Origin of the sequence: Enterococcus sp. DIV1421a (assembly GCF_051711025.1) — a bacterium.
GTDB lineage: Bacteria > Bacillota > Bacilli > Lactobacillales > Enterococcaceae > Enterococcus_B > Enterococcus_B hirae.
The window spans coordinates 402,672-518,014 of sequence record NZ_JBIOLU010000001.1 but is presented as its reverse complement, the minus strand read 5'-3'; the positions used below and the strand labels follow the sequence as shown (position 1 = coordinate 518,014).

Annotated in this window: 127 protein-coding genes, 2 tRNA genes, 2 pseudogenes and 1 other annotated feature (1 of these 132 only partly in view); of the genes and pseudogenes, 26 read left to right on the top strand and 105 right to left on the bottom strand. The window is 35.6% G+C overall.

Going from position 1 to position 115,343, the window contains the following annotated elements; all coding sequences use genetic code 11:
* Nucleotides 1-576: 576 nt before the first annotated feature.
* On the bottom strand, nt 577-2,202 hold the full coding sequence (groL, locus tag IGK21_RS02485) for a chaperonin GroEL (protein ID WP_010720044.1): 1,626 nt from the start codon (nt 2,200-2,202) through the stop codon (nt 577-579).
* Nucleotides 2,203-2,241: 39 nt separating this feature from the next.
* Complete coding sequence (groES, locus tag IGK21_RS02480) at nt 2,242-2,526, bottom strand: co-chaperone GroES (protein ID WP_010738436.1); 285 nt, start codon at nt 2,524-2,526, stop codon at nt 2,242-2,244.
* Between the two features lie 238 nt (nt 2,527-2,764).
* Here groES and IGK21_RS02475 point away from each other — a divergent pair, with 238 nt between their 5' ends.
* Entirely contained in the window at nt 2,765-3,436 is a 672-nt protein-coding gene (locus IGK21_RS02475) for a CPBP family intramembrane glutamic endopeptidase (RefSeq protein ID WP_094940163.1), read from the top strand.
* A gap of 924 nt (nt 3,437-4,360) precedes the next feature.
* Nucleotides 4,361-4,969, top strand: a complete 609-nt coding sequence (gene bacL2 / locus IGK21_RS02470) for a BacL2 family protein (protein WP_034699527.1) — start codon at nt 4,361-4,363, stop codon at nt 4,967-4,969.
* 508 nt (nt 4,970-5,477) lie between these two features.
* Here bacL2 and IGK21_RS02465 read toward each other — a convergent pair.
* The 9 genes from IGK21_RS02465 to IGK21_RS02425 form a co-directional block, all read right to left on the bottom strand.
* Nucleotides 5,478-5,957, bottom strand: coding sequence for a hypothetical protein (locus IGK21_RS02465; protein ID WP_438718863.1), 480 nt, complete (start codon nt 5,955-5,957; stop codon nt 5,478-5,480).
* Between the two features lie 241 nt (nt 5,958-6,198).
* Nucleotides 6,199-7,008 (bottom strand): MBL fold metallo-hydrolase, encoded by an 810-nt coding sequence (locus IGK21_RS02460; RefSeq protein WP_010720049.1) that lies wholly within the window; start codon nt 7,006-7,008, stop codon nt 6,199-6,201.
* Nucleotides 7,009-7,058: 50 nt separating this feature from the next.
* Nucleotides 7,059-7,931, bottom strand: a complete 873-nt coding sequence (locus IGK21_RS02455; protein WP_034699525.1) for a two-component system regulatory protein YycI — start codon at nt 7,929-7,931, stop codon at nt 7,059-7,061.
* Complete coding sequence (locus IGK21_RS02450) at nt 7,932-9,245, bottom strand: YycH family regulatory protein (RefSeq protein ID WP_010720051.1); 1,314 nt, start codon at nt 9,243-9,245, stop codon at nt 7,932-7,934.
* Nucleotides 9,242-11,077: a cell wall metabolism sensor histidine kinase WalK gene (gene walK, locus IGK21_RS02445; protein ID WP_010738440.1), complete on the bottom strand. Its 1,836-nt coding sequence runs from the start codon at nt 11,075-11,077 to the stop codon at nt 9,242-9,244. The genes IGK21_RS02450 and walK overlap by 4 nt, the downstream gene beginning before the upstream one ends.
* 3 nt (nt 11,078-11,080) lie before the next feature.
* Nucleotides 11,081-11,785 carry a response regulator YycF gene (yycF, locus tag IGK21_RS02440; RefSeq protein WP_010720053.1) on the bottom strand — a complete coding sequence of 235 codons (705 nt, stop codon included), beginning with the start codon at nt 11,783-11,785 and terminating at the stop codon, nt 11,081-11,083.
* Nucleotides 11,786-12,028: 243 nt separating this feature from the next.
* Complete coding sequence (locus IGK21_RS02435; protein ID WP_034699523.1) at nt 12,029-12,718, bottom strand: hypothetical protein; 690 nt, start codon at nt 12,716-12,718, stop codon at nt 12,029-12,031.
* Nucleotides 12,719-13,148: 430 nt separating this feature from the next.
* Complete coding sequence (locus tag IGK21_RS02430; protein WP_010738442.1) at nt 13,149-14,006, bottom strand: DegV family protein; 858 nt, start codon at nt 14,004-14,006, stop codon at nt 13,149-13,151.
* Complete coding sequence (locus IGK21_RS02425; RefSeq protein WP_010720056.1) at nt 13,996-14,562, bottom strand: DUF1836 domain-containing protein; 567 nt, start codon at nt 14,560-14,562, stop codon at nt 13,996-13,998. The genes IGK21_RS02430 and IGK21_RS02425 overlap by 11 nt, the downstream gene beginning before the upstream one ends.
* A gap of 314 nt (nt 14,563-14,876) precedes the next feature.
* Between IGK21_RS02425 and IGK21_RS02420 the strand changes: the two genes are divergently transcribed.
* The 3 genes from IGK21_RS02420 (at nt 14,877) to IGK21_RS02410 (ending at nt 17,160) form a co-directional block, all read left to right on the top strand.
* A complete protein-coding gene (locus tag IGK21_RS02420; protein WP_034699521.1) occupies nt 14,877-15,821 on the top strand; it encodes a tocopherol cyclase family protein in 945 nt (314 codons plus the stop codon).
* A 248-nt stretch (nt 15,822-16,069) separates the two neighbouring features.
* Nucleotides 16,070-16,142 (top strand) — tRNA-Lys (locus IGK21_RS02415).
* Between the two features lie 418 nt (nt 16,143-16,560).
* Nucleotides 16,561-17,160 carry an SOS response-associated peptidase gene (locus tag IGK21_RS02410; RefSeq protein WP_034699519.1) on the top strand — a complete coding sequence of 200 codons (600 nt, stop codon included), beginning with the start codon at nt 16,561-16,563 and terminating at the stop codon, nt 17,158-17,160.
* A gap of 268 nt (nt 17,161-17,428) precedes the next feature.
* Here the strand turns inward: IGK21_RS02410 and IGK21_RS02405 are convergent, their stop codons facing one another.
* The 6 genes from IGK21_RS02405 to IGK21_RS02380 all read right to left on the bottom strand — a co-directional run bounded on the left by IGK21_RS02405 (nt 17,429) and on the right by IGK21_RS02380 (nt 24,129).
* The gene (locus tag IGK21_RS02405; RefSeq protein ID WP_010720060.1) at nt 17,429-19,156 is read right to left on the bottom strand and encodes an ABC transporter permease/substrate binding protein; all 1,728 of its coding nucleotides are present in this window, start codon (nt 19,154-19,156) and stop codon (nt 17,429-17,431) included.
* Nucleotides 19,149-20,342: a quaternary amine ABC transporter ATP-binding protein gene (locus tag IGK21_RS02400; protein ID WP_010720061.1), complete on the bottom strand. Its 1,194-nt coding sequence runs from the start codon at nt 20,340-20,342 to the stop codon at nt 19,149-19,151. The genes IGK21_RS02405 and IGK21_RS02400 overlap by 8 nt, the downstream gene beginning before the upstream one ends.
* A 199-nt stretch (nt 20,343-20,541) precedes the next feature.
* The gene (locus tag IGK21_RS02395; protein ID WP_010720062.1) at nt 20,542-21,174 is read right to left on the bottom strand and encodes a GntR family transcriptional regulator; all 633 of its coding nucleotides are present in this window, start codon (nt 21,172-21,174) and stop codon (nt 20,542-20,544) included.
* 192 nt (nt 21,175-21,366) lie between these two features.
* Nucleotides 21,367-21,489 (bottom strand): hypothetical protein, encoded by a 123-nt coding sequence (locus tag IGK21_RS02390; protein WP_010720063.1) that lies wholly within the window; start codon nt 21,487-21,489, stop codon nt 21,367-21,369.
* On the bottom strand, nt 21,490-23,625 hold the full coding sequence (feoB, locus tag IGK21_RS02385; protein WP_034699518.1) for a ferrous iron transport protein B: 2,136 nt from the start codon (nt 23,623-23,625) through the stop codon (nt 21,490-21,492).
* A 3-nt stretch (nt 23,626-23,628) separates the two neighbouring features.
* On the bottom strand, nt 23,629-24,129 hold the full coding sequence (locus tag IGK21_RS02380; RefSeq protein ID WP_034699516.1) for a FeoA family protein: 501 nt from the start codon (nt 24,127-24,129) through the stop codon (nt 23,629-23,631).
* Between the two features lie 408 nt (nt 24,130-24,537).
* Here IGK21_RS02380 and nrdH point away from each other — a divergent pair, with 408 nt between their 5' ends.
* The 3 genes from nrdH to nrdF all read left to right on the top strand — a co-directional run bounded on the left by nrdH (nt 24,538) and on the right by nrdF (nt 28,091).
* Nucleotides 24,538-24,762, top strand: a complete 225-nt coding sequence (nrdH, locus tag IGK21_RS02375; protein WP_010738447.1) for a glutaredoxin-like protein NrdH — start codon at nt 24,538-24,540, stop codon at nt 24,760-24,762.
* Between the two features lie 146 nt (nt 24,763-24,908).
* On the top strand, nt 24,909-27,068 hold the full coding sequence (gene nrdE, locus IGK21_RS02370) for a class 1b ribonucleoside-diphosphate reductase subunit alpha (RefSeq protein WP_181914804.1): 2,160 nt from the start codon (nt 24,909-24,911) through the stop codon (nt 27,066-27,068).
* Between the two features lie 54 nt (nt 27,069-27,122).
* Nucleotides 27,123-28,091 carry a class 1b ribonucleoside-diphosphate reductase subunit beta gene (gene nrdF / locus IGK21_RS02365; protein ID WP_010720068.1) on the top strand — a complete coding sequence of 323 codons (969 nt, stop codon included), beginning with the start codon at nt 27,123-27,125 and terminating at the stop codon, nt 28,089-28,091.
* 95 nt (nt 28,092-28,186) lie between these two features.
* Here the strand turns inward: nrdF and IGK21_RS02360 are convergent, their stop codons facing one another.
* From IGK21_RS02360 to IGK21_RS02340, 5 genes are read right to left on the bottom strand one after another with little or no spacing between them, the layout of a single operon-like run.
* Complete coding sequence (locus IGK21_RS02360; RefSeq protein WP_010720069.1) at nt 28,187-28,891, bottom strand: SIS domain-containing protein; 705 nt, start codon at nt 28,889-28,891, stop codon at nt 28,187-28,189.
* A 44-nt stretch (nt 28,892-28,935) separates the two neighbouring features.
* Complete coding sequence (locus tag IGK21_RS02355) at nt 28,936-29,730, bottom strand: PTS system mannose/fructose/sorbose family transporter subunit IID (RefSeq protein WP_010720070.1); 795 nt, start codon at nt 29,728-29,730, stop codon at nt 28,936-28,938.
* Nucleotides 29,714-30,523, bottom strand: coding sequence for a PTS mannose/fructose/sorbose/N-acetylgalactosamine transporter subunit IIC (locus tag IGK21_RS02350; protein ID WP_010720071.1), 810 nt, complete (start codon nt 30,521-30,523; stop codon nt 29,714-29,716). The genes IGK21_RS02355 and IGK21_RS02350 overlap by 17 nt, the downstream gene beginning before the upstream one ends.
* Before the next feature lie 9 nt (nt 30,524-30,532).
* Complete coding sequence (locus IGK21_RS02345; RefSeq protein WP_034699513.1) at nt 30,533-31,492, bottom strand: PTS mannose/fructose/sorbose transporter subunit IIAB; 960 nt, start codon at nt 31,490-31,492, stop codon at nt 30,533-30,535.
* Nucleotides 31,489-32,805 carry an alpha-L-fucosidase gene (locus IGK21_RS02340; protein ID WP_034699511.1) on the bottom strand — a complete coding sequence of 439 codons (1,317 nt, stop codon included), beginning with the start codon at nt 32,803-32,805 and terminating at the stop codon, nt 31,489-31,491. The genes IGK21_RS02345 and IGK21_RS02340 overlap by 4 nt, the downstream gene beginning before the upstream one ends.
* Before the next feature lie 188 nt (nt 32,806-32,993).
* Here IGK21_RS02340 and IGK21_RS02335 point away from each other — a divergent pair, with 188 nt between their 5' ends.
* From IGK21_RS02335 to IGK21_RS02320, 4 genes are read left to right on the top strand one after another with little or no spacing between them, the layout of a single operon-like run.
* The gene (locus IGK21_RS02335; RefSeq protein WP_080704606.1) at nt 32,994-34,451 is read left to right on the top strand and encodes a rhamnulokinase; all 1,458 of its coding nucleotides are present in this window, start codon (nt 32,994-32,996) and stop codon (nt 34,449-34,451) included.
* Entirely contained in the window at nt 34,438-36,219 is a 1,782-nt protein-coding gene (locus IGK21_RS02330; protein WP_034699509.1) for an L-fucose isomerase, read from the top strand. Before IGK21_RS02335 ends, IGK21_RS02330 begins: the two co-directional genes overlap by 14 nt.
* Nucleotides 36,220-36,240: 21 nt before the next feature.
* Nucleotides 36,241-36,879, top strand: a complete 639-nt coding sequence (locus tag IGK21_RS02325) for an L-fuculose-phosphate aldolase (RefSeq protein ID WP_080704605.1) — start codon at nt 36,241-36,243, stop codon at nt 36,877-36,879.
* Between the two features lie 54 nt (nt 36,880-36,933).
* Nucleotides 36,934-37,692, top strand: a complete 759-nt coding sequence (locus tag IGK21_RS02320) for a DeoR/GlpR family DNA-binding transcription regulator (RefSeq protein ID WP_010720077.1) — start codon at nt 36,934-36,936, stop codon at nt 37,690-37,692.
* A gap of 196 nt (nt 37,693-37,888) precedes the next feature.
* On the opposite strand, the gene alsE is transcribed toward IGK21_RS02320, so the two are convergent.
* From alsE to IGK21_RS02270, 10 genes are all read right to left on the bottom strand, one after another.
* On the bottom strand, nt 37,889-38,605 hold the full coding sequence (alsE, locus tag IGK21_RS02315; protein WP_010720078.1) for a D-allulose 6-phosphate 3-epimerase: 717 nt from the start codon (nt 38,603-38,605) through the stop codon (nt 37,889-37,891).
* A 70-nt stretch (nt 38,606-38,675) separates the two neighbouring features.
* On the bottom strand, nt 38,676-39,773 hold the full coding sequence (locus IGK21_RS02310; RefSeq protein WP_010720079.1) for a PTS fructose transporter subunit IIC: 1,098 nt from the start codon (nt 39,771-39,773) through the stop codon (nt 38,676-38,678).
* Nucleotides 39,774-39,791: 18 nt separating this feature from the next.
* Nucleotides 39,792-40,115, bottom strand: coding sequence for a PTS fructose transporter subunit IIB (locus IGK21_RS02305; RefSeq protein WP_034699505.1), 324 nt, complete (start codon nt 40,113-40,115; stop codon nt 39,792-39,794).
* 21 nt (nt 40,116-40,136) lie between these two features.
* On the bottom strand, nt 40,137-40,589 hold the full coding sequence (locus tag IGK21_RS02300) for a PTS sugar transporter subunit IIA (RefSeq protein WP_010720081.1): 453 nt from the start codon (nt 40,587-40,589) through the stop codon (nt 40,137-40,139).
* Between the two features lie 19 nt (nt 40,590-40,608).
* Nucleotides 40,609-40,920 (bottom strand): PTS fructose transporter subunit IIB, encoded by a 312-nt coding sequence (locus tag IGK21_RS02295; RefSeq protein ID WP_010720082.1) that lies wholly within the window; start codon nt 40,918-40,920, stop codon nt 40,609-40,611.
* The gene (locus tag IGK21_RS02290; protein ID WP_034699503.1) at nt 40,917-41,357 is read right to left on the bottom strand and encodes a PTS sugar transporter subunit IIA; all 441 of its coding nucleotides are present in this window, start codon (nt 41,355-41,357) and stop codon (nt 40,917-40,919) included. Before IGK21_RS02290 ends, IGK21_RS02295 begins: the two co-directional genes overlap by 4 nt.
* Complete coding sequence (locus IGK21_RS02285; RefSeq protein ID WP_010720084.1) at nt 41,347-42,831, bottom strand: BglG family transcription antiterminator; 1,485 nt, start codon at nt 42,829-42,831, stop codon at nt 41,347-41,349. Before IGK21_RS02285 ends, IGK21_RS02290 begins: the two co-directional genes overlap by 11 nt.
* A 488-nt stretch (nt 42,832-43,319) precedes the next feature.
* Entirely contained in the window at nt 43,320-44,459 is a 1,140-nt protein-coding gene (locus IGK21_RS02280; RefSeq protein ID WP_034699501.1) for an AI-2E family transporter, read from the bottom strand.
* Nucleotides 44,460-44,778: 319 nt separating this feature from the next.
* Nucleotides 44,779-45,492, bottom strand: a complete 714-nt coding sequence (locus IGK21_RS02275) for an MgtC/SapB family protein (protein ID WP_010720086.1) — start codon at nt 45,490-45,492, stop codon at nt 44,779-44,781.
* 145 nt (nt 45,493-45,637) lie between these two features.
* Nucleotides 45,638-46,339 (bottom strand): glucosamine-6-phosphate deaminase, encoded by a 702-nt coding sequence (locus tag IGK21_RS02270; RefSeq protein ID WP_010720087.1) that lies wholly within the window; start codon nt 46,337-46,339, stop codon nt 45,638-45,640.
* A 429-nt stretch (nt 46,340-46,768) separates the two neighbouring features.
* Here IGK21_RS02270 and IGK21_RS02265 point away from each other — a divergent pair, with 429 nt between their 5' ends.
* The gene (locus IGK21_RS02265) at nt 46,769-48,298 is read left to right on the top strand and encodes an ABC-F family ATP-binding cassette domain-containing protein (RefSeq protein WP_181918534.1); all 1,530 of its coding nucleotides are present in this window, start codon (nt 46,769-46,771) and stop codon (nt 48,296-48,298) included.
* Between the two features lie 341 nt (nt 48,299-48,639).
* Here IGK21_RS02265 and IGK21_RS02260 read toward each other — a convergent pair whose 3' ends face one another.
* The 41 genes from IGK21_RS02260 to IGK21_RS02060 form a co-directional block, all read right to left on the bottom strand.
* Complete coding sequence (locus IGK21_RS02260) at nt 48,640-48,942, bottom strand: type II toxin-antitoxin system PemK/MazF family toxin (RefSeq protein ID WP_080704604.1); 303 nt, start codon at nt 48,940-48,942, stop codon at nt 48,640-48,642.
* A gap of 24 nt (nt 48,943-48,966) precedes the next feature.
* The gene (locus IGK21_RS02255) at nt 48,967-49,200 is read right to left on the bottom strand and encodes an AbrB/MazE/SpoVT family DNA-binding domain-containing protein (protein ID WP_010738460.1); all 234 of its coding nucleotides are present in this window, start codon (nt 49,198-49,200) and stop codon (nt 48,967-48,969) included.
* Nucleotides 49,201-49,602: 402 nt separating this feature from the next.
* Entirely contained in the window at nt 49,603-50,787 is a 1,185-nt protein-coding gene (locus tag IGK21_RS02250) for an MFS transporter (RefSeq protein WP_034699499.1), read from the bottom strand.
* A 176-nt stretch (nt 50,788-50,963) separates the two neighbouring features.
* A complete protein-coding gene (locus IGK21_RS02245; RefSeq protein ID WP_010720092.1) occupies nt 50,964-51,641 on the bottom strand; it encodes a TVP38/TMEM64 family protein in 678 nt (225 codons plus the stop codon).
* 391 nt (nt 51,642-52,032) lie between these two features.
* Nucleotides 52,033-52,407 carry a hypothetical protein gene (locus tag IGK21_RS02240; RefSeq protein ID WP_010720093.1) on the bottom strand — a complete coding sequence of 125 codons (375 nt, stop codon included), beginning with the start codon at nt 52,405-52,407 and terminating at the stop codon, nt 52,033-52,035.
* 13 nt (nt 52,408-52,420) lie between these two features.
* Nucleotides 52,421-53,149: a hypothetical protein gene (locus IGK21_RS02235; protein WP_051641769.1), complete on the bottom strand. Its 729-nt coding sequence runs from the start codon at nt 53,147-53,149 to the stop codon at nt 52,421-52,423.
* A 1,233-nt stretch (nt 53,150-54,382) separates the two neighbouring features.
* The gene (locus IGK21_RS02230; RefSeq protein WP_128448501.1) at nt 54,383-55,252 is read right to left on the bottom strand and encodes an Abi family protein; all 870 of its coding nucleotides are present in this window, start codon (nt 55,250-55,252) and stop codon (nt 54,383-54,385) included.
* A gap of 290 nt (nt 55,253-55,542) precedes the next feature.
* A complete protein-coding gene (locus IGK21_RS02225) occupies nt 55,543-55,740 on the bottom strand; it encodes a cold-shock protein (protein ID WP_010718754.1) in 198 nt (65 codons plus the stop codon).
* 272 nt (nt 55,741-56,012) lie between these two features.
* The gene (locus IGK21_RS02220; RefSeq protein ID WP_317751200.1) at nt 56,013-56,675 is read right to left on the bottom strand and encodes a hypothetical protein; all 663 of its coding nucleotides are present in this window, start codon (nt 56,673-56,675) and stop codon (nt 56,013-56,015) included.
* Nucleotides 56,665-56,982 (bottom strand): hypothetical protein, encoded by a 318-nt coding sequence (locus tag IGK21_RS02215; RefSeq protein ID WP_317751201.1) that lies wholly within the window; start codon nt 56,980-56,982, stop codon nt 56,665-56,667. Before IGK21_RS02215 ends, IGK21_RS02220 begins: the two co-directional genes overlap by 11 nt.
* The gene (locus IGK21_RS02210; RefSeq protein WP_317751202.1) at nt 56,966-58,030 is read right to left on the bottom strand and encodes a hypothetical protein; all 1,065 of its coding nucleotides are present in this window, start codon (nt 58,028-58,030) and stop codon (nt 56,966-56,968) included. Before IGK21_RS02210 ends, IGK21_RS02215 begins: the two co-directional genes overlap by 17 nt.
* A gap of 424 nt (nt 58,031-58,454) precedes the next feature.
* Nucleotides 58,455-58,652 carry a cold-shock protein gene (locus tag IGK21_RS02205; RefSeq protein WP_010718754.1) on the bottom strand — a complete coding sequence of 66 codons (198 nt, stop codon included), beginning with the start codon at nt 58,650-58,652 and terminating at the stop codon, nt 58,455-58,457.
* Between the two features lie 344 nt (nt 58,653-58,996).
* Nucleotides 58,997-59,146: a hypothetical protein gene (locus IGK21_RS02200; protein WP_205222260.1), complete on the bottom strand. Its 150-nt coding sequence runs from the start codon at nt 59,144-59,146 to the stop codon at nt 58,997-58,999.
* Between the two features lie 575 nt (nt 59,147-59,721).
* Entirely contained in the window at nt 59,722-59,985 is a 264-nt protein-coding gene (locus tag IGK21_RS02195; RefSeq protein WP_010737825.1) for a hypothetical protein, read from the bottom strand.
* A gap of 33 nt (nt 59,986-60,018) precedes the next feature.
* Nucleotides 60,019-60,092: transfer RNA gene (locus tag IGK21_RS02190), tRNA-Ile, on the bottom strand.
* A gap of 214 nt (nt 60,093-60,306) precedes the next feature.
* Nucleotides 60,307-61,287 carry an N-acetylmuramoyl-L-alanine amidase gene (locus IGK21_RS02185; protein ID WP_438718852.1) on the bottom strand — a complete coding sequence of 327 codons (981 nt, stop codon included), beginning with the start codon at nt 61,285-61,287 and terminating at the stop codon, nt 60,307-60,309.
* Complete coding sequence (locus IGK21_RS02180; RefSeq protein ID WP_010720097.1) at nt 61,271-61,558, bottom strand: phage holin family protein; 288 nt, start codon at nt 61,556-61,558, stop codon at nt 61,271-61,273. The genes IGK21_RS02185 and IGK21_RS02180 overlap by 17 nt, the downstream gene beginning before the upstream one ends.
* A gap of 41 nt (nt 61,559-61,599) precedes the next feature.
* Nucleotides 61,600-61,881 (bottom strand): hypothetical protein, encoded by a 282-nt coding sequence (locus IGK21_RS02175; protein WP_438718850.1) that lies wholly within the window; start codon nt 61,879-61,881, stop codon nt 61,600-61,602.
* A 17-nt stretch (nt 61,882-61,898) separates the two neighbouring features.
* Nucleotides 61,899-62,036, bottom strand: a complete 138-nt coding sequence (locus IGK21_RS02170; protein ID WP_010720098.1) for a CD1375 family protein — start codon at nt 62,034-62,036, stop codon at nt 61,899-61,901.
* Between the two features lie 31 nt (nt 62,037-62,067).
* Nucleotides 62,068-62,391 carry a hypothetical protein gene (locus IGK21_RS02165; protein WP_088764506.1) on the bottom strand — a complete coding sequence of 108 codons (324 nt, stop codon included), beginning with the start codon at nt 62,389-62,391 and terminating at the stop codon, nt 62,068-62,070.
* Between the two features lie 15 nt (nt 62,392-62,406).
* Nucleotides 62,407-64,515, bottom strand: a complete 2,109-nt coding sequence (locus IGK21_RS02160; RefSeq protein ID WP_080292491.1) for a BppU family phage baseplate upper protein — start codon at nt 64,513-64,515, stop codon at nt 62,407-62,409.
* Nucleotides 64,515-65,564, bottom strand: coding sequence for a hypothetical protein (locus IGK21_RS02155; RefSeq protein ID WP_010718748.1), 1,050 nt, complete (start codon nt 65,562-65,564; stop codon nt 64,515-64,517). Before IGK21_RS02155 ends, IGK21_RS02160 begins: the two co-directional genes overlap by 1 nt.
* Nucleotides 65,564-66,604: a phage tail protein gene (locus IGK21_RS02150; protein ID WP_010718747.1), complete on the bottom strand. Its 1,041-nt coding sequence runs from the start codon at nt 66,602-66,604 to the stop codon at nt 65,564-65,566. The genes IGK21_RS02155 and IGK21_RS02150 overlap by 1 nt, the downstream gene beginning before the upstream one ends.
* A gap of 8 nt (nt 66,605-66,612) precedes the next feature.
* A complete protein-coding gene (locus IGK21_RS02145) occupies nt 66,613-67,434 on the bottom strand; it encodes a phage tail domain-containing protein (protein ID WP_034867907.1) in 822 nt (273 codons plus the stop codon).
* Between the two features lie 3 nt (nt 67,435-67,437).
* Nucleotides 67,438-74,271 (bottom strand): phage tail tape measure protein, encoded by a 6,834-nt coding sequence (locus tag IGK21_RS02140; protein WP_438718847.1) that lies wholly within the window; start codon nt 74,269-74,271, stop codon nt 67,438-67,440.
* A 193-nt stretch (nt 74,272-74,464) separates the two neighbouring features.
* Nucleotides 74,465-74,785 carry a phage tail assembly chaperone G gene (gene gpG, locus IGK21_RS02135; RefSeq protein WP_010718743.1) on the bottom strand — a complete coding sequence of 107 codons (321 nt, stop codon included), beginning with the start codon at nt 74,783-74,785 and terminating at the stop codon, nt 74,465-74,467.
* Between the two features lie 247 nt (nt 74,786-75,032).
* Entirely contained in the window at nt 75,033-75,617 is a 585-nt protein-coding gene (locus tag IGK21_RS02130; RefSeq protein WP_034867903.1) for a major tail protein, read from the bottom strand.
* A 59-nt stretch (nt 75,618-75,676) separates the two neighbouring features.
* The gene (locus tag IGK21_RS02125) at nt 75,677-76,087 is read right to left on the bottom strand and encodes a hypothetical protein (protein ID WP_034867901.1); all 411 of its coding nucleotides are present in this window, start codon (nt 76,085-76,087) and stop codon (nt 75,677-75,679) included.
* Nucleotides 76,084-76,488: a hypothetical protein gene (locus IGK21_RS02120; RefSeq protein ID WP_034867899.1), complete on the bottom strand. Its 405-nt coding sequence runs from the start codon at nt 76,486-76,488 to the stop codon at nt 76,084-76,086. Before IGK21_RS02120 ends, IGK21_RS02125 begins: the two co-directional genes overlap by 4 nt.
* Nucleotides 76,481-76,807: a phage head-tail adapter protein gene (locus tag IGK21_RS02115; protein WP_371126304.1), complete on the bottom strand. Its 327-nt coding sequence runs from the start codon at nt 76,805-76,807 to the stop codon at nt 76,481-76,483. Before IGK21_RS02115 ends, IGK21_RS02120 begins: the two co-directional genes overlap by 8 nt.
* 10 nt (nt 76,808-76,817) lie before the next feature.
* Nucleotides 76,818-77,180, bottom strand: a complete 363-nt coding sequence (locus tag IGK21_RS02110; RefSeq protein WP_010738226.1) for a head-tail connector protein — start codon at nt 77,178-77,180, stop codon at nt 76,818-76,820.
* A gap of 46 nt (nt 77,181-77,226) precedes the next feature.
* Complete coding sequence (locus IGK21_RS02105; RefSeq protein ID WP_080292490.1) at nt 77,227-77,364, bottom strand: HeH/LEM domain-containing protein; 138 nt, start codon at nt 77,362-77,364, stop codon at nt 77,227-77,229.
* Between the two features lie 59 nt (nt 77,365-77,423).
* Nucleotides 77,424-78,563 carry a phage major capsid protein gene (locus IGK21_RS02100; RefSeq protein ID WP_034867897.1) on the bottom strand — a complete coding sequence of 380 codons (1,140 nt, stop codon included), beginning with the start codon at nt 78,561-78,563 and terminating at the stop codon, nt 77,424-77,426.
* A gap of 2 nt (nt 78,564-78,565) precedes the next feature.
* Nucleotides 78,566-79,291 (bottom strand): head maturation protease, ClpP-related, encoded by a 726-nt coding sequence (locus IGK21_RS02095; protein ID WP_034867895.1) that lies wholly within the window; start codon nt 79,289-79,291, stop codon nt 78,566-78,568.
* A gap of 34 nt (nt 79,292-79,325) precedes the next feature.
* Nucleotides 79,326-80,561 carry a phage portal protein gene (locus tag IGK21_RS02090; protein ID WP_088762923.1) on the bottom strand — a complete coding sequence of 412 codons (1,236 nt, stop codon included), beginning with the start codon at nt 80,559-80,561 and terminating at the stop codon, nt 79,326-79,328.
* Between the two features lie 3 nt (nt 80,562-80,564).
* Nucleotides 80,565-82,352: a terminase large subunit gene (locus IGK21_RS02085; protein ID WP_034867889.1), complete on the bottom strand. Its 1,788-nt coding sequence runs from the start codon at nt 82,350-82,352 to the stop codon at nt 80,565-80,567.
* On the bottom strand, nt 82,343-82,864 hold the full coding sequence (locus IGK21_RS02080) for a phage terminase small subunit P27 family (protein WP_010719498.1): 522 nt from the start codon (nt 82,862-82,864) through the stop codon (nt 82,343-82,345). The genes IGK21_RS02085 and IGK21_RS02080 overlap by 10 nt, the downstream gene beginning before the upstream one ends.
* A 328-nt stretch (nt 82,865-83,192) precedes the next feature.
* A complete protein-coding gene (locus IGK21_RS02075; RefSeq protein ID WP_014834202.1) occupies nt 83,193-83,507 on the bottom strand; it encodes an HNH endonuclease in 315 nt (104 codons plus the stop codon).
* A complete protein-coding gene (locus tag IGK21_RS02070; RefSeq protein WP_052096372.1) occupies nt 83,508-83,807 on the bottom strand; it encodes a hypothetical protein in 300 nt (99 codons plus the stop codon). It lies immediately after the preceding gene.
* A complete protein-coding gene (locus IGK21_RS02065) occupies nt 83,794-84,102 on the bottom strand; it encodes a hypothetical protein (protein WP_010718385.1) in 309 nt (102 codons plus the stop codon). The genes IGK21_RS02070 and IGK21_RS02065 overlap by 14 nt, the downstream gene beginning before the upstream one ends.
* A complete protein-coding gene (locus tag IGK21_RS02060; protein ID WP_010718386.1) occupies nt 84,099-84,326 on the bottom strand; it encodes a hypothetical protein in 228 nt (75 codons plus the stop codon). The genes IGK21_RS02065 and IGK21_RS02060 overlap by 4 nt, the downstream gene beginning before the upstream one ends.
* Nucleotides 84,327-84,433: 107 nt before the next feature.
* Here IGK21_RS02060 and IGK21_RS02055 point away from each other — a divergent pair, with 107 nt between their 5' ends.
* Nucleotides 84,434-84,736, top strand: a complete 303-nt coding sequence (locus IGK21_RS02055; protein WP_010737830.1) for a hypothetical protein — start codon at nt 84,434-84,436, stop codon at nt 84,734-84,736.
* A 206-nt stretch (nt 84,737-84,942) separates the two neighbouring features.
* Here the strand turns inward: IGK21_RS02055 and IGK21_RS02050 are convergent, their stop codons facing one another.
* The 5 genes from IGK21_RS02050 to IGK21_RS02030 all read right to left on the bottom strand — a co-directional run bounded on the left by IGK21_RS02050 (nt 84,943) and on the right by IGK21_RS02030 (nt 87,609).
* Nucleotides 84,943-85,020 carry a putative holin-like toxin gene (locus tag IGK21_RS02050; protein WP_223603558.1) on the bottom strand — a complete coding sequence of 26 codons (78 nt, stop codon included), beginning with the start codon at nt 85,018-85,020 and terminating at the stop codon, nt 84,943-84,945.
* A gap of 950 nt (nt 85,021-85,970) precedes the next feature.
* Nucleotides 85,971-86,384 carry an ArpU family phage packaging/lysis transcriptional regulator gene (locus IGK21_RS02045; RefSeq protein WP_034866428.1) on the bottom strand — a complete coding sequence of 138 codons (414 nt, stop codon included), beginning with the start codon at nt 86,382-86,384 and terminating at the stop codon, nt 85,971-85,973.
* Between the two features lie 274 nt (nt 86,385-86,658).
* Entirely contained in the window at nt 86,659-86,925 is a 267-nt protein-coding gene (locus IGK21_RS02040) for a hypothetical protein (RefSeq protein ID WP_010718391.1), read from the bottom strand.
* Entirely contained in the window at nt 86,922-87,059 is a 138-nt protein-coding gene (locus IGK21_RS02035) for a hypothetical protein (RefSeq protein ID WP_155237686.1), read from the bottom strand. The genes IGK21_RS02040 and IGK21_RS02035 overlap by 4 nt, the downstream gene beginning before the upstream one ends.
* A 355-nt stretch (nt 87,060-87,414) precedes the next feature.
* Nucleotides 87,415-87,609 (bottom strand): hypothetical protein, encoded by a 195-nt coding sequence (locus IGK21_RS02030; protein WP_240143997.1) that lies wholly within the window; start codon nt 87,607-87,609, stop codon nt 87,415-87,417.
* A 122-nt stretch (nt 87,610-87,731) separates the two neighbouring features.
* On the opposite strand from IGK21_RS02030, the gene IGK21_RS02025 reads away from it, so the two are divergent.
* Nucleotides 87,732-88,109 carry a hypothetical protein gene (locus IGK21_RS02025; protein WP_010718394.1) on the top strand — a complete coding sequence of 126 codons (378 nt, stop codon included), beginning with the start codon at nt 87,732-87,734 and terminating at the stop codon, nt 88,107-88,109.
* A 21-nt stretch (nt 88,110-88,130) separates the two neighbouring features.
* Here IGK21_RS02025 and IGK21_RS02020 read toward each other — a convergent pair whose 3' ends face one another.
* The 12 genes and pseudogenes from IGK21_RS02020 to IGK21_RS01965 all read right to left on the bottom strand — a co-directional run bounded on the left by IGK21_RS02020 (nt 88,131) and on the right by IGK21_RS01965 (nt 94,372).
* Nucleotides 88,131-88,592: a class I SAM-dependent methyltransferase gene (locus IGK21_RS02020; protein ID WP_002325355.1), complete on the bottom strand. Its 462-nt coding sequence runs from the start codon at nt 88,590-88,592 to the stop codon at nt 88,131-88,133.
* A complete protein-coding gene (locus tag IGK21_RS02015; RefSeq protein ID WP_376109981.1) occupies nt 88,593-88,919 on the bottom strand; it encodes a YopX family protein in 327 nt (108 codons plus the stop codon).
* A 71-nt stretch (nt 88,920-88,990) separates the two neighbouring features.
* Nucleotides 88,991-89,191: pseudogene (locus tag IGK21_RS02010) on the bottom strand (hypothetical protein); the annotation flags it as partial.
* Nucleotides 89,192-89,342: 151 nt separating this feature from the next.
* On the bottom strand, nt 89,343-89,702 hold the full coding sequence (locus tag IGK21_RS02005) for a DUF1064 domain-containing protein (RefSeq protein WP_034698477.1): 360 nt from the start codon (nt 89,700-89,702) through the stop codon (nt 89,343-89,345).
* Nucleotides 89,699-90,550, bottom strand: a complete 852-nt coding sequence (locus IGK21_RS02000) for an ATP-binding protein (protein ID WP_010719519.1) — start codon at nt 90,548-90,550, stop codon at nt 89,699-89,701. The genes IGK21_RS02005 and IGK21_RS02000 overlap by 4 nt, the downstream gene beginning before the upstream one ends.
* Nucleotides 90,551-90,564: 14 nt before the next feature.
* On the bottom strand, nt 90,565-91,383 hold the full coding sequence (locus tag IGK21_RS01995) for a Lin1244/Lin1753 domain-containing protein (protein WP_376109974.1): 819 nt from the start codon (nt 91,381-91,383) through the stop codon (nt 90,565-90,567).
* Nucleotides 91,384-91,422: 39 nt separating this feature from the next.
* A pseudogene (locus IGK21_RS01990) lies at nt 91,423-92,296 on the bottom strand (recombinase RecT).
* 1 nt (nt 92,297) lies between these two features.
* Nucleotides 92,298-93,245, bottom strand: coding sequence for a YqaJ viral recombinase family protein (locus IGK21_RS01985; protein ID WP_438718839.1), 948 nt, complete (start codon nt 93,243-93,245; stop codon nt 92,298-92,300).
* Between the two features lie 87 nt (nt 93,246-93,332).
* Nucleotides 93,333-93,485, bottom strand: a complete 153-nt coding sequence (locus IGK21_RS01980; protein WP_010719525.1) for a hypothetical protein — start codon at nt 93,483-93,485, stop codon at nt 93,333-93,335.
* A complete protein-coding gene (locus tag IGK21_RS01975) occupies nt 93,482-93,817 on the bottom strand; it encodes a hypothetical protein (RefSeq protein WP_010719526.1) in 336 nt (111 codons plus the stop codon). Before IGK21_RS01975 ends, IGK21_RS01980 begins: the two co-directional genes overlap by 4 nt.
* A complete protein-coding gene (locus IGK21_RS01970; RefSeq protein ID WP_181914790.1) occupies nt 93,801-94,133 on the bottom strand; it encodes a hypothetical protein in 333 nt (110 codons plus the stop codon). Before IGK21_RS01970 ends, IGK21_RS01975 begins: the two co-directional genes overlap by 17 nt.
* 47 nt (nt 94,134-94,180) lie before the next feature.
* On the bottom strand, nt 94,181-94,372 hold the full coding sequence (locus IGK21_RS01965) for a helix-turn-helix transcriptional regulator (protein WP_010738496.1): 192 nt from the start codon (nt 94,370-94,372) through the stop codon (nt 94,181-94,183).
* A gap of 103 nt (nt 94,373-94,475) precedes the next feature.
* Here IGK21_RS01965 and IGK21_RS01960 point away from each other — a divergent pair, with 103 nt between their 5' ends.
* Entirely contained in the window at nt 94,476-94,685 is a 210-nt protein-coding gene (locus IGK21_RS01960) for a helix-turn-helix domain-containing protein (RefSeq protein ID WP_179131833.1), read from the top strand.
* A gap of 123 nt (nt 94,686-94,808) precedes the next feature.
* Nucleotides 94,809-95,030, top strand: a complete 222-nt coding sequence (locus tag IGK21_RS01955) for a hypothetical protein (RefSeq protein ID WP_010738498.1) — start codon at nt 94,809-94,811, stop codon at nt 95,028-95,030.
* Nucleotides 95,031-95,247: 217 nt separating this feature from the next.
* Here IGK21_RS01955 and IGK21_RS01950 read toward each other — a convergent pair whose 3' ends face one another.
* From IGK21_RS01950 to IGK21_RS01935, 4 genes are all read right to left on the bottom strand, one after another.
* Nucleotides 95,248-95,397: a hypothetical protein gene (locus IGK21_RS01950; protein ID WP_179131840.1), complete on the bottom strand. Its 150-nt coding sequence runs from the start codon at nt 95,395-95,397 to the stop codon at nt 95,248-95,250.
* Nucleotides 95,394-95,582, bottom strand: a complete 189-nt coding sequence (locus IGK21_RS01945) for a hypothetical protein (protein ID WP_081186544.1) — start codon at nt 95,580-95,582, stop codon at nt 95,394-95,396. The genes IGK21_RS01950 and IGK21_RS01945 overlap by 4 nt, the downstream gene beginning before the upstream one ends.
* 146 nt (nt 95,583-95,728) lie before the next feature.
* Nucleotides 95,729-96,013, bottom strand: a complete 285-nt coding sequence (locus tag IGK21_RS01940) for a hypothetical protein (protein ID WP_010738250.1) — start codon at nt 96,011-96,013, stop codon at nt 95,729-95,731.
* 12 nt (nt 96,014-96,025) lie between these two features.
* Entirely contained in the window at nt 96,026-96,241 is a 216-nt protein-coding gene (locus IGK21_RS01935; protein WP_010719536.1) for a helix-turn-helix domain-containing protein, read from the bottom strand.
* Nucleotides 96,242-96,423: 182 nt separating this feature from the next.
* On the opposite strand from IGK21_RS01935, the gene IGK21_RS01930 reads away from it, so the two are divergent.
* The 3 genes from IGK21_RS01930 to IGK21_RS01920 all read left to right on the top strand — a co-directional run bounded on the left by IGK21_RS01930 (nt 96,424) and on the right by IGK21_RS01920 (nt 98,754).
* Nucleotides 96,424-97,173: a LexA family transcriptional regulator gene (locus IGK21_RS01930; RefSeq protein WP_128436377.1), complete on the top strand. Its 750-nt coding sequence runs from the start codon at nt 96,424-96,426 to the stop codon at nt 97,171-97,173.
* Nucleotides 97,174-97,281: 108 nt separating this feature from the next.
* On the top strand, nt 97,282-97,596 hold the full coding sequence (locus IGK21_RS01925) for a hypothetical protein (RefSeq protein ID WP_010751852.1): 315 nt from the start codon (nt 97,282-97,284) through the stop codon (nt 97,594-97,596).
* 12 nt (nt 97,597-97,608) lie between these two features.
* Nucleotides 97,609-98,754: a site-specific integrase gene (locus IGK21_RS01920; protein ID WP_081115306.1), complete on the top strand. Its 1,146-nt coding sequence runs from the start codon at nt 97,609-97,611 to the stop codon at nt 98,752-98,754.
* An 89-nt stretch (nt 98,755-98,843) separates the two neighbouring features.
* On the opposite strand, the gene rplL is transcribed toward IGK21_RS01920, so the two are convergent.
* From rplL to rplK, 4 genes are all read right to left on the bottom strand, one after another.
* Nucleotides 98,844-99,212 carry a 50S ribosomal protein L7/L12 gene (gene rplL / locus IGK21_RS01915; RefSeq protein ID WP_010720148.1) on the bottom strand — a complete coding sequence of 123 codons (369 nt, stop codon included), beginning with the start codon at nt 99,210-99,212 and terminating at the stop codon, nt 98,844-98,846.
* Between the two features lie 52 nt (nt 99,213-99,264).
* Nucleotides 99,265-99,768, bottom strand: a complete 504-nt coding sequence (gene rplJ / locus IGK21_RS01910) for a 50S ribosomal protein L10 (protein ID WP_010720149.1) — start codon at nt 99,766-99,768, stop codon at nt 99,265-99,267.
* A 178-nt stretch (nt 99,769-99,946) separates the two neighbouring features.
* Nucleotides 99,947-100,072 (bottom strand) — a sequence feature (ribosomal protein L10 leader region).
* A 79-nt stretch (nt 100,073-100,151) separates the two neighbouring features.
* Nucleotides 100,152-100,841, bottom strand: a complete 690-nt coding sequence (rplA, locus tag IGK21_RS01905; protein ID WP_010720150.1) for a 50S ribosomal protein L1 — start codon at nt 100,839-100,841, stop codon at nt 100,152-100,154.
* A 103-nt stretch (nt 100,842-100,944) separates the two neighbouring features.
* On the bottom strand, nt 100,945-101,367 hold the full coding sequence (gene rplK, locus IGK21_RS01900) for a 50S ribosomal protein L11 (protein WP_010720151.1): 423 nt from the start codon (nt 101,365-101,367) through the stop codon (nt 100,945-100,947).
* Nucleotides 101,368-101,906: 539 nt separating this feature from the next.
* Here rplK and sdaAB point away from each other — a divergent pair.
* The 4 genes from sdaAB (at nt 101,907) to IGK21_RS01880 (ending at nt 105,825) form a co-directional block, all read left to right on the top strand.
* Entirely contained in the window at nt 101,907-102,575 is a 669-nt protein-coding gene (gene sdaAB, locus IGK21_RS01895; RefSeq protein WP_010720152.1) for an L-serine ammonia-lyase, iron-sulfur-dependent subunit beta, read from the top strand.
* A gap of 13 nt (nt 102,576-102,588) precedes the next feature.
* On the top strand, nt 102,589-103,455 hold the full coding sequence (gene sdaAA, locus IGK21_RS01890) for an L-serine ammonia-lyase, iron-sulfur-dependent, subunit alpha (RefSeq protein ID WP_034699497.1): 867 nt from the start codon (nt 102,589-102,591) through the stop codon (nt 103,453-103,455).
* 324 nt (nt 103,456-103,779) lie between these two features.
* A complete protein-coding gene (locus tag IGK21_RS01885; protein WP_080704603.1) occupies nt 103,780-104,442 on the top strand; it encodes a hypothetical protein in 663 nt (220 codons plus the stop codon).
* 123 nt (nt 104,443-104,565) lie between these two features.
* The gene (locus tag IGK21_RS01880) at nt 104,566-105,825 is read left to right on the top strand and encodes an EndoU domain-containing protein (RefSeq protein WP_232622357.1); all 1,260 of its coding nucleotides are present in this window, start codon (nt 104,566-104,568) and stop codon (nt 105,823-105,825) included.
* Between the two features lie 19 nt (nt 105,826-105,844).
* On the opposite strand, the gene IGK21_RS01875 is transcribed toward IGK21_RS01880, so the two are convergent.
* From IGK21_RS01875 to rpmG, 5 genes are all read right to left on the bottom strand, one after another.
* Nucleotides 105,845-106,825 (bottom strand): hypothetical protein, encoded by a 981-nt coding sequence (locus IGK21_RS01875; RefSeq protein ID WP_034699494.1) that lies wholly within the window; start codon nt 106,823-106,825, stop codon nt 105,845-105,847.
* A gap of 419 nt (nt 106,826-107,244) precedes the next feature.
* Nucleotides 107,245-108,129: an alpha/beta fold hydrolase gene (locus tag IGK21_RS01870; RefSeq protein WP_034699492.1), complete on the bottom strand. Its 885-nt coding sequence runs from the start codon at nt 108,127-108,129 to the stop codon at nt 107,245-107,247.
* 243 nt (nt 108,130-108,372) lie between these two features.
* Nucleotides 108,373-108,918: a transcription termination/antitermination protein NusG gene (gene nusG, locus IGK21_RS01865; protein WP_010720157.1), complete on the bottom strand. Its 546-nt coding sequence runs from the start codon at nt 108,916-108,918 to the stop codon at nt 108,373-108,375.
* A 99-nt stretch (nt 108,919-109,017) separates the two neighbouring features.
* Nucleotides 109,018-109,188 carry a preprotein translocase subunit SecE gene (secE, locus tag IGK21_RS01860; protein ID WP_010720158.1) on the bottom strand — a complete coding sequence of 57 codons (171 nt, stop codon included), beginning with the start codon at nt 109,186-109,188 and terminating at the stop codon, nt 109,018-109,020.
* A gap of 18 nt (nt 109,189-109,206) precedes the next feature.
* Nucleotides 109,207-109,359 carry a 50S ribosomal protein L33 gene (rpmG, locus tag IGK21_RS01855; RefSeq protein WP_002294578.1) on the bottom strand — a complete coding sequence of 51 codons (153 nt, stop codon included), beginning with the start codon at nt 109,357-109,359 and terminating at the stop codon, nt 109,207-109,209.
* A 160-nt stretch (nt 109,360-109,519) separates the two neighbouring features.
* On the opposite strand from rpmG, the gene cbpA reads away from it, so the two are divergent.
* A complete protein-coding gene (cbpA, locus tag IGK21_RS01850) occupies nt 109,520-110,161 on the top strand; it encodes a cyclic di-AMP binding protein CbpA (RefSeq protein WP_010738510.1) in 642 nt (213 codons plus the stop codon).
* 210 nt (nt 110,162-110,371) lie between these two features.
* Here the strand turns inward: cbpA and IGK21_RS01845 are convergent, their stop codons facing one another.
* Complete coding sequence (locus IGK21_RS01845; protein WP_010738511.1) at nt 110,372-110,875, bottom strand: QueT transporter family protein; 504 nt, start codon at nt 110,873-110,875, stop codon at nt 110,372-110,374.
* A gap of 426 nt (nt 110,876-111,301) precedes the next feature.
* Here IGK21_RS01845 and IGK21_RS01840 point away from each other — a divergent pair, with 426 nt between their 5' ends.
* Complete coding sequence (locus IGK21_RS01840) at nt 111,302-112,279, top strand: diacylglycerol/lipid kinase family protein (protein ID WP_034699489.1); 978 nt, start codon at nt 111,302-111,304, stop codon at nt 112,277-112,279.
* A 584-nt stretch (nt 112,280-112,863) separates the two neighbouring features.
* On the opposite strand, the gene recD2 is transcribed toward IGK21_RS01840, so the two are convergent.
* Nucleotides 112,864-115,343, bottom strand: partial view of an SF1B family DNA helicase RecD2 gene (gene recD2 / locus IGK21_RS01835; protein WP_034699487.1) — the 3' portion only. Its footprint extends 136 nt past the window's final position; 2,480 of the gene's 2,616 nt are visible here — the last part of the coding sequence; the start codon falls outside the window, past its right edge — the gene reads right to left on this strand; its stop codon occupies nt 112,864-112,866.

Below are 115,343 nucleotides of genomic sequence, written 5' to 3'. Positions count from 1 at the left end.
TTGTCTTTGAATTTTTAAAAAGCAGAACTTTATTTTAATTATCTAGAAAAATAAGTTCAAGTACCTCATTCAAACTCTGCTACTATGCATTTAAAACAGTAACTGAGAGGAGTTTTTCAATTGTATAAAAAGACGAAAAAAGCAGGTATACTGAAAAGAATACAGAGACTAATAAAGTATAAAATAAAGACCATACTACAGCGCAGAAGATTATTAAAAATAATGAGAAGAAAACATCGAATAAACGAACGAATGTCTAACCTAGTAAACATTAACGAATACTGCCTAGTAGAGAAACCTATGCCATTAAAAAGTACAAAGGAAAATAATCACTCCTTGTTGTCTAAGAATGAAAATCTGAAAAATATGAAGAATATAAAGAAGAAAAAGAAAAAAAAAGACAAAAATAGTAGCATATCAAGATCCTCTAGCTTCACGTATATAGGTCGTTCTAGATCATAAGCAACTATCCGCATCGAATGATTGATTAACTAAATATCTCTTAATTTTTTGCCCTTTTACTTAAAACAAAAAAAGAAGAAAGAACCCTTTTATATCAGGGTTCTTTCTTAATTACTACATCATGCCGCCCATCATTGATGGATCCATTGCTGGCGCTGCTGGTGCTGCTGGTTCTGGTTTGTCAGCAACTACTGCTTCAGTTGTTAATAATAGAGCTGAAACAGATGCAGCATTTTGTAATGCTGAACGAGTAACTTTGGTTGGATCAACAATCCCTGCTTCAACCATATTTACCCATTCACCTGTTGCGGCATTGAAACCTGTTCCTAATTCAACATTTTTCAATTTATCAACGATGACTGAGCCTTCATATCCCGCATTTTCTGCGATTTGACGAATTGGTTCTTCTAAGGCACGAACAACGATTTTCACACCTGTTGCAACGTCTCCCTGAGCTTCAACTGCTGAAACTTTGCTGATGACATTCACTAATGCTGTACCACCACCAGAAACCATACCTTCTTCAACGGCAGCACGAGTTGCATTCAATGCATCTTCAATTCGTAATTTCAATTCTTTTAATTCTGTTTCAGTTGCTGCACCAACTTTGACCACTGCAACCCCACCAGCAAGTTTTGCTAAGCGTTCTTGTAATTTTTCACGGTCAAAATCTGATGTTGTTTCAGCAATTTGATTTTTGATCAATTGAACACGTGCTTCAATGGCTGTTTTATCGCCAGAGCCTTCAACGATTGTTGTGTTATCTTTGTCTACCACAACTTTTGAAGCATTTCCTAGGTTTTCGATTGTTGCATCCTTCAATTCTAATCCTAAGTCGTCCGTAATCACTGTTCCGCCTGTTAGGATAGCGATATCTTCAAGCATTGCTTTACGACGATCACCGAAACCAGGTGCTTTCACTGCAACAACGTTAAATGTCCCACGGATTTTGTTCAAGACTAATGTTGGTAAAGCTTCTCCATCCACATCGTCAGCGATGATCAATAGCGGACGAGATTGTTGTAAGATTTGTTCTAATAAAGGCAAGATGTCTTGGATATTAGAAATCTTCTTATCTGTGATCAAAATGTATGGATTTTCTAAAACAGCTTCCATTTTGTCATTGTCAGTCACCATGTATTGTGACAAGTAACCACGATCAAATTGCATACCTTCAACAACATCTAATTCGGTTTCGATTCCTTTTGATTCTTCAATAGTAATAACACCATCATTGCCGACTTTTTCCATTGCATCAGCAATCAAATGTCCCACTTTTTCTGAACCAGAAGAAACAGCTGCAACTTGAGCAATTGCTTCTTTAGAATCTACGACTGTTGAAATGTTGTGTAATTCTTCAACAGCTGCTTTGGTTGCCAATTCGATCCCACGACGAATACCTAAAGGATTTGCCCCAGCTGTTACGTTTTTTAATCCTTCACGAACAATTGCTTGGGTTAACACAGTAGCGGTTGTTGTTCCGTCACCTGCGATATCATTGGTTTTAGAAGCCACTTCAGAAACTAATTTTGCACCCATGTTTTCAAAGTGATCTTCCAATTCGATTTCTTTTGCAATCGTTACGCCATCATTAGTAATCAATGGTGAACCGTATGATTTTTCTAATACAACATTACGACCTTTTGGACCTAATGTTACTTTTACTGTATCAGCTAATTTATCAACTCCACGTAGCATTGCTGCGCGTGCATCTTCTGCAAATTTCAATTCTTTTGCCATGTCTATTCACCTCATCAAATTTTTTTCGTACTTTTTTATTTATTCAACGATCGCCATGATATCTTTTCCTGCAACGATCAAATATTCTTTTCCTTCAAATTTTACTTCTGTACCGGCATATTTTTCAAACATCACTTGGTCGCCCGCTTTTACAGCAGCAGGAACTTTTTCTCCGTTTTCCAATAAACGGCCTTCACCGACTGCAACAACTGTTCCTGTTTGTGGCTTTTCTTTAGCGGATGAAGCTAAAACAATTCCTCCAACAGTTGTTTCTTCTTCTTTTGCGACTTCGATAATGACGCGATCACCTAATGGTTTTAACACGATAAATCCCTCCGATAACTCTTTTTTTGGATTCGTTAGCACTCTTACACATCGAGTGCTAACCTACATTTTTAATAATACTCATACTTTGATTTTTTTGCAAGCTTTTTAAATGAAAGTACACTAATTTTATCCGTAACCGTTAGAAGTCCCTTAGCAATAGCCTCTAAATTGATCTATGTTATAATTAATTTCTATTCTTGCAGTCTACTTCTGCCTATCTTTAAGGAGGTATTTTATGTCATTAAAAAAATATAGTTTCGCTAGTATCTTTTGCTATGGACTCATTTTTCTTTCCCCATTGATCCTTTCATCTATCGGAATCGTCCATACTGTTACTGACGTGATTACAGCAACGACGATTGCCTATATCCTAGGAGCAATTGTTTTAGCTTTCTTTTATTTCAAGCAAAATGAACCACTACCACTAGAAGCAGCCATTCCTAGTGCTTCGACGCCAAAAATCATCTTATATGGGTTTGTTGGGATTTTCATTGCTTTGATCTTACAGGCGCTTGCAGTGACGTTGGAAACTCTTTTATTTGGTAACAGCGCTCCTTCTGAGAATACACAAAATATTATTCAAATGATTCTTGAAGCTCCAGCCTTTTTAATAGCTACCACAGTTGCTGGTCCAGTCATGGAAGAATTCGTCTTTCGCCGCAGCATCTTAGGTATCGTTGGCAAATATACAAACTTTTGGATCGGGGCAATCGTTAGTTCCTTATTGTTTGCTTTTGCCCATAATGATGGTCACTTACTGATCTACTTTTTCTTAGGTTTTTTCTTTAGTCTACAATACAAAGTAACAGGAAGAATCTGGACCTCGATGATCACACATGTAGGAATGAATACATTAGTGGTAGTTGTACAAATCGCCGTTCAAAAGGGCTGGATTGCTGCTTCATAAGCTACCAAATACCCCCTATCAAAAGACTCTTCTTATACCGTCCACTGACCAGCAACTCTTAGTCGCTGGTCTTTTTTTGCGTTCTTTCCGATCCTAGCTCATTCTCTTAACAAATTTTTCCTTCGTAGTCATGAAAAAGATCGATTTATTTAGAGCTATTCATTATGTTTTATCCGCTAGCTACTAACAGTTTCCATTTATCGTGACACTCGCCATTTCCTCTGTTAACCTTCTCAAAACACTTTGATGGCCTTCTCTAATAGCACACTTATTTTAAATATGACAGAAAATAGCAGTCATTGCCATTTGGATTATTTTCAGATCCTATTAAAATCATGTTCATCTAGATCTAACTATAAACATTTAATTAGATTGGTTCATGGAAAAATTTAACCACATCGTCTTATGGGCGCCCACAAGAGTTATCAACTTTGCACTAAACCAACTCGTTCCCCTTCTCTTCCAACTAAAGTGTCTTTGCTTTCGTTTTACAAAAATACGCAGTATGAGAGAAAAACAGCCTAACAAAAATGCGATTAAAAAACACTTTATTTATAAAAAGATAAATACAAAAGTGATTTTAAAACAATTAATATTGTTTTGTTTTTGTTATTAAATGAGGAACTTGCTAATTCATTACATACTTTAATTAATTTTATCAATCATTACTACTTACGAATGCACCATCTCTTAGAAAAATCATTTAAAAAAAGACATATCCTTTATATCAGACTGACTGCCGTCATTCACGATTTTATAAAGAATAAAACAAAAATAAAATTTTTTGTTAAAAAACCACTGTTTTTATTATATATCTATCAGACTATCATTTATTTAACTTTTACAAAAAAGTTATTTTATATGTCACAAAATAACATTTTTAGGAACGTATCTTTCAAAAAAATAAAGGTAGTGTGTTGCGAAATGAATATCTGGCAAATGATTGATGACTTATTGAAGAAATATTATCTGACGAATGATAAAGATATCTTAGATTTAATCATTTTAGATTTAGACCCCTATATAAAATCTTGTGCGCATCGTTTTGTATTTAAAGCACAATCTAACGGAGTATTTATTCCTTTTGAAGACTTCTACAGTAACCTTTGTTTAGCAATTTGGGAAGGCATTGAAGATTTCAAGAGTATCTCAGGCTCCACGTTTAAAAATGTTACGTTGCGAAGGATTTATATTGCTGAAAAGAAGACTTGGAAACAATATAAAAAATCCGGAAGTAAGGTCTTCAATAAAGATGGGATTACTTATGACGTGACAAGATGGGAAAACATCGAATCGCTACATCATTCTAAAAATTGCACAGTTAAAAGTGCAGAACGTTCGATCGAGGAAAAACTTCTAATAGAAAATTTTAAAAAACAGGACTTTTTTAGAGGTACCTTCATCGAACTGCTTTATCACGGTTATTCTTGTAAAGAAATTTGTCTCCTTTTAGGAATCAGTAAGACTTACGATGCAAAAACCAGAAAAAAATGTCAACGAATCAAAGAATCATTCTTGAAATATATTGCCTAATCACTATGTTTTTCTTTCCCTATTCATCTACTTTGAAAAATAGCAAAACATTTCAATGGTATGTCTATCGTCAATGTGGATCACATCTAATTATGTTTCCAACTTTGAGTAGTATCGTTATCCCGGATGGAGAGTACAAAAAGGTGAAACATTTGGAACGATTCAATAATTTTTCTAAAATAAACTTTTAGCTTGTTTCAACTTTTTGATTATGTAAAAGTAAGTGATACACCTATTAGGCGTAATAAAAATTTTCAATCTTTTCACTAATACAATAATAATGGGAAGCTAGTTTCACTTTGTATCTGTCTGTTTTGAGCAATGTCCCTCTTGCCTAGTCTTCTCTATTATATTTTTCATTTACGGTCTAACTATACTTGATCTTTGAATAGCTGTTTTAGCATTTGTCAAAAAATGCCGAAGGGACTGGGACAAAACTTGTCTCAATCTCCTTCGGCTAATTTTTTCGGAAAGGATCCTGTTAATCACAACTATTTTTCCTTATTTATTATTGACCATTCAGCACTTGTTTTAAACTAGTTTGGATCAACTGCGTATCTGCTGGATTGTCCAATTCCAATTGGCTAGCTTTGGCGTTTGCGGCAGCAGACGGTGTTTGAACAGATTGTTTCACCTTAGGATCTGTTAACGAGTTGATATATTCAGATTGTTCTTGCCACGCCTGCTTGATTAAACGATAGTATTCATCTGTTTTCTCGCTTTCATTAGCAATCGTTTCAGTAGTAGTTGAAGAATCCTTTATTTCTTGCACATTTGAATCCTCTGCAGGATTATTTCCCGTCGATTCTACATTACTAATAGGTTGATTCTCTTTTTCCTTGGTGGTACTATTTTGTGAATTTTCTGTAGAAGTCTTGGTGATCTGCGTGGAAGTCTGATCCGTGCTGGAAGAGGTACGATCAAATCCTGAGTTTGAACACCCCGCCAACAATAACAACCCTAAAATAATAAAATAACTATTTTTCATAAACACATCTCTATTAAACAAACATTTATATTTAATTAAATATAATAAAAAATCACTATCAATAACCAATGAACAATATATCTTATCTAAAATTTAAACTATTATAGCCTTATTGAAAGTACACCCCGTTGTTAATAAAACGTAACTGAATGAGACAAAAATCCTCTCTGCTTTAAATGAACAAAAAAAACACTCAAAACAAGTTGTTTGAGCGTTTTTGGGGTTATATAGTTGACTACGGCTAAATCGAAAATAACTCCGTTGCTTCTGAGGGATCGGTATCATAAATATCAAATTCATAACCGACACCTAGATCTTTTTCTTTTAGGACATTCTCCATCGTCAAGTGAGCTAGTTCTTTTAGATTGTTTTCTTTACTCAAGTGACCAAGGTAGATACGTTTGGTACGATCACCAATAACATCTGTCATGACTAAGGCGCCATCTTCATTGGATAAGTGCCCCCGATCACCTAAGATCCGTTGCTTTAAATTCCAAGGATAAGGGCCCATCCGCAACATCTCTAAATCATGGTTACTTTCCATCAAATAGCCATCTGCATTTTTGATGATTCCTCGCATATGATCACTGCAATAACCTGTATCAGTTAACATCACAAATGAACGGTTTTCTTTATGGAAACGATAAAATTGCGGAGCTGCAGCATCGTGAGAAACGCCAAAGCTTTCAATATCTAGATCCCCAAATGTTTGCACCTTCCCCATTTCAAACAAATGCTTTTGTTCAATAGGAACATTCCCAATTAATGGAGACATTGCTTCCCATGTTTTTTCATTGGCAAACACATCTAAATGATATTTCCTTGCAAGTACCCCTACTCCATGAATATGATCACGATGTTCGTGAGTGACTAAAATCCCGTCTAATTGGTCAGGTGTCCGATCAATTTGTGCCAACAAAGAAGTAATTTTTTTCCCGCTGAGACCAGCATCTACCAAGAGCCTTTTTTTATCACTTTCGATATAAAGTGAATTTCCAGAGCTTCCACTGGCTAGGATACTGATTTTAAAAGCTGGTTTTTCTTCAGCCATTTGACTACTTCCCTTCTTACTTTGTAAACTTTTTTCATTATACTACTTTTTTAATGATCTTCCACCTTTGGAATCGTATTATTTGTTACAATCGTATTACTAAATGCATTGACCGACTCTACTTGGGTCGATTTATCAGGCGTTTCTATCGCCACATACCAGACTGGAACATACACATTCTTTTCTCGCACTTTCAAAATACAAGAGTAAGCAAGCTGCCTCCAAAGGATTTTTGAACCTCGAGAAATCTTATTATTTACATACAATGTTTTGATTGCATCTTCTTCTGTGTGTAATTCTGTTTTTTCCCGTAATTGTTCAATATCGGATAAATGTGTCTGAGTGTACTTCGTGACCATGTAACTTTTATCTTGTTTATTCAGTGAAAACACAATTTTAGCTGTATCATCATAAAAAGGTAGGCCATCATATTTTTGACTTGCTTGTACTTCTGGCGTTGCGCTGTCTAGATCAGAAAAATTCTTCATATAAACATAATCGCTACCAAAGAGTACATTGTTTTTTTTGTTTAAAAAGCTATTCACTGAACTTCCCATTTTATCAGGATCAAAAATACTATTTTCTGATTCTGTCTCAGATAAAGTTTTTGTTAAGACATTGTCATTGAAAACAATCCCACTACTCAACAGTCCTTTTTTACTTGTCCCATGACGTTGACTATCCAGTTCCTTACTAAGGTCCGTTTCCTCCGCACTTAAATAATACCCTTGTCTACTTTCTGAAGAGATTTTACCAGTATAAGAAATGTCATCACTAGAAAGTCGTTGTTGAATGGATTCGGTTTGTCCTGATCGGATCACATTATTTTCTTGGCTGATCGTTTCTTGATAACTTCTAAATAAAAAAACATTTAACCCTAAAAAAGCAACGAAAAAAATCCATTCAATTTTTTTGAAATCCATTTAATTCGCCTCCGTTTCAGGTAATCGTCCAAGCAAATCATTGACAGCGTACCATTGACCTTGGTATTTTACATACCACTCAGGTAATAAATCGACGACTCGATTCGTTTCCTTGATATTTTGCCACGTGTAGCCAACAATCAACGACTCGATTTTTTCTTTGTCTGCCCCTTTATCCAAAAGACTCTGGATGACTTTTTCTGTTTGTGGCAATTCAACTTCTTCATCAGATGGAATCGGTACTTGGATCGTATTCAAGCTGGTTTGGATCTTCACTTGTGAATCTACTTGATCCGCTCCAATTTCAATCTCAACTTTCCCTTTACTGTCTGAACCAAATACAGGAAATCCTTCTACAAATATTCGATAATCGATCTGATTGTTCTCTCGATCAAAATAACGCATATTTCCTAATGAATTGCCTAATTTACTAATATATGGAAAACTTTGTGAGAAAATATTCGCTGTGACGTTGTCTTGTCCGATTTCTCCCCGAAAATCAACGATTTGTGTTTCTGAATGAATCCTCATCGTCTCATTTCCATCATAAAAAAGCAGTTCATTGCTCTCATTATTTGTTTTGACCTCATCTGGTTTTTGGAAAAAGGCATTTCTAAACAAAGTATATGGTTGTTGTGACAGGATATAACTATATTTTTTTAATTTGATTTTATCTTTCGTTTCATATTGTGTCTCAACAATCGAAGGCGTTTTTTCCATCTCTGTCCACGTACTATCGGTTGCCTTTAATTCTTTTTCCAACTCTTTCCAATCAACTGAAAGATTCGATTCGTAAATGGAATCCGTCTCAAAATCAAGGAATCGCACTTTGTTCTCATTTTTATCAAACTGGATACGCATAAAGTAAATAGAATCTGTCCGATTAGGAAGCGCTGAAAAATCCAAACTTAGATGAAAGGCTTCTTTATACTCACTAAGTAGCAGCGGCGCATTATAAGTAAGCTCAATGCCTTCTTGAATAGTTTTTAGCTTGTCAAATTTCTCTTTATCGCCATTGACGATTTCTGTTACTCTGCCAAATCGAGCGCCCTCGATGACTGTTTGGAGGCGAGAAACAAGATTTTCACTATTTGTTTCCTTTATTTGTCCTGAATGCAACCAAGTCACATGTAATGGAAGAAAAACTTCAGATGCTTTTCGGTAGTTTTGTGAATCGATCATCTGTGAATTGGATTCGTCAAAATTAACCGAGGTTTTACCTGCTGGACTTAGCCAAATGGCATATGAGAGGTAGATACTTAAAGCAATCATTAGGAGTAATCCTATTCGAATAACTTTTTCAGAAATTTTCATTCCCACCATTCCTCCTCATATGGTTCATATGGCAACGAGATATAGAAGGTTGATCCTTTTCCTTCTTTACTCTCTGCCCAGATTGCGCCACGGTGGGCTTTGACTACTTCTCTAGAGATAGCCAATCCTAACCCCGTTCCACCTTGGGCTCTCGCACGCGCTTTATCCACGCGGTAAAATCGTTCAAATACCCGATTCAAATCTTTTTTAGGAATCCCAAGTCCTTGGTCAGTAATACTTAAAATCACATTATTGTGTGTTTCCAACAAACGACATGTGATCATTCCACCGTCTGGAGAATATTTGATCGCATTATTCATAATATTATCAATCACTTGGATTACTTTATCGGTATCAATCTCTACCCAAAGATCTCTTTGGGTAAATTCCCGTTTAATCGTATAGTTCTTTTCTTGGTTACCCACCATCATATCAAAGCGGTCAAGAACAAAATTGACTAATTCATTAAAATTGACGTACTCTAACTGTAATTGTGTATTTCCTGTATCCATTCGCGAAAGATTCAACAGGTCATTGATCATGCGGATCATTCGATCTGTTTCATCTAACGTTACTTTTAGGAAATTAGGAGCAACTTCTTCATCTTTCCAAGCTCCCTCACTTAAAGCTTCAATATAACTACGCATACTTGTCAACGGTGTGCGAAGTTCATGAGACACGTTCGAGACAAATTCACGACGTTCTCTTTCTGTTTTTTCTTGTTCTGTTACATCATGCAATACGGCTACCAATCCACTAATAAAACCTGATTCTCTGCGGATCATGGAGAAATCTACTCGTAAAATCATTTGGTCGCTTTCCATTAATCCAGTTGAACGATCAAGTACCATTTCATTTGGGTCTTCTAGCAGTTTACGTAATGTATATTCTTCTTCAATATCTAACAAAGTCAAAATCGACTGACCGATTGCATCTTCATTTTTGACATCCAATAAAGAAACAGCCATATCGTTGATCGTAATGACTTTACCTCTTCGATCGGTCGCAATGACACCATCTGTCATATGTGACAGGACGCTATCTAACCGATTCCTTTCCGCTTCCATCGTGTCTTGAGCTTCTTCGATTCTTTCAGCCAGCTGGTTGAATGTATCCGCCAGTTGCCCTAATTCATCTTGTCCATGGACTTTAACTTTACGACTATAATCTCCCCGAGCAATCCTAATCGCTTGCTCTCGCATCTCGCCAATTGGCTGAGTGATCGACCGTGCGACTAAGACTGATACGACCATGGAGATCAGGGCTGCGATCAACGAAGCTGTGAAGAATATAATCGCAGTATTATTGATTTCAGAATATTTTTGCTCAATATTACTTTTGACGTAAAGAGCCCCGATAACGGCATCGCCGGTCGGGGACAGGATCGGTTGAATATTGATATTCACTCGCTTATCGTCACTATCTAATGCGACATACCTTTTTGTTGTGAAATCATTGATATCTACATAATCGTTTTTCTTACCGATTGAGCTTTGATCACTAACATCCGTTGTCCCACGTATAATCCCTTTTTCATCAATAACTCGAATCTCTAAAATGTCACTCGAGGCATTGTTTTCAATGAATCGTTTGATATTGGCATTGACTTCTTCAATGTCTGCGTTGTCTTTACGATTTAATTCGGGACTGATCGTGGTCGCTAAAGATTCAACTGTTTGATTCATATCTTTGATAAATGTATTGATTGTTGAACGCTCTAACCCTCGGATAAAGTAGGCACCAATAATCTCAATCGAAATCAGTAAGATCAAAATAAACGTGATCGCAATTTTGAAATTGACTGATCGAAAAAAGCGCACTTTTCCTTTCATCAATTACTCCTGTTCTTGGTTACGTAAATAGTAACCAACACCTCGCCGTGTCACTAAATAATTAGGATGACTTGGATTATCTTCAATTTTTTCGCGTAGACGTCTCACGGTTACATCTACAGTTCGCACATCACCAAAGTAATCATAGCCCCACACGGTTTGCAGCAAATGCTCTCGTGTCATCACTTGTCCGATGTGTTTTGCTAAGTAAAAAAGCAATTCAAATTCACGATGCGTTAGTTCAATTGTTTCGCCTCGTTTCGTTACCATATAAGCATCCGGATGAATCGTCAGGTCACCAATCACGAGTTCAGAAGGGGCAATTTCTTCTACTTCTTTGGTAGCAGTTGCGCCACGACGAAGATTGGCTTTCACTCGAGCCACTAGTTCACGATTAGAAAAAGGCTTCGTCACGTAATCATCAGCACCTAATTCCAGTCCTAATACCTTATCGATTTCAGAATCTTTTGCAGTCACCATAATGATCGGCATGTCGTAGGTTTTCCGTACTTCACGCGCGACTTCTAAGCCATCCATTTTTGGTAACATCAAATCTAGCAAGATCAAATCAGGTTCCACCTCAGTGACTTTTTCTAAGGCTTCTTCCCCGTCATATGCAGTATAAACATCATAGCCTTCCTTGGCTAAATTGAATTTGACGATATCCGAAATCGGCTTTTCGTCATCGACAACTAAAATCTTTTTCATTAAAGAGCCACCTCTTTTTTATTATTGTCATACTCTCCCATTATAACGTATTTTCCAAGATGTTTCATCTTTGTAAAAAAAGCCTTACAGAAAACATACACTTCTCACTTGAATCCTCATTTTGTTTATCCTTTATTTGTTTTTGGTGACAAAAAATAAACGAATCAAAAAATAGCATTTTTTTCGATTCGTTTTACTGATTGATAGGGCTATTTTATTTTTTATAGAAAACGACGGTATTCATCAGTTATCTACAACTTGTACCGCAATTAATTCTTTGACATCTTCAGGATTGCCAGTCGGGATCGAAACAATCGTTGCTTGATCAAGGATTTCTTGTTCCTGCTTTTTCACTGCTGCTTGATCTCTTGGATCACCTTGAAAATGACTCGGAACAGGATAACAAGTGATCGTACCGTTATGATTGCTTGAATAAACAACTAAACTTTGATAACCATATTCTCCTGAAAGAGTAACCGTTTCAGTTGGAAAAGTCAAACTCGTGCTATCATAAGGATTGACTGCTGCTCCAGCAGCTGAATGTGACACATGAAGTTTAAAATTCCCACTGGATAAATCGGTTTTGTAATGTGTACCCATAACTGCTAACCAGACACGGGCATATTCAATTTGGTCGTTTGTATAGCCACTTAGCGGATCAGGAGTGACCATTGTTTCGGTGGTGCTGCTGATTGTCGTTGATGCGCTCGTTGTTTCATTTTGCGTAGTATTCGTATTTTTCGCGACAGACTGGGAATTAGTCGTAGTAGATTGGGTTTGTGATGATGCTTGTTTGGCTGAACTTGAAGAGTTAGTCATTGTTTGAGTTTCACTGGATGAAGCAGCCTTTGATTCTTCTGCTTTATTTCCTTTTGTGCCACAACCAACAAGAAGAAAAGCTGAAATAACCATTACAAATCCTACTTTTTTCATTTATACCACCTCTTTTTATTAATAGTTCGTATTATAACATTTTACGCTGCCAAATACATCGCTACTTAAGCTATATAATATTTATCTTTTTTTGTTTAAGTTGTAAGATGTTGATTTTTATCTTTCCTATCACTCAGAGTCATTCTTAGCTAAACGATCAAAAAGAGACTAAGGCAAAACTTGCCTCAGTCTCTTCTAGTATCTAGAAAAACAAATAAACGGTGAAACCAACATCTTCGAAAAATAAGCCGAAATTAACCAAAAATTTGGGAAGTGCCAAGTAGATAACAATTAACAGCAAACACTAGTATTTATGTTTCGTTTCAATTTTCGAAAATCCCTTCTTATTTCTCGATGCTAAACACTTTTATTCCAACCTCTTCTTTGCTATTTTAAGCTGTTTGACTTTGTTGAATAGCTATTTTTCTGATTACTTTTCTAATACTTGAACCCCGACGCCTAACAAACCAGGACCTGTATGAACAACAAGTGCAGGGGATATTTGACCAAAATAGATTTGTTGCGCTTGTGGAAATTCTTCTTTCAATCTCGCCATCATCTCAGTTGCTTCTTCTTTGGCGTCTCCATGCGCAACGGCTAAGTTAAAGACTTTAGCTGTTCCAACTCGTTCTTTCACATAGGAAACAGTTCGATCTAGACTTTTTTTACGACCTCTTGCTTTGCCCACTGTATAGTAAATGCCTTCATCATTACAAGAAATGATTGGATTTAATTTTAAAGCCGTTCCTAATATAGAAGCAACTAACCCAATCCTTCCCCCTTTTTGTAAATATTCAAGGGTTGCCACGTTAAAGAATACTTTGGTCTGTTTGACTAATTCATTGAGTCTTTCAATCAATAATGACCATTCCATTCCTTCTTCTAACCATTTAGCTGCTTGAATTGCTGAAAAGCCTGCTCCGATCCCAATGTTCTTAGTATCTAGTACATACGCTTCCAATTCTTCTTGTTGTTGGGCAATCAACCGAACGATGTTATACGTACCACTTAATCCACTTGAGATTGTCACTGCTAAGATTTTTTCATAGCCGTCCTGTTTGATCTGTTCAAAAATTTTGGTAATTGTTTCGCCATCAGGTAAAGATGTTCCTGGAATCTCTTGAGGTAATCTTTGATAGATTTCCTCCGGAGTAATATCAACTTTATCAGTATATACTCGATCTTTATAAATAATCTTTAATGGAATCACATACATTTGATATTTTTCAATTAGCTCTTGTGGAACGTCTGTCCCAGAGTCTACTAAAATCGCCACTTTATTTTTCATTTTTTTTCTCCTCAATTAAATACTCAGTTTCTAGACTAATCGTTTTTTCTGCCAACAATTTCATCGCAAATGACAAGGTCGCCGATCGAACTGCGATATATTCTACGGGTATTTCTTGCTCCAATATCTGTGGATAGACTTCTCCTTGAGCCAATTGGCTAACCATTTTGATGGCTTTTTCTTGTTCGTGACAAAATAGATTGTAGGCTTCACGGATACCAACCGTTTTCCCTTGAAAGAGGATTCCTTCTTTAATTTCGGGAATTGTCAGGACTTGCTTCAATGATGTAATTGCAATTAAAAATGCAACATGCTCTTTGTTGTATCGTTTTTTGATGGGCGCTGGAACTAGCCCTAATTTCACATAATTATTTACCATTGAAGAGGTCAACAATGGATGTTTCTCACCTCGGATAACAGGAGAAAGATAGCGATCAACTAACGTTCTGACCTGATCCATATAAAGTTCTAAATCAGGAAGTTCATCCCACTGAGGTAAATGATAATTTTCCAGTTCTTTTCCCCATTCAATTAATTGTTGTCGCATTTTTTCCATTACTTGTTCTCCTTTGTTGTTTTTACAAACATCTTATTAGAGTTATTAAAAACATCCAATCTAGTTTTTTTAACTAGGTAATTCAATTATATTAAATTTCTCGAGAAAATAAAACAATTTTACTTGCGAATACCTAAAATAAAACAATCTTTCCCTCCTTAAACAGATACCTTGGTTCTTTGTTTGCTATTTTTTCTTACTTTTCTGATTCCTTAAGACCTACGGATAGTAACTGGCTTACTTCTAAGCTTATTTGAAACCTTCAGTCCATTCGGCATGGTACACTGAATAAGAGTGAATGGAGGGAAATAAAGATGATTCCAACAGATAAATTTTTTCAAGGAGAAAACAAAACCCACCCTTTTTTTGAAGGATGGTATTTTAAACATCAAATCGGAAATAACGTTTATGCTTTCATTCCTGGCTATTCGATTGCGGAAAACGGAGAAAAGTCTCCCTTTATACAAGTAATCAGTCATGAACATTCCGAGATTTTTTATTTTGATAGTGCGCAACTCTTTATCGAAAAAGAACATTTTTTCATAAAAATTGGTGAAAATATCTTTAGTGAAAAGGGTATTTCTCTTTCGTTAACCAATGACAATCTGTCGATTCATGGAACGATTGATTATGGCGATTTTACACCTATCCATCGGAGCTACTATGCCCCTAGTATCATGGGCCCTTTTTCTTATTTCGCTTTTATGGAATGTTACCATGGGATATTAAGCATGAAACATTCACTACAGGGAGAATTAGTCTGGAATGATCAACCCATTGATTTTGATCAGGGGATTGGTTATGTAGAAAAAGATTGGGGCTCTTCTTTTCCTGCAACTTATGTATGGGCCCAGTGTAATCAATTTGAGACGTCCGATGCACGTTTTTTCTTTTCTGCAGCAGAAATTCCATTTCTTGGTGGACGTTTTTTGGGAATCATCGCAGTGTTGCAGATCCAGAGCGAAGAATACCGCTTTGCTACTTACTACGGAGCTAAAATTTTATCAATCGTCCAAGAAAAAGACTATTTAGTTATCACGATCAAACAACAACAGCTTAAATTAACACTGGCAGTCCTACAAAAAGACGGACATCCATTAATGGCGCCTCACAAAGGATTGATGAATCGAGTGATTCGTGAAAAAGCCAGTACAGAAATCTATGTAACGTTACAAAAAAATAATGAAACGCTTTTGGAACAAAAAGGGATCGCAGCAGGATTTGAGGAAGTGGATCATTTGCATGGTTTTACCTACTAAAATAGGAGACCCGCCATTAAAAATGGCGGGAAGGAGTAAAAATGAAAAAGTGTTAGGGTTAGTTCTTTTGCAAGAACTTTTGTTGGTTGGTATGGTTATATCATACTGAGCATTTGTGAATAAACTATGAATGAATTTCTATAAAGACGTAAAGTTTTTTATGATTTTTTTTAAGCTAGTCTTGCATTTTAAAATCCACAGTGCTACTATTATTAAGTAATATTCAGTAAATATTTCATAAATTTATTGGGCCGTTAGCTCAGTTGGTAGAGCAGCTGACTCTTAATCAGCGGGTCGCGGGTTCGAGCCCCTCACGGCCCATTGGGTGCCAAACCCACGTCATCAGTACATTCTTGGCTACTTCGGTAGTTTCGAAAAGAGTGTACGTGATGACATTTTTTGTTTTTCGGATATATTCTTTTGATTGATCACTTAGTATTGTCCGGGGGAAAACTGCGAATGAATGAACTCCGCCAAACCTTCAATTAATTAAACCACATTGCTTCCTCTAACAGATCTCTTCATCGCAACCAAATGATAGCGTTTACTTTATTAACAAAGCATTTATCGTTACAATCTAATTAAAGTTTCAATGAAACAAAGTAAGTCTAGCCCTTTTGACGTATTACCAGAGAAATTCGTACACCTTGGGATCCTATTTAGTTGATGAGACAGCCTTTTGCCAACCATTAACTAACTATTGGATCGTTTTATCAACTAGTGATTGGAGGAAAAAATTATGTGTGGACGTTATTTTTTTGATTTAGCATCCGATGAACTGAAAAAGTATTATGAACAAGTAAAGCTACAGGCAGAAAGTCAGCAAATCCACATTGGAAAAAATGAAATTTTTCCATCGTACCATGTAGTAACATTAGGTCTTAATCAAGAATCCGCTGTTGTGCCAGGTATCACTCGTTGGGGCTTTACCGGTTTTAAAAAAGGACAGCTAATGATCAATGCTCGAGCAGAAACTGTGGAAGAAAAAAAGACATTCTCTCACCCTTTCAAAGAGACTCGTTGTGTTTTCCCAATGTCGGGTTTTTATGAATGGGATTCTGATAAACACAAAGTAATGTTCACTGACAGTCAAACGTCCGTCCTTTATGTCGGTGGTTTTTATCGAATCCATAAAAATGAAGCTGGATTTGAAACCGAATCAATCATTTTGACCACTCAACCAAGTCAATCAGTGCTTCCCGTTCATGATCGCATGCCCTTAATCCTAGCAAAAGAACAGATTAAAGACTGGCTTAATGATTTAGATTTTGCAAGGAGTCAACTGACAGCGAAGATGCCTGAGTTAAGTCGACGAAATGTAGACGAAAACCATATATAACCAAAAACAAACATGTACTGAAAAATACAATGAGCAAAATGCTTCTCAGATACTTCGGTTTGTTTTGAAGTGTTGAAGCATCATAACATTATTCAAATATTTACAAAAAATTGAACGAGCACCTCAATACTAGCTGTCTTGCACAAAAACTTCTAATATATTGGTACAAAAAATGAAACGTTCCAAAAATAGTAAAGACTATTTTCAGAACGCTTCATTATGATTTACTAGAGTTTGATCGAACTTTTCGTGATCAGTTACCTAAACATTATTCTTTCCAGCTATCGACTGTTTTTTGATTTTCTTTGATCCAGTCTTGCGCTGCTTGTTGTGGATCTTTTCCGTTATTGATTTCTAACATGACTTTTTCCATATCTTTTTCTGACCAGTGGAAATTATCTAAGACCTTATATGCTTCTGGTTGGTCTTCTTTTAATCCTTTGCGGACGATCGTATGGATTTCTTCAGCACTTCCCATAGCTTTTTTAGGATCTTCAAGATACTTCAAGTCATATTTAGCAAACATCCAATGTGGAGTCCAACCAGTAATAACGATTGGTTCTTTCTTTTTGATGGCTTGACCTAATGCCACTGTCATCGCACCTGAAGAAGAAGTTTCTACGGTCCAATCTTTTAAGTTGTCATATTGCTTGATTGTATTTTCAGCAGCATTGACGACTCCGGCACCAGGTTCAATACCGGTGATTTTCTTACCTGCTTGATTGGTTAATTCTTCAATCGAGTTGACATCCATATAGCTTGGAACAGCTAAGCCAACTTTAGCACCGGTTAAATTAGCACCTAGATCATTTATTTGGTCTTTGTACTGTGCATATTGAGAACCATGGGTTTTTGGTAACCAAGCAGCTACCATCCCATCTGATTCTCCTTTAGAAACAGATTCCCACATGATGGAATTATCTAATGGTGTGATCGACACATCATAGCCCATTCCTTTAAGTACTTCAGCAACTACATTCGTTGAAGCTACTTCAGTATCCCATTCTACATATGAAAGATTGATTTTTTTTGTTTCTTTGTTATTAGCTAAACTACCTAAGCCAATGGCACCTAAAATCACAACCACTACAGCTCCAATAATGATTCCTTGGCGTTTTTTACTTTTTTGTTTGTTCGCACCTGTCGCTTTTTTATTATTTGGTTGATTCAAATGTTGCGTAAAACGGTCAATGATGATCGCCAAGATAACTAAAGCTACCCCGTTAACAAATCCATTTCCGACTTGTGCACGTTGTAATGCTGACAAGACGCCACGACCTAATCCTGGCGCTCCAATCATTGAAGCAATCACGACCATTGAAAGTGACAACATGGTGGTTTGGTTGATCCCCGCCATGATCGTACTTTTAGCCAATGGTAATTCTAACTTGAACAGTTTTTGCCAACTGGTACTACCAAATGAATCAGATGCTTCCACCAATTCTTTTGGTACTTGGCGAATACCTAGATTTGTGAAACGAACAGTTGGTGGTAACGCAAAGATAACTGAGGCGAATACCCCTGGAACCATCCCGATCCCAAAGAATGCAACTGCTGGGATCAAGTAAACAAATCCTGGCATAGTTTGCATAAAGTCAAGGATCGGTTTGATGATACTTTGCGCTTTGCTGCTTTTTGCCATTAAGATTCCTAATGGTACACCAATAATGATGGAGATCATACTAGACAATAAGACAAGTGTCACAGTATTCATCAAATCAGACCATAACCCTTGATTGTAAATAAACCATAGACCGATCAACGTAAACAAGGTCAGTCCTGGACGTTTCTTAGAGATAAAGAATGCAACGACTGTTAATAAAAGGATGAACACTGGTGCTGGAATAACTAATAATAAATTAGTGATCCCAGACATCACTGCTTGCCCGATCGTTTGTAGAAAAGCAAATAATCCTGCAAACGTAGTCGTAAACCATTCTGTCAATTTTTCAACCCAATCTGCTACGGGTAATTGATAGTTTAATAAATTATTCATGTTCATTCACCTCACCTGATTCTGCTAATGCTTCAATCACACTTCCTCGAATGACAACCCCTTTAAGTTTACCGTTGTCAACGACTGCTAGTGGCGTAGGTGAATCATAAATAATATTGAAGATATCACTGACAATCATGTCTTTCCCAATGACAGTGACATTTTCATCTAAGAAATCAATCAACGGCCGTTTTTGGCGTCTGGCTTCTAGCGCTTGATCAGCTGTAATGATTCCTTTTAAGTTTCGTTTTCTATCGACTGCCATCAACATACTTACTTCTTCGTTGCGCATTCGAGTCAATGCCACATTCGGACCATCTGATTCAATATTGGTAGTCAATGCTGGAACCATGATATTTTGAGCTGTTAAGACTTTGGAGCGGTCCACTTCCTCCACAAATTCTCGAACATAATCGTTAGCAGGATTCGTTAAGATTTCTTCCCCTGTGCCGATTTGCATGATTTCACCATCTTTCATCAATGCAATACGGTCACCGATTCGCAACGCTTCGTTTAGATCATGGGTGATGAAAATGATCGTTTTTTGGACATTTGATTGTAATTCGAGTAGTTCATCCTGCATTTCACGGCGAATCAACGGATCAAGAGCAGAAAAAGCTTCATCCATCAATAAAATCTCTGGATCGTTGGCTAATGCTCGAGCTAGCCCCACACGTTGTTGCATCCCACCAGATAATTGATTTGGATATTGATCTTTAAATGAAAGCAAACTTGAGTTTTCAAGTGCTTGTTCTGCTTTTTGTTGGCGTTCTTCTTTCGGAACTCCTCGAACTTCTAAACCATATTCCGTATTTTCTAAGATCGTACGATGTGGAAATAACCCAAAGTTTTGGAAAACCATATTGATCTTGTGACGACGAACTTCACGAAGTTCTTCTTTACTCAATTTTGAGATGTCTTCTCCATCGATATAGATGTTTCCTGCTGTTGGTTCGATCAAACGATTCAATAATCGAATCAAGGTTGATTTCCCACTACCGGAAAGACCCATGATAACGAATATTTCGCCTTCTTGAACATCAAAGCTAGCATCGTACACACCGACCGTTGCGCCGGTTTTTTTCAATATATCTGTCTTCGGTTGATGATTCTTCATCATTTCTAAAGCTACTTGTGTCTTTTTACCAAATATTTTTGTTAAATTTTTTACTTCTACCTTTACCAAACAAATTTCTCCTTTTTTATGTTTATGTAAATTCATTTTACTTTCTGAAAAAAGTGACCACACTATACTAACATCGTGTAGTCACTTTGTCAAAAAGGAGACTTTTTTGTTTGCTTCCAAAATAAAAAAAACTTGAATAAAGCCCTAGCGGTTAGGCTTATTCAAGATTAAAATTTGATGATAAAAAATAATTAAAGGACTAGTTTTCTGGATAGAAGAAATTAGTCATTCTTTGTAAAGTAAATTCGTTTCCAATGAAATGTACAGTGTCACCCGCTGTGAATTTGGCATACGGTCCAGGTGAAACGAGCAACTCTTCTTTATGGGAAATCGCAATCACTGTCGCTCCTGTTGCTTGCCAAATATTCAACTCGCTGATGGAGCGGTCAAGATGGGTCGCTTCTTTCGTCAACGTTAATTCAAATGGCAATAAAGGATTCATCTTATGTATCCGTTTCGTTTGACTGACTAATTGATCTAATAATTGTGAAAAATGATCCAATTCTTCTTGTTGCTTTTCTACACTTGCCATAATTTCGGCTTTTGTTTCTTGGATCGATTGAACATCTTGGTATTGCAATAAAAAATCTTTGGCTTTCTCTTTTGAGGCAACGAATGCCCCACTGCCATGGCGAACCTCCATGATCCCTAGATCAACTAGCACATTGATTGCTTTTCTTGTAGTTTCAGGAGAAGCATTATATGTACTTGCTAAAGTGGATCTCGCATGGATCTTCTCCCCCACCTGATAACGGTTTTCCACGATTCGTTCAGCCAGATCAACTGCGATTTGTTGGTATCTTGGACGAACAATTTTTTTCTTTCCTGCCATTTATTCTCCTCTTCCTTCTCTTTTTCAGTTACATCTTACTATGGGAAATCAAAATAAGCAAAAAATCTTAAAAAGGTTTTAAGTCTGTTCCTTGGAGAAAAATCAAAAGAAACAGAATCAACCACTCAAAAAAACAACGAACGATGAACTGTTTTTCGATCATCACTCGTTGTTTTTATCATCTCACATCCGTTAGATTTTCTTTACTGGGCAAGCACTTTTACAGTCATCACACGTTTTTCCTGATTTGACACGTGAAAATACAATATAACCAGCACTGCCAAAGATCAATACACTTAATAAAAAAGTCGCCATTTAATTTCCACCTTCTAATGATAACGTCAAAATTTCTTGTTTCTTCTGCTGCTTTTTCAATAAAGCGTAACCTAATCCAATCAGAACCATACCTGCTAAATAAGTCGAAAATACGATAGAGCCGCCTTCTAATAAATGAGCGAACTGATAAATCATGAAGCTTACCAAGTAAGCAAACCCACATTGATAACCAACTGCGATCAGTGTCCATTTCCTTGAATTCATTTCACGATGGATCGCACCGATTGCTGCAAAACAGGGAGCACAAAGCAGATTGAAGGACAATAAGGAATAAGCAGCCGCGGAAGTATACGTAACTTGTAATGCTTGCCAAATCTCTCGACCATTTTCCGCTACTTCTTTGTGCCCAAACAAAATACCAAAAGTCCCAATGACATTTTCTTTGGCCACTAATCCAGTGATCGTAGCTACTGTTCCTTGCCAATTCCCCCATCCTAGTGGTTGGAAAAGAGGAGCCACAATCCGTCCAACACTTGCTAGAATACTTTGATCTTCCGTAACAGGTTGACCAAAAAAGTTATACGAAGAAGTAAACCAAATCAAAATACTTGAAACAAAGATGATCGTTCCTGCTTTTTTGACGAATGATTTACTGCGGTCATAGGTTTGGCGTAAAATCGTTGTTCCTTGTGGAAAATGATACGCTGGTAGTTCCATAATAAATGGTGCGGTATCGCCAGCAAATAACTTCGTCTTCTTCAACATGATCCCTGATAAAACGATGGAAGACATACCTAGAAAATAAGCAGAGGGTGCTACCCAAGAAGTATGGGGGAAAAACGCTCCTGCAATCAAAGCAATGATTGGTAATTTAGCAGAACATGGCATAAACGTTGTGACCATGATCGTCAAGCGCCGATCTTGCTCATTTTCAATGGTTCGGCTAGCCATCACCCCTGGAACGCCACAACCTGTAGCAATCAACATAGGAATAAACGATTTCCCTGACAAACCAAATTTCCGAAATAAACGATCCATCACAAAAGCGATCCGTGACATGTAGCCACAATCTTCCAAGAAACTTAAACACAAGAACAAGACGATCAGCTGAGGTAGAAAGCCCAACACTGCGCCTACCCCTGCTATGATTCCATTGAGGATCAATTGTTGCATCCACTGTGCCACTTGCCAGTTGACCAGTACCTGTTCGACGTGTTGTGGCAACCAGCTGCCAAATAACGTGTCATTGATCCAATCGGTTCCCATTGTTCCGATTGTTTGAATCGCTAAATAATAGATCAGCCACATGACAAAAGCAAAAATTGGTAAAGCGAACCAGCGATTAGTAACGATTCGATCGATTTTATCACTGATGGACAAGCGAAATGAATCCGTAGACACGACACAAAGTGCAGTAAGTTGCGTTAGCCATTCATATCGTTCATTAATAACTATTGTTTCGCTATCTTCATCAAATAGTCTCTCTGTCAGACGAATCAGCTGCTCAATTTCTTTTTCTTGTTTTGTCGTTATTGTTTGTTTTTCCCATAACTGTGGATCACGCTCAAAATATTTGATGGCAGACCAGCGTTGAAAAGGCTGATCTTTTCCTAATATCTCTTCGATTTCATGGATTGCAGCTTCTAGTCGATCGTCATAATTAGTTAGTAAGGATACCTTCTGTTCTTTTGGCTGCTTGAGGGCGTCAATGATTTTCTTCGTGAGTTTATCCAACCCTTCTTTTTTCAATACACTGATAGGAACCACAGGTATGCCTAAACCATAACTTAATTTTTCGACATTGATTTTTTTGCCATTTTTTTTAATGATATCCATCATATTCAGTCCGATAATGATGGGGATGCCTAGATCTAATAATTGTGCAGTCAGATAAAGATTTCTTTCTAAATTTGTGGCATCGACAATATTGATGATCAGATCAGGACATTCGTTGGTCAGATAATCTCTCGCAATTACTTCTTCAGGTGTATAAGGTGACAGGGAATAGATTCCAGGTAAATCTTGAATCTTGATTATCGGATTCTTCTTCATTTTTCCTTCTTTTTTTTCCACCGTTACCCCTGGCCAATTCCCTACGTATTGTTTAGCACCAGTTAAGGCATTGAATAAACTACTCTTTCCACTATTAGGGTTACCAACTAAAGCTACCTTCATTTTTTACACCTCTTTTTGCACAAGGATCAACATTGCTTCTTCTTTACGAAGCGTTAACTCATACCCTCGCAAGGTAATTTCTAACGGATCTCCTAGTGGTGCTAATTTTCTTACGGTCAAAGGAACATTTTTCGTTACGCCCATATCCATCAAACGCCGTTTAACAGCGCCTTTTCCATGTATCCCTACAACGATTCCTCGTTCTCCAACAGTCAGTTGATCTAATGAAGTCCAGTTATCCTTAGAAAGTTCGTTCTTTTTCACTAAAATTTGTTTAAACAACCCTCGATCGATCGCGATCCGATTATTTTTTAGCAGGACGATTCCATTACTTCCTGATCGATTGATAACAACGAGTTTACTTCCAACGATTATACCGAGATTTTGCAAATGTTTTTTGACTGCTTCACTCGTTTGCAATTTTTCAATTTGGTAAACAAGATTTAGCTTCGCTTCTTCTAAAGGGACAGTGGCATCTAAAGATAAAGTAGCATTCAAATTCATAAATCGATTTTCATCTCCTTCTTGTGAAAAACATCATGATAGTTCTTTCTATTTATTTTTCCTAGTATTTACTTCATTTATCAACATACATTGAGAATCATTCTCAATAAGAATACTCTCGTTACTTGATAAAGTCAACGAACGTTGTGATTTTATGAGCGAACTTTCATTTAACCACTTAATAAGGAAATAAAAAAATCTTTTCGGGGATTTTTCCACAACCTTCACTGTACTAAAACAAGTATTTTTTCCCCTGTTACTTGTTTTCAGCTGTTTTTCAAAAACCACAAAACATAGTATTCCACAGTTTCCACAACACAAGATGTAGTGTTTGTTGTTTGACTTTTTTACTAATAGTTTTATACTATTCATTATAGAGAAACAAGAGCTGTGGAGGAGGCAATACACATGAATGTCAAAATATTTTCTAAAAATAATTGTATGCAATGCAAGATGGTCAAACGCTTTTTAACTGACAACCAAATCGATTTTGAAGAAGTTAATATCGACGAACAACCAGATGCAATTGAATGGTTAAAAGCTCAAGGATTCCAAAGTGTTCCTGTTATCACGTCAGATGCACAAACGGTGATCGGGTTTCGACCAGATCAACTTCGCAAACTTGCTAGTTAGTCACCAGTCAATCGAAATGGAAAAGAACGTAGAATTGGATTTGATGGAATTGAGGCACTTGTTTTTGCCGTAAACTCCCCAAATCCTTTTTTACAGCACGAAACAATATTCACTATCAAAATATGGAATGAAGGTTGGGCGTACTTATGAGTCTTAAGCAGTTAAAAGATGTTAGTTACTTTAAATTAAACAATGAAATCAATCGACCAGTAAATGGTCAGATCCCGCTAAATAAAGATAAAGAAGCGCTAACCGCTTTTTTTGAAGAAAATGTCAAACCAAACACGATGACGTTTGCAACAGCAATGGATAAAATCAATTATTTGATTGAAAACGACTATTTAGAGTCAGAATTTATCCAACTGTACTCTGCTGAATTTATTGAATCACTTTATCAATTTTTAGCAGAACAACACTTTACCTTTAAATCATTTATGGCTGCCTACAAATTTTATTCACAATATGCGTTAAAAACGAATGACGGGACTGCTTATCTTGAATCTTATGAAGATCGAGTAGCTTTCAACGCACTTTATTTTGCTAATGGTGATGAACAATTGGCGTTGTCTTTAGCAGATGAAATGATCCACCAACGTTACCAACCTGCTACCCCTTCTTTCTTGAATGCCGGTCGGAAACGTCGTGGGGAACTCGTTTCTTGTTTCTTGACACAAGTAACTGATGATATGAACTCTATCGGTCGTTCGATCAACTCTGCTTTACAACTATCACGTATCGGCGGTGGTGTTGGGATCACTCTTTCAAACCTACGTGAAGCAGGGGCACCGATCAAAGGTTATGAAGGAGCAGCAAGTGGTATTGTCCCTGTTATGAAATTATTTGAAGATAGTTTTAGCTATTCAAACCAATTAGGTCAACGTCAAGGTGCTGGTGTCGTTTATTTGAACGTCTTCCACCCAGATATCATTGCTTTTCTTTCTGCCAAGAAAGAAAATGCAGATGAAAAGATCCGAGTAAAGACACTTTCACTTGGTGTAATCGTTCCTGATAAATTTTACGAGTTAGCTCGTAAAAATGAAGAAATGTATCTTTTCAGTCCTTATAGTGTGGAAAAAGAATATGGCGTGCCATTTTCTTATGTCGACATCACTGCTGAGTATGATCATTTAGTAGCGAATCCTAATATTCGGAAACAAAAAATCAAAGCACGTGAACTTGAAAATGAAATTTCGAAATTACAACAAGAATCCGGTTATCCTTATATCATCAATATTGATACAGCGAATCGTGAAAATCCAGTTGACGGAAAGATCATCATGAGTAACTTGTGTTCGGAAATCCTACAAGTTCAAACACCTTCTGTTATCAATGGAAAACAAGAATATGAAGTATTAGGAACGGACATCTCATGTAATCTCGGTTCGACTAACATCGTTAACTTGATGGACAGCCCTGATTTTGGTCAGTCTGTGCGTACGATGACACGGGCATTGACTTACATCACAGATGCTTCCGATATCGATGTTGTCCCTCCAATCCAAAATGGAAACAAATTGAATCATACGATCGGACTAGGAGCAATGGGCTTGCACACTTTCTTTGCGAAGGAACAAATGGCGTATGGCTCTGAAGAATCCTTAGATTTCACAAATATTTACTTTATGCTTTTAAATTACTGGACATTAGTTGAAAGTAATACGATTGCTCGTGAAAGAAAACAAGTCTTCCATAACTTTGAAAAATCTGCTTATGCAGATGGAAGCTATTTTGATAAATATGTTACTGGAGAATTCCAACCAAAATCTGATAAAGTAAAAGCTTTATTTGAAGGAATCTTTATTCCAACTGCTGAAGATTGGGAAAACTTAAAACAAGCGATCATGACCGATGGTTTATACCATCAAAATCGTCTAGCTGTAGCACCGAATGGTTCGATTTCTTATATCAATGACACTAGTGCAAGTATTCATCCGATTACACGCATGATCGAAGAGCGTCAAGAAAAGAAAATCGGGAAAATCTATTACCCAGCGCCTTATCTGTCAAATGAAACAATTCCTTACTATACTTCAGCTTATGACATGGACATGCGAAAAGTCATTGACATTTACGCAACTGCTCAACAACATGTAGATCAAGGAATGAGTTTAACCCTATTTATGCGTTCTGAAATCCCAGAAGGTCTATATGAATGGAAAACAACGACTAAACAAACAACACGTGATTTGAATATCTTACGTCACTACGCTTTCCATAAAGGCATCAAATCAATTTATTACGTTCGGACGTTTACTGATGATGCAGAAGAAATCGGCAGCAATCAATGTGAAAGTTGTGTCATCTAAAACAAGTAAGCAAAAAATGAACAGACAGGTAATTTAAATAAAGGAGCATTTCTCATGTCAGAAACTTACTATGAAGCAATAAACTGGAATGAAATTGAAGATATCATTGATAAATCTACGTGGGAGAAACTAACTGAACAATTTTGGTTAGATACCCGTATTCCTTTGTCTAATGATTTAGATGACTGGCGGACACTGTCACAGTTAGAAAAAGATACGGTTGGCCATGTCTTCGGTGGACTGACTTTACTCGATACTGTCCAATCAGAAAGCGGAATGGATCAGCTGCGTAAGGATGTCCGTACGCCGCATGAAGAGGCTGTATTGAACAATATCCAATTTATGGAATCGGTCCATGCAAAAAGCTATTCTTCCATTTTTAGTACATTGAATACAAAAAAAGAAATCGAAGAAATCTTTGAATGGACGAATACAAATCCTTATTTACAAAAAAAAGCGGAACGTATCAATGAAATCTACAAAAATGGCACACCTTTAGAAAAGAAAATCGCTAGTGTGTTCTTAGAAACATTCTTATTTTATTCCGGCTTTTATACTCCTCTTTATTATTTAGGAAATAATAAGTTAGCGAATGTAGCAGAAATCATCAAATTGATTATTCGAGATGAATCAGTTCATGGAACTTACATTGGCTACAAATTCCAATTAGGTTACAATGAACTATCCGAAGAAGCACAAGAACAGTTAAAAGACTGGATGTACAATTTATTATATGAATTGTACGAAAATGAAGAACGTTATACCGAAGAACTGTATGATCCAATCGGTTGGACGGAAGAAGTGAAAACATTCTTGCGCTACAATGCCAATAAAGCATTGATGAACTTGGGAATGGATCCACTTTTTCCAGATACAGCAAATGATGTCAATCCGATCGTGATGAACGGTATCTCTACCGGTACCAGCAACCATGATTTCTTCTCACAAGTGGGAAATGGCTACCTCTTAGGGCATGTGGAAGCAATGCAAGATGACGATTATTTGATTGGTTTAGATGACTAAATAGGAAAAGAACGTTTAAGCGTTGGGTTGTCCCTACCTTAAACGTTCTTTTTTATGTGCTTTTTCTCAGTCAATCATTTGATATGTTCATGAAACTAAATATGGAAAATTCTCTCTGCATACTGGTCTTCGATTTTTAGATTTCGTTCGTGTCCCCCATCGATATTCGCACTTAAATAAACTGGCGGTTCAAAACCTTGAGCAACCATTCGCTCAATGGCTTCTAACATCGTTTGTTGGAGTAACAATGTAGCCGCATATGTCGAAGTCCCGCATACTTTGGTCTCTAATCCATCAACAGGTAATACCGCATCACCATAAACAGAGTGGTTATCTAAAACAACATCCGCAAATTCATACAATAACTTTCCACTTTCATGTCGTGAAGTGGATGCTTTAGAGGCAGCCAATGCCGTGACCACGATCAATTTATTTCCACGCTTTTTGATTTCCTCAGCCATTTCAATTGCCATGGGGTTTCTTCCAGAATTAGAAATCAGGAAAAAGACATCATTGGGATGGATGGACACTTTGTGCATGAGTGTTCGTCCGACACCAGCATGTTGTTCATACATGCCCCCCGCAGGATCTAAAATCAGTTTTGACGGTATCAATCCACCTGCACGCCCACTGATTTCTAGCGCTGCTGCATGGGAATGTCCGCTACCAAAAGCCTGCGTAATCCCACCGTTCATAATTCCATCGGCTACGATTTGGGCTGCTTTCGTTATATTTTCTGTTTCATACTTCTCTAATGTTTCAGTTAATTTTTTACATTCTTCAAAAAATGCGAGTGTCATAAGGCTCTCTCCTTTTTATGATTATTCCTCATTTAGTTAGAAAATCACATGATTCCGAATACTCTTAATAAGATCGATAACACCATGATCGCTAAAATCGCTCTTGTTGAATTAAAGTATTTTTTGCCTAACAACCAATAAATGACACCCACTAAAAGGGCTGGAATCATCATCGGCATGATCTGATCTAGTGTTTCTTGAAGGTTAAGTTCGACATCTCCCGTTTTAAAGGTCCAAGTAATTTGGGCATTGATCACCGATGGAATCATGGCACCAATCACCGTGACCCCTAATAAAGTAGCAGCATTGGTCAACGCATTCAAATGTCCGGACATACTAGTCACTAATTTCACGCCTTGAGTATAACCTATTCTTACAGAGAAAAATCGAAAGACTAAAATCGCCAGATTTACTAATACCCAAACAGCAACTCCGATCGCATTTCCTTGTAGAGCTAAATAGGAAGCCACTGAACCAAAAACAGTTGGGAACAATACCCCAAAAATCGTATCCCCCACACCAGCAAATGAACCCATTAATCCAGTTTTCAAACTAGACACCGTATCTTTTGATTGTTTGCCTTCCGCTTCTTCAGTAGCGATATCGATTCCCAAAATAAAACCGCCCATATGTGGTGTGGTATTAAAAAATTGACTTTGCATGTTCATCATGGCAATCTTGGTTTCTTCATCGTCGCCGTAGAGTTTTTCGATGATCGGTAACATGGAGTACAAATAGCCCCCACCCATCATTCGCTCATAGTTCCAAGACAATTGGCTACCATACAACCAATTGATACTTACTTTATCTAGGTCTTTTTGATTAATCTTCGTACTCATCAGCACTTAATCCTCCTTTTCCATTTGCATCAGCTTGAGCCACTTGTGTCAGATTGTTTTGCTTTCCGATCAAATTCTTAAATTGTAAAATGGCTAAAGCCAATCCTAATAAAGCCACGCCAAACATAGGCATCTTTAAGTAAGCAACTGCCAAAAACCCAATCATCAAGTACGTAATGAAATTTTTAACTGGTAAAAATCTTAATAAAATGGCGATACCGACTGCTGGTAACATGCCTCCTGCAACTGCCAACCCGCCAGTCAACCATTCTGGAATTACATCTGAAACAATTTGAATCACTCGGTCACCAAAACTAAAGACGATAAAAATAGGAACGCCTCGTGATAATCCCCAACTCATTGCTCCCAACAAGTGATAAATTCTTATTTTTTTAGTATCAGCTAAACGAATATTTTTATCGATTCTCTTTTGAAAGAACACATTGCAAAAACGAGCAAAAATATCTAACTGGATCATCAACAATGCTACTGGTACAGCTAATCCGATACCAAATTCCACACCTCTTCCACTCGTAATCGCAAAAACAGTTCCCACGATCGAAGCGGTCATATAATCTGGGACACTTGCTCCTCCATAAGCTTGAATCCCCAACCCCATTAATTGCAATGTCGCACCTACTGCCAATCCAGTGGTCAGATCCCCCATTACTAAACCTGTAATGGTACCTACGATCAGTGCTTGGTTAGCAATCACATTGATCCCTAAATTTTCGATGATGACATAAAATCCTAACAGTGATAATACGATGATTTGCCAAATTTCTATATTCATTCGTTCCCCCTACTTTCCGTAAAATTGTGAAAATCGTTTTTCTTCTTCCATTGGTACCATTTGTGCCGTCACAACAACTCCTGCTTTTTCCAACTCTAAAATCTTCGCGATTTCTGCTTCGGTTAAAAAGACGGATTTTTTGATTTGAAGGGTTCCTTCTCTCGAACTGGCATTGCCTAAATTAAATGATTCAATTGGTACACCCGCATCGATCAAATCAAAGATCGTTTGAATCTTTTTGGTAAGCAACATGATTTTTTGATCTTGATAAATCCCTTCTTTTAACCGTTTTGCAGCGGTAACCGTTTTCAATATACTCAATTTGATACCACCAGGAACAGCAGCTTTTAAAGAGGCCTTAGCAATTGGATCATTGACCACTCCATCATCAACGATCATAACTCTTGTTGTTCCCATTTTCCCTAACCAAAGTGTCGCTACTTGACCATGGATCAACCGTTCATCCAATCGGACATGGCTGATCCCCAATTCACTCATTTTGTTGGAAACGGAAGCCACAACTGATGGTTCAGTCTCTGCTGTGTTCGATGGTAAATCCGCTGCGGTGCTTCCAAGGGACGTTTTAATCCCTTGAACACCGACGGTCGAAATATTCTGAACGATTTCATTCAGTGAAGCCTTAGGATTAAAGCGTTCGCTATAAGCTTGAAGAAGCATCGGAATATTCAAACCAGAAACAATTTCGATTTTTCTGCTTCCTTCTTCTTTCAGCTGGTTCAGCTGATTAAAAGGTGTCCCACTCCATAGATCAACTAAACACAACAGTTCATCATCAACGGAATACTTCGCTAACACCTGTTCCACTTGGTGGCGAAACTCTTCTGGACTATTTTCAGGCATCAATACACACACATCTACCTGTTCTTGTTCTCCAAAGATCATGTCTCCCGTTTGCTTTACGCCTAAAGCGAACTCGCCATGGCTTGCAAGAATAATGCCGATACTCATTTTTCTTCCTCCTTTAGTGTTAATTCAATCACTGGGATCAATTCATTTGGTTCTTTAATCGGAATGTTTAGCATCAACATGCTCGGGTCAAGCGCCTCCTTCACATGAACTTCAGTAATCTCTTTGTATAAATTAGTTGTCGCTTTTCTTTCTCCTCCTAAATGCTTCGTATCGACAAACCGAATCTCGGAACCATCATTGAGCAGTTTCGCAAACTTCACTTTCCCACCTAATTCTGGTAATAAAATCGTTCGATAAGGCCAACTAAAAATGTGAAGATATAATTTATTTCCTTTTTGAGTGTATCGACAATCTTGAGGTGGTGTAAAACTAGATAACCCCGCACCGTAAATCGCTTTTCCATGTTTTCGTAGCCATTGACCAACAGAACTTAAAATGCTATCGCTATTGTCATCCCACTCTCCTCGTGCGTTTGGTCCAATATTCATCGTGAAATTCCCACCTTTGGAGACAGTATCCACTAGTTGTTTCGCTACCATTTCACTCGTTTTGAAATTAAGATTGTCCCGATCGTAACCCCAACTATTATTTAAGGTTTGAACGGTTTCCCATACCTCTTCTTCGTTGTCCATTGCCTTACTTCTAGCAAATTGTTCTGGGGTAAGTACACCACGATGTAAGTCTAACCGGTCATTGATCAAAATATTGGGTTGAATCTCATGGATCATTTTTTCTAATTCAACACTACCCCAATCTTGCGCCCCTTTACCGACCGAAGTCCCCCAATCTCTGCTTTTATAAGAAAAATCAAACCATAGATAGTCAATCGTACCATAACTTGTCAATAATTCTCTGACTTGATTTGCCATAAATTGGCGATAATTTTCCATGTTGCCAGGATGTTGTTCGATATAGGTTGGATTATTTCTCATTGGATGATAGCCATCTACTAAGAAATCTGGATGATGCCAGTCTAATAGAGAATAATAAAGACCAATCTTGATCCCCACTTCACGAAATGCTTCAATCAATTCTCCTAACAAATCTCTTTGATACGGTGTTTTTCCTATATGATATTCTGTTTCTTTTGTATGCCATAAACAAAAGCCATCATGGTGTTTTGCTGTAATAATGACATACTTAAAACCTGCTTCTTTGGCTTTTTGGGCCCATTCATGTGGATCTAATAAATCAGGATCGAATTGATCCAGATATTTTTGGTAATCTGCTACACTGATTTCTTCTAAAGTCTGGACCCATTCATGTCTTCCTGCCACTGAATACAATCCGAAATGAATAAATAAACCATATCGACTCTCAGAAAACCATTTTCGTTCACTATTTACACTCATTTTTTTCCTCCGTTAACATTTCTATTTGATTTAACCAAAGTATAACGAGCAATTTAAAACGTTTCCATACTTGAATAATTTGTTGACATTTATTCAAAAAATGATTCACGCGAAAATATGTAAGCGTTCTATTGTATGATTATAACCGAAGCAGATTTGCTATCCACTTAGAAAAGGAGGAAAAATCTATGAGTACGATCTTAGCCTTTGATTTAGGTGCTACCAGTGCGCGAGGTATCGTTTTTTCCTTAATGAATGGTCAAATCAAGGAAGAAAAAGTTTATCGTTTCACTGATTACCAAGTGATTGATCCCAACAAAGATGAAATCCATTGGAATATTGAGAAAATCATGACGAATATCAAGGAAATCATTACTTTAGCAACTACAGAATATGTCATTGAAAGTATCGGCATCGATACATGGGGCTGTGATTTTGGTTTGATAGATAAAAAAGGACAGCTAGTGCTACCACCACTTTGCTATCAAACTATGCTGAAAGAACCTAATTTACATTATGGTGGAGATTTACCAACTCACTTTCACGAACGTACAGGGATTCCAAATGCATCGATCAATACCAGTTCCCAACTACTCTACTTGAAAGAACATTATCCTGAGCAGCTAAATAAAGCAAGTACTCTTTTGATGATGCCTGATCTGATCCATTTTTTATTAACAGGTACGATCTTAACAGAATCTTCGATCGCCTCAACGAGTCAATTATTCGATATCGATAAACATCAATGGGCATCCGACCTTATTGAACAATTAGGGATTTCCCCTTCCTTGTTTTCAACGATCGTTCTTCCATATACAAAAATCGGTTTGATAAATCTAGCCGGAAAACAACTCCCGATTCATTCGGTGATGTCCCATGATACTGCTAGTGCGATCTTTGCTTTACCAACCAACGATCACTCTTGTTTCTTTTTATCCTCTGGCACCTGGTCTGTTCTAGGAGAAAAATCAGAAAGAGGAATTTTGGTCAATCACCCATTAGATACGAACTATTCTTATGAACAAGCCGGTGATGGAAAAATATTAAAACTCAAAAACATGTTAGGAATGTGGTTCATTGAGGAAGCTTTAGCGTTCAGCAATCAAACCCAGTCAATCACGATCCAACAGATCCAAGACATGCTACTTACTGCTGAGCCGATTCATTTTTTCTTTGATAACGAACATCCTGAATTTTTGAGTAAAGGTCAATTTGTAAAAAAATTGCAGCAATACGGAAACCAACATCATTTTTCATCAATTGAAGAGCCACAACAATTGTTTTTAGCCATCTATCAAAATCTAGCATTTAAATACGCTGAAACGTTCGATAAATTAGCAGGTTCCGCTCCTTTCACTAAGCTATATTTATTTGGTGGTGGGAGTAAATCACACTTTTTGACTCAACTAACAGCCAATTTAACGCAAACGACGATAGAGGTCTGCTATTCAGAAAATTCAGCTTTAGGCAATGCGTTGGCCCAATTTTTAGCGATTAAAGCAATCAAAAATAGAGACGAATTAGTTACGCTCGTTACAGAAAATTATCCACCAATTTCTTTTTTCCCAGAAGTTTCGACACCCTTTGAACAAACGTACATCAACTATAAACAATTTATGAGGAGGAATATCAATGAATTATCCTAAAATCGGCATTAGACCTACGATCGATGGCAGACAAGGAGGCGTCCGTGAATCATTAGAACAACAAACGCTGGACATGGCTCGTCGAGCAAAAGAATTGATCGAATCATCCCTTTATTACATGGACGGCACCCCAGTACAGTGCGTTTTACCAGAACAAACGATTGGCGGTTACGCCGATGCCAGCTTTGTGGACGATGATTTTGCCCGTCAAGATGTGGTTGCTACCTTAACGGTGACGCCTTGCTGGTGCTATGGCACAGAAACGATCGATTTACGACCAGATACCTTTAAGGCGATTTGGGGATTTAATGGTACAGAAAGACCAGGAGCTGTTTACTTAGCTGCCGCTATGAGTGGCTATGCTCAAAAAGGAATTCCTGCCTATAAGATCTATGGTGAACAAGTCCAAGATAGTGACGACAAGTCGATTCCAGCTGACGTCCAAGAAAAAATCTTACTCTTTGCACGTGCTAGTGTGGCGGCTGGGGAAATGAAAAACAAATCTTATGTGAACATTGGTGCTTCTTCGATGGGAATTGCCGGTAGTCAAATCAATCAAACCTTTTTTGAAAAATATCTAGGAATGCAAGTCGAATATGTGGATATGACTGAAGTCTTACGTCGAATCGAACTAAATATCTTTGATCCGAAAGAATATGACACCATTAGAACTTGGATCAAACAATATTGTCAGGAAGGAATCGATATCAATGCAGGCAAGTCATTCCCTGAAGTCATTACAAAATCACGCTATATCGCTGAAGAAGATCAGTGGGACTTTATTGCCAAACAAACACTAATCGTTCGTGATCTTTTATTTGGCAACCCTGAACTAGCCAAATTGGGTTGGCTGGAAGAAGCAAAAGGCAGAAATGCCATTGCTGGAGGGTTCCAAGGACAACGACAATGGACCGACTGGCTACCCAATGGCGATTTTATGGAATCTATTTTAACCAGTACTTTTGACTGGAACGGCCCTAAACAACCCGTCTCATTCGCTACTGAAAATGATACCTGTAACGCTGCTGCTATGTTATTTGGCTCTTTATTGACCAATAAAGCACCGATTTTTTCCGATGTCAGAACCTATTGGAGTGCGGAGTCAGTGGAAAGAATCACTGGGCACAAATTAACGGGTAAAGCACAACATGGCTTAATCCATCTACTGAATTCAGGTGCGAGTGCTTTAGATGGCAGTGGTGGAAGTATCGATCACGAAGGTAATCCAACGATGAAAGAATTTTGGAATATGACGAAAACCGATATCCAAGCCTGCTTGGAAAAAACAAAATGGTGTCGTGCTAATTATGAATACTTTAGAGGTGGTGGCTTCTCCAGCCAATATCATCTACAAGCAGAATTACCTTTAACGCTCATTCGTTTGAATATCGTTGAGGGTGTGGGACCAACTTTACAAGTAGCAGAGGGTTATTCCTGTTCATTACCTGATGAAGTCCATGACATCTTAAACGAACGAACCGATCAAACATGGCCAACACTCTGGTTTGCACCAAACTTAGGTGAAAAAGGCTTTGAAGATGTGTATACGATGATGAACCACTGGGGAAGTAACCATGGCGCTAGTGTCCACGGTCACGTAGGCGCAGAACTACTGACATTAGCCAGTATGCTTCGCATTCCCGTTTCACTTCACAACGTACCTAGTGAAAAAATCTTTAGACCCCACGCCTTTTCTGGTTTCGGAACAAAAGATTTAGAAGCAGCTGATTTCAATGCTTGCCAATCATTTGGCCCCTTTTATAAATAAGATGATGGAAGAAGGATTATGATGTATTCAATACAAAAACAAGAATTGATCGATTATGGAAATAAATTAATAGCAGATGGCTATACCTTAGGAACAGGCGGAAATTTAAGTACGTATATCCGACAAGATGAAGTGATGCTCATCACGCCTTCTGGAATCCCATTTGATAAAATCGAATTACCTGACATCGTGACTATGCGATTAGATGGAACGATCGTTCAAGGTCATCGTCGCCCTTCCAGTGAATGGCGAATGCACGGGATCATGTATGAAAAGCGGGAAGATCTAGACTATATCATCCATGGTCACACGATTTATTCCACTGCGCTAGCGGTCCTCAGACAACCATTGCCTGCATCACATTACATGATTGCTGTTGCCGGTAAAGATGTTCGTTGTGCAGACTATGCTTCATTTGGCACGGAAGAATTATCTCTAAATGCCTGTGAAGCCATGAAAGATCGAAAAGCCGTTTTATTAGCAAATCATGGCGTTTTAACTGGTGGAAAGACAATGACTGAAGCCTTTGCCGTTTTAGAAGAATTAGAATATTGTTCAAAAGTCCATATCATAGCTTCAAGTGTTGGCAAACCAACCTTGATGTCTGAAGAAGAAATGGCAAATATGGCGATTCGTTTTAAAACATACGGACAAAAATAAGTTTCTTGTGGTACACTTTAGTCATGTTAGACCAGTGGTTAAGGAGGGATAGCCATGACTGAGTCACGAAAAGAACAAATCTTAACTTTGCTAAAAAAATATAAAAAATTAGATAACTCAGAACTGCAAAAACAGTTGTTTTGCTCTCCTTCGACTTTAAGGCGTGAATTAGTCGCACTTGAAAAAGATGGGATCATCCGTCGTTACCGTGGTGGTGTCGTTTTAGAAGTCGAAAGAAATCACGTCATCTCAACAAATTATCGTGAAAATGTCATGGTTCAAGAAAAAGAAAAAATTGCGGAGATCGCTAGCACATTTATTGGACCAGGAATGAGTCTTTTTATTGACTCAAGTTCAACTGTGAAACAGCTGCTTCCCTATTTAGTTAAACTGTCAAATCTCGTTGTCATAACCAATGGCTTGAAAATCGCCTATGAGCTTTCTCAAGCTTGTACGGAAGATTCCAAAGTTTTTATGCTGGCGGGTGAAGTAATCAAGGATGCCGAGAGCGTTGTTGGGGACTATGGGAATTCTTTCTTAGACCTTTTTCAAATCGATTTATGTATTTTTAGTTCGACAGGAATTGATTTATCAGGGATCTATGAAGCTAATTTTGCTCAAGCCTTAGTGAAAAAGAAGGTAATGTCTAGAGGAGATAAAAGTTTGTTATTAGTCGACTATACAAAATTTGATAAAAAACATGCGTATAAATTTTCTGATTGGACCTCTTTTGAATACATCGTCACGGATCAACAACCAGCAGATGATTACTTACAACTTGCGTTGAAACACGATACTGAATTTCTCTATTGATCGATCATTTTTGAGAGATCGTGACAGAGGTACCTAAACCTAAGTACGCAAAGTAAACCAAAGAATCCAAAAAATAGATTTCCCTATTTTTGAAGTTCTTTGGTTTATTTTTTGTTTATATTCTCAGCATTCCTTACACGGGTATTGCAAGAAAAGCGTATTTATTCCCTAAATGTAATTTTTGATTCTTGTATAGCTATAGACTGTACGCATTTATACTATTTGATTCGACTGTTTTTCCAGTCATCTCTTCAAAATCTTTTTTCATGATCTCCCAAGAAGTTTTGATATCCTCATCTAAGCCGAATAATCCGCTACGCCCAATAATATAAATATCTGGATTGGCTTGATCAATTCGCTTAAATGATTGACGGTTAGACGAACCATCCATTTCGATCAAATAATGATATCCTTTTTCTTGCCGCAATTGTCGTAATGCGGTGATTTTATCTAATGTGCTTTCGATAAATCGTTGACCAGCAAATCCTGGATCAACTGTCATGATCGTTACTTTATCAACTAATTCGATATAAGGGAAAATCGTTTCAATTGGTGTTTCAGGATTTAAGACTACTCCAGCTTTTAAGCCAGCATCATGGATTTGATCAATCAAACGAAAAGCTAAACCGTCAAGTAATTCAGCATGCATACAAATCCATTCACATTTTTGTTGGATTAGTTGATTTACCCAAAAACTTTGATCGCTGACCATTAAATGAGCAGACATAGGTAACTGACTGATTTTACGTACTTCATCGATGAACCAAGGCGATAATGTAATGTTCGGAACGTAATGGCCGTCCATGATATCGATATGGTAAGAATCGACATGTTCATTCAAAAACTCGATTTGTTCTTTGAATTTATCTAAATCCATCGTCATTAAGGATGGTGAAAAAGCTACTTTGCTCATTGAAAAAACTCCTTTATTCTATAATTTATCTACACTATAGCGACACCTTTTAACTAATTTGCTTTATCGCTTAAAAGATTTGAATGTCATCTAAACGAATGTCTTCCTCTTCTTTTTCTGGGACTGTTGTGACTTCCTCACCAACATCTTTCTTAATGATGGCTAAAACAACCGCTGTCACGATCACATTGACTAAAATGGCGATAACGCCTGCCCAAGGACGTGACATCGTTGGGATCATTAAAACGCCTCCAAAAGGAACCGTTGCATCTGCACCTAAGATCATAGTAGTCGCACCACCAGCAAAGCCCCCGATTGCAGTTGCTACAACCCCACGAACAATATCATTCATCACTAGCGGGATGACCCCTTCAACGATATTGATCACACCCATAGGAACTGCTGACTTTAAGGTTTCCACTTCAACCTTTGTATAAATGTTTTTGCGGAAAAGTTTAGCTATGAAATAAGCTAGGCCAAAACCGATTGGTGTAGCGGTATTCACAAGTTGTAAAGCTGTAATAGGACCGTTCACGCCTTCTGCTTGCATCGTTAACACAAAAGCAAAAACTGTCTTGTTGATTGGTCCACCATAGTCAACACCACTTAGTAAACCGATCACTCCCCCAAAGATCAACAAGGAAGAGTTTCCTAATCCATCCAAGAAGTTCGTTAGTAAAGAAGTGAATGCTGCGACTGGAGCTCCAATCACATAGACCATCACTAATCCACCAATAAATGAAGCAACAAAAGGAATAATCAATGTTGGCATCAAGCCTTTTGCCCAATTTGGTACTTTGAAATATTTTAAAATTGCTAAAACAAGATAACCAGCTAGATAACCACCTAATATTCCACCAATAAACCCTGCACCGATCGCATTAGCTGTTAAACCAATAATAAAGCCAGGAGCAATACCAGGTTTTCCAGCAATCGAGTAAGAAATCCCCGTAGCAATCACGACTGGTAATAAGCCTAAACCAGCACCACCCATCGTTGCTAAGGCATCAAAAAATGAAAATTCGCCTTGCACCAAAGTTCCTTGGCTCGTTCCACCAAATGCCATCCCAATCGCAATCAGAAATCCCGCACCACACACAATGGGAATTAAATAAGAGATGGCAGTTAACAAATGCCCTTTCAGATTCAGCTTCTTTATCTTTTCCATCAGTCTTCCTCCTTATTTTTATGAAATACTTTGCTGTGCTAACACTTCTTGCGCTTTTTCAATCAATTTATTGGGTGATTTCACCGCAATCTCAGTTGGTACTTGGATGATTCTTTTCCCTTCAAAGCGTTCTCGACCACTGATTTTCACGTCAACTGCTAAGATCACCAAATCTGCTTCCTTGATTTGTTCGGGCGTTAATTCATTTTCGATCCCGATGGTTCCTTGAGTTTCTACGTGCATCTCATGTCCTGCTTTTTTTGCCGCATTCTCTAGTTTCTCTTGGGCAATATAGGTGTGGGCAATCCCCACGGTACAAGCTGCTACTCCAACGATTTTCATCTTTTTATCCTCCTTTGATTTTTAGCTGAATGCTGCGACCACTTCATCTGCATCTTTTGCTTGGATCAATTGCTCGATTACTTCATCATTACCTAGTTTCCTAGCAAATAGTGAAAGTAACTTCAAGTGTTCTTGTGCCCCTTCGTTATCATCCCCCACTGCAAATAAAATAATTCCTTTGACTCCCTTACCATCTAATGATTCCCACGGAATTTCATTTTCTGTAACACCGATTGCTACACCAATTCTATCTACATAAGGACTTTTCCCATGAGGAATGGCAATATAATTGCCGATCCCAGTTTGTCCTTCTTCTTCTCGCGCATAGATATCTGCCATGAAGCCATCTACATCTGTAATATAATGATTTTGCAATAACACCGTTGCCAATTCTTTGAGTACTTCATCTTTCGTTTCCCCCACTAAATTGGTCTTAATATTATTTGGATCAATGATTTTTGCTACTTCTACCATCAAATTTCACTCCTATTCTTTACTGTTTTACGACTTCCATGGCTTTCTCAATCAACTTATTTGGTGATTTGATCGCAATTTCAGTCGGTACTTGGATGATCCGCTTCCCTTCAAAACGTTCTCGACCACTGATTTTTACATCCACTGCTAAGATCACCAAATCTGCTTCTTTGATTTGTGCAGGCGTTAGTTCATTCTCGATCCCGATGGTTCCTTGGGTTTCTACGTGTATCTCATGCCCTGCTTTTTTAGCTGCATTTTCTAATTTTTCTTGAGCAATGTAGGTGTGGGCAATCCCCACGGTACAAGCTGCTACTCCAATGATTTTCATTTGTCATTTCTCCTTTCGTTTCCATCGATTGTTTCCAGTCTTTTTCCTTCTTTTAAAGTTTCGATTACTTGTTCATCTGCTAGTAGGCGCATGAAGTTTGCTATTTGACGCTTGGTTTCGATTTTTTCTTGCGGTGCCAGAAATACCGCAAGAATCAACTCGACTTGTTGGATGGCTGGGTTCCAGTTCGCAATTCTTTGTTCTAATGGCAAAATAATGACTTTTGTTGCTTTGACTAATTGGTTTTCAATATGAGGTAGAAGTACCCCTTCATCAATTTGAATATCTCCAGTTTCCTCGCGTTCCAACAACGCTTGTACGATTTGTTCTTTTTTTATTCCCATTTCTGAATCGACTTGCTGTGCTAGCCATTCATAGACTTCATTTCGTGAATGGAATACTGTGGGAGGAACATATTCGAGCCAATCATCTTTCATTGTATATTTCCTCAATCTTTCGTTGGATTCTTAACTGATCATCTGCTGTTAACATGCCGCTAACAAGTAGTGTACGTGCAGGCAGCGGATCTTTGATTCCAATGGTTGTTAAAATCAATTCAATTCCGGGATTTTTTTCTAATGCTGATTGGTAATTCTTGGTGGCAATCACATCAACGACCGCCAGTTCAGGAAACTTCTTATTGATTTTTGCTCTTAATAATTCTGAAGTACCGATCCCTGTAGTACACATGATCAGTGTTTGAATCGGTAGTTGCTGTGTTTCCAACATCCGTGCAAAATATAATGTGATAAAACCGATTTCATCTTGATTGATCAAAGGCAGCTGATACTTTTTGCTAACATCTTTAGAAACGACTGATACATTTTTATAAATCTCTTCATAGGTCAATTGAATTTGTTCTAACAATCCGTTTTTGACATGGATATGATTTTTTAACCGATTGAGCATTGGTTTGATATGATTGGCTAGATCAACAAAAATCGCTTCATTCGCCACCTTCAGATTGATTTTATCGCCCACCTCTTTCAGGTAATAAGAGGTAATTTCTGATACTTTATCTGGAAAAACCTGTTTCTTTTGCGTTGTTTTTTCCATCCGTGAGGATACTAGATATTGATACAAATAATAGACTTCGTTCATCGGTAAGCGAGTAACGAGATAACGTTCCACGTTTTGGATCACGATCATCGCCATCTCATAAATTGGACTTTCATGGTCTAACGATTGAAGTTGCTCGGTAGATAACTCGATTTCTTTGATTTGGTAATTCGTCTTTCTGGAACGGCTGATCATGATGTAAAGATGTGAAAAAATATTGACGTTATAAGGATAAGGGATTCCACCGCCTAATGTTTTTTCAATCAATTTCAATTGTTCTGATACAAACAACACATCGTAACGATTAAAATTCAACTCTTTTGTTCGATTGATTTCATCAATATCAAGAATATTCATCCGCCAAATGACTTCGGCGATCCCTCGCCGAATATTTGTTTCTGATCCTTGGATCGCAAGCGTGCGATTTTTACGGATCAGTTCAAGATCAAACTTTTTTATTTTCTTAGCTATCTGCTTTTCATCATTGGCAATAGCAGAATCACCAACATAATAATCTCTGAACAGCTCAGTGATTTTAAGTGCTTTAGGTGAAACCATCAGTAATTCTTCCATTACTCGATCTTGACGTTCAGCAGGCGATAGCTCTACAGAGGGTTTATTCAGTTCATTGGTTTGTTCGATAAACTTCCCATAATCTAATTTGTACCCCCGACCTTTTTCGGCTAGGATCAAGTGACCGTTAGGAAATTCAAGATTGATTTTCTTTATCAAACGGTAAATTGTTTTGGTCGAAGTTTCTAATAGAATGGCTAGTTCTTCTGAAGTCATATAATCTTTTTGTTTTGATAACAAAAGGATCAACTTATTTTCTCGATTCATCTGACTAGTCATGTTTCATCCCCCCTGTGTATCTTTATCATAAGACACATTATTTATTTTGTTTCACTGGACTTTGTCCATTGCAACAGACAATTTTGTATGCGTTTTCTTTAACTTCGTTATCCGTTACTTACTTTTTACGAAAGCGTAAGAAAGATTTTGTTTATTATAGTCTTTTTTAACTTATTATGGGAAAAAATTACTCATTTTCAAACAATCCCAGGATCCCATAAGAATTTTAACAAAAAGAGAGGAGGTTGAGACAAAAGTGTTTAGCATCAAGAAATAAGAAGGAATTTCCGAAAATTGCTTCTCAAATTTTTGGTAAATTTCGGCTTATTTCCGAAGATGCTGCTTTTGTCTCACCGTTTATTCGTTTTAGAGATACTAAAAGAGCCTGAGACAAGTTTTGTCCCAGGCTCTCTCTAATAAATAGTGAATGGTGTACAAAATTACTTAGTGACTACTGTTGTGCTACCTTCTACTTCTTTATAGTACCTTTAATTTTCACGTCCATTCGTTTTTATCTCTTGGATCGTTGGTTCCACACCAGAATCAAACTTTCGCAATAAGTAAATTTTTCTGATATTCAAGACTAATGTTTTAATGACAGCATACACCGGAATACAAATCAACATTCCTAGAATCCCTGCGACACTGCCAGCACCGATCAACACTAAGATAATCGTTAATGGATGCATATTCATGTTTTTTCCAAATAACAACGGTTTGATTACATTTCCATCTAATTGTTGGATAACAAGGATCGAAAGCGCCATGTATAATGCTTGGAATGGCGAAACAAATAGACCAACGATCACTGCCGGGACAGCGCCAATAAACGGTCCCACATATGGAATAATATTGGTGATACCACAAAATACAGCTAACAATAAACTATATGGTTGTTTAAAGATGGTCATAGCAATAAAACTCATGATACCAATGATAACCGCATCAACGATCGTACTACTGATATATGCCGATAACGTCTCATTTAGTTCTTTGACCGTTTGACGTACCTCACCTCGAATCCCTTGTGGAAAGAATTTTGCTAAAGCATCGATAAATTTGTGTCCGTCTTTAAACATGAATAATAGAATAAAAGGCACGGTAAACAGTAAAACAAAAAACTGCATCATAAATGAAAAAACTTTAGAGACACTGCTGGATAAGCTTACCAATACAATATTGAACAAATTACTCAACGAAAGATTAGCCGAAGCTAATTGTTCTTCAATATTGAAATTTTTGATTTCCTCACGCTGTGCCAATTCATTGAGCCATTTACTTGTCTCTTCCGCATACATCGGCAAACTTTTAGTCAACTGGATCGTCTGTTCTGCCAATTGAGGAATCACATTCATTATCGCTAAAACCGCTAGTACGACTAGAACAACTAGCGTTAATATGTATCCATAAACCCTTGGGATTTTTCGTTTTTCCAAAAAAACAACGACCGGATCAAACATATAATAGAAAAATCCAGCAACCAGCAATGGCAATAAAATTGCTGATAACATTTTTAACACTGGACTAAAGACATTTGGCATCTGTAAAATAAAATATACCCCAATAATCGTCAGTACCAACTCGACAGTCCAAAATAATAATTTTGAATTTTTAAACTTTTCTTGCATACATCTCCTCCAACTCTTGATACTTTCATTTTATCATTTTATTAGAATTAAAGCGCTCTTTTCTGATAAACAGCTACAAAAATATTCTTTCTTTTTCTAATTACTAGTAGCTAATTTTCAAATTTAAAAAACTTCTAAGCTTAATGACTGAAATCATTATCTAAACAAATGCAAATAAATCAAAAAAAGACACCAAAAAACGCTCATTGGCTAAAATAGGAAATACTCTCTTAGCGAATGAGCGTTTTTTCTTTTGTAACCGACTCTTCATAAAACCAATGTGTGAAAAGCCTTATATTACCAACTGAAAGGAATTGTTTCATTGTGCCACACTAACTAAATGAAGCTTCATGATATTTTTATGGACAGATAACTCTTCAATGACATCTGCATAAGTCATGTCCTTTGGTAAGTCAATTGTATAAATATTTTTATATACCCGATAATCCTCCACGAAATCCACGTCAAAATTTACGTCTTCAATGATAATTCCTCGTTGTTCAAAATACTCGGTCAAGAAATCTTTGGTTTCTTTCCGATGAATATATTGGATTTCTAGTTTTTTGGTCGTTGGTACGTGGATAATTTTTTTCACCACTGTTAATGCAATCACGATCCCGATAAAACTAATGATCGCAATCCAATAAAATCCCATACCAATGGCGATTCCTAGTCCAGCAATCGCCCACAGGGAAGCAGCTGTGGTTAGCCCGGTGACTGATTGTTTCGTCACAATGATCGTGCCAGCTCCTAAAAACCCAACGCCACTAACGACTTGTGCAATCAAACGTGCTTCATCTGAGCGAATCGTACCAACTAGTTCTGGGTATTCTAACGCATCACGTAACGCTTTACTTGCAATTTCCACTTGGATCAGCGCAATGATACAAGCACCCATACATACTAAAATATGCGTCCGCATCCCTGCTGGACGATTTTTATATTGCCGTTCAAATCCAATCGCCCCGCCAAAGATCAATGCAATCCCTAGTCGTAAGATGATTTCTGGGACCGATAAGATCATCTCATCCATATAAATCCCCTCCAAACCAATATAGCATGTTTCGCAACTTCAAACAAAGCAAATCCCCCCATTGCTTTGTGCGACAGATTAAAAATCTTATTCGATCAAAAAAGGGAGCTGAAAACGAGCAGCCCCCCAAAATTTTTATTTATTCTTATAGTTTGCTTCCTGCTGCATCATCAATAATCACGATCACGTTGTCGTGTTCTTGCAAAGCACTTGCTGGCAAATCAGTGGTCATTGGTCCTTGAATCATTCCTTTGATTGCATCTGCTTTGTTTTCACCATAAGCAAGTAAGACAATCTCTTTTCCTTTTAAGATCGAACCAATCCCCATTGAGACAGCTTTTGTTGGAACATCTTCTGCCTTTTCAAAGAATCGTTTATTCGCATTGATCGTTGATTCTGTTAAGTCCACTACTGAAGTTGTGCCATCAAATGGTGCACCAGGTTCATTGAATCCGATATGTCCATTTTGACCAATTCCTAGAATTTGGATATCGATTGGATGTTGTTCAAGGATTTCATCGTATTCTTGACAAGCCGCTTCAAGATCAGCAGCTTTTCCATCTGGTACATATGATTCTTTAAATGGTTTTTTATCAAACAATTGGCTATTCATAAAATGACGGTAACTTTGATCATCTGAACCGCCTAGTCCAACGTACTCGTCTAAGTTTACAGAAGTCATGTCACTGAAATCCAGATCGCTTGAAGTCATTTCTTTGTATAAAGTAATTGGCGTACTACCTGTTGCAAGACCTAATACTTTTGCCCCATTTTCCATGCCTTTTTTAATAATTTCAAAAGCTTTTTTTCCGCCCTCTTCAGCATTTTTCACTCGAATGATTTCCATAACGACTACTCCTTTGTTTTTGGTATAGCCCAATTATAGCACGACTTGTCTTTTTTTACAATATTAGTATAGACCAAAACCAACGATTTTCGTTTTCTTGACAATCCTGTCCCTTGCATGTTAGGTTGCATAAGATAACCTATCGCATGTCCTTTAAACTGATACTTTTTGTATACGTTTTTTATAATTAAAACATTAAAGACCAAGAAATTTAGAAAACAATCGCTACTTCTCATTAACTGAGAAACGATTTTCTAAAAGACGAGCAACTTATTTAAAAATTTTAACTGACATGTTCTCCTAGATTCGTTCGATCATGTCGAATGATCCTATAGTATGTTGAACAACTTCAGATCAGCTTTTTTATTTGTTTTGCTTTCTTCTATTAGTCTTCTTAACATGCATAACATTATTAGAAAGGAACAGAACATGAGTCTTTTAACATTAACAAATATCACGCAACAATTTGGAGATAAAATCTTATATGAAAATGTACAACTCCAAGTCAATGCTGGAGAACATCTAGGATTGATCGGACAAAATGGAGCTGGCAAAAGTACGTTGATCAAGATCATCACAGGAGAAATTCTACCAGATGATGGACAAGTCCATTGGCAAAAAAATATCCATAGAGGCTATTTAGATCAATATGTAGCGGTGGATGAAACATTGACCATCGAAGAATTTTTAAAAACAGCCTATTCTGATGAATTTAAAAAAGAAGCATTGATTACCCAACTTTATCAAGAATACAGCGAAACAATGGAAGAGGCGTTACTCGAAAAAGCGGGAAAACTTCAAACAGAATTAGACCAAGGAGTATTCTATCAAATTGATACCTTAGTCGCTGAGATGAGTAGTGGTCTAGGCATTGACGTTTTAGGATTGTCCACTCCTCTAAAAAAACTGAGTGGTGGTCAACGTTCCAAAGTGATTTTGGCAAAATTACTCTTAGAAAATCCCGATGTTCTGATCTTAGATGAACCAACCAATCACTTAGATGACCAACATATCCAATGGCTTACTCAATTTTTACAATCATTCGAGGGCGCTTATATCGTGATTTCTCATGACCAAGAATTTTTAGATAAAATCACAACCCATATCGCTGACATAGAATTTGGTAAAATCACCAAATATACGGGTCATTTAAAACAAGCATTACGACAAAAAGAACAAAACCGTGAAAGTTATCTACGCCAATTTCATGCCCAACAAAAGCACATCGAAAAAACCGAAGCTTATATCCGAAAATATAAAGCTGGTTCTCGCTCTACCATGGCAAAAAGTCGCCAAAAACAATTAGATAAAATTGAGCGATTGACTCCGCCTGCCTCAACAGCTAAGCCAATCTTTGATTTTCCTTATTCTCCGATCGTAACGACATTGGCTGTCGAAACAACCGATTTAGTCATTGGGTATGACCGACCTTTACTTTCGCCGATCAACCTAACCATCCGCTTTGGTGAAAAAGTGGCGATTCGTGGATTTAACGGTATTGGTAAATCCACACTTTTGAAAACCTTGATTGGCGAAATCGAACAACTAGCCGGCGAATATCACTTTCCCGACAACACAGCGATCAATTATTTTTCACAAGATCTCATTTGGGAAAAACCTTTAGAAACACCCTTACAATATCTAGGCGCACAGTTTCCTAAAGCAACCGTTAAAGAATTAAGAAGACAACTAGCCAAATCTGGTTTAGTCAATCAACTAGCTAGTGAACCACTTTCTACTCTTAGCGGTGGTGAACAAACCAAAGTAAAATTGGCACAACTCACGATGAACCAAGGAAACTTATTAATTCTTGATGAACCAACGAATCATATCGATCATGAAACAAAAGATAGCTTACAAACCGGTATCAAGCATTTTCCTGGGACAGTAAGCATCGTCTCTCATGAACAAGAATTTTACCAAGATTTAGTCGATCGAGTGATTGAAATTGAGGGATAACATTTACTAGGTTCTCTAAAAATAGATTATGTACAGCCTTTAACACCAGCCTGTCTCCTCTACACAAGAACCCTTGTGTGGATGGGGGCTATTGCTGTTTAGATCATCGTTTTTTACAATCTTTTCTTTTTTCTTAAGTGTTCAGGTAAACATCGCCCCAATTTAGAATCGTTAAAAAAACGGTAGACTCATAAAGTGTCTATTGTATCTTCATTCGCCAAAGTTCGAAGATGGTTACTTTTTTCTACATGGTCAATTATTAGCAAAACCAACGTCGTAAAAGCGGTGAGTAATCTAACTTTTTCTAAAATGGAAATTACTACTTTGCCCGTTATCTCCTACTAAATAAACATCCCTATCACTTCCACCACTTCAATCCACGTCAACAAATCACATTGTTCAATTTTTTCAATATTTCTTGTGGTATAATCAACCGATCTTAATTGGTGTGTAGCTACTTCACCCACTATTTTCTGCGGGTCTTTTATTTCAATATATGTTGCAAAGTTCCTCTTTGTAGAAGTGATAGGACAAACTAAGCAAAAACCTGTACGCTTATTAAACTCGTCTCTACTAACTACTAACGCAGGTCTACGCTTTCTTATATCTTTACCTTTAGAAGGGTCAAAGTCGATCCAAATAATATCCTTTTGTTTTGGATATTTCCTCTAGTATTCCTCGCCTTCAAGTTTCATGCTATCCCATTCGGATTCTTCGGCTGTAATCGATTCTCTAAAACCTTCCCAAGCCTTTTCGTTTTTAAAAATATCTTCTTTCTTAGGTTTCAATATATACGCTTCTCCTACTTTCAAAATAGTAAATATTTCTCCCACTTTTGGAGATATATCCTTCGGGAAAATTGTTCCCACAGAATTACCTATTTTTCTTGCTACTGTTTCCATATCTTTCATCTCCAATCCTTTTGCTAAATTAAGTTAAACTCAGTTTAACGAAATTATCAAAACATATCTTTTAAGTGAATAGATTTTTATGGAAATAACTCATTTTCATATGAAAATGTTATACAAATTAAATATAAAAATTTCTAAGTAGTCTACTGAATATTTTTTTGATCTTTCATAATATAACTGGTACTAAACAAAGTGATTTTATACTATTGAACGTATCCATATTATTTTTTCGTTGGAAGTTGCACGAAATTTTCTAATAACTGCGGTTGATCACGAAATCAGTTATAGAAACTCCCAAATAAAATAGGATAGAAGTATATTAAAAAAGTAAGCGAAGGAATCGAAAAACGACTTTCGAATCCTTCAGCTTACTTTTCAAGTTGGACACTTCTATCATGACCGCTTTTGAAAAATGATGTATTGACAAATATAGGCACATAATTGAAAGGCTAAACCAGTAAGTGTCACACCGAGCCAACCAAATTGTTGCCACATCGTTGTGCCTAGTAATGAACCAGTAGCACCGCCAATAAAATACATAAACATGAATACCGTGTTATTTCGATTACTTGCTGCTTCGCCTAGTCCTTGTACTCGTGTCTGATTTGCCACTTGACCAAATTGATTCCCGACATCTAACAGAATAATTGCCACTAACAAAACGACTAAATGACTCCCTGCAACTAATAAAGCAACAAAACTGAGCGTTTGCATCGCAAGTCCCATTCCGACAATCTTTCTCTCGGAATAAGAATCAGACAACCGACCAACAATCGGTGCAGCTACTGCTCCTGATAGTCCAAAAATCGCCAAAATTCCTGCTTCAAATGTTCCCCAATGGTACACCGGACTACTGATATAAAAAATCAATGTTGACCAAAAAATCGAAAAAGTTCCAAACATAAAAAAGCCACTAATAGACGCTTCTCTCAATAAGCGTTGTGTTTTCACTAAATAAGGTAAACTTTTTAAGGAATCAAGATACGATACAGATGAAGTTGTTTTTATTTGCGTTCTTGGCATTTTCCAATACAATAATCCGGTCAAGATAGCCACTAACACTAAAGCAAAAAGATAAATCATCCGCCAAGAAAAGAGGCTTGCTACAATGCCCGAAACCGTCCGTGAAAGTAAGATCCCCACTAATAAACCGCTTAACAAGGTCCCCATCACTTTTCCTCTAGCCTTGGACCCTGCCAATACTGCTCCATAGGGAATAATGATTTGGGGCACGATCGATAATAAGCCGATCAAAAAAGAAGCACACGCAAATAATGTAAATGACGGTGCAAAAAAGGCCGCTAATAATGAAATCGCAGAGAGTGCAGCCATTCGGATAATCAGCTTCGGACGATCGACTACATCCCCTAATGGCACCAAAAACAACAAACCTAACGCATAACCAAGTTGAGTCAACATCGTCAAAATACCAATTGCACTTGTGCTAACCGATAAACTGGCTGCCACTTTCGTACCAATCGGTTGGATATAATACATATTCGCTACTACCACGCCACAAGTAATTGATAAGAGCAAAATCAGTGAAGAAGTTAACGTCGTTTTTTCATTTTTATCCATTTATTTCCCTCATTTCCTTTATTAGTTTACAACTTCTTAGAAAAATTGGGAATAGGAAAGTTCAGTGTTTTACTACTTTATGAAACATAAGTTATCGTGAAATTAAAATAAAAATGAATCTTAAAAGTATAGAACGAAATCAAAGGGATATTTCTTTTAATCATTGATAATATCAATTATTTTACATGTCGTTTTCTACGATCCTTGTAAATAATTACCACTAGAAGTGTCAAAATAAGGACACTAGCTACTAACAACAAAGCCGTCTTACTATAGCCATGAAATAACGCTTCGCCTCCACAAGCATAAAGAATCGAGGAAGGAATCACGCCAATCACGATTGATAAAATGATGTCACGAATTTGTAGATTTAACGTCATCGCTGCAAAGTTGATAACGGAAGAAGGGATCACAGGAACCATGTACCCCACCATTACGCCAATTTTGGGATGTTTCATATTGCGGATCGCTGTTACCCAGCGATTGGATTTTTTTGAATGATCAAACAGCTTTAAATGTTGCATCAAAAAAATCGATAACATATTCCCAAAAGCATTACCAGAGACATTGATTAAAGTTCCTAGCAACGGACCATAGCTTAAACCTACCAATACACCGATGACAGAAGTAGGGATACCTGGAACAGCACACATCACGCTGATCAGTAATATCAAAAAGAGCGCTGTCCGAAAGCCATGTGATCGAATCTGATCCAGTAATGCTTGTCGACTGGTCTTGGGATCCAAAAACATTTGGATATCCGTCTGATACTCCAAATATAAACGATAACCAATAAATAGAATCAAAAGGAGTCCAATAATGATTAAGAAAACACGTAGTTTTTTTGTTTTCATTTTTTCACCTGCCTAAAATAATCCATCTTCTATTAGAGTATCACAAAAATAACTATGAGTCTTTTTTATTCATTTTACGCTTTTTATCACATTGGTAATTATTCAGAAGTATGAGAAAAAGAGTCTGGGGAATCACTTTAAAAACGGGTAAACGGTATTCAAAGAGCTGACCTTAGGCGATAAGTCAAAAAATCTCAAAACATGGGCAGCTGTTTCAAAAAATTCTTTCTTATTGTCATTGGAGCTACCCGATACTCTCACAACCTCATTTCCACGGTATTCCAAATTCTATCAGAAAATAAGCCGTAGAACACCAAAAATAGGGGATGCTATTTTTGGATTCTCCGGCTTATTTCTCAGAGCTAGACACTTCTGTCACAGCCTCTTCTGTTCATTTATTTTCCTTTTTTATGTGTTCGAAAAAGTCTTTTTTTATCGTTAATCTGGCAAAGAAAATAACCAAAAGGATTCCTAAGATAATTAGATAGGGTATAAATGTAAGTGTTATTTCTTCTAACCCAAAATGATCGAATATTTTTTTTAATAAATAATCACTCAAAAAAACGAGAAAAAGCACACGAAACGTTCCCCAACCTTTCTCATTTGGTAGCATCTCAACCATACCGACAACAACAATAGGTACTCTAAAATAAATTTCATTGAGAATAAATGAGTGATGCCCTTTCAAAATGAATTCTACACTTCCTATTAAAATAAACAATACAAGAAATACACCTATTATATATCTGGAATCGAACTTTTTCATCATTACACCTTACTTACATTGTTTTATATTCTGTCCCAATAAAAACAGTCTGCGAATCATTCCACATTTCCCGAACGTATAATCCAATCCAACCGTTCCCATTTGTATCTAGTGCTGCTGCAATAGCCTCTCCAGTACTTAATCCTTTTGCCCCCATATATCCTAGTAACAAATCAGCTGCTTTTGCAGTAATACCAAAAACATTTGCTGTAAATGCAACTACTGCTCCTACTGAAAGATCAGTAAGGAATGAAAAAAGATTTGTTCCTACCGCAATATTAGTATATCTCCAAGGCGTATAATAATATCTTGGACTAATATTGATAGGATTTGTACTCTCATCAATTGTAGCATACGCAAAATGCTCTGTGTTTACAACATAGTTGCCATCATACCCTTTTATTGTTTTTTCAACAATTACTTCTTTATCTGTTCTTTTCACGGCTAAAATTTCCGAAGTGGTAGGGTTTGAAATTTCAGTAGCTACAGCATTTAAATTTTCATCTAACAACTGACTGATTTTAGTATCACCATCATAAGAAACATTTACACTAAATTTCGGATTTTTATTTGCAACCGCATCAGTAAATAACTTGGATTCTGGTAAATCATTAATCTTATCAACTTTTGTTCCAATTTCAGCTGCAAATACAGTACTATTCAATCCTAGCACTGGGGAGACAGAAGTTGCAACTAACATAAGAGTTGCCGAAGATAACACCGCTATTTTTTTTATATTCATATAACTTACCTCCAATATTATATTCTGTTATTTTAACCTTTTTCATAGGAAGCGCTTTCTATGTTAACTACATTAAAACACATTTTTATTTAATTTGTTAAATAATTTATGTTTTTTAATAGAAGATGTTATGTTTTGTAACTTTAAATCTTTATTTATATATTATTTATACATTATTTTCTCTAAAAAATAACATTTTTTACTTTAAAATAAAAAAATTAAATAATTCTATTTATCCTAGTCAAACTAAATTTATTGGAGAAAAAATATATTCAATACAAAAATACCAAACATAACACGTTTAAATATTTCGATAATACAGAAATCACCGAATATGATATTAGAAAGAACAAAAAGAAGCTTTTCTTCTTTCTGTTCCAGTTATTATAAGATTTCACTATAGCAACATCATTTGACAAAGAGCCAAAAAAAGTACCGCAATCCTAAGTGAACAGGATTGCGGTACTCGAATCATTAAATAAAATTATTTAACAGTTTTTATTTTTCCATTTTTTGACTAATTCTAGTTAATTCTGATTGCTTTAATATCAACGTTTATAAAGTTTTTCAGTTACTAATATTTTCTATATTTTTCTAAAAAGTATGGTCAAAGTATGGTCATTTTTCATTACGTTTGACACATTTTATTTATCAAGTATAATGATATTTGAAAGTGAATTTAAACAAATATACACCATAAACACAACGTACCTGCGAATACGTTGTGTTTTTTCTTTTTCAAAAAAAGACGCTTACCGCTGCGAAACAGTAAGCGCCACGTCGGCTCTAATGTTTATCTAGCCAATGACTAAATAATGCCAACGTTAAACCAATTAACAATGGCAAGAGCACGTGCTCTAAAGTGAATTCAAACAAATTATACACCTCCTTCCACAAAAATCTCTGTGGAAGCGACGAGCCGACATTTTATTATAGCATTATTGAATTTTATTTTTTACAACTTTTTATACAATAATCTATGAATTTTCACAACCAAGTTATTTGCAAATAATCTAAAAAAGCTACTCTTTCGAGTAGCCTTGAACGGATGTCATCATCTTGGGGGGTTTCAGAAAAAATTCATTTTTTATAGATTGTGTAAAATGATGACACTGTCATTTTACCACGATTGAAATTATTGTTTTATTACTTTTTTGACGTACAGATAAAAATAAAAAATACCACCCGAATGTGAGTGGGGATGATTTATGGAAAGTTGCATGGAATATTGTATTAACGCAAATATTCTTTCCAATCTATAGGAAATCCTATACGATCAATCGAAATGAAATCATCATATAAATCAATAAGATATTTCAAATTCTTTTTAAATAAAGAAAAGTATTCTTTATCTAAACATAACTTTTGACAAATTAATATAACGATAAATGCTCGATTATTTATAAGATTTTTTTCTTGTTCTTCTCTGGTCAACTTAGCTTGAATAGGAAATATTCTATCATATATTCTTCCATTATGCGCACAAATATTTCTAACTAAAGATAGTAGATAAATCCAATTTGCTAAATAAAAACTTCCTATACCATAGTTGCTTTTTGAAATACTATTTCTCAAAGGTCTTTTTATATTAGAAAAAAACTTAGATAAAGAACCAAAATCAGATATTTCTGCAGCTACCCATACAGGAAATATTTTTTCGTATTTTGTAATATAGTGTTCAGTATATAATTCTCTTCTCTTAGCCGATTGAAATATTAATTTTTCAAAATTTTTTAACCATGCTTCATGATATTCCTTATTTTCAAAATTCTCAGAGTTATAAAATCCAGTTGCAGAAGTTGCTAAAGCAAAATCACCAGATATCACTGATTTCAATTCTACTTCAATATGTTCAATTATTTGGAACAACAATAATCTGAAACGTTCATCAAAACGATAATTTTTATAAATCAAATCAAAAGTTACACCATTTTTAAATTTATCTTTTGATTCATAATAAGGCAAGCAATATCCTTTAAATCTAAAATAACCAATTTTTTTTAATGCTTTAATAGCAAACTCAATATTTTCTACTACTAAACCTCTTTCTTTCAAAATCTCTACTTGCCTTTCAACAGTCGTAGCACATCTATTGTATTTCATAGACATTCTCCTTGAACAAAAAAACGTCCCCACTTGGGACACTTGAGTCAGAGGTGTGTGGGGTTCTATTGATTACATTAAACCAAAGCAAAAACACGTTGTCAACTATTCTCGATTAAATTTATTTAACCAAAAACATCAAAATAGAAATACTTTTTATTATTTAATAATTTTCAAGTGTTTTTATCAAATAGATTAATTACGTACCCTGCAGGACTCGAACCTACGACCGGACGGTTATGAGCCATTATATAAAAAACCACCTCGATTGAGGTGGTTAAAGTTCAACATTATTTTACGATATTTACTGCTTGAGGACCACGTTGTCCTTCTTCAATATCATAAGAAACAGCTTGACCTTCATCTAATGTTTTGAATCCATCACCTTGAATAGCTGAGAAGTGTGCAAATACGTCATTTCCATCTTCACCAGTGATAAATCCAAAACCTTTATCTGAGTTAAACCATTTTACTGTACCGTTATTCATATATATTTCCTCCTAATACGTATATAATACGTGTTTTGTTGCAATTAATATTACTTGGTAAAAGGAGTTTTTATAGTGTGAATATATCGCTCAGATTACGTTTCAAATTAGATTACTTATTTAGTATAACATGGACGTATTACTAACACAAGGATAAATAATCGATATATATTTTCATACAAAAAGTAGGATTAAATGTTTAGAATAAATTGAAGAACAAAAAAACTCAATCAAATTTAAGTGGCTGTTTTTTAGATAAGAGCAAAAAATATTTATTTAAATTCAGCTGGATGTTTAGATAAATAATTTGCATAGTCAATGTCATGAATAATATCATAGTATTTATTATTAATTAGCTCAATAATAGACATTTTAGTTAGTTTTTCTAAATCATTAAAGTTAATATCAATAACATACTTATTCTCTTTTAAGGCAATTTTTCTTGCTAACCCTTTACCTGCATCCCACTTTCTCCCAGTAAATCCATATCTGGAGAATAATAGACAAACATCAAATTTATGCAGACACAATAAAGAGTGAACTTTCCCTATCCATGTTACATCTATTTTCTTTTGATAGTTTTTACACTCACCAATAAATTCTAAATTAGCCAAGTTAGGATAAAAAGTCTTAATTATGAGATTTGTTCCAGGTTTTATTTTTAACAATAAATCCACTTCATTTGTCGAGGTATGTAAATTTGTATCAACATGAAAAATATTTTTTAATGATAATATAGATTTAGCTAAAGATTCCAGCGCATGCCCTTTTTCCGTCGGTGTCTCAAAATCATCTGCCTCAATACGATTAATATCTTCCTTGAGTTTTTGAATATCATTTTCATTAAGGCAATAAGCAGCTAATAATCTTTGTTTCTCATCATAATTATTTAATTCTTCAAGATATTTAACAGTACGATCTAACTCATTTAACACTATTAATCACCTCAAAACATGTAAATATATGATCCTCTGTTACTTCTAAATCAATACCAGCTTCTTCATCATATATCTTTAGTGGTATATCTGCTATGCTATAATACTCACCTAACCATTTGCCAGAAAACGAAACAATAAAAATTTCTCTCAATATATTTTTTTTCAAAAATATATTGAGAATTTTAATTGTCTCATTATATGTCAAATCATGCTTATTTTTGAAAGAGGAAATATAAATATATTCTTTTACTTTATAACTAGAAAGATCTTCAAAAATTGTTTCTACCTTATACGGCTTGTCCAACTTCTTCAACTCTTCCCTGAGACTGGCTGCTAACAAACTCTTTGAGTAATTTTTTGGTAGCATCACGCATCCCCTCTCTTCCTAAAGAATGACTGTAGTAACTTAGAATAGTAACTTTTTGATAATAAAACAAATATTTTACTTCTAGTGTTCTCACCTTGGGACCTTTTGTGTCTCCCCAAGTTAGATTAATCCAGGGATAATCTGAATTTATTTTTATTTCTTCAATAAATTCTAACAACGATTTTTTTATTTCTAAAGTATCAGCATTTTTTGTAAACAGATTACTTTTTTCTTCTATAAACACTTCTAAATCACCCAAAATAGGTAAGACTAAATCTGTAGAATTCCCACTATTTAGAGTTGCTTGAGCACGTTTCTTAGTATTCATCGATTTACCCGTACATTTGACAGACGGCAAGTCCGTTTTGTTAGATAAAGCTAAAACCGTTTCACAGAAGTTAACCGGGTTTAATGCTTCACCTAAAATAAAAGATAACTTATTTTTAATTAAATAAATCATATTTTTAAAATAGTCTGGATCGTTTTGTCGATAAAATAACCTAATATCAGAAACAGAAACCTCTAAAAAAATTTGTTCATTAATCTTGTGAAAAGCTATCAGAACATTATTTGCTCTCTCTATAGTAACAAACTTTCCTCTCTCATCGATATGTTTAAAACTAATTAGATAATTCAATTTAAATTCGTTGTTTGATCTTCTAAATTTTAAATTTTGACTATCTAAATTATAAACTTCTATTTTTTTGTTTTCTATGGGTAACTTAGTCATTAATTCTTCAATTGTTACTTCGTCATTAGTAATTTCGAAAATAGCACTATACTTATATCTATTTTCGAACTCAAAAATGTCTATAGCTTCTAATACTTTTTGTAATTCCAATTTGTTATTCAAAGCGTCCTCTAAAGAATCATAATAAGCTCTATCAAGGTTAGTTAAATTTTTATATATAGCTTCAACTTCTTCTTTTTGAGGAATAGTAAGCTCGCTAAGATATCTACGCAACATATCATTAGTAAAATTCATAATAAAAATACCTCTTCTCATATATCTGCTAATATTATTAAAGCAAAAGAAAACCCTAAAGACAATAGCTTTTGGGTTTCTTAACAGATATAATCTTTGAAGATTATGAAATCACTTTAACATACAGGGAACATAAGTTCAAATTAAACGTTTATGATACAAAAACATTATTTTATGAATCTGCTTTGATAATATTGTAATAATTTTATTAATAAATTGTATAATAAGTTATATAATTTTTGATTTAAAAATTAGTTATTAAAAGCACAGATAAATAAGCTCAAAGCTCCCATAAATAAACTCCGGTGAGCTTTGAGCTATAAATATTATTATCTTATGTACCCTGTAGGACTCGAACCTACGACCGGACGGTTATGAGCCATTATATAAAAACCACCTCGATTGAGGTGGTTAAAGTTCAACATTATTTTACAATATTTACTGCTTGAGGGCCACGTTGTCCTTCTTCAATATCATAAGAAACAGCTTGACCTTCATCTAATGTTTTGAATCCATCGCCTTGGATAGCTGAGAAGTGTGCAAATACGTCATTTCCATCTTCACCAGTGATAAATCCAAAACCTTTATCTGAGTTAAACCATTTTACTGTACCGTTATTCATATATATTTCCTCCTAATACGTATATAATACGTGTTTTGTTGCAATTAATATTAATTAGTAAAAGGAGTTTTTATAGTGTGAATATATCGCTCAGATTACGTTTCAAATTAGATTACTTATTTACTATAACACGGAAGTAATGGTAACACAAAGATAATTGTTTGATACGTTTTTTATTACAAAAATTTAGACTAAGCATTTAAAATGATTAATTAAAGGACGAAAAAATTGAAATTGAAAATAAATGACTAACGCTACTAATATAATATTACATCGTTTACTTAAAACTTTAATAAATTTTACTTTTCTAAAATATTGTCAATTGCTTTTCCACAAATTAGTTCTTATTCTAAAACTGATTTTATTTGCAATGCACATTCTTTTGAAAATGGTTCAGCCTCTTTCCATGATCCTAATAGTGGATAATTATTGATTACACTTTTGACATATTGTTTGTTTTTTACTCCTCGTGTTTGTACTTCTACATAATACATAGTGATACCTTCTTTATTAGTTTTTTATGTAAAGACTACTCTTATGAGTAGTCTTATAGATAATAAATCGCAGTAAAACACAGGAGATCTTTGTGAAGTTGATCGTAGTTTACTACGAATTTTATTTTGTGCTACGTAGTTTAAACTGAATAATGCGAATACAACATGGAATATCTTGTAGCACATTATAATTATAATATATGAAATCAAGTTTTTTTATTTGTTTTTGTTATATCTAATATAAAAAATACCGCCTAATAAGAAAAACATTATATTTAATCAAAAACGTCAGAATAGAAATACAATCTATTTTTTATAAAATATATTAATCTAAAGAAACTAGAAAGAGCTACTCTTTCAAGTAGCTCTGAATAGATGTCACCATAAATGGAAACGGGGTTAAGATTGTGTAATATGATGACATTATCATTTTAACATAATTAAATTTATTGTTTTTTATTTTTTTATACTTATAAATTAAAATAAAGAAATAAAGTGCATATCAAATATGTTTGAAAAATAATTTAAATTATAGATTAACTTCCCTATATAACATGTCAAAAAAACATAAGATATTAACCTATTGCAAAAAATAATAATATAAAATATCCTACAGGGATAATATTTAACAACAATCCACATACTGAGATAACTTTTTCAATAAGACTACTATTTTTACTTAATGACCAAATAGAAAGTATAAATCCTATTACTCCCATTAATAAAACAGGAATGAGACTAGAAAATAGCATACCAAACCAGTTTGTAAAAATTTCTATACTTACTAATATTCCTATTAATAAACTGAGAATATTGATAAATTTAAGTCTTTTATCCATATAAGTTCCTCCTTAATGGTAACTAAATTTTTATGTACCCTGTAGAATTAAAACCTACAATCAGATAGTTATAAGCCATCTGATCTGACCAGTTAAGCTAAAAGTACAAGGTGTCATGCAAATCTGATAGGGGACATGAAAGAGATACAAAAGAACATTCTACCAGATTTACATAATCAGATGTCAAAAAAAGAGGGAGTTGTTATAGAGACTCATTAGCTTGTATATGAGAGATAATTTAATAGCCAAAATCTCTATAACAATAATATATTACTTCAAACTTACCTTCAATAATTTTTTTTTAAAATTAATACCACATTTTTATAATGTTAAATAAATATCCCTGATACGCACATCATTCACTGCACCTTCACCATTTGCTTGATTACAACGACGGAAAATGATATCGATTTTCGTTCCTTTTTTCACCCAACTTAGATCCACAGTAACGTCCATTCCTAAAGCATCGCCACCTTTGTATCCATAGGTTTTCTTCACATCAGGGCGTTTGATCCCTTGGGAAGCCACACGAGTGATTTCTTTATTTGTGCCATGCTTCATAATAAGAATATAAGCACATTTTCCAATTGGACCATCTGGTTTATCTGGCACTAGCCAACCAGCAATTCGAACTTTTCCTTTACTTACTTCATTGAATTTGTCTAGTTTCGCCCATGCGTTACCTTGATGAACAGCTTTACTTGCTGCTACTGCTTTGTCATGGTCGGATGGTGTTTGTGGTTTTGCAACTGGTTTAGATTGTGCAGTTACTGTCTTACAACTAGAACCAAAACCATTCGCTATATCTCGTGCAAACTGTTCTTTGCTGATTCCCATACTTGCTAAATAGCCGTATGGATCCGTGTGGTCACCACCATAATTTTGTGTTACCCATTGATGGCTTTTCACTCCTTTTATGCCTTTTCCACCTGCATCAAGTGTTTTAGGAATACCGAATTGATTACATAAGTCGCGAATCAATTCCACATACACACGGTAATTTTTTTCAAATAAAGCTTTATCTGTCGTATGTTGTAATTCGATTTGCGCTGGTGCATAACAATTGGCATCTAATGCGCCCCAAGAAACATAGCCTGGTTCTCCAATCAAATAAACGATACCATCGCCTACAACATGAGTCGTATAAGCATTACGCCAATTATTTTTCATATAACTTGCTTCATTCCGCCCAGTTGCACGAGGATTGGCTGTTTCATGAGCGATAATGTACCAATTTTGAGTTTTTCTTGAATCGCCTTCGTTTGCTGCTAACATAAATTCTTTGTTAATTGTGTAACTCATTTTCATCGTCTCCTTTATCTAATTCTTTGATTCCATAAGTCGTTTGTTTCCATAATTGATCGCCATACACTGTAATTCCTACAGCCACAATAGCTACAAAAAAGTGAAATACGTTATACCCACCAAATAATAGTGGTGTACAAATACAACTAATTATCGTAAGTGCTAAAGGAATTCCCCAGTCGGGAAACTTAGGAATTTCCTTTAACACTTTTCCTGCCACATATAACCCACACATAGCGAGTATCATTTCAGTTGAGAATGATTCCACGATACCTCACCACCTTTCAAACATAAAAAAGAAGCACAGAATTATTTCCGTACTTCCTTCTCGATTTCAGTAACTTTGTCATCGATTCGCTTCACATCTGAACGTATAAATTCAAATCCTTTATTCAACTCATTCAACGTAGCCAAAAAGTCTCGTCGGTCCTGTTTTGAGCTTTCTCTTTCATCATGTAGTTCATTTCGATAGTAAATATTGATTCGCCAAGAAGCGAAAATAATAAACCCGATCAATATAACTGTTAATGGTAAAAAAATAAGCCCGTCGATTGCGACTAGCTTGTTAAAAATCTGATCGATACCTTTCATTTTTTCTCACCCTCTTCCTATTCAGTGAGAATTTCTTTCACTTTTTCATCTTCTTTTTTATCCAAAATTGCTTGAACTTTCTTTTTTAATGTTTTAGGTACGTCATCAATCGTTTTCTTTCCTTTTTTGATTCGGTCTGCATAGATGTTTTCCATGTTACTCACTCCCTAATGAATATTCATAAATTTAGGTCATTGCCACTTGTAAATTCGTAACTTGTTCATTTAATGATTGATTATTTTCTTTAAACGCTTGATTTTCCTCTTGAACTTGTTCAAGCTGTTGTTCGGTCTTACGATGGATTTCTTCCAACAACTCTAGTTTTTTAGAGAAATCTTGTGTGACAACTTCTTCCCATTTCCGTTCACTCGGATTCCAAAACTGACGATCTAACGGAATATCTGGTAATGGTGGTACCAAGGTATACGGCACTCCTTCTGGGAAATCATCTGGCATATTTTCCCATACCTTGCAACCTACTGGATACATATATTCATACATTGTTTTCATTAGTTATTCCCCCTATTAATTTGGCCACGCATCATTTGTAAAATAGCTGATGGTTCCAGAACACTCTTGATTTTCTGGTAAATTTGTAGTAGAAACCATCACAACAATTCCCGAAGCATTTGCGTAAACAGATAATGCAGGATTTCGATTGGTTTTATTTGCCAAAGTTCCACCCCAATCCTTTAGCGAAATCGGATTATATCCTCTTGGAAAAGGCATTAAAACTTTCCATCCAGCAAAATTTGCTGATTTATTTGTAATCGCAAAATTAGCCACTACACTTCGTCCACATCGTTCAAATCTGACTGAACTTTCATTGGTAAAATCTGTTGTATTCGTTGTTTTTACTGTTTTTGAAACAAAACGATCTAAAGCTACTGGTGTATCATTCACTGTTGGTGTTTGTCGAAAGTCTTTAAAACCATCAATAGATTCATTTCCTGAATTATGAACCACACAGTCTTCTCTCGCAAAACTCTTTTCTGTATACTCAGGTGTGATGTCCCAGCTGTAATCATTTGGATTAACACTATCTTTCAAGCCTTCACCGAAATATTTATAATCTATGATATTCGGAGTAGCTACATCTCCTTCTTCTATTTTTAACCACTCAATTGTGCAATTTCCAAGTGTATTTTTTGGTACTTGGTAAAGTTCGATATTGCTAGGATTAGCAGTAGCTACCTCATTAGGTGTAAAAGTTAAACGCCATGTATCAACTAAACCATTCACAGGGGTTAATGTGCCGTAATCAATCGAACCATTTCCAAATAGTTTAAAAGACTGATTGACTGGCTTCGTTCCTTTTAGTGTAATTGTCATGGTTTTCCCTATTTCCAACTTCTTTTTCATCTTTGCGGCATACAAATTATAAGTTGATGTATTTATTGGAAATACAACCGACTGATTTGCCAGATTTTCATTCAAAGGAATTTTGGATATCTGCCATGGTTTTTCAAATAAGTTGGGGTGATATGGCGTAGGTATTGCTCCTTCTTCTAACTTGATATATTCTATACTGATTGATCCATCCACTATTTGGGAATTACTATCTAAACGTAGATAAGTACGCTCTACTTGTTTCATCTCTGATACACTACCAGTCACAGAAATCATTTTTGTTTCTCCAACTAACGTATCAGCTAAGTTTGTTCCCAGCAGAATGTTACCTCCAGGAAATTTTCTATAAGTTAGTCGAACTTTTGACAAGTCTCCTACAAAATCCTCATTCACTGTTACCTTAGCAGAAAGCGTATAGGTTGTTTGGGGCTTGATTTGCATGACATTTCCTGTTTCAGCACCAAATCCAGAATTTCTAAAAGTTAATTTTACACCCCTATTTTCGTTGGTGATTGTTACATTATCTTTTGTTGTAAAATAATCACTAGTTATAGTGCTTAATAGATTTGGATTTCCACTATAATCATAGTCCCAGAAGTCGATGCTGTTACTGTACATCTTTTTCAGCTTTCCAAGGTTGCCTATTTGCTGATTAGTTTGATCAATACAGTCATTCGCCTTATCAATATTGGTATTGAGAGCTGCGATATCTTGATTAGCTTTCGTGATTTTGTCGTTTGTGTCTTTTAGTTTTCCATCAATCTGAGTTTCGGATTCCGCAATTTTTTGATCAATCTCTAACTTTCTATCAGCTAGAATTTTTTCAATTTTATCAATGTTTTGACTAAAACCATTGAAATAATAATCTTCTAGTTCTGGCATACTGTCATCAATTGGACTGCGTTTGATGTAAAAAGTAAAACGACCAGCTGTATCTAACGAGAGGTCGTTTGGAAAATCAATATATACGCTACCTTCTACTTTTCCGACATATCCTAAAATATTATCTTCTAATACAATAGATACAATACCATTCACACGATCTTCAATAGTGGCAAGATAGTCATGTTTTCCATATCCGCCTTCTGCTGTTTCAGATTTGAACCTCAATCGAATTGGAACGGTCGTCCCTTCCGCTAAACTAAGCGGAGTATTCTCTTTCATCAGTTTGAATCTTAGTTTGGCTGTTCCTCTGTCATGCGACCAAAAAACAATGTTTGTATAAATTGGTTTCGTAGCTTCCGCTTGAATACAAATGATTGAATCGTTAGTTTTATACATCATTAACCCAACACTAGTCCTTTCTTAATGTATAGACCACAACCAGTAACTTTCGTTTGCGTATCAGCAAAGCTAGTGGGCGGCTCGCGGCGTATCAAGCCATCGTCAGATTGCGCACCAACTACATTCTGTGAGCCGACAATATCACTGATAAGAATCGTTCCCATGAATTTCGCTCTGATAGCAATGTTTTGTTTATAAAAATACGTTCCGTTGTAAACATGACACTGTGAAGTACCATTTATACATATTCCCATGGACGCAGTATTTCGATTATCATTTGCAAATTTACATTTTACAACCGACATATAACCACTTTGATCAGCTAACAACTGATAGATACTACCTCCGTATGTAGGACCATTGGCAGTATCAACAAATTGTAATCCACTGACCTGAATGTAGCCGCGGACATAATAAAATGCGATACTTCTAACTTTAACTGGCAAATCCGAGGTTGAAACATCAATGTTATCTATATTGTCTCTGCATCGTACATATACTGATGTCACGTTAACGTTTCTAAGAACAGCATCTTCCAAATATACACCGGAATCAATCCATATTGTAACTGATGGGATAGTAATCAAAGGTACTTGGTTGAAAGCCATTTGAATAGTCGCAAACGGATTCTCTTCCGAACCGTCTCCAGTTTGATCACTTCCATTGCTTGCTGAAACGTAAATGTTAATTTGTGCAGCGGAACCACCTATGATTTGTTCAATACTCCCATTTAATTGTCCCACTTGTTTTTGCATATTTAGTTGTTTGTTCTGCAATTCGTCTATTTCTCCTCTAAATAGTCGTTCAGATGCAATCAAACGTTCTTGAAGAACGCTATACGTTTCTCCTTTATAATCGACTCTCCCATCTACTACTTCATTTGGCGAATCTCCACCAGAAGATAGTACAAGATTATCAATTCGATTGTTTAAATAATCGTCATTTTCTTTTAAGGAGGTTTCTAAGTCATTTAAACAATCAACATTATGATTAAATATTTCTTTCCATTTTCCTGTAATAAGATTAGTGGTTAATTTCTTTAATAACATCAAACTACTCCTTTCTTTACCATATTCGCTAAAATAGCCGTCATTGTCTTCTTTGTATTACTTAATGTAATTTCTGGTGGTTTGTTAGGAATTGCTGGATAAGTTTTTATTCCCACTACTTGTATATAAGTATTAATATTTAGTGGTTCATAAATAAATGGTACGTAATCTCCTTTTTGAGGATTGATTTTCCATTTTAAAGTAACTGATCCAGAAATACTTGGATAATCTTGTAAATCGTTTTTTAAACGTTCAAGCATATTTCCCGATATCGTATAGCGTTCATCAGTAACCGGATCTTGAATCCTAATTCCCCATGTTTCTGATTCCGGACTGGTATACGTGATTGGTGTAAACACATAATCACTATCTTTTGGATTTTCTGTGTTAATACCTTCTTTCAATTTTCCATAGCCTTTAATCTGAGTTTTCAATGAGTAAGTATCAATATCAAACGTAACATCATCAGTATTATATTTATAGCGAATTTGTTCTTCTACTTTCTGACCATACTCACTAATCGGATAAAACATAAGATGCTTATTATTAGGAATAACCACTGCATTATAATCTGAAAGAAGCTCATTAATTAGCTTCAAATAATTTCCATCACCAAAATTCTCTTGTTGAACAGTTAAAAACTTTTTATTTGGATCAATAACTTCCCATGTAAATCCTCGATTACCAGCTTTAAAAATATGTGTCAACAATTGATTAATCGATTTTGTACCTGTTACTTTTTCATATTGATAACCATCTTGAATTGTATAATAAATATGTGTTGCAACTATCTGTTTGGTTACTAATCCACCTACTACATTTTTAGTCATTTTTTTTATAATAAATTCTTGACCATTAAAAGTAATCGAGGATTCATACTCAATCAAATCAAACACTTCTTGATTGATCAAATTTGTTACTGATAGCCCAATTTCCCAAGTTTCATTTTGTTGCCAGTCCTCATAAAAAGAATCCTTGTCATACCTGACAAGGATTTCTTCTTTGGTTTGTTCATAATTTCGAACAATTATATCATCCATTTAATCACCTACTTATACAAAAAACGAAAATCCCACGAAGAATTTACTCGAGTAATATTTTGGATTTCGATTTCGTTTATCCCCTCTACTAAATTGATCAAACCGTGATTTGTATTAATACCACAACTTACACCATTTAATTTGGGAATCACTCCGTCCAAAATTAGCATCTGACCAAGATTCGTCGAAAGTGATGGATAGTAAATAAATCGATCACCAGTTGTTTTATTAAAGATTGTCACATTTCCTTCTGATTCTCCTTCTAATGTAATTCTTAAATAATGTTCTCGTGGATCAATTTCAAAGCTACCAGCATTATAAATAATAAAATTACTTGTTTTATGTTTATATTTATAGTCCTCAGAAATTAACCCCTGAGAAAACTGCCAATCATTTTCTAACGTAAAACCATTTAAAGTCGTTGATAAAGATTCAGAACAGCCAGATGGAACATCAAATGTAATCTCAATTGTAGAATAATCATTTGCTTCTTCAGTTAATTCAAAATTTTTAGGATTGACTTTAAACCTTTTACCAGGACTCAAATCATAACCAATATAATATTGATATCCTATAAAAATCATTTCATAAAGTTCAGTAAGGAGTAATTCCTTATCATATTTATTCTTATAAAAGATGTCTAAAGTCAAGACTAATTCAAAAGGACGAAAACTAGCATTTATTTCTCTGCTACCGTTCGTCCCTTGAAATTCTTCATAACTTGCCTCATATACTGGCGCCTGACGTTTGATTTCTTTACAAATAATCCTGTTTTTCTCTTGTGGATCAAATATATGACCATTTTGATTAAACATCAATTTATAAAACATTCATCATATACCTCCATTTATATATCGGAGTTTCGCTAAATCTGCCCCCATGTAACTATTTGCAGATTTACCAATATCAGAAGATTTAATAATAAAGTCTTTTCCTAAGATTGCTTTTAAAATGGCCATCATTTCGTTATGTTGTTGTTGCTGTTGTTTAATTAAAGCAAGTAATTCTTCAGAATGATTATCATTTTGTCCAATACGCATTATTTGTTTTGATTTGCCTGATAGGAAAGCGAGTACTTCCCCTACCAATTCAATAGCTCTCGTTTTTTTAGTTAACGGAACAACTACTTCAGGTTTATTTCCTTCCCCACCACGGAAAAGACCATCCTTCATAATCCAACCACCATTTTCATAACCAACTCCACGCCAACCATTTAATAAACTCCCATATCTACTCAAAGTATATCGAATCGAAGCAAGAATATTTGAAAGTGGATCATAAATATCTTTATTGTAGGGAGGAAGTGCGTAAGAACGGAATGTTGTATCAATTACTTGCATTAAACCTTTAGAAGGTATCCCAGCTGCTGCATTGCTATCCCAATTATTAATTGCTTTAGGATTTCCATTAGATTCAGTTTGCATTTGATGCAATAGAGCGTTTAAATTTGCTGAATTGTATTGACCAGTCATTTTTAGTGCTTTTATTGCTACAGAACGCCAACGCTCAACCCCCGTTGAACTTCCTACTTTAAAGATATTACCCACTCCCAAAAGTCCATTTAAATGAATATGATCAAAGTGATCACCATCTGGCCAAGCAGTCCATTGTCCACTTGCTCCTGTTCCAGACATACCGGATCTATCTCTTACTCGACCATTCGTAATAACATAAGCAATTTTCGATGGAAACTTCTCAAATGCATAATTAGCTGCAGCTGTATATCGACTATCACCAGAAACACCAGGATATGCTAAATCAATTGCTTGTCTTTTTCCATGATAGTATCTATCTCCAGGACGATATCCCGATGTAACAGTTAAACCTGGGAATTTGGCCATCACTCTTTGGGCAATATTAACTAAATACTGATAAACACCATTTGCATTTACTGCACCATCAAAATTTCCATGTGTAAAGAATTCACTCAATTTTGTTTGAAGAAATTTATTCGATGCTTTTGCCATTACTTTTACGCCAGATTTGGTCATATCTAGCCATAAATTAGTAAGATTACTATAATCAACTTTTCCATCTAAAAATTTAAGAACAGCATTTTCATTATCCAACAAATCAGCTAAATCGAAATTATTAGTACCATTAGCATATCTAGGAATATTTATATATTTTTTCAATTTTTTAGTAAGTGTTGCATTTAAAACTTGTGTTCCTTTTGGTAAATTAACCAATAAGTCTCGCCCTTTAGCAATGAAGCCTTTTCCGTTTGGCATTTGTACATATTCTTCATGAACTGGACCTTTTTGATCATTAATCATTGCTAAACCACCAGGATGTCCTACTGTTCCTTTTGCATACTGTGGTATTGCCCAATTACCAATCGTCTTACTTGATTCAACTTCTTTTAATACATAGTTAACGCCAGAAATAACCCCATTAACACCTTTTCCAATTCCTCCTACCATTCTATTAGCTACGCTATTCATAGTTGAGGATAGAGGGCTTCCCATTGAATTGATTCCATTAATCAAAGATTGCATTAAAAATAAACCTGCAGCATTAAATCCGCCATTTTTTGAACGAAGATTATTAATCGAATCGTTACCAAGCTGATTTACACGGGCTATGAATGATCCATATAATGAATTCCAACCATTAAGATTATTTTGTTGCCATGATCGACCGTTGTTGTATATAGGAGTATTGTAGTTTCTGAGCGTAACCATCACTTGATTACAAAACGAATTGATTGTAGCAATAAATGTCCCAGTTAAACTATTCCAACCTGTCATTAGATTTCGATTCCACGAAATACCTAAATTATAATTAGGTATATTTTGTGCTTTTAACTGGTTCATGTAATTTGAAACAAATATATTTTCATTACTTGTAAACTGTGGAACCATTTCATTCCAACCAATAATCATGTTAGATATCCATTCAGTTCCAATCAATTTATATTGATCATTTTGGCTTACAAGATTGTCTAGTGAAACTTGTTGTAATGATTCAGAAGATTGAGTGTTACTACCTAATGTTGATCCTGTATTATTTTTTAAGGTATTAATCAATTCTTCAATTGCTTGAATTAGCGAATTAAAACTAGTCACTGTAGTAATTTCACCAATTCCATTTGCATATTTAGGAATAAATTGCCTTGTTTCTTTAGCATTTAATACCTTGGATCCTTTAGGCAAATTAGGTAAGAAAACATTTCTCCCCTCTGGGATAAATGGTACGCCACCTTTTGGTAAAACTAACTCTTTATAAAGTGGTCCCCTTTGATCATTAACAATTGCTGGACCACCTAAATGATAATTCGTTCCTTTTTCAAATCCTAAAATTTTAGCAAAGTGCAGACCATTAATAACCTTACCACCAATATCTGCTACTACTTTTAATGTTTTAGTAATTACTGAGTCACCTTTTGAAAACTTTTCAACAGCTTCTTTAGCTGCATCAGCTGGACCACTAGCATCATCCTTAGCCTGCAAGGTTTTAGGTATAGGATTGTTCTTTTGAAAATTATTTAATGCATTTTCTCCAATCAAAGCTTCTCTTTGAATATTAGATGAATCACCTTTTAATTCTTTTTTGTCAGTTTTTTTCTCGTTAAAGTATTTTATTGCAGAATTAGCATACATAGTAGCATTAAATAAATTTGATGAATCACCAAGTAGTCGTTTCAAGTCCGGTAATACTTTATTAAAATCATCAATTTTTATTGATCCATCAATTAATTTCGTTTTTAAATCTTCATTATTACCTAAAATTCCTTTTATCGGATCTGGCAATCTCTTCCATGCTTCTAGACTTTCTTGTGATTCCATGACTTTATTCATCAAATCAGTATTATCTGCTAACATTTCTTTTTGAAAATTTGGTAATTCCATCCATCTTCGATATGTTTCTTCAGAAGATAAAACAGTAGCAGTTAACTCTTTATTGTCTGCAAGTAATCTTTTCTCATTATCAGGAAGTTTTGACCATTCACTCCACATCCGATCAGATGATAAAATGGTTTCAGCGAACTCTGAATCATCTGCTAATAAATATTTTATCTCAGGTGATAACTGATCGAAACGCTCAAGTAGTTTTTCAGAATTGAAGATTTTAGTTGCAAATTCCGCATCGTCTAGCAGTAGTTCTTTAGTAGGATCATCTAAACTAGCCCAAGCATTCAACTTTTCTTCCGATCCATTGATGGCATCATAAAATTTGTAAGTGTTCAAATCTAAATCTTTTACTTGAAGCTTATAAGTATCCCAAAGTCCCAAATTCACGAGAGTTTCACCCATAACTTCAGGAGTATTGGAAGTTAAAATTGCTCTTTTTGAAGGAATATCTAATTCTTTCCACTTTCCAGCGTTTTCTAAGGCTTGAACTACATTTTTAGAACACTCATCTTCAAGTAATAGTTCCTTTTCATCCCACTTCATCGAATCCCAATAGCCATTTTCAACAGCTGCAATAGAAATTACATCTTTTGCATTAGTTTTTAAATTAGCATCATGAATAACAGGTTTTAATTCGTTCCATTTTGTAAAGTCTTTTGTTGCTTCAATTATTACTTCCTGAACATTTGATTTAACTTTTCCTGTTTTTGGATCTAAAGTTAGAGAATTCCAAACTTTTCCAGCATGAGTGCTTTGATCAGCAAACATTCCTAATTCTTCTGCAGTCTTTTTTGCATTTTCTGCAATTTTATTAGAAGTTTTCTCAGCTTGTTCTAGAATCTTTTCATTATTAGCAATAAAGGTTTTAGTATATTGCCCTGTTTCATCTATGGCTGCAGCTGTTGCACTAAATAATTGTCCATTTGAAAAATTTACTTGACTAATCAAATTAGGATATTTCTCAGCAATTACTGAAATTTGTCGATCAAATCCATCATTAGTTGTTTTGATATAATCGTCCATTTCATCTTCTAATGCATCAATGAGTTCTTTGCTTGCTCCTGCATCTTTCAATGCTTTTTTCTTTTCTTCAAGCATTTCTTTATACTTTTCAGTTGTCTCAGCTTTTTGTTTTGCCAATGATTGAATCCATGTTTTGGCTTCTTCTTCTGTTGCTTGTTCTACATCTCCGTTCATTGCAGCTAAAATACTTTTACGTTCTTTAGCAGTGACATCTAAAGTTTCAATATAAGATTTTGAAGTTTCTGTACTCAAATCTTGAATAATTTTTAATTCATTTGCAGTAAGTTCTCTTCCTTCATTTGCTGCATTTTGACGAATTTGTTTAATTTTTTCGTTGTTTTCCTGAATAGTAGATAATGATTTACACATTGTTTCTTTTTCAGAATCAGCAAATTCTTTCATCGCTTGCTGAACAGTTTCAGGAAGTCCTTTTAATGATTTATCAATAGCAGAAATTCTATTTGTTAATGATGTTTCTAATGACTTACCCGCTTTTTCAAAGTTATCAGCCATTGAAGTAGCATCAGCTTCAGTAAATCCTTGTTTCAATAATTCGAACTTACCATTAGCTCCGGTCAATTTATCTTGAACACCATCTAACGTACCATCAACTTCTCTTCCTACATCAACGCCCCATTGTTTTACACGTTGAGAAGAGTTCCATGCTTCTTCTCCAAAAGTTTTCCAAGCTGCGTACCCTAGAGCTAGAGTTCCTCCAACACCAACAATTCCAAGAAGAATTGGATTCAATCCTCCAAGTGCTGCTGTCATTGCTCCAATACCACTAGAACCTGCCGCTGAACTAGTAGCACTACCAAGAACAGTTGCTTTACCTGCAGTTTCTCCTAAGTTTTTAGCTAAATTGCCCAAACTAGCACTTCCATTAATAGAAACAGTGCTAAGAAAATTTAAACCTTTTTCAGCTGCTTTCATTGCTGAGCGTTTATTTAATTTTGCGTTTAAATCAACGAATGCTTGCCCAAAAGTTGAAATTTTAGAAGCTCCTGATCCAGCAATTTTTAGAACTGGTCCTGCGGCTGTAGTCCACGCGATGAGTTTTACAATAGATTTTTGAACTTCTGGGCTAGTATTTGAGAATGCTTTTGCAGCTTTACTTAATGTTTCAAGTAATGGTTTTGAAGCTTTTAGAGCATCTCTTAAAGCATCTACGAATGGTCCACCCATATCGATAGCTATATCAACAACTTCATTTTTCAGCGCCTTCACTTTTGATTCAGTGGTCTCATAACGTTTGTTGGCTTCATCTGTTAAAGCAGTATTTTCTTCCCAAGCTTGAGTTCCTCGTTTTATTGCACCTTCAAAAACACCACTAGCATTAGCTGCACGTAATAAACTATCCCGTAAGCGAACTTCTTTTATATCCATATCACTCAGAATAGAAATTGCAGAAGTTCCATGTTTTTCTGCTTCGCCAAGCCCTTTTACGAATTCAATAATCGCTTGAGAAGGATTGCTCTTAAATAATTTGGCAAATTCATCTGATGTTCTTCCGGTTACATCCGCAAAAGATGATAAGCTCCCTGCTGATTCACTAGCATTTTTGTACATTTCTTTTAGATCTTTAGACGAAATACCTATTTTTTTAGAAAGATCTGTTAGTTCTTTTCCTCCCCAAGTAATAGCATGAACAAATTGTTCCCAAGAATAACCATATCTGCTTACCGTTTGTTTTAGCGGTTCTAAAGCTCCAACACCTTTTTCAACTGCTAACTGCATTTGTACCATTACTTTAGAAAAAGCAGTTCCTCCAGCTTCAGCTTCAATACCTACAGAAGACAATGCCGCTGCAAAACTCATGATTTCAGCTTGACTCATTCCAACCTGTTTCCCTGCACCAGCCAAACGGAGTCCCATTTCTGTGATTTCTGACTCAGTAGTTGCTAGATTATTCCCAAGATCAACAACCACAGCACCTAGTCGCTCAAAATCTTTTTGAGACATTTGTGTGATATTTGCAAATCTAGCAAAAGACGTCGCTGCAGTTTCTGCAGACATATTGGTAGATTCTCCTAAATCAATCATTGTTTTTGTAAAACTTACAACGTTGTCAGTTTGAATCCCTAATTGACCAGCTGCTTCTGCAACTCCTGCAATTTCCTCATGACTTGCTGGTAATTCTTTCGCCAAATCTCTAAGCCCTTTTTCCAAATCACTATAGGAGTAAACTATATTACCATTGGAATCTACAATTTCGTCATTTGTTTTCTTTACCCCGGCAAATGCACTTTCCCATTTGACTGCCGCAGTTGTAACTGCAGTAACGGCTCCGGCAATCGGAATAGTCACGCCATGTGTTAAGGAAGTGCCGATATTCTGTGCTGAATTTCCAGCTTTTTGCAGAACATCAGATGTCTTATTAATTACTCCAGTTATTCCTGTTATTTTTGTTTGTAATTCTGCATATGCACCAATTGTTTGTTTAATCTGTGCTTCATAACTCGCTTGTCTAGCTGTTGCTTGATTTAATTGATTCGCATATTTGATAGTAGCTGATGTTGCTTTTCCATTTTCATCATAACTTTTTTTATATCTATCAGTTAATATTTCTATTTGTTTTTGATTAGCTTGTAGTACATTACCTAACCCAGTATATTTTGCTTGTAGTACACCTAATTTATTTCCAGAAGCATCCATAACTTGCATTTGCGCCTTCATTGCTTTCATCTGGTAATTAACAGCATTTCTAGCACCAGTTAGTCCCCTAGTTAATTTAGAACTATTCAAGTCAAGATTGATAATCATATTACCGATTGGTTTTCCAGTAGTCATAGTTATCCTCCTTCCTATAATGATTTCAAGAAATCTTTCAAGTCCATTTCTTTTGGTTTTTCTTTGGCTTTTTCAGAACATACAATTTGAATCAAACGATTGAAATTAGTATTTTCAATATCATTTACAGACCAACCAGCCTGAACTAATTGTCTAAATAAATTCAATAAATCATTCTTTGCTTCTGTAGGACTTACTTTTTTTCATTCTCTTCTGATGAAGGATCGATTCCTAAAATATCTAAAATAGGTTGGTTCAAAGCACTAAAAGCTTCATCATTTGTCAAACCTTGTAAAATAGACTCACGAGTAACTTCGTCACTGTTAAATAAAGAAATGTTAAATTCAACAAGTTCGTTAAATTGTTTAACTGCCGTAGTATTTTCTGCATACATACGTTCCTGACATTCTAAAGCATCTAACACATCTCCAGCAGTTAAATTATTTTTTTCATGAACAACTTTTTTTCCATCTTTATCTTTTAAAACTAATTGAGTCTTATTTTTGATTGCCATTTTTTTCTCTCCTTCATTAATTCAATCTAAAAAACAAAAAGAGAACTAAAAAACTAGTCCTCTTTTTGCACATTATTCACTAAATTTAATAGATCACTTTTTAATGTAATGTCATTAAAATTAATATTATTTTCCGTTAGCCATGACTTAATTTCAGCAACCGTATTTTTTTCATTTGGTTTATCTTCTTTTTCAGCCCTGTCTATCTCCCTACTTTTCAAACTTTTCAAAGAAACATCAGGGCTTACTACTCCCCCGCTGGAAATGTTAATGCCTTAAGAGCTTTAATTGATTCTTGGTCAGATCCAATGTACTTACCTACCGTTTGACCTTTAGCATCCCCTTCTGCATAGTTTGCAATTGCAGAAAACACATACTCTTCCGCTTCTGGTTCAAAAGCTTCATTTGTTAATGTATTTAATTTCATAGATTCACGGCTAAATTTACCTTTAAATGCTGCCAACAAAGCAGTTTCTCCACTTAGGTCAGAAGATTCTAATAGCACCGCACAATATGGAGGTTCAGTATTTTCTCCCATAAAACTAATTTTTTGATCATTAACCTTGTAACCTAATATTTTATCATTGACATCCTCTGGTAGATCTAATAATCCAAAATTAATACTGACATCCCCAGTACCTTTTTGAGAAACATAATAAGCAATATCAGAACCATGTACTTTAGTTGATTCTTTTGCTAATCCTGTAATTTCAGCCGAAACCGTAGCACCTTTATCTTGTTTCCCTTCAATTACAAACTGATTTTTTTCTGGAACTTTTCCGGTTTCATCAAATACTCCAATAGTTAATTTTTTAAATCCTACAAATGACATGATTTTTCCTCCTAAAAATTTAATAAAAAAAAAGACACAAAAATTTGCATCTTAATTCTTTAATATTTCGTATCATAAATTTTTGTATTTCCACGATATCTTCTTGCATCTACAAACCTATTTGTTTCTGCAAAATATTCATCAAGTCCTTGGCCACTTATTTGGCCAAATCCTATTTTTTTTAATTCATTTTTTATTTCATATTGAATTTGTTTACATGTGATTCGATATGCAGACTCTACATCTATTTGAATTAAATGTTCAACAGATAATTCTTTGTCGCTTCCATGATAAGCCTCATTTGGAACATCAACAGGTCTTATTGTGATAAATGGACCTGTTTTATCAGCTGTTTCTGGTTGTTGGTAAAATTTAATTCTTAGACTTTTCATTTTCTCATTATAGGTCATAGAATAAATATACTCATTTGAAACCAATGCATCATATATAATATTCAACATATCATTCATAAATTCTTTTTGACCTCCTCTGCAACTGTATTGAAATAAAGAGGTTCAGAATCTTTCAATGATTTAGTAATTACACCAAATCCTCTTGGTCTAATTTGTTTTCCATTTCTAGTATATCCCCATTCGTTCAAATGGATAATCCTATATCTTTCATGTGGACCATTCCAACCTATTTTTGCATTGGCCTGATTATTTCTAAAAATAGCTTCTGTTTTAACCACTTCATCAATGGTATAACCTTTATCTTTAAAAACAAGCATATCTTTTTGTAGTCTTTTCTCTACTTGTTTTGCACCTGCATCTACCGCTTCTTTAGTAATAGCTCTTATTTTTCGACTACCTAGTTTTTTTTCTAAATTTTTTAAAGTTTCTTGAACACCTTTAATTTCAACATCAGACATCATCAATCATTCCTAAAATAATAGTTATAAATCGATTTTCAGAAATATCGTTTCTGACATCTATAATGTTCCATTTCCCTTGAAGTCTATAATCCTCAATCTCAACATAATGTTTATTTGACGGAATATAAGAGCCACGAGTATCACGAATTACAACTGTTACAGCTTTTTTAGTTTCCTTACCATTCAGAATTTCCAAATCCTTTTTTGATGGATCATAAACTTCGGCACGAGCTTTATAAAGGATTACTTTTTCTTCATCTCCTGGTTCTGGACCTTTATGAGGTTGATATTCCCAAAAGCAAATAATCGTATTCATTTTTCCAGTCCTACTTTTCCTCATTTGTTTCTTCCTCCTTAAAAACCTTATATTCCGCTTTTAATTGAAGAAGAAGAGAATTGAAACCCAAGTCATATTCTCTAAGTACACCATTTTGACTACTGGATTCAATAGTTGCCGAACCTGCATGATAATAATGGTCTGTTAATAGCAAAATACCTAAATTTAATAAATCTATGGTTTCATTATCTTGCAAATAAAAAGAAGGCTTATCTTTTCCGATAGCCCCCTTTATATATGCAATTGCTGATCTAGCAGCTCGTATTATACCTATATCATCATTTGAATAGTCTTCTCGGATAGCTTCTTTTATCTCTTGTAAATCTAATTCATCCCTTGGATTTAAAATCATTTACATTCACCTAACTTAAATTAACGGAATTTTATTGATAATACGATTATTCTTCTTTAGATTCTTCTAATAAAGCAATTAAATCTTCTCTTTTATCAGAAGATTTATAAGAAATATTTTTCTCGTCTAAAAGATGTTTTAATTCCGAAACTCTCAAAGAAGTAAAATCATTTTTATCTGTCAAATTCGATTTATCCCGCGAATTATGAGATATTTGTTCAGAATCCCCATCTGTTGATGGGGTTACGCTTTTTTTATCGTAGCTAGACGGAACGCTGAAGCTAATTTAATTTGGTGATCAAACCACGCTGTTACCATGAAATAATTAATACCTTTATCATAGTCTTTGTATTGTTCATATAATACATCTGCAATATCGTAGTTCAAATGTGCATATGAGAAATCACCAACAACAGGTGTTGTAGCCGCATCAGTAAAGATTACTGGTTTACCTAAGACTTGCTCTGGTTGCGCATTGTATAATGTAGCACTTCCATTAGCTAAAGTTCGAATAATCGTTACATAATCAGAAAAACGCATATAAATTGTTGCATTTTCTCGAAAATCTTCGTGCAAGTCTGCTAAAGCATTAGTGATTGCTTCATATAAATCATTTCCTTCCACCTCCTTGATATTCACTTCGGTTTTATCATAGAAACTCATATGTTCTTCGCCACTTTTAGGTGAAGTAGCAAATGAAACTTTGCGTTCCTTTGCAGCAAGCCCTGCACGTAAATTATTTTCTACTGTTTGAACCAGGTTCGTATTCGTTCCCATCAATACTGTATCAGTAATTCCAGCTTTTACTTTTGTTTGAAATCGTCCAAAATTAACTGAATCTCCTTTTAGTTCTATTTCTTTAGCAGCTTCTCCATCTTGAATAAAATCATCGTCATCAATTGTGAATGAAATACGAGGAATTACAAGATTCGTAATTTGGGTTACTATTTCTTTTTCTCTCAACTGATTTTTTACTAGCGGTTCCGCAATAATATCATTTGTTAATGTAGAAGGCAGGAATTTATTTCCTTTTGTAGTTGAGTTATCTCCTAATACTTGCAGAACATCTGAATTCACAGGACGATTAGCCATCGTTGCTCGAATTAATTCTGCTTTTGCATCAATAATTTTTTGCTTAGGATCTGTGGCTTCTGTAAAGTTACCTTTCGAAAGGCTTGCTTTTTGTTCTACTTCCATTTGATCATGTTGATTCTTGATAATATCAAATCTTTGTTGTAACTCTGCTGCAGTTTTATTTAATTGATTTAATTCTTCAACAGTTACTGAAGTATCAGCTGCTTTTTGAGAAATTTCATCTTTAGTTTTTTGTATTTGTTTTCCTACCGTTGTCATATCTTGTTTTAATTCAAAAAGTGTCTTCATTTTTAAAGTCCTCCTAATACGTTAGTTATATATTCTTTATCTTTTTTTGCCTGTTCGATTATTTTTTTTCTTTCATGATCATCTATTTGATTTTCTTGTTTAGTCATTAAGAATTTCTCAGGAACTCTTTGATAATTACTAAAGAGTTTTTCGCTAATAGATGCTGCTATTTGATTCGAAGATTCAACAATGTCACATAAACCATAGTCAAATGCTTCTTTTGCTGATAACCAAGTTTCTTCAGCCATTATTTGTTTGATTTTTTCTTCTGTTAATTTCTCACCAGCTTTAGCAAGATAAGTTACAACTGATGATTCCGCAATTCTGTCAAGATCGTCAGCTTGTTTTCTTAATTCATTGGCATTACCTATAGCAAAAGACCACGGATTATGAATCATCATCATGCTATTTTCTGGCATAATAACCTTATCGCAACTAACTACGATTACACTGGCAATAGAAGCTGCTAGAGCGTCCACATAAGCTGTTACATATGCTTTATGTTGCTTTAACATATTTCCTATAGCAATTCCTTCAAAAACAGAACCACCAGGAGAATTCACATGTAAATTAATTTTTTTGACATCTCCAAGCTCTTTTAAATCTTTTTGAAAACTCGAAGCTGTTGTACCTGATTCATCCCATTTGAATGATGTAATTTCTCCAAAAATATAGATGTCAGCTTCATCTTGATCAACAGATTGTTTACATTCCCAAAACTTTTTCATAACTACCCTCCTTTCAAGGAAAAATAAAACAGACCTAACTATTTTTAGTTACGTCTGTTTCACTAGATTTATGCGATTTCCTTAATGTTGGATCCATTTCTTGCGGGTACATATCGCCTGAAATCCATAAATCAGCAGCTTTACCTCCACGTGGTGGCATTTCTTCAAGCATCCTTGCTTCATCTGGCGCCATCCATCCATCACGAATACCACCATGATAAAATTTCTGCCTAGCATCACTGTCCCCACGCAAGAGTCCCATCATATTGAACTTAAAGTAATAGCCTTTTATTCTTTCATTTTTTTGAAGTATCTTCTTGTTAAATTCTCTTTCATATTGCTTCACAATAGGAGTGAGAGTCATATTAACGAATAGTTGCATCAACTGTTCATTTGATGAGAAACTACTACTGTCGGAGTTCAAAAAAACACTAGGAACGTTAAAAACATTAGCAATACGATCTCGAGTAATTTCCTCAGTGATCTTCATGTCTGTTGCTACAAAGTTACGGTTCATTTCTTCAATAGTTATACCAGGCTCTTGAAAAAGTACACCGCCATTTTCTTCATAAAACCGTCGGAAATCTTCCACTACAGCTTTTTTCTTTTCTTCATCAACGCTAGTGTCATAAGTTAAAATGAATGAATCTCGTAATGATTGCATCTCTTTTAAAGAGAACTCACGAACAGCTTTATCAAAATCATTCGAATTTTTTAATACTTGTATTGGGCTAATTCCCTTCCAATTTCCATTTCCTGCAATGTGTCGCACATGAATAACATCAGAATTATGAAAGTAGAATGTTTTACCATCGTTATTCACTTGATACCATAATTCTTTACTACTCCTTTCAACAATAGGATTAACATAATTTGGATTGAACGGGATCAGTGATTCTAATTGCCCCCGAATATCTCGAACAATCAAAGCATAACCATTTCCGTTTGTATTTCTACTAACTTCCAATACATTAATTATTTGGTCTAAAGTTTGATTTTTATTAGGAAAATACATCAACCGATCCATCGATTCATCGAATTGCTGTTCACAATTCAAATATTTTTTAAATGGTAGACTGGATAATGTATTACTTAAACGAGAAATGATTGAAAATATATTTTCGTTAGTTTCAAGAGTTGAGTTTTCTAATCCAAAAAAAGTCTTTCCAATCCATGATTTAAAATTTTGATTTTCATAGGATCCTTTAATAATTGATTGTTTGATAAATTTAGGAGTTATTTTGTTAATAGTCCTTTGGAATTTATTCATTTATTAACCTCCTCTCATCATTTCTCTTATACTTATGAAGCCAACAGTTCCTGTTTGTTTTGATTTTTTAGCAAACATTTCCACTACACTTACATGACTATTTAACACTGATGCAAAACCGTCAATTTTTCTATTTTTTGATTGTTTCGTAGGCATCCAATTATTATTTCTATCTTGTACTAGTTTTACATTTGATAAATACCATCTAAAAATTTTTTGCTGATTATAAATAACTTTGCCATCTAAAAATCGTTCTTTTAAGTCTTTCATTGGTCCACCAAGAGTAGTGAATCCTTGAATAGCTTCTTCCATGACAAATCCAAAATCAATCATTTGTTGATTTAAAATCAGACTATTTCTTCGATCATATCTAACTTTCAACACTTTATATTTTTTTGATTGCTCCACAAACCAGTCAAAAACAAACTGATAATCAACATAACTTCCTGGTGTCACAGTTAAATCACCTGATTTTATCCAAGCATCCAACCGTTGTTTATTATTGTCGTTGTTATATCTTTCTTGCGAAATCCAACTATGTTCTAAAACTGCTATTTCTCCAGTTTCATAAATGGGAAATTCCAAATTAGCCGATGTAAAGTCTTGTGTTTCTGATAAGTCATATCCTCCAACACATTCTTCACCTTCCATCGTTTTCCAATCAATTATTTTGTTATTCTTATTAATTGTTTGCATATCTAAAAACGATAATTCGTCTATGTCAGAAAATAAATTAAACTGTTTTGTGAGCCAGTCAGCTTTCTCTTGAGGACTGTTACGTTCTGTTTTCCAGTCGGTTACTAAATCAACAAATGACATTAAGCCAATGTTAGGATTTGCTTTAATCCAGTTTCTTGGATCATCCGCTTCTGAAACATCGTCTAGTTTTGCTACAAAATAAAAAACCCGTTCATCCAGACCATCTTCAAGATGTTCTAAACAATCGAGTGCATTATCATAATATTGCATAAGTGGTCCATCAAGAACATAACCTGCTGTAGTTATATAAACTATTAGTGGTTGCCTTCGCGTACCGCGAGATTTTTTTATTACATTAATCAATTTGAAATTTATAAATTCATGGATTTCATCGAAAATCGCAAAATGAGTATTTAATCCATCGAGTTTTTTACTATCCGATGCTCGGGCCTCCATCTTAGAAAAAGTTGCTTCGTCTTTAATTAATGATCTTTGTGGCTTATACTTTTTGTCTAATCTAGGAGATTGCTTTACCATTTCCTTTGTTTTATCAAATAAAATTGATGCTTGATCTTTCGCATTGGCCAAAACATAGACATTAGCACCTTGCTCGTTATCATATCCCAACATATAAGCTGATAATCCGCTGATAAGTGACGTTTTACCATTTTTTCGTCCTACAAATGTCAAAGCTTCACGAAAACGTCGGATTCCTGTTTCTTTATGAATCCATCCAAACATTGAACCAATGATAAAATGTTGCCATGGTTGCAAAATAAATCGGTCAAAGTCTCCTTCAGTCGGACGGCAATTATCTTCAATAAATCGAATTGGACGATGCCCTACTTCTTCATCAAAAATCCACGGAAATTCTTCGGTTCCTTGTCGTTCTAAATCTAATATATGCCTTTTAGCAGCAAGAATATTTTCTTTACTCGCTGGTATAGATTCATCGATCAAACGTTCAGCGTACCAAGTAGTCAATAATTCTGGATAGGGTTCTAATAATATCCCGCCCCAAGAAGCTTGTTCCTCCTTGTAGTTTTCCCACCATTTTTCTAACTCAGAATAAGATAAAGAAGTCAATTCCATTCTGAATCATCTTCTTCATCTTGAGATAGTTTTATAGCTAATTTTGCTCTAGAAGCTGGAGAAAGTCCTAAATCTCCACCAAAAACACGTAAATTTTTGGAACATGTATCCATTTGTTTTGATAATGGATTCCCATACATCTCTGGTGGTTCATTGAATTCTTTACCACTTGCTTCAGCAAGCTCTTTATTTCGTTTGTATTCTTTTTTGTACTCTCTTTGCATTTTTCTATATTGCTTTCTTAATTCTACATATTGAGAGTACCAATCACTATACATAGCCATTAAGTATACATCTGGATTCATCACTAATTCGACTGATAGTAATTCATTTTTAATAAAATCAAACACTTCTTTTCCCTGCTTATCTAGCCACGAAGGAGCCCTGATTTCATCTGTATTCATTTTTAATTTTTCTTCAACTTCTGCTCGCTTTTTCAATTCTTTTGTATTTCTTTTGTTTGGATTTTTTTGGAGCAATTGTAATCTTGCACTTTTAGCTGGTCTTGGCATAATTTCACCTTCTTTCATTATTTTCTAATCGTCTAAAAAAATCGAAAAGCGGTATTTGTGTAAAGGAAGGGGCGCACCGGTCTTGGCGCCCCTCCTGTTTCTATTTTTCTAAGTAGGGGGGCTAGTTACCTCTGTATCTTTTAAGTTCTATTTCCACTCTTAAATTCTCACACACTAATCTAGGTGTCGCTAAAACTTGGTGATTAGTCTCGTCTCACGAGATACATAGATTGATTCTATAATTACAGTTCCATTCAAAACAGCTGATTTCAATTCATTAATTTCTTTAGTGAGATATTCTAAAGACTCAATCTGTTTATTTGCTACATTACTCTCTTGTTGCATAGAACTTCACTACCTTTCTCTTCGTCTTAACTTTCTTTTCTCCTCCTGATTTCTCAGGATGTTCTTTGTTATGGCAAGCAAGGCAAACAAGCTCTAGGTTATCTATGTCCCAGAACTTAGTTATATCTTCTCTTGCTTCGATTATGTGATGGACAACTACTCCTCTTGTTATTATCCCTCGGCGTTGACACTCTTGGCATACACCAAAGTCCCTTGCTATGACTAGCTTTCTAAGTTTCCTCCATTTGTTTGTCTTATAGAGTTTATCTATTTCGTCTCTAGGTCTGACCTCTCTCATTTAAGTTTCTCTCTCATGTTCTATCGTTCTTTTATCTAGATACTTTGTATTCGGACTATCATAATACTCAATATGTATTTTATTCTGTCCATTTGTATCATAACTTCTTGTATGCCAATGATATGAAATATCCACTAATCCTCTTGGTATTTTATCCAATCGTTGTCCTTTATAATAAATCTCTGGTACTGAGTCAGTATCTTTTAATTTAATCTCTAATAGATTGGCATCATCTTTTACTTCGAACAATTCAATTTCGCTTCTATCGCTTTGAACAAATAGATTTTTAAACATCCCCATGACTATTCTCCTTGCTATATTTCTCTATATAAACATTCACTAAGGCTTCTTGTACCTTAAATATTCCTTCAATACTAAGATTATTTACACTCAAGCCTAATTTTTCCTTTATAAACTTAGCATTGTGGTCTGCTTTAATTGTTTGTTCAGCAATAAAATAATTAAGAGCTGCTACTTCATCCATCTTTAATCCAACTAAACTAATGATGTTAATGAATAAGGTAGCTAGTTCATCCATATCTTTCTCTGCTCTTATCTTCTCAATCAACTTGGTGTAATCATAGTTATCATTCATTTGATGTACCTCTCAATGTTTTGTTGAATATATTCGTCTTTCCAATACCCACGTCCACAGTAACGAAGGTTATATTTGTCGATTTCTTTTGGTGTCGCTTCTCGTGCCATTTCAATGATTGAGTACTTCTTTTTTATTTGGACTGACTGGACCACTCTAATTGGATCATTATCATTTGGCTGTGGATACCTATTAGAAAGTGATACGTACCAGTAGTTTCTCATTAATTATTTACCTCCTCGATCATCTTCTCTTCAGCAAAAAAATGGATAGAAATAAAAGTATAATATATAATTAAATTTAAATTAAAAAAATTATAGAAGGTGAAGCTATGGATGAATTTAAAATGATAAAAAATACACTTATTTCGATAAAACAGCGTACATCATTGATAAACAACATTCCTAACGAAACCGATCTAAACGACATTATAAAACAGTTTAATGTTCGACTTATAGATAAAGAATGCAATAAAATAATTTCGATTGAGGTAGCTAATTATTTAAAATTAGAAAATAGGATATTAAATAAATATATCAAACAGATTGCTGAAGAACTTCACATCAAACTAGAAGGTCTTCATAATGTAAATTCTGATACTTCAGAAGCTGATGCATATTATATCTATCTTTAATCGATGTACTATAAATATAACTTCCGTCTTTAGAAATTAATAGACAGCGAGTGCTCTCAATTGATTTTGTATTTTCACATGATATAATAGACATAGAAAAAGGACGTGCTGGTAACACGTCCTGTGTAGAACCGTTAAAAAGACGGTGACGAAACTTTAATGTTTGATTAAATAAACCATCTCAGCTCGTCAAAGTGAGAGATGGTTTATTTTTTGTTATTGTCATCTTTGATAGCTAAAACTAACATCGCAAAAGCAATCATTAGCTGTAGCGCCTCAAACACTGACAATTCAGGCTCTCCTTTCCTTAAATTTGATACTTACATTCATAAGCATCACCTCCTAGAATGGATTGCCACCATCTTTTCACTTTTCTACGATACATATTATAAAACAAGGTTAGCTGGTTTGCTAGCCTTGTTTTTATGTAAAAACTACACCTCAGAGCAGCTCATGAGGTATAGTTCTAGCATGCTATAATTGAGATTGCCCATTCCTCTTGCAGTAGCTATAGAATGGTATATAGGTCAGATTGCCCCCACTACTGCTCAATCTCAAAGTCGCTGGAATGGGATCGCACCACTCATGTACTATTCCTCTCTAGTTTTGTACAAGGTCCCAGTAGTCCGCCATACGAAACCTACCTTCACCTTCGCGTCTCTCTATTTCCGCCACAGCGACATAAGTGTATTGCGAAATTATTTTTAGTCGTTATATAATTAATTAAGGAGGTTTTTCATATGCCTAATTATGTTATTGATACAACACCTACAAAAAATAATACTCACATACTACATGAAATAGACTGTCCATATGCCCCTGACAAAAATCATTCGATTGAAATTGGATACTATATAGAATGTTCATCAGCGCTCCGATATATTCGTATCAAAAAAACAAATTTAAATGTTTCTGGATGCAAATACTGTTGTCGTTCTTGTTGCAGTAAAAAATAATTGTATTGCTAGCTATCTTTTGAGGATAGCTAATTTTTTTATATCAAAACAGACAGCAACCAGTTGATATAGATAAACAATGGAAAGTAAAGGAGGTTTTCACTTCCTTTTTCGTATTTTTGTGATTGGTTAGTTGCTGTCTATCAAAGCATAATTACAACGATAAGGGAGACTGCCTCCCTTCGCTTATTTTGTCGAATTCCTCATCTTTCGACACTATCATAATATCACTGGTAAATGGCTAAAAACCGCCATCATTCCGCCAAAAAACCGCCAAATTATTTATAAGCAATTTTTTCCCCATGCCTATATGCTTCTGCAAACTCTATTAGAGCTTCCGACTTCATTCGTTGTATGCTTCTTTCTGAATAACCTACTTCACGACTAATCCTGTAGTTTGAGAAACTGTCTGGCACACAAAAACTATAGTAGAGTATCTGACGACTAATTAGACTAAGTGCCATCAAAGCCTTCAAAATCGCATCTCTTTCTGCTTCAGCATCTGCTAATTGGATCATGGCATCTTCTGCTTTATTTCCGTGACTAGGAACTTTAGGCATATCTGTTATAACTGGTGACTTAATATCTATCAAAGAGCGACCTGCTATGCGCTCTAAACGTCTAAAATTCTTTAAAACATTTCTGGCATTATCTCTTGTTTGTTTGAAATCTACTTCTCGTAATAAATTCATCAAGCAAAATCGCTCCTTTTATGGTATAATGAGATAAACTTTCAAACAATTTCCATTTTATGTAGCGACAGCCATTTACTGGCTGTCCTTTTTTATGTTCTTCTTTTTCTTATTCATATATTTTTTCTTAGCCGTCCCATTCTGAATCACCTTTTGTTCCAAACGGCGTTTTTTCTTCTTGATTTTCGATTTCGTCTTTCCCATTATTTCTTGTTCCCTTCTTGGATGATTACTAACATAGAAACGAAAAGCACAATAAAGATAAAAGGATAGATCATTCCGCTCCCACCTGTTCATCAGCATTAAAATCAACGTTACCCAAGATTTCTAACTCGCCGTCTGGATACACATCTAACCAGTCATGAGCACCATTAAAATCGTTATATGCATTCAAACCTTTTAACTTCCGTTGATGATTTACACCAAATCCTACTAATAAAATTTCACCAGCAGACGTACGAACGACATCATGATATTGAATTACTTTCCCATTTTTATCTTTTACTTCTTCAACACAGTTTTTGTAATTTTCGTAGCTCATCTTTCTTCCTCCTGTCCCAATCCCCATTGAGCGAAAGCTGCTAGGACTTCGATTTCTTGTTTACTGTCAAGTTGATGGTAGGCTAAGTTTGTATTTTCATCTGCTAATTCTGCTAATTCATAAATTGCAAGCATTGGAACTTTTAACGAATTTCTGTTACTTTTCAACCACTCCAGCACGATTTTCTGGTTGTCGTTGAGTTGTGGTTGCTGACTTGCTACCTCATATATTTTTTCAAAAAGAAAAAAAGAACTTAAAAATTCAATAATGTCTGAACCTAAAATTATAAACGGCTTAGTAAAAATGACTCCTTTTGGTAAAAACTTTTGTGCTACTTGTCTTTAGACAGGTAGTTTTTTATTTGTTTTGTTTCCTCCTCAAAAAAATTTTCTATCCATTTATTAAACATTCTCATGTGCCATTTCAACATGAGAAAAGAAACAATAAAAGAAGTTATTGAAGAGACTAAAACGACTATTATCAATCCACTCATCCTTCCGCCACCTCCTCATATAATTCGAATTTACTAGATGGCCAACTCAAACGCTGTTTATCGTCGTCAATCAAAACGATTCTGCCAGGCATCGAAGCATCTTGAACTATATAATATTCGTTGTCCAAGAAGTATAATGACACGCCTGATCCTATTTTAGTCACTACTTTGTCACTCTTTTTGAAACCCATCATTCTACCTCCTCCTTTTCATTTATTGACGATAATAACAAAATAGATAACATGAAAATATTTGACCACAACACAAGATTGTGATATTTTTTACATAGTTTTATTTATATGGGAGTGACGAAATGCCATTTATAGTCTTTTTCTTTATATCATTATTAACAATATATATTCCTTTACCAACATTATTAATGTATTTCCATAGACTCTCAGAAAAACATGACACTATAGTCACTATAGATAAACATATATTGGTTATACTTGTCTTATTAGATTATTATATTAGCTACTATTTTCTTAAAAACTGTAAGATTAAAAAGAGATACTACTTTTATTTAATTGGATTAAATTTGATTGAATGGGGAATACATTTAAGCTTGTACTTAAAATTCAACGCTACAGCATTAACTATAGTTTTAATTTTCCAAACGATCCTTTTAATTTGCATGTTTACCTTCCCATTATCTGGTAAATTCAGAAATTACATATTTAATCAAAATTGATCCTACAATTTCACGAGGTAGCTAGATACTCTTCATAAATACTAACCAGTGTGTTTTAGCTCTCTTATTTCCATATAATGGCACATAATCAATTGCATTCAATATTTCTGATAGCTTGATTTGATCCTCGTTCCATTTAAATACAAGAGTTCCATTTGGCTTTAATACTCTGAAACATTCTTTGAATCCTAATGCTAAATCTTCTTTCCAAGTTTCGGGATTTAATTTTCCATACTTTTTGACCAACCAGCTATTCTCGCCTGCTTTAAGCAAGTGTGGCGGATCAAATACTACATGATAAAATGATTCATCTTCAAATGGCATATCTCTGAAATCTCCAATGACATTAGGATTGATATCAACGACATGTCCGCTATTTAGTTCTTCGTATTGTTTCCGAATGTCCATAAAAATTACGTTTGGATTCTGTTTATCAAACCAAAACATTCGACTACCACAACATGCATCTAATATTTTAGTCAATTACTCTACCTCTAATAACTCTTTATTCTCGTATATATTCCCGATAACTTCATAGTCAGTGTGAAATACTGGATCATAATAAATTCGATATTCTAAGTCCAAGTCTACTAGCTTACAAATTAAGCCAGAATGACACCCAGAGGCTTGAACAACAGCTTTTTCATGATCTAAGTGATTAAAACCATCACTTACACTGAAAAGTACTATATCCCCCTCAAAAATCTCTACACCGTTCTTATCTTTCAGCCCTGTGGATTGCATGAGGATATATTTATCTGGAGACATTTCAGCATGAGTGATCAACCTTCCTGCTTGTCCATATTTCATTTCTTACCCAAATTTTTTACCTTTAAACGGTGTGTACCACGCTCGAAACTTCGGTATCATTCGCTGTCCTCCTACTTCTTCTCAGTCACCGTAAACGGCACAATACTTTCTGGCATGTAATTTACTTCGTATTTGTATTCATTGACCTTCGCGCCTTCTAAATCTTCAACCACATACATGTTCCAACTAGTCATGTTCACAAGATGTCTTTTGTACTGTTTCTTTCCTGTTTCAACTAGAATAACGAGTTTATTTTTATCTTCCGTATCAACATCTGTCGTAGACTGTCTTTACATATCATACAAATAGATAAATCCATGGTGTCTCATGTTCTGAGTCACATCAAAAGCATTCAACCTCTTGGTTAACTTCTGGAATGAATTTCTTTTTTCTGCTCATTTTCAAACCTTCCTAACCTTTCTTTTAAAAACGCTCTTCCTTGAACGTCTTGCCATATTTTTTAGCTAATATCAACGGCACTTGATAACGATGGCAGAACAGTTTCGCTTTGATTTTAAAATCTTTTGTCTGCATTCCTTTGACATCTACAACTTTCACAAGCTTACCGTTTTTATAAAACGTGAAGTCAGGAATATACTCGATTTTACGGTACTTCTTGCCTTCCAATTCAAATTTTGGCAATAGTTCAAATTTTTCCTGAAGCTTTACTTTCCAGCCGTTTGCTTCCGCTTGCCATACTGCCAGATCATAGTACTCTGCTTCTGCTACAGAATCGAATTTGATCTCACGATGAACCGTTTTTCGATTGCGATATTTGTTCATGCTGTCGCTCCTTTTACTGGTTTTAATCGTTTATCGGTTGTTTGAGAAAAGACCATCGTAAATCCATCAGAATTGACAAATATTCTTGATGTTGTCCTCATACCGTAAGCCTTTTTCAACTCTTCCCCAAGCAAGTTCGTTGTGATAATCGTTGCTAAGTTCTGTCGTGCATCCAAGAACGAATTCAACGTGTTTATGCCAAATGCTCGACTATCTGAAGTATCTTTTCCTAGCTCTGAACCGATATCATCAATGACGACTAAATCCGCCGTTTTGATATCTGCAATCAACGATCCCTCAATCGTTTTTCTAAGTTCAGGATTGTTGTACGAAAACTTGATTTGATCCAGCATTTCCTGTAACCCGATAAACAAGATTTTCTTGTCGTAGTTTGATCGCCTCAAAACTTCCCAAGCCGCTGCCATCGCTAGGTGACTTTTACCTGTTCCCTGTTTGCCAGTTAAAACAAGATGACTTGGATTTCCTAACAAGACTGAATTAACAAAGCGTTTGGTTACTTCAACCGCTTGTCTTGTTTCTTGATCAACGATTTGATAATTCTGCAATGTACAATCAAACAACGCTTTATTAGGCACGACAGAACCACCTTTGAAAAAATTGATAGCTCTTGCTTTCAGACTTTCGTTGTACATTTGCTCTGTTTGTAAGTCTTCCTGAACTCGCAATGCTTTATACCCACATTGCATACAAGTTGGTTTACAACGATCTGAGCCATCAGGATTCTTCGTACGCCATCCATACAAGGGCTGTCCGCATTCAGGACATTCGCCACGTTGGACAAGCACTTTCTGTATTAGTTTTTCCATGATTTCTCCAACGGTTTCCATGCCTACGCCTCCTCTCAAATAGGCAACTCATCTGTGCTAAATTTCTCGTATTCAAGCGTTTTATTTGCATTTCTAGGTGATTTTGAATAATGACCTTGCAAATACTTTCTCACTTTCTCAACGGTGTCTAGTTGCTTGTTTTCCCAGTTTTTTAGCACTCTATCGAGATAGTTATAATTTTTAGCACCATTTTTTAGCATTTCTTCAATCGCCATGATGACAATTTCATCTTGTCCTTGAAAATCATTTACCCAAAAACGAATAGATTCTAAAACCATTGGTGCTTCTGCTGGATTCACTTGATTTAGCCAATAGCTCTCTGCGATATTTTCTGAATGAATATCTATACTAGATCTAGAAGAAGATACTCTTGTTTCATTTACTTTACTTTTATTTCCTTTACTTTGGGGATTAATGTCAGCATTATCTCTTTCATCTTGTGTATTAATGTTTGCATTAATTACATATTTAGTTGGTTTTGGTGATTTTCGTCTTTTTGTCGCTTCAAAGTAGGTGGCTTGGATATTCTCACTCGTAAGCACCTCGACCGAGTCAAACAGTTGTTTATCAAAAAAACCCCATTTGACTAAGCGGTTCACTATTTGATTGAGCATTTCCTTACTTACTCCTGGCAGGCGTTTTAAAAGAGTAGCTTGCGTTAAATCATTCCACAAAATGAAATATCCTTTTTTATATATCGCACAAAGCAGTTTGATTACCGCAATTTCTCCTTTAAGTCCAAATTCCCCAGCAATAGCCTCTATTTTTTCATCTTCGAAAACATCAACATCAAGAGGAAAATAATCAAGACCTTCTTTTATTGGTCTTGCCACACTATCACCTCCTTAGATAAGCGAGGGGAAACTCCCTCGCTATAGTGGTGGGTTCATATCATCGAACAATGAATCCTTGTTCATCTGTATTTGCTGTTTCTTCGTATTCATCAAACGCTGATGACACGTCTTCCACTTTTTCTGCTTCTTTACGTTCTGGTGTATCTTCTTCAACATTTGTATCGGATAAAATATCACCGTTCTCATTGATATCTTTTACGACATTTTCATCAGTTACCGTTGCTTTTTGCATTTCCACTGATAGAATTCCCCATTTACTCAACATATTTCTTAAAACAGTTTTTTTGGCCATTGCATCAAAATCCTTCTTCCAACCAAAGTCAGATTTACTAAACTTTCGTTTATGCAATTCAATTTCTTGCTTTGTCCAATAAACAGTTTTTTTGAACCCATTCAATAATTCAAAATATCCAACATACCCGATGACTTTGTCAGATAAACGACCTTCTGGATCAAATTCAAACTGTTCCGTCAATCGATTCCAACCTCTTAATTCGCCTTCATATACTTCGATAACATTCAAAGACTGATATTGACCCGAACGTTGTGCTAACTGTATATATCCTTTGTATCCTAACTGAAATTGGGCTTTTCCTTTATATGGAATAATCCATGCGTATCCTAAATTTTTGTCCACTGGTAAATCTAAGGAAGCGGCAACCATTGCACTAGTAACAATGCTCATTGGATCGACAGAAGATAAATAAGAATCGTTATTTACCAAATTTAATACACTTGCCATGAAACCATCAGATTTCTCTTTCAATACTTCTTTAAATTTATTTTTCATTGTCGGTGTATTCATTAGAGCTTTAAGCCCTAATTTAGAAGGATCAACTGCTTGATTATTTTGTTCTGTTAGCTGATTCTTTAAATCTTTACTTGTTGCCATATCACTGAATCTCCTTTATCACTAATCTATTTGAAGTTGATAAGCTGTAAATTTCCTCATCTTTCATCACATCTGGATATTTCTCTGCTATTTTCTTCAAGTCTTTTCGTTTAGAAACGACTGATTTTAAACAAATAATCCGATTAAGTGTGATACCTGTAGAGGCATTCTTTATTCCAAGTTCCTGGATAATTTGATTGTCGATTTGTCGAATACTCTTCTCTAGTTCCTTCTTATTTTTGAGTAACTCTTCTTTTTGATCGAGTAGAACATCATAATCAGCATGAAGCATAATTTCAGTTGAATCTAATTCCGAATAACGCTCTTTTAGAAAATCTGACGTTGCTTTACTTCCATCGATCAGTGGCTCTTCTCCGCCGATAATGTTCGTTTCCCAAAAATCAACTAACCGTTCTGTGATCATGTCAATCAGTTCTTGATCTCGTTCAACTCGTTTCCATATAAATCTTTGACCACCAATCAACACAGCGATATAACAATAATCCTTGTTCAAAACATTCATGTAATGTTGCACTTGACACAAATAACTAAGTGGCACTTCTTCTCCTTCCCATTCTTTGCTAAAAAATTGATTCGCCGTTTTACATTCAAGAATGGCATTTTCTCCTACTACATCACGGTCAATATTTGCTCTTAAGAATGGGTGTAACGGATGTTCAAACACTTGGTTTCTTCTACGGACCTTTTTGCCTGTTCGTTCTTGAAATTCTTTGGCAACAACTTCTTCTAAAACATTGCCCCAATAAGCTGGTTCGCTCTCTGAATCTTTTAATTCAATTTGACCCGTTTTCTCAAGCCATAATTGATAAGGGGATTTGTATTTATTCAATCCAAGTACGGTTGCAACATCTGAACCACCAATACCTCTTTTGCGGTCTTCGAGCCATTCTTGATGGCTCATGTCTAAAGTTGATTTACTCATATTCATCCTCCTCGTCGATTGGTGCTTCATATGGTGGTTTAGCATAATCAGGATCAGTTAAATAATTGTCAAGATTTGCTAACTCATTCATGCTCAGTCACTCCCCTTAAGTGTAGAGTTGGCAAAATAAGTCAAACCTAAAGTAATGAAGTAAATCCAACCATAGTAAATATTAATTGTGGCGAAGCACATACCCACACCAACGAGGGCATATGCTCCTTTCACATTAATTCGTGTTTTCTTCACTGAAATTCCCCCTTGAGAATGCGAGTCATCACGTCAGCGAGATCCTCTTCGTTATCAATAACAAAGGTATGATTTGAAAATTGATTTTCTTCTTCGTTTTGTGCTTGTTTATAAGCATCTACAGCGATTCTACGCACAATATGTGCTGGTACTGGAAAATTATCATCTAAATGTTCTTCTTGCATAGCAAGGCAAAGTAAAATTTCTGTTGTCTCACCATAAATGATGCTCTTAAGTTCCCCTTCTTTTTGTGCTGTACAAATAATGGAAACACTTTGCTTTTGACACTCGCTTTTTAACTCTTCAATAAGATTTTCAATTTTTTCGTTCATATGTGATAACATCCTTTACAGTAATTCTTCTTCTGAAAAAGAACTTTTGTTGTTCAAATACGTTAACGGCATACTGATAATTTTCTTCATTCAATTCATCAAGGCTCTTAAATTCAAGTGATGACTTTACAGCCTCGTAAATTGCTGTTCTTTGTTGTTCGATGCGCTTAGAATCTTGACGTTCTAACCATTGATTCACTTCTTTACAAAACTTACGTTTGTAGTCTACTTTGAGTTTGTTTTGTTTCTCTAAAACATCTAATCTCTCGTTCATTCGTTCCCATTCTGCTTTAGAAATTGTCATCATTTCTGCCATTTGATTCTTCCTCCTAAATCAAACTTGTGGTATACTTGCTTTGAATTTTATATTGGAAATAGTTTTTCCACTGTAGTGCCAAGTATTTTGGCAATCTTTATTGCTGGAGCAACATTTGGTAGATGTTCCCCAGCTTCAACTCTCTGATATTGACGAGTTGATATGCCGGCTTGTTTTGCAACTTCCGATTGCGACAAGCCTTTTTTTATACGTAGTTCTAACATTTTTTTATTTTTCACATCAGCCCCTACTTTCTTATTTAAGACGACGTTTTCGTCGGCTTATGTTTATATGATAAGCGACGTTTTCGTCGTTGTCAATTATTTTTTGGAGGAATATATGATGACGACATTTAGTGAGAATTTGAAAAAGCTTCGTTCAGAAGCTGACATATCTCAACTTGTATTAGCAAAAGAAATAGGCACAACTACTAGGCAAATCCAACGATATGAAAGTGGCGAAAACGAACCTAAATTATCACAAGCTGTTTTACTCGCCGACTACTTCGATGTATCGCTTGATTATTTGGTCGGTAGAACAGATGAGAAATGATCGCTCAGGCGGTCTTTTTTTGTTACTACTTTTTAACAAAAGAGAGAATTTCCTCATTTCCCTTTTTGATATAATTCCCCTATCAGGATGAGAGACTGAAATATCTGATAGGGAGGTGATTAGATGGATTATCGAGATATTTTGACTGAGCTTAATTATTACTACCCAATAACTGGTAGCGCGAATTTAGGAACTATCAAAGCTGCATTTGCTACCACTGAAAAAGAATATATTGTTTTTCACATTCATGAGAACAATATCTATTCGATCTCAAATATGAAGACTGGCGAACTGTGGACAAATACAAAACTCAAAAAACTAGACGATGGAACCCTTTCTGTTTAGTTTTCCATCTATGGTACACAAGTAATTACTATTGTTTCCATATCACTCCTTGCTATTTCTGATAGCTTGGAGCTCTTTTTTTATTTCTTCTTGCGATACAATAATTTGTTGCTGTTGCTTAAGAAGCTCATTGAGTGCTACCATTTGTAATTCTTCCATTTGACTACCTCCATTTCTGAGTGATAGACTTAAGTTACTAGTTCTTATTTCTCACCGATTAGCGATTGCAGTTGCTAGTCGGTCTTTTTATTTCTAGCCACTTCTTCTGGCGTTCACGCCATTGTTCCCCTAACGATCTAGGTTTCATTTCTTCGTGATATTCCTGATTTAATTCTTGCATCAATTTCTGATGCTCTTGTAATGTCACAATCTAGCCTCCCTGTTTTTTATTTCTAAAAACCTCAAATCCTCAAGCTCAATTTCAATCAGGTTCGCTTGCCGATCTGTCAATTTCTTAGATTTTTTTAGCGCTTCTCGCTCTTCTTGCAATGCTTTTCTGCGCCATTTAATCAATCCAAGTATTTGATTTTCTTGTTGCAAAGTATATGCCATGTCACCCCTCCTTCGTTTCTCACCGTCACCACCTCCGGAAAGAGGAGTTGCATTATGAAAAAATAGTATTAGTAGCAGATATAGAAAGGAGAAAAATCTACAACTCCTCTTTTCGGAAGTGGTGAATGTAGAACAAGTTTAAATATTTAAATTTCAAAAGTTTCTTTTAAAAATCGTTGTAATTCAGTTCGTTCAATTCGAATATCTTGTTCACTCCATTGTTGAATCTTTAAACCTTTTGAAATCCAACCGCTTAATTTGTCATCACCAATTCTCAATATTTCTTTTACTTGAGACTTATTCGGGTAAGGTGGTAATTCAACAGTTTTAGTCAACAAGCTGGATCGCTTTTCGATTTCTTTCAAAACAATAAAAGTAATATTACTTGCTAATTCGTTTTGAATTACTTCATCTGGAATGTTTAGTTGCATAGATTACACCTCCTACGCTGGTTGTTTGACATCGTTAGTAAAAAGATACTCCAGCTCATATTCAGGAAAGAAAGTTTTCTTTAATTTCACTGCTTCGTCAAAGCTAAACTGTGTTTTCCCTTCGATTTTGTCAGAAATAGTAGCATACCTTTTATAACCTAATGCACTAGCAACTTGAGTTCGAGTAATATTCTTTTCGGTCAAAGCTTTTTCTAAATTTTTAAGCATTCTTTTCCCTCCTTTTCGTTACTCAATTGCGTATTAAAAGAGTAAAAAAATAATTAATTAACTCTGAAGTTAGAGTAACACGCAATTGCGTATTTAGTCAATACGAAAATGCGTTTTTTTTTTACCTTTTGTCATTTACATACGAAAATGCGTATGTTAATATTTCTTTAGGAGGTGATAAGATGAACAGAGAAGAATTTATTAAACAACTCATTATTAGTAAATATGGAACCATTAAAAATTTCTCCGAATTTATAAATGTGCCGTACACTACTATTCGTTCTATTCTAGAAAGAGGCATAGGCAAAGCTGGAATAGATAATGTCATTAAGATTTGTAAAGGACTTGAAATATCTCCCGAACAACTATCAAATGATTTTTCTCTCAATGAATGTATATCAAATACTCTTTCTACAATGTATTTATTAAATAATTATCACCAACAAAAAGTCTATAATTTTGCAAAAAGCGAATTGACTGAACAAAATAAATCGAACATTATTCAAGGTAGTTTTGGAAAAGCTGTTGATGAAGATGAAAAACAGGAAGTTCCATATGTCGGTTTATTATCAGCAGGACATGGTTGTCCTAATTATGATAAAGAGCGCCCGTTAGGTACGGTAACAATGAGAGAATCTCAAATTCCTTCTCATTATGATCTTGCTTTTATGATAAATGGAAATAGTATGCACCCCACTTTTGAAAATGGAGAAATAGTTTTTATTAAACTGACTCCACATGTTATGAATGGTCAAATTGGTGCTGTAGAAATAAATGGTGAAGCATTTTTAAAGAAAATGTATGTAGAAAATCGAAGACTACGATTAGTATCCTTAAATTGTGAATGTGATGAAAATGGAAATCGCTTGTATCCAGATTTCTATGCAGATGAATATGATGATCTTTATGTTATTGGCAGAGTGATTGTGTGATAACAACAAAACCACCTGGCCAATTCGGTTAGGTGGTTTTTATAAATAAAAAAGCCTTCGGGCTTTTCTTTTATAACGATAAGAACATACATTCGAAAGGAGAAAAACATGCAATATCAAGAATTCAAAGAATGGTTAGAAAACAATTCTAATTCAAAACATATATTTTTAACCAAATGGAAAAACTATCAAATATCAAAAAATAGTAAACGAACTGGAAAAACAAAAAAGTGGGATGATGATAAAATCATTCGTACTGGCGAAGAAGAATGGAAAAAAATTGTGGCAAATACCTATCAAAAACTTAAATCTCATTTAGGAATTCCAAAATACAACGGATATCAAGAATGGATTGATTTTATAGAAAAAAATGAGATTTTAGAATCATTTGATAACAGTATTTTAGAAATAGAATTAGAATAGGAGTTGGATTTTATGGCAATGATTAAACAATACCAAAAGAAAAATGGTGAAAAAGCCTGGTACTTCAAGACATATCTTGGTATCGATCCATTAACTGGAAAGAAGAGATATACAACTAAAAGAGGATTCAAAACACAAAAAGAAGCGAAAATCGCACTAGCTAGACTAGAAGTTTTAGCTACAGATAAAAAACTAGTAAAAGATAATAACTACACTTTTACACAAGTAAAAGATATGTGGATTGAACAATATAAACCAACAGTCAGAGAAAGTACTTACTTACGTGTTAAGTTTTTGTTTGATAAAAACATTTCAACTTTTTTTGGAAATAAAAAAATACAAAACTATAATATAGCTTACTGTCAAGAAGCTATCAACAAATGGAAAGAACAATATTCTACCTATAAAGCTTTAAAATGTTATACATCTGCAGTTTTTGATTATGCAAAAAAAATGAACCTAATTAAAGAAAATCCTATGAAAGAAGTAACTTTTTCAAAAGGAGAACGCAAGCAAAAAAAGACTAAATTAAAATATTTTGAAAAAGAAGAATTACAAGATTTTCTTGAATGCTGTCAAAAAGACAAATTCCCTATAACTTATTCTCTATTCAGAGTTCTAGCATTTACAGGAATACGAAAAGGTGAAGCATTAGCATTAACTTGGGACGATGTAGATTTTTTTAATAAAACACTTGAAATCAATAAAACTATCACGAGAAATTCAGATAATAAATTTATTTCTACACCACCAAAAACAAACACATCTATTAGAAAAATTTCGCTAGATGACGAAACACTAAATATTTTGAAGGCATGGAAAACTCAGCAAAAACGTTATTTACTTGCACATGGTCAACACGCTAAAACAAAGAATCAAATAATTTTTTCTTCTAAAAACAATAATTATATAGATATAACTCGGCCTAATATTATTTTATCTAGAATATGCAAAGAACATAATTTCAATGATATTACCATACATGGCTTCCGTCATACACATTGTAGCTTATTATTTGAAGCTGGTTTGTCTATCAAAGAAGTTCAAGAAAGGTTAGGACATTCAGATATTCATACAACAATGAACATATACACTCATGTGACTAAAAAACAAAAAGAAAGGTCTGCTGATAAGTTTGCGGCTTATTTAAATTTTTAAAAAGTATGGTCAAAAGTATGGTCAAAAAAATAAAAAAAGACTAAAAACCTTAAATATCAAGGCTTTTAGTCAATTAAAAATCAATAAAATTATTTAACAGTTACAGATGCGCCAACTTCTTCAAGTTTAGCTTTTAATTCTTCAGCTTCTTCTTTAGATACGCCTTCTTTAACTGGTGCAGGAGCTCCGTCAACTACAGCTTTAGCTTCTTTCAAGCCTAAGCCAGTTGCTTCACGAACTGCTTTGATAACTTTAACTTTTTGGTCTCCAGCTGCAGTTAATTCTACAGTGAATTCTGTTTGTTCTTCAGCAGCAGCAGCGCCACCAGCAGCAACTGCAGCTACAGGAGCAGCAGCAGATACGCCAAATTCTTCTTCAATAGCTTTAACTAAGTCGTTAAGTTCTAGGATAGTTGCTTCTTTTAACTCAGCAACAATGTTTTCAATGTTCATTGCCATTATAATTTCCTCCGTTTTAGATGTTCGTATTTTTATTTATGCTATGCGGCTATTAAGCTGCATCTCCATCTTCTTTGTCTGCCACTGCTTTGACAGCGTAAGCCACGTTGCGGACTGGCGCTTGTAGTACAGATAGCAACATAGATAGAAGTCCTTCGCGGTTTGGCAATTTTGCCAATGCTGTGATTTCTTCCAATGAAGATACTTTACCTTCGATGATACCGCCTTTGATTTCTAATGCTTTTGCTTCTTTAGCAAATTCGTCCATGATTTTCGCTGGTGCTACAACGTCTTCGTTACTAAATGCAACGGCTGTAGGTCCAGTGAATACTTCGTCTAAGCCTTCTAATCCAGCTTTTTTAGCGGCACGTGAAAGGATTGAGTTTTTGATAACTTTCATTTCTACGTTTGCATCACGAAGTTGTTTACGTAAACGAGTCACTTCATCAACAGTTAAACCACGGTAGTCAACTACGACTACAGAAGCTGCTGCTGTAAATTTTTCGCTCACTTCATCAACGATTGCTGCTTTTTTTGCGATAATTGCTTCACTCATTTTTGAGTTTCACCTCCTGAATTTTGATGGAAGAGTTTTTACACTTGATCATTGACCAAGTATTGTTCATCATCTACTCACTTCGTTCTTAGTGATTCAACATGCTTCGCTTGAGAGGGAACTTCGCTCACTCTGTTCGCCAAGTATTGTTCATCATCTACTCACTTCGTTCTTAGTGATTCACAATAAAAAAACTCTATGCCACCGTAGACATAGAGGGACTATTGAAAGTATTCAATAAACGTCCTCGGTAGGAAATTAAGGCTACGCCACCTACTGTCTTCGGTACAAGTTAATTATTAACCTCAACTAGCTTAGCATGCTAAACTAGTTGAGTCAAGAATTATTTTTCAGTTGGATCAATCAACGTTCTAATTCAAGAATTAGAAAGAAGCTTGGTCTACATGGATACCAGGTCCAAATGTTGTTGTAACTGTGATATTTTTCATGTATTGACCTTTAGCTGCTGATGGTTTAGCTTTCACTAATACATCATGGATTGTTGCAAAGTTTTCAACTAATTTTTCATTGTCGAATGATACTTTACCGATTGGTACATGGATGTTTCCAGCTTTGTCTACGCGGTAAGTAACTTTACCAGCTTTTACTTCGTTAACAGCTTTTGTTACGTCCATTGTTACAGTACCTGTTTTAGGGTTTGGCATTAAGCCTTTAGGTCCTAAAACACGTCCTAGACGACCAACAGTTGCCATCATATCAGGTGTAGCAACAACTACGTCAAAGTCAAACCATCCGTTTTGGATTTTTTGAACCATGTCGTCGTCACCAACGAAATCTGCACCAGCTGCTTCAGCTTCTTTTGCTTTGTCTCCTTTAGCAAAAACTAAAACAGTTTGTGTTTTACCAGTTCCGTTTGGTAATACTACAGCACCACGAATTTGTTGGTCTGCTTTTTTAGGGTCTACGTTCAAACGGTATGCAACTTCAACAGTCGCGTCAAATTTTGCAATGTTTGTTTCTTTTGCTAAAGCTACAGCCTCGGCAACAGGATAAACTTTACTTGAATCAACTTTTTTTAATGCGTCTTGCATTTTTTTGCTCTTTTTAGCCATTTTGGTTCCTCCTTGATTGTGGTTATAACGGTTGTACCTCCCACGTGTTCTATATCTTTCAATACAGAGCCAACTGAGAAGCTACTTTCTTAGGGTGTAGCGATTATTCTACAGTGATCCCCATGCTTCGTGCAGTTCCTTCAACCATGCGCATAGCTGCTTCGATGTCAGCTGCGTTTAGGTCTTCCATTTTTAATTCAGCGATTTCTTTTACTTGATCGCTAGAAACTTTAGCAACTTTAGTTTTGTTTGGTTCGCCTGAACCTTTATCGATTTTTGCAGCTTTTTTCAATAATACTGCAGCTGGTGGTGTTTTTGTAACGAATGTGAATGAACGGTCTTCGTATACAGAAATAACAACCGGAATGATTAAACCTGCTTGATCAGCTGTACGAGCGTTGAATTCTTTAGTGAATCCCATGATATTGATACCCGCTTGACCTAGTGCAGGACCTACTGGTGGAGCTGGAGTTGCTTTACCTGCAGGAATTTGCAATTTAACGATTTTTTCTACTTTCTTTGCCACGAGACATACCTCCTTAAGTCCGTGATGTGGTTAATTGGAGATGCATATTTCTCCTCCCACGTTTTCACTCATAATCCTTCGATTATCAGTCAAAATAATGCATATAACAATGCACACTGATACAGTATAGCAAATATATTCTTTTTTTCAAGATTTTTTTCTGATAAATGTTTAATTTATTGCTTGAACCTCTAAAAAAAAACTAAAAATCAACTAGAAGTCCCCCTCATCTTCCTTCTTTTGTGATACACTTACGCTGAAAAGAAAACAAGCGAAAATACATAAGGTATCACTACCGCTCACTCATTAGTAATTTAGAAATTTCTGCTTTCTTCTATTTAAAAATATAAAAATATTGTTCGATATATTTTCATAGCTATCATTGATGCGTTCCTTAGATTAATGCACGCTTGTGAAATATTTATTTAATTTAACTAATGTTGTTTATGTTTCAAAAATGATGAGGAAACGAGTAAGCGAGCTATACACAGTTCACTTACTTTTGCTGGGGTGTTTATCTATTTTAAAGAGGTGGAAAAATGAAAGAATTAAGATATCGTAGTGTTTTTGACATTATTGGTCCAGTCATGATCGGTCCAAGCAGCTCTCACACTGCTGGAGCTGCTCGAATCGGCAAAATCGTCCGTAGTATTTTTGGGGAACAACCAGATTCTGTGGATATCTATCTTTATGAATCATTTGCAAAAACCTATCGGGGACACGGAACAGACATCGCCTTAGTTGGTGGTTTGTTAGGCATGGAACCAGATGATGAGCGTCTGGCAGATTCACTGCAGTTAGCTTATGAAGCAGGAATGGAAGTTCTCTTTGTGCCTAAGGGTGAAAAAGCAGAGCATCCTAACTCCGTTAAACTATTGTTGAAAAAAGGAAAACGGAAACTTTCAGTCACTGGTATCTCGATTGGTGGCGGAAATATCCAAATCTCGGAATTAAACGGCTTCAAAATCTCATTAAGCATGGGAACACCGACCTTTATCATCGTTCATCAAGATGTACCTGGGATGATTGCTAAAGTAACGAATATCCTTTCAGAAACAAATACAAATATCGGTACAATGACTGTTACACGAGAATCAAAGGGTGAAAATGCCATTATGATTATCGAAGTAGATGATCCACAAGTAGATGACACTATAAGTAAACTAACGCAATTACCGAAGATCGACAGCGTTAATTATTTTGATTAAAGGAGGAAGAAAGATGTTTTTCTCTATTGAAGAGTTGGTTCGCCAAGCAGAAAATTATCCTAGTGTCGCAGAATTAATGATTGCTGTTGAAATGGATATAAGTGGTCGTCCACGAGAACAAATCATTGCAATCATGGAAAAAAACCTCAGTGTCATGGAACAATCCATCGCTGAAGGAAACGAAGGTGTAACGTCTGTGACTGGAATCACTGGCGGTGATGCCCAAAAACTAGCTCGTTACTTAAAAGAAGCCGACTTTTTAAGTGGTGAAACCATTTTGTCAGCAGTCCGCAATGCTATTGCTGTCAACGAAGTAAATGCAAAAATGGGATTGATTTGTGCCACACCTACAGCGGGAAGCGCTGGTGTTGTACCCGGCGTCCTCATGGCTGTCCGTGACCGATTGTCGTTGACCCACGAACAACAGATTGAGTTTCTTTTTACCGCTGGCGCCTTTGGATTAGTCATTGCCAATAACGCCTCCATCAGTGGTGCAGAAGGCGGATGCCAAGCAGAAGTAGGTTCAGCAAGTGCAATGGCCGCTGCCGCTCTTGTCTGTGCAAAAAATGGTACGCCCCATCAAGCAGCCCAAGCTATCGCAATTACGCTGAAAAACATGATGGGTCTGATTTGTGATCCTGTCGCAGGCCTCGTTGAAGTCCCTTGTGTTAAAAGAAACGCCCTTGGCTCTTCTCAGGCGTTCATTTCGGCAGATATGGCATTAGCAGGAATCGAAAGTGTCATCCCACCAGATGAAGTCGTCGCAGCGATGTATCAAGTAGGTCGGCAAATGCCAGCCATCTTTAAAGAAACAGCTGAAGGTGGCTTGGCGGTGACACCAACAGCAAAACGTTTAACAACCGAACTCTTGAATCACTAACAATAGTTTCATTATAAAAAATGAATAGTTATCTGTTTCATGTGAGGGTGTGTTGATTTCCCTCATCTTGAGTAATAAAAAGAGGCTCTTTTAAAATCGTTTTTCGCATTTTAAAAGAGCCTTTTTTTATTGTCAAAGAGTATTTCTATTTATAAGCCGTCGTAAAAACACATGATTTACACCCCCTTGCTCATGTTTGCTCATTATAGAAGAACTTTTTTTCTTTTTTTTGGAAAAATAAGGTGTTAGCGAACATTCATTTTCAAATAAAACGCTTTCTTTATTTTGTACACTTGTGGTATCAAATTAAAGGAGTGATAAAAAATGAAAAACAAAAAATTAACTTGGGGCTGTTGGTGGCTTGTCCTCTCTCTTTTGTTTACCACGATACTTCCGCCTAGCATCACGGCTTTTGCTACAGAACAAACACTTCAAGCCGCACGTAAAGAAGCGACAGTGCCTTTCACGTTGCCTAATACGCTTTCGCCACTCGAAGAACCACAAAAAATAGCAGAAATAGAAAAACTTACCTTTCAAAAAGGCTTCTCTTCGTTAACGAGTCAGCGAAACGTATTTGATAATTTGATCTTAAATGACTACTTAGATTTAATGTATGGCCCAGCGTTCCTACCGTTAAGTACTCGTTTCAATCTCGCACCGATCGCACCAATTATTCAAGCGGTCACCTTAGCAGAGTTTACTACCCCGTATCTCAAACCCGGTGCACAAGAAACCGCCCTTAGTCAAGCTTATCGTCTCACACAAAAGAAGTTGTTACGACATACCCTTGCTGTTTTTGACGAAATCATTGATCATCCAGAAAATCCTACCGATTTAGACGAATTTAGCAAAATGGAAATGGCTAGCTGGATTGCTTTACAAAACCAATTTATCGATTACTTAAATGTCAGTCCCGATCTGTCAGGCTATCAACTCATCAAAACCAAAGAAAAATTGACTTTTCGACCAAAAACAACTGATGGATAAAGTTTATTAGTTTATCTAGAGAATTCGATCAATAATTACTACCCCGGGAACATCAAAATTCCACCTAGGATCGGCTCATTACAAGAAATCACGTTTGTTCCTTCGATGTGGACCGATAAGCAAGTGAATGCTACTTTTGCATTTACTGCCTATGATCATGAGAAACAAACCTACAATAACTACAGTTCTAATACGATCAATATTGCCATCGAAACAGATTTTGCTACCTTCCTTAACCAAATGGACACACCTGAGACCGTACTACAGTTCTTTTTGAATCATGCAACCGTTCAAATAGGTGCGATCCCACCAACCGATGTCGATACCGTCAATCGGACAGGAAAAGACATCACCGGAGCAATGATCAAGGAACGAGATCAGCTGATTAACCAATTTCCCGAAACATTTCATACCAATTTCTTTCGAATCGTTGCCCAAGCCAACGGACAGGATTTAGTACTCAATCGAGAAGGTATGTTCGTTTATCGCGGGACACAAACCGTTGTGCCGATGGAACAAATCACGATCGGCTATAACCAACAAGTCATCTATTCTTTACGGAAAGTCCAGAAATTTTTTGGTATTTACGCTACATACTATGCATTAGCTGATGGCTTTTATGACGAGGAACGAACCGATGCCTTACCTAAAACCTTAAATGACGACACGGTAAATATCTTAGAAGAGATTGGTGGCAACGTCTTAAGGAACCTACCGAATTACGAAAATACCGAATTGCGCATCAAGCAATCCGAGATGAAAATTGAACCACTGGATGTGCTTTTAGTGGCGATGTGTCTGCCGTGGAGTGAGATGCGTTCCTTATTGACCACGGTCGAACGAGGAGAACTCCTCGGAGCGGTTGAAGTTGAAGAAGCACAAGTAAAAACGATTCTAGCAGTAGAAGAAGAAGCCCTTCTCAAAGGGTGCCCGAATAAAAGTATTGTAGAAAAGATCCAGCCTACAAAATATTTTAAACGGAAAACCCTCAATCATCTATCTGGCGAGGTCAAACCAGGAAAAAATGGTGTTCCTGATCTGTCAGGTGCGCATTCAAGACACCCAGATTTTTATAGAAAAGAAAGCGGCATTATCTACGAACCAGTCGGGAAAGTAACAGAAGGTATGCCTTATGAAGCAAAAGTAAAATATGCGGGGGAATACAAGAAAGCTAATTCTACTGTTTTTCCCGATGATTGGGGTGCAGAAAAAATCATGCAAGAAGTCGAACAAATCATTTCCGAAACGACCTTTAATGGCACCGGAAATAAACCATTCAGCGGAAAAGCAAGCAACGGTCTTTTTGAGATCCAAGGTCATGTCAATATCAAAGAAAATGGAAAAATAACGATTTCCACCGTCTATCCTCTTGTAAAAAAATAGAAAAAAGTTGGGACTTTGCTTACTCTAAGTCCCAACTTTTTTGATAGCGTCTTATTTCTGTTTGAAAATCTGCAGGAGTATATAAATGTCGCCAATAATAGTAGTTATAAAGGCTAAATTTATTCATTATTCTTAGGATTTCTTCCGTAAATTCTTGAGATAGTCCTAAGTATTCCCTGCTAGGGATTCCTCCTCTAAAATAGTCCCCATGGTACCCATAACCTAAGGAATAAGGGGTTGAAGCATATAAAATCGTATCCTCATAATAGACGGTATACTCTGTATCTGCTAGCCCCGCTCGTGGATCATCAGGATCATCCTCTTCTGGATCAAAAGGACACTCGGATAAAAACAGCCCATCTTCTGGGCCAAAATCAATAAAGTCCTCATGGTAGACCACGGACAAGTGCGGATCAAGCTCAGCTAATTCTTGAGCCATTTGTTCTGTGATTCGTCGGACAAATTCAGGGTCTCGTTGTTTTGGATCAATAAAAAGGAGTGTGCGCGCCTCGTTATTTGTTTTTTCGGGGATCAAGGATACTCTACTATTGATTTTATTGATTTCTGCTTGAAATTGGGTTACTGAATAAAGATCCCGCCAGTAATGAAGATTTTGGATCTGATAATCATGGATGAGCGATAAAATCTCAGGATCAATACGTCTCATCAAAGACCAAAAGGGATCTTTATCTCTCCCTTTTCTCGTATAAGTTTTATCTATGACCTCACTATACGGTGTGATCACATAAATAGGAAACCCATTTAATCTCAAAACATATTCATAATAAACAAAGTGTTCCATTGGATGATTCGGCACTCGTGGATCCCAATAAAGTGGAGCTAATTGGGGAAACACTTCTGGGCCATAATCAACAAAATCATCAAAATGTTCTAGTGTTAATCGTTCATCTATGACTTGGAATTTTTTAGTTAGCTTGGCGGTCATTTCTTGAATATCTTTTTGTGGTCTTCGTTGAGGATCAGGGAAAAAAACTCTCATGCTCATTTACTCCTTTCGCTAGCTTCTATCTTTTATTATTTCATAGAAAATGCTGAAACACGGGTACATTTTTCCTTATTTTTCGAAAAAAAAGTTCCTTAGAGGTTGAGCTAAAAACATTTATTATCCAAAGATTAGAAGGAAATTCTCGAAGGCGCTACTTTTGCATCTCTGTTTATTCGTTTTTATACATGCTAAAGAGCTCGGGACGACCTTTTTGTCCCAAGCTCAGCGACTATCGAATAATTAGAGGTTACTGGACTGATCTTCGTAACAAGCGCTACTTTTCTAAAAAATAGAAAGCGACTGAAAATCCAACATGCCATTCCTGCCGATTGTCATAGTTTTTTTTATGTTATATCGATAGTTAAAAAATATATTTATAGATATTTATATACTTTAACAACCTATTTTTTTCATTAGTCGATGTTCCAAAGAAACTGGCGCGTGAGGGCATCAACTTCTTTATTCTCATGAAGCATACTATGCGTTACGTTCTCCCCTGTGATCACTTTTTCTTCCACTTGATTTCCATGTTGCTTCAATAACGCATACACTGCTAAAGCGCTGCTTAATGGCACCGTCCCATCACTTAAATCCGTCTCACTCACTTGTCCTGCAATCAGCAGGATTTGTGTAGTGGTTGGCACATTGCCAATAAGTCGTTGGTAGTCTTGATAACGACTAGAAGCTATCGCTGGACCATTAGCTAATTCATCGCTGATACTTTGCCCATTATTTTCTTCAAAGTCATTGAATGGTGCGGCAATTGCCACGAATTTATCCACTTTAGGCAACGTTTGATCTTGTCCATAAGTAGCTAAATACCGAAGACCACTGACGCCCCCCATCGAATGTCCTACCAGATTCACTTGATTGATTCCATACGTCTGTTGCAAATAACTTAAGCAGTCTTTGATCCATTCTGTTTGGTTCCATTCATTATTTTTATTATCTACAAATAGAACTTGGATCATTGGATTATCTGCTTCTTTTGAAAGTTCTCCTTCTGCCTGTACATTGCCATTGACATCAACCGTCAATGTTAATTCTTTTTTCCCACTCTCTGATGATTCCAGGCGCTGGATCATTCCTTTGAATGAATTAACTGTCCCACTATATCCATGGAAAAACAAAGTAGGGGTAGTCGATTGCGTTTCCTTTTCTTTCGTTGCTTGCGTTGTTTCAACTGTCTTAGCAGCTTCAGACGACTGACTTGTTTCTTTTGTCTGACAGCCACTTATAAAAAGAACACTGATCATCAATAAAAAGCCGACGATTCCAGACTTTCTCCAATTTTTCATTGTTTCTCCTTTCTAATTTGATCGATCCTCTGACTAGCATTCTCAATTTTCCACTGACAAATCGGCTCAAATTCCCAACCTATATTAGTGGTTATTCGTGAACGACTTGAAAAAATAAACCGAAATATTGCAAAAATAGGTTAAACAATTTTTGCAAATCTCGGTTTCAATCTTTTAGTCGTGATGCTATCTGATCGTCGCATGGATTTCTATTTAAAAATCCATCCTCAGATAGTTGAATACTTAGTCGATTTTATCTACTTGTTCAAAATCAAGTTCAGTACTTGTTTCACGACCAAACATATCAATATTAACTTTTAGTTTTTCTTTTTCTTCATCTACTTCAGTTACTTGACCTTCTAAGCCTGCAAAAGCACCTTCGATGATCTTGATTACTTCGCCAACTTCGATCTCTAGATCTGTTTGACGAAGACTCATACCGATTGAACGTAAGATGTGACTTACTTCTTCTGGCAATAATGGAGCTGGCTTACTACCTGCACCATGTGACCCTACAAATCCTGTTACACCAGGTGTATTACGTACAACATACCAAGAAGCATCTGTCATAATCATTTCTACTAAGACATAACCAGGAAATGTTTTATGAACGATTTCTTTTTCTTTTCCGTTCTTTACTTCTTTCTCAGTTTCTTCAGGAACAACTACACGAAAAATAAAGTCAGCCATTTTCATACTTTGCGCACGTGATTCGATATTTGCTTTTACTTTGTTTTCATAACCAGAGTATGTATGTAGTACATACCAATTTTTTTCAAAAGATTCCATTAAAGGCTCCTCATTTCGTTGTAAAATAAAAAAACCCCAGTTTCCCGAAGTTTTTCTTCACGTTGATTATAGCACGATATCCTTGCTTTTACTAGCGACTTATTTTAGTAAGTAAGCAAATAAGCTTTGGATCGCTGTGTCCATTACGAAAAACATCACACCAAAGATAATTGATGTTTCAATGACAACTAGTGTGTCTTTGCGTAATTGTTTGCCACTAGGCCAAGTCACTTGTTTCATTTCATCTTTTACACTTTTAATGAATTTCATTGCGGGCCCTCCTGTCCTCTATTTTGTTTCTTTATGTAATGTGTATTGATTACAATATTTACAAAATTTATTGATTTCCAAACGTTCGCCACTTTTTCCTTCACTAACCGATTTGGTATAGTTTCTAGAACCACAAACGGAACAAGCTAATGCTGCTTTCTTCTTTGCCATCCGCTCCTACCTCCTCACTGAAAATCAAAATTATACTCATTTACAGTATCATGGAAAAGATTTTCTGTCAATTCGAGATTGAATAACCTATTGTTTTATAATTAATTATGATATGATTAATTTGAAATTAAGTAAAAATGAGATACATGGAGGTAACTTTATGCTACTAAAAACACTCGTATATAAGAAAAAAGATTTAACAACTGTCACAGAAACTAGTACCTTGGAAGAAGCCTTAGCGATTCTAGAATCCTCTGGTTATCGTTGTGTGCCAATTTTAGATGCTTCAGGAAATATTTTCCGTGGAAATATTTACAAAATGCACATTTATCGTCACAAAGCGAATGGTGGAGATATGACTTTACCCGTCACCCACCTCTTGAAAAATGCAACAAAATTCATTTATTTAGATACTTCATTCTTTAAAATATTTTTTACGATCAAAGAGTTGCCTTATATTGCTGTTCTTGACAATGACAATCATTTCTACGGTATTTTGACCCACAGTACATTGCTAAACATGCTTTCACAATCTTGGAGCGTAGAACAAGGCAGCTATGTTTTAACGATTGCTTCTACTGGAAAACAAGGAGATTTAGCTACGATCGCTAAAATCATCGCAAAACATAGTAGTATCGCAAGTTGCATCACTTTAGACATTGAAAAAGAAGAATACATCCGTCGTACACTGATCACGTTACCTGCACATACAGATCAAAAAGTTTGCGACACGATCGTGAACCATCTTGAAAAGAAAAATTACAAAGTGATCGAAATCGAAAATTTACAAAACCCTGAATAAATGTGTAAAGGATCAGTCAACTTTACGACTTTACGATAGAAAAAAACATACTAAGATTAGCGGATAGAACCAATAACGGTTGGTTCTATCCGCTAATTTTTCAGAAATAAAAACAGTAGCTAAAGATGAATTTCTTTTAACTACTGTTATCCCTTTTTATAAATATATTTTAACTGATTAACAGGTTTTCCTCTATCTACCTATTGATCGCTATACTCTTTTTTCAAAGTCTAGGGAACGATCCAAGTAATACATCAATGGTGCAGAAATAGCCATAATGATGAACTCACTCAAAGCTAGCGTACCGTAAGTTGTCCAAAATGCTTGTCCACCAGTTGGTACCAACATGTACGCAATCAATCCCATACTAATTGTAAAGAAAAGCGTATTTAATGCTAATCTTATTTTGACATTCTTTACTTTATTTTGTAGTAAAGCAGTCAACCCCAATGAAATCAAGGTTTGTCCCCCACCATAGACCACATCTAATATACCAAAACCAAAAAATGCGTTATAGACAATGACGCCACCTAACACGCCCCAAAGTAATTTCCGGTTGAAGACTACTAAGTGATTCAAGCTTTCAGAAATACGAAATTGAATAGGTCCAGAAGAGACTGGTGCCACTAAAATCGTAAGTGCCAAATACAAAGCCATAATGATTCCATTTACTACAACGACCATCAATCGTTGGCGTTCCATCGTTTTTTGCATAAAATATTCCTCATTTCTCCTAGTTTTTTTAATGCGGGATGGTTGATGAACCGCAGCTGTCATAAGCAAGGATTCATTATAGCAGATATCCCCGCGATTTGAAACTGCTCCTACAAAAAACGTTCTCTAAATATAAGTCTTTTGCTTCCATGCTATTTATTCAAATCAGGGTGAACTTTACCTCTTATTTATGCACGGTGCTTTTTCAAAATTCCTCTTCTCTGCTATAATAGCCAAGGATAAAAAATAATGTTTGTTTTCTTAGTATCGCTAAGACACAAACCATGTAAAATTAACGATAGAAGTTTCAGTTGCTTGTTCACTAAATGACTAAGCAAAAAATAGTTTGATCATTTTTTCTATTTTAATGAATGAGTGGAATGAGTGAGATTTACTCATCTTCTGAATCAGATGCAGGAGGTAAAAATGAATTTCCATTATTACTTATTGATCAATCCAGCTGCTGGAAGTGGTGCTGGTAAAAAAGTAGCAGAAAAAATGATTCCGCTATTTGCCGAAAAACAGCTTCACTATTCGATCCAATACAGTGAGTATCCAGGGCATGATGCTAAAATTGCCGAAGAATTAGCGAAAGAAACATTAGTTGAATGGACAGACGAACCACAAGAAAGCGAGTCTGAATTTCCCCTACTCGTGATCATCGGTGGTGATGGTACACTGCATCAAGTGTTAAATACCTTTTATCAACTAGATGTGGCATTTCCAGTAGCCTATATTCCCGCAGGCTCTGGCAATGATTTCGCTCGAGGGATTGGGTTACCTAGAAATGCCGAGAAAGCATTAGAAAATATCCTAAAGACGAACAAACCTCAAGAAATCAACCTCTTAACTTACGAGGAAAAAGTGAGTGACAAACAAGGTGTAGTAGTAAACAATTTTGGTATTGGCTTAGATGCGGCAATCGTCCATGCTACAAACCACTCTACTTCAAAAACAAAATTAAATAAATATAATTTAGGTTCTTTCGCTTACCTGTTCTCTATCCTACGTGTCTTTTTTTGGCAAAAAGGGTTTCCAATCTTAGTGGACATTGGCGGAAAACAAATCAGTTTTGACAAAGCTTTTTTATGTACTGCAACGAACCATCCTTATTTTGGCGGCGGTGTAGCGATTGCGCCGACAGCAGAAATTGCCAAGCCAACGATCGATCTAGTTGTTGTTGAACGAGTGAATTTATTCAAAATCTTGGGAATCATCTTCTTATTACTACAGAAAAAGCAAATGAAATCAAAAAATTTCCATCATTTTACTACTAGCAAATTGCGCATACTATCAACTGTTCCTCAGTATGGTCAAGAAGATGGTGAAGATAGCCAAAAACAACCTTTTGATTTGCAATTAGCTACCAAAAAGCAACTGTTTTGGTGTAACGTGTCACATTGATTTTGCCTATTTTATATACATTTTCTTCCATGGGGAAGATAACCCCATAAAAAGAGCTGGAGATATTAAAGAGACCGCAAAAGTCAGACTTGTTGGGCTAACTTTTGCGGTCTTTATCTATCTCTTGGCTCTTAAAAAATAAGTAACATTCTCATTAGGAGCGATTCAAGTGAGCCTGAGCCAAAACTTGCCTCAGGCTCTTCTACCTATCTCTAAAAACGGATAAACGGTGTTCAAACATCAGCTCCTTGAAATAAGCCTGAATTTTTCAAAACATGAGAAGCTGTTTCAAAAAATTCTTTCTTATTGTCATCAGAGCTACCCGATGTTTTCACGACCTCTGATTCACGGTGTTCAAAGAGCTGACCTTCGGCGATAAGTCAAAAATCTCAAAACATGGGAAGCTGTTTCGAGATTTTCACCCTTAATGCTCCTGTGATTACTCGTCGCAGTTTTTACTTGGTGAGCGCTCAGGTCAAGACACTCTTTTTACGACCTCTTGCTAAACGGCGTTCAAGAAGCAACTCCTCAACAATAAGCGATGATTTTCTAAAATATGAGGAGCTATTAAAAAAAATCCTCTCTTATTCGGAGCTAAACACTTCTTTCACAGCCTCTTGCTCCATCCCAATCATTGGATCAATCCACTGTTTTTCAATCGCTTCGGTTGTTAAAATATATGTTTTTGGTAGTTGCTCTGTTGGTGCTTCTTCCATCGATTTTGATTCGACAGACGTTTCGGTTGTGTCTTGTTCTACTGATAAAGTAAAGAGATCATCGCCAACATTTCCCTCCGTTGAATCTACGGCATTTTCTTGAGTGGCTTGTTGACTTGTCTCTGCTTTTACGGGATGAGCAGTTTCTCCCGCCTTGGTATAATTTCCTTCTTCAAAAGGATCATTACCTACAAGGGAATCTTCATAAGCGACAAGCTTCGTCCGTGTAACAAGACTCATACTGTCATTTTCTTCGATCCGCTTCTTCAATGTCGTCATTCGACTAGCCGATTCATTCGCAACGCAGGTAACGTACGCTTGTTCTTCTCCAAGTAGAATCAATAGTTCTTTACTTCTTGTGACAGCCGTGTAGAGAAGATTTCGTTGCAACATCCGTTGGTACTGATGAACCATCGGCAAAATGACCATCTTAAATTCGCTTCCTTGAGATTTATGGATCGAGCAACAATAAGAAAGGGTGATTTTATTCCATTCATTGCGTTTGTAAGTCACTTCATTCGCATCAAATTGAATCACTAATTCATCCACTTTATCTTCTGAATCTTTCGCTAACACGATCCCCGTGATCTCACCCATATCACCATTAAACACATTGAGTTCAGGTGTGTTCACTAATTGTAATACTTTATCACCGATTCGATAAACAGTCTCATTCCAGTGGACTTCTTTCCGCCCTGCACCTCCAGGATTAAAAATCGACTGCATCATTTTGTTTAACGCATCGATTCCAGCTGGTCCACGGTACATTGGCGCCAAGACTTGGATATCTTGTGCAGTGAAGCCTTTATTTTTGGCTTTTTCAACAATCTTTGCGATTAAAGGTTCGATACTATAGGCATCGCTTCGAAAGAAAGAACGATCTTTTTGGTTTTGCAAAAAATCACTTGGTAAATGACCTTCTTTGATTTCATGAGCAAGGGGGATAATACTCGATCCGTCTCCCTGCCGATAAATTTGATTCAATTCCACTTTCGGGATTTGGTCAATTCCTAATAAATCATGCAAGACTTGTCCCGGTCCGACAGAAGGTAATTGATCTTTATCTCCTACTAAAATCACTTGCATGTTGGTAGGGATGGCTTTAAATAGCGTATTAGCTAGCCATGTATCGACCATCGACATTTCATCGATGATCAACAACCCACCTTCTAATTCTTTCGTACTTACTGAAGGAGATTTTTCTCGACCATTCAAACCTAGTAGTCGATGGATCGTGCTGGCAGGTAATCCTGTCGTCTCATTCATTCGTTTGGCTGCTCGACCAGTTGGTGCAGCCAGTAGAATCGGAAAAATTTCTTGGGTATATTTGTTTGGATCTAATTCTAAGCCATTTAATTCTGCAAACAAGTTGACGATCCCATTGATAACTGTTGTTTTCCCTGTGCCGGGACCCCCAGTTAAAATAAATAAAGGTGATCGGATTGCTTCCGAAATTGCTTTTTCTTGCGATTCTCCATATTGGATACCAAATATTTTTTCAATTCGCCGAATGTTTTTCTGCACTTCTTTTTCGTCATAGTTGATTTCTTTTTTTCGACTAAGTAACCGTTGAATCGAGTTACCGATCCCCCATTCTGAGAAATACAGACTATTTTCATAGAGATTGGTTTCTTCTTGTTGGATCTTACCTTCTTCCACAAGTTGAATAATGACCGTCGCCACTTGATCAGGTTGGATCTCGATTGGTCGACTGGTTTCCAAAATTTTGATTGTTTGATGAAGAAGCGTTTCAGCTGGTACATATGTATCGCCAGTTTGAACAGCATGTTGAAAAATCTGATGTAAAACTGCAGCTCGAATCCGTCTTGGTGAATCAGCCGCGATCCCTAATTGTTCTGCAAGATTATCTGCTCTTTTAAAGCCGATCCCTTCCACATCTTCGACTAACTGATAGGGATTTTCCTGGATGATATCTAAAGCTTCATTTTTATATGCTTGATAGATACTAAAAGCTAACTGACTACCAAAGCCATAACGATTCAAGCCCATGATCACTTGATCCATCCCATGGTTCAAACGAATCGTCTCAACGATCATATCTCTTTTGGCCTGATTCAAGCCTGCGATTTGTTCTAATACGGACGGCTCTTCGATGATTTTTTCAATCGCTTCTTCACCTAGTTGCTCCACGATCTTCTCAGCTGTTTTCTTGCCAATCCCAGGAAATTTTTCACTGGATAGATAACCCACGATCCCGTTGACTGTTGTTGGTTTCTCCTGCTCATAGCGTTCAACCTTTAACTGTCGCCCATATTTAGGATGATCGACTAATTCGCCGTAAAAACGATAAAGCTCATTTTCTTGGATCTCACCAAAGCTTCCAGTGA

Bases quoted from the DNA above. Each gene is read 5' to 3' on its own strand.
- groL (WP_010720044.1), bottom strand. From the start codon at position 2,202: ATGGCAAAAGAATTGAAATTTGCAGAAGATGCACGCGCAGCAATGCTA.
- IGK21_RS02475 (WP_094940163.1), top strand. From the start codon at position 2,765: ATGTCATTAAAAAAATATAGTTTCGCTAGTATCTTTTGCTATGGACTC.
- bacL2 (WP_034699527.1), top strand. From the start codon at position 4,361: ATGAATATCTGGCAAATGATTGATGACTTATTGAAGAAATATTATCTG.
- IGK21_RS02465 (WP_438718863.1), bottom strand. From the start codon at position 5,957: ATGAAAAATAGTTATTTTATTATTTTAGGGTTGTTATTGTTGGCGGGG.
- IGK21_RS02460 (WP_010720049.1), bottom strand. From the start codon at position 7,008: ATGGCTGAAGAAAAACCAGCTTTTAAAATCAGTATCCTAGCCAGTGGA.
- IGK21_RS02455 (WP_034699525.1), bottom strand. From the start codon at position 7,931: ATGGATTTCAAAAAAATTGAATGGATTTTTTTCGTTGCTTTTTTAGGG.
- IGK21_RS02450 (WP_010720051.1), bottom strand. From the start codon at position 9,245: ATGAAAATTTCTGAAAAAGTTATTCGAATAGGATTACTCCTAATGATT.
- walK (WP_010738440.1), bottom strand. From the start codon at position 11,077: ATGAAAGGAAAAGTGCGCTTTTTTCGATCAGTCAATTTCAAAATTGCG.
- yycF (WP_010720053.1), bottom strand. From the start codon at position 11,785: ATGAAAAAGATTTTAGTTGTCGATGACGAAAAGCCGATTTCGGATATC.
- IGK21_RS02435 (WP_034699523.1), bottom strand. From the start codon at position 12,718: ATGAAAAAAGTAGGATTTGTAATGGTTATTTCAGCTTTTCTTCTTGTT.
- IGK21_RS02430 (WP_010738442.1), bottom strand. From the start codon at position 14,006: ATGAAAAATAAAGTGGCGATTTTAGTAGACTCTGGGACAGACGTTCCA.
- IGK21_RS02425 (WP_010720056.1), bottom strand. From the start codon at position 14,562: ATGGAAAAAATGCGACAACAATTAATTGAATGGGGAAAAGAACTGGAA.
- IGK21_RS02420 (WP_034699521.1), top strand. From the start codon at position 14,877: ATGATTCCAACAGATAAATTTTTTCAAGGAGAAAACAAAACCCACCCT.
- IGK21_RS02410 (WP_034699519.1), top strand. From the start codon at position 16,561: ATGTGTGGACGTTATTTTTTTGATTTAGCATCCGATGAACTGAAAAAG.
- IGK21_RS02405 (WP_010720060.1), bottom strand. From the start codon at position 19,156: ATGAATAATTTATTAAACTATCAATTACCCGTAGCAGATTGGGTTGAA.
- IGK21_RS02395 (WP_010720062.1), bottom strand. From the start codon at position 21,174: ATGGCAGGAAAGAAAAAAATTGTTCGTCCAAGATACCAACAAATCGCA.
- IGK21_RS02390 (WP_010720063.1), bottom strand. From the start codon at position 21,489: ATGGCGACTTTTTTATTAAGTGTATTGATCTTTGGCAGTGCTGGTTAT.
- feoB (WP_034699518.1), bottom strand. From the start codon at position 23,625: ATGAAGGTAGCTTTAGTTGGTAACCCTAATAGTGGAAAGAGTAGTTTA.
- IGK21_RS02380 (WP_034699516.1), bottom strand. From the start codon at position 24,129: ATGAATTTGAATGCTACTTTATCTTTAGATGCCACTGTCCCTTTAGAA.
- nrdH (WP_010738447.1), top strand. From the start codon at position 24,538: ATGAATGTCAAAATATTTTCTAAAAATAATTGTATGCAATGCAAGATG.
- nrdE (WP_181914804.1), top strand. From the start codon at position 24,909: ATGAGTCTTAAGCAGTTAAAAGATGTTAGTTACTTTAAATTAAACAAT.
- nrdF (WP_010720068.1), top strand. From the start codon at position 27,123: ATGTCAGAAACTTACTATGAAGCAATAAACTGGAATGAAATTGAAGAT.
- IGK21_RS02360 (WP_010720069.1), bottom strand. From the start codon at position 28,891: ATGACACTCGCATTTTTTGAAGAATGTAAAAAATTAACTGAAACATTA.
- IGK21_RS02355 (WP_010720070.1), bottom strand. From the start codon at position 29,730: ATGAGTACGAAGATTAATCAAAAAGACCTAGATAAAGTAAGTATCAAT.
- IGK21_RS02350 (WP_010720071.1), bottom strand. From the start codon at position 30,523: ATGAATATAGAAATTTGGCAAATCATCGTATTATCACTGTTAGGATTT.
- IGK21_RS02345 (WP_034699513.1), bottom strand. From the start codon at position 31,492: ATGAGTATCGGCATTATTCTTGCAAGCCATGGCGAGTTCGCTTTAGGC.
- IGK21_RS02340 (WP_034699511.1), bottom strand. From the start codon at position 32,805: ATGAGTGTAAATAGTGAACGAAAATGGTTTTCTGAGAGTCGATATGGT.
- IGK21_RS02335 (WP_080704606.1), top strand. From the start codon at position 32,994: ATGAGTACGATCTTAGCCTTTGATTTAGGTGCTACCAGTGCGCGAGGT.
- IGK21_RS02330 (WP_034699509.1), top strand. From the start codon at position 34,438: ATGAATTATCCTAAAATCGGCATTAGACCTACGATCGATGGCAGACAA.
- IGK21_RS02325 (WP_080704605.1), top strand. From the start codon at position 36,241: ATGTATTCAATACAAAAACAAGAATTGATCGATTATGGAAATAAATTA.
- IGK21_RS02320 (WP_010720077.1), top strand. From the start codon at position 36,934: ATGACTGAGTCACGAAAAGAACAAATCTTAACTTTGCTAAAAAAATAT.
- alsE (WP_010720078.1), bottom strand. From the start codon at position 38,605: ATGAGCAAAGTAGCTTTTTCACCATCCTTAATGACGATGGATTTAGAT.
- IGK21_RS02310 (WP_010720079.1), bottom strand. From the start codon at position 39,773: ATGGAAAAGATAAAGAAGCTGAATCTGAAAGGGCATTTGTTAACTGCC.
- IGK21_RS02305 (WP_034699505.1), bottom strand. From the start codon at position 40,115: ATGAAAATCGTTGGAGTAGCAGCTTGTACCGTGGGGATTGCCCACACC.
- IGK21_RS02300 (WP_010720081.1), bottom strand. From the start codon at position 40,589: ATGGTAGAAGTAGCAAAAATCATTGATCCAAATAATATTAAGACCAAT.
- IGK21_RS02295 (WP_010720082.1), bottom strand. From the start codon at position 40,920: ATGAAAATCATTGGAGTAGCAGCTTGTACCGTGGGGATTGCCCACACC.
- IGK21_RS02290 (WP_034699503.1), bottom strand. From the start codon at position 41,357: ATGAAAGATGATTGGCTCGAATATGTTCCTCCCACAGTATTCCATTCA.
- IGK21_RS02285 (WP_010720084.1), bottom strand. From the start codon at position 42,831: ATGACTAGTCAGATGAATCGAGAAAATAAGTTGATCCTTTTGTTATCA.
- IGK21_RS02280 (WP_034699501.1), bottom strand. From the start codon at position 44,459: ATGCAAGAAAAGTTTAAAAATTCAAAATTATTATTTTGGACTGTCGAG.
- IGK21_RS02275 (WP_010720086.1), bottom strand. From the start codon at position 45,492: ATGGATGAGATGATCTTATCGGTCCCAGAAATCATCTTACGACTAGGG.
- IGK21_RS02270 (WP_010720087.1), bottom strand. From the start codon at position 46,339: ATGGAAATCATTCGAGTGAAAAATGCTGAAGAGGGCGGAAAAAAAGCT.
- IGK21_RS02265 (WP_181918534.1), top strand. From the start codon at position 46,769: ATGAGTCTTTTAACATTAACAAATATCACGCAACAATTTGGAGATAAA.
- IGK21_RS02255 (WP_010738460.1), bottom strand. From the start codon at position 49,200: ATGGAAACAGTAGCAAGAAAAATAGGTAATTCTGTGGGAACAATTTTC.
- IGK21_RS02250 (WP_034699499.1), bottom strand. From the start codon at position 50,787: ATGGATAAAAATGAAAAAACGACGTTAACTTCTTCACTGATTTTGCTC.
- IGK21_RS02245 (WP_010720092.1), bottom strand. From the start codon at position 51,641: ATGAAAACAAAAAAACTACGTGTTTTCTTAATCATTATTGGACTCCTT.
- IGK21_RS02240 (WP_010720093.1), bottom strand. From the start codon at position 52,407: ATGAAAAAGTTCGATTCCAGATATATAATAGGTGTATTTCTTGTATTG.
- IGK21_RS02235 (WP_051641769.1), bottom strand. From the start codon at position 53,149: ATGAATATAAAAAAAATAGCGGTGTTATCTTCGGCAACTCTTATGTTA.
- IGK21_RS02230 (WP_128448501.1), bottom strand. From the start codon at position 55,252: ATGAAATACAATAGATGTGCTACGACTGTTGAAAGGCAAGTAGAGATT.
- IGK21_RS02225 (WP_010718754.1), bottom strand. From the start codon at position 55,740: ATGAATAACGGTACAGTAAAATGGTTTAACTCAGATAAAGGTTTTGGA.
- IGK21_RS02210 (WP_317751202.1), bottom strand. From the start codon at position 58,030: ATGAATTTTACTAATGATATGTTGCGTAGATATCTTAGCGAGCTTACT.
- IGK21_RS02205 (WP_010718754.1), bottom strand. From the start codon at position 58,652: ATGAATAACGGTACAGTAAAATGGTTTAACTCAGATAAAGGTTTTGGA.
- IGK21_RS02200 (WP_205222260.1), bottom strand. From the start codon at position 59,146: ATGTATTATGTAGAAGTACAAACACGAGGAGTAAAAAACAAACAATAT.
- IGK21_RS02195 (WP_010737825.1), bottom strand. From the start codon at position 59,985: ATGGATAAAAGACTTAAATTTATCAATATTCTCAGTTTATTAATAGGA.
- IGK21_RS02185 (WP_438718852.1), bottom strand. From the start codon at position 61,287: ATGAGTTACACAATTAACAAAGAATTTATGTTAGCAGCAAACGAAGGC.
- IGK21_RS02175 (WP_438718850.1), bottom strand. From the start codon at position 61,881: ATGAAAGGTATCGATCAGATTTTTAACAAGCTAGTCGCAATCGACGGG.
- IGK21_RS02170 (WP_010720098.1), bottom strand. From the start codon at position 62,036: ATGGAAAACATCTATGCAGACCGAATCAAAAAAGGAAAGAAAACGATT.
- IGK21_RS02165 (WP_088764506.1), bottom strand. From the start codon at position 62,391: ATGAAAACAATGTATGAATATATGTATCCAGTAGGTTGCAAGGTATGG.
- IGK21_RS02160 (WP_080292491.1), bottom strand. From the start codon at position 64,515: ATGATGTATAAAACTAACGATTCAATCATTTGTATTCAAGCGGAAGCT.
- IGK21_RS02155 (WP_010718748.1), bottom strand. From the start codon at position 65,564: ATGTTATTAAAGAAATTAACCACTAATCTTATTACAGGAAAATGGAAA.
- IGK21_RS02150 (WP_010718747.1), bottom strand. From the start codon at position 66,604: ATGGATGATATAATTGTTCGAAATTATGAACAAACCAAAGAAGAAATC.
- IGK21_RS02145 (WP_034867907.1), bottom strand. From the start codon at position 67,434: ATGTTTTATAAATTGATGTTTAATCAAAATGGTCATATATTTGATCCA.
- IGK21_RS02140 (WP_438718847.1), bottom strand. From the start codon at position 74,271: ATGACTACTGGAAAACCAATCGGTAATATGATTATCAATCTTGACTTG.
- gpG (WP_010718743.1), bottom strand. From the start codon at position 74,785: ATGGCAATCAAAAATAAGACTCAATTAGTTTTAAAAGATAAAGATGGA.
- IGK21_RS02130 (WP_034867903.1), bottom strand. From the start codon at position 75,617: ATGTCATTTGTAGGATTTAAAAAATTAACTATTGGAGTATTTGATGAA.
- IGK21_RS02125 (WP_034867901.1), bottom strand. From the start codon at position 76,087: ATGAATGATATGTTGAATATTATATATGATGCATTGGTTTCAAATGAG.
- IGK21_RS02120 (WP_034867899.1), bottom strand. From the start codon at position 76,488: ATGTCTGATGTTGAAATTAAAGGTGTTCAAGAAACTTTAAAAAATTTA.
- IGK21_RS02115 (WP_371126304.1), bottom strand. From the start codon at position 76,807: ATGAATACGATTATTTGCTTTTGGGAATATCAACCTCATAAAGGTCCA.
- IGK21_RS02110 (WP_010738226.1), bottom strand. From the start codon at position 77,180: ATGATTTTAAATCCAAGGGATGAATTAGATTTACAAGAGATAAAAGAA.
- IGK21_RS02100 (WP_034867897.1), bottom strand. From the start codon at position 78,563: ATGAAGACACTTTTTGAATTAAAACAAGATATGACAACGGTAGGAAAA.
- IGK21_RS02095 (WP_034867895.1), bottom strand. From the start codon at position 79,291: ATGAAAAAGTTTTGGGAATGTAAACAATCTGTTGATCAAGATGAAGCT.
- IGK21_RS02090 (WP_088762923.1), bottom strand. From the start codon at position 80,561: ATGAATAAATTCCAAAGGACTATTAACAAAATAACTCCTAAATTTATC.
- IGK21_RS02085 (WP_034867889.1), bottom strand. From the start codon at position 82,352: ATGGAATTGACTTCTTTATCTTATTCTGAGTTAGAAAAATGGTGGGAA.
- IGK21_RS02080 (WP_010719498.1), bottom strand. From the start codon at position 82,864: ATGCCAAGACCAGCTAAAAGTGCAAGATTACAATTGCTCCAAAAAAAT.
- IGK21_RS02075 (WP_014834202.1), bottom strand. From the start codon at position 83,507: ATGAGAGAGGTCAGACCTAGAGACGAAATAGATAAACTCTATAAGACA.
- IGK21_RS02070 (WP_052096372.1), bottom strand. From the start codon at position 83,807: ATGGGGATGTTTAAAAATCTATTTGTTCAAAGCGATAGAAGCGAAATT.
- IGK21_RS02065 (WP_010718385.1), bottom strand. From the start codon at position 84,102: ATGAATGATAACTATGATTACACCAAGTTGATTGAGAAGATAAGAGCA.
- IGK21_RS02060 (WP_010718386.1), bottom strand. From the start codon at position 84,326: ATGAGAAACTACTGGTACGTATCACTTTCTAATAGGTATCCACAGCCA.
- IGK21_RS02055 (WP_010737830.1), top strand. From the start codon at position 84,434: ATGGATGAATTTAAAATGATAAAAAATACACTTATTTCGATAAAACAG.
- IGK21_RS02045 (WP_034866428.1), bottom strand. From the start codon at position 86,384: ATGAATTTATTACGAGAAGTAGATTTCAAACAAACAAGAGATAATGCC.
- IGK21_RS02040 (WP_010718391.1), bottom strand. From the start codon at position 86,925: ATGAGCTACGAAAATTACAAAAACTGTGTTGAAGAAGTAAAAGATAAA.
- IGK21_RS02035 (WP_155237686.1), bottom strand. From the start codon at position 87,059: ATGCTTGCAATTTATGAATTAGCAGAATTAGCAGATGAAAATACAAAC.
- IGK21_RS02030 (WP_240143997.1), bottom strand. From the start codon at position 87,609: ATGGGTTTCAAAAAGAGTGACAAAGTAGTGACTAAAATAGGATCAGGC.
- IGK21_RS02025 (WP_010718394.1), top strand. From the start codon at position 87,732: ATGCCATTTATAGTCTTTTTCTTTATATCATTATTAACAATATATATT.
- IGK21_RS02015 (WP_376109981.1), bottom strand. From the start codon at position 88,919: ATGAAATATGGACAAGCAGGAAGGTTGATCACTCATGCTGAAATGTCT.
- IGK21_RS02005 (WP_034698477.1), bottom strand. From the start codon at position 89,702: ATGAACAAATATCGCAATCGAAAAACGGTTCATCGTGAGATCAAATTC.
- IGK21_RS02000 (WP_010719519.1), bottom strand. From the start codon at position 90,550: ATGGAAACCGTTGGAGAAATCATGGAAAAACTAATACAGAAAGTGCTT.
- IGK21_RS01985 (WP_438718839.1), bottom strand. From the start codon at position 93,245: ATGAATATGAGTAAATCAACTTTAGACATGAGCCATCAAGAATGGCTC.
- IGK21_RS01975 (WP_010719526.1), bottom strand. From the start codon at position 93,817: ATGAACGAAAAAATTGAAAATCTTATTGAAGAGTTAAAAAGCGAGTGT.
- IGK21_RS01970 (WP_181914790.1), bottom strand. From the start codon at position 94,133: ATGGCAGAAATGATGACAATTTCTAAAGCAGAATGGGAACGAATGAAC.
- IGK21_RS01960 (WP_179131833.1), top strand. From the start codon at position 94,476: ATGACGACATTTAGTGAGAATTTGAAAAAGCTTCGTTCAGAAGCTGAC.
- IGK21_RS01955 (WP_010738498.1), top strand. From the start codon at position 94,809: ATGGATTATCGAGATATTTTGACTGAGCTTAATTATTACTACCCAATA.
- IGK21_RS01945 (WP_081186544.1), bottom strand. From the start codon at position 95,582: ATGGCATATACTTTGCAACAAGAAAATCAAATACTTGGATTGATTAAA.
- IGK21_RS01940 (WP_010738250.1), bottom strand. From the start codon at position 96,013: ATGCAACTAAACATTCCAGATGAAGTAATTCAAAACGAATTAGCAAGT.
- IGK21_RS01935 (WP_010719536.1), bottom strand. From the start codon at position 96,241: ATGCTTAAAAATTTAGAAAAAGCTTTGACCGAAAAGAATATTACTCGA.
- IGK21_RS01930 (WP_128436377.1), top strand. From the start codon at position 96,424: ATGAACAGAGAAGAATTTATTAAACAACTCATTATTAGTAAATATGGA.
- IGK21_RS01925 (WP_010751852.1), top strand. From the start codon at position 97,282: ATGCAATATCAAGAATTCAAAGAATGGTTAGAAAACAATTCTAATTCA.
- IGK21_RS01920 (WP_081115306.1), top strand. From the start codon at position 97,609: ATGGCAATGATTAAACAATACCAAAAGAAAAATGGTGAAAAAGCCTGG.
- rplL (WP_010720148.1), bottom strand. From the start codon at position 99,212: ATGGCAATGAACATTGAAAACATTGTTGCTGAGTTAAAAGAAGCAACT.
- rplJ (WP_010720149.1), bottom strand. From the start codon at position 99,768: ATGAGTGAAGCAATTATCGCAAAAAAAGCAGCAATCGTTGATGAAGTG.
- rplA (WP_010720150.1), bottom strand. From the start codon at position 100,841: ATGGCTAAAAAGAGCAAAAAAATGCAAGACGCATTAAAAAAAGTTGAT.
- sdaAB (WP_010720152.1), top strand. From the start codon at position 101,907: ATGAAAGAATTAAGATATCGTAGTGTTTTTGACATTATTGGTCCAGTC.
- sdaAA (WP_034699497.1), top strand. From the start codon at position 102,589: ATGTTTTTCTCTATTGAAGAGTTGGTTCGCCAAGCAGAAAATTATCCT.
- IGK21_RS01885 (WP_080704603.1), top strand. From the start codon at position 103,780: ATGAAAAACAAAAAATTAACTTGGGGCTGTTGGTGGCTTGTCCTCTCT.
- IGK21_RS01875 (WP_034699494.1), bottom strand. From the start codon at position 106,825: ATGAGAGTTTTTTTCCCTGATCCTCAACGAAGACCACAAAAAGATATT.
- IGK21_RS01870 (WP_034699492.1), bottom strand. From the start codon at position 108,129: ATGAAAAATTGGAGAAAGTCTGGAATCGTCGGCTTTTTATTGATGATC.
- nusG (WP_010720157.1), bottom strand. From the start codon at position 108,918: ATGGAATCTTTTGAAAAAAATTGGTATGTACTACATACATACTCTGGT.
- secE (WP_010720158.1), bottom strand. From the start codon at position 109,188: ATGAAATTCATTAAAAGTGTAAAAGATGAAATGAAACAAGTGACTTGG.
- rpmG (WP_002294578.1), bottom strand. From the start codon at position 109,359: ATGGCAAAGAAGAAAGCAGCATTAGCTTGTTCCGTTTGTGGTTCTAGA.
- cbpA (WP_010738510.1), top strand. From the start codon at position 109,520: ATGCTACTAAAAACACTCGTATATAAGAAAAAAGATTTAACAACTGTC.
- IGK21_RS01845 (WP_010738511.1), bottom strand. From the start codon at position 110,875: ATGCAAAAAACGATGGAACGCCAACGATTGATGGTCGTTGTAGTAAAT.
- IGK21_RS01840 (WP_034699489.1), top strand. From the start codon at position 111,302: ATGAATTTCCATTATTACTTATTGATCAATCCAGCTGCTGGAAGTGGT.